The sequence below is a fragment of the Arenibaculum pallidiluteum genome, from assembly GCF_017355985.1.
In the GTDB taxonomy this organism is placed as follows: domain Bacteria; phylum Pseudomonadota; class Alphaproteobacteria; order Azospirillales; family Azospirillaceae; genus Arenibaculum; species Arenibaculum pallidiluteum.
Window position 1 is genome coordinate 55,444 of sequence record NZ_JAFIQU010000016.1, and the last position, 94,472, is coordinate 149,915.

The 94,472-nt window shown below is 71.4% G+C and carries 84 protein-coding genes (1 of these 84 running past the window's edge); 51 read left to right on the forward strand and 33 right to left on the reverse strand.

Annotated elements, in window-relative coordinates:
• The 4 genes from JUB13_RS24150 to JUB13_RS24165 form a co-directional block, all read left to right on the forward strand.
• A protein-coding gene (locus tag JUB13_RS24150) for an aminotransferase class V-fold PLP-dependent enzyme (RefSeq protein ID WP_207483525.1) crosses the window boundary here: on the forward strand, positions 1-772 show its 3' portion. Its footprint begins 437 nt before the window's first position; the window shows 772 of its 1,209 coding nt (coding positions 438-1,209); its start codon lies beyond the left edge, outside the window; it ends in the stop codon at positions 770-772.
• Positions 773-934: 162 nt separating this feature from the next.
• A complete protein-coding gene (locus JUB13_RS24155) occupies positions 935-1,198 on the forward strand; it encodes a ribbon-helix-helix domain-containing protein (protein ID WP_207483528.1) in 264 nt (87 codons plus the stop codon).
• 81 nt (positions 1,199-1,279) lie between these two features.
• Positions 1,280-2,236 carry an acetyl-CoA carboxylase carboxyltransferase subunit alpha gene (locus JUB13_RS24160; protein ID WP_207483531.1) on the forward strand — a complete coding sequence of 319 codons (957 nt, stop codon included), beginning with the start codon at positions 1,280-1,282 and terminating at the stop codon, positions 2,234-2,236.
• A 1-nt stretch (position 2,237) separates the two neighbouring features.
• Positions 2,238-2,744: an MAPEG family protein gene (locus JUB13_RS24165; RefSeq protein WP_207483534.1), complete on the forward strand. Its 507-nt coding sequence runs from the start codon at positions 2,238-2,240 to the stop codon at positions 2,742-2,744.
• Between the two features lie 30 nt (positions 2,745-2,774).
• Here JUB13_RS24165 and JUB13_RS24170 read toward each other — a convergent pair whose 3' ends face one another.
• Positions 2,775-3,287 (reverse strand): pyridoxamine 5'-phosphate oxidase family protein, encoded by a 513-nt coding sequence (locus JUB13_RS24170; RefSeq protein ID WP_207483537.1) that lies wholly within the window; start codon positions 3,285-3,287, stop codon positions 2,775-2,777.
• 165 nt (positions 3,288-3,452) lie between these two features.
• Positions 3,453-4,418 (reverse strand): AraC family transcriptional regulator, encoded by a 966-nt coding sequence (locus JUB13_RS24175; protein ID WP_207483539.1) that lies wholly within the window; start codon positions 4,416-4,418, stop codon positions 3,453-3,455.
• 212 nt (positions 4,419-4,630) lie between these two features.
• Here JUB13_RS24175 and JUB13_RS24180 point away from each other — a divergent pair, with 212 nt between their 5' ends.
• The 3 genes from JUB13_RS24180 (at position 4,631) to JUB13_RS24190 (ending at position 14,146) form a co-directional block, all read left to right on the forward strand.
• Positions 4,631-5,365 carry an SDR family oxidoreductase gene (locus JUB13_RS24180; protein ID WP_207483541.1) on the forward strand — a complete coding sequence of 245 codons (735 nt, stop codon included), beginning with the start codon at positions 4,631-4,633 and terminating at the stop codon, positions 5,363-5,365.
• A gap of 281 nt (positions 5,366-5,646) precedes the next feature.
• Positions 5,647-10,470 carry a hypothetical protein gene (locus tag JUB13_RS24185; protein WP_207483543.1) on the forward strand — a complete coding sequence of 1,608 codons (4,824 nt, stop codon included), beginning with the start codon at positions 5,647-5,649 and terminating at the stop codon, positions 10,468-10,470.
• A gap of 28 nt (positions 10,471-10,498) precedes the next feature.
• Positions 10,499-14,146, forward strand: a complete 3,648-nt coding sequence (locus tag JUB13_RS24190; protein WP_207483545.1) for a hypothetical protein — start codon at positions 10,499-10,501, stop codon at positions 14,144-14,146.
• Between the two features lie 5 nt (positions 14,147-14,151).
• On the opposite strand, the gene JUB13_RS24195 is transcribed toward JUB13_RS24190, so the two are convergent.
• From JUB13_RS24195 to JUB13_RS24210, 4 genes are read right to left on the reverse strand one after another with little or no spacing between them, the layout of a single operon-like run.
• Entirely contained in the window at positions 14,152-14,988 is an 837-nt protein-coding gene (locus tag JUB13_RS24195; RefSeq protein ID WP_207483547.1) for a metal ABC transporter permease, read from the reverse strand.
• A complete protein-coding gene (locus tag JUB13_RS24200) occupies positions 14,985-15,860 on the reverse strand; it encodes a metal ABC transporter permease (protein ID WP_328703000.1) in 876 nt (291 codons plus the stop codon). Before JUB13_RS24200 ends, JUB13_RS24195 begins: the two co-directional genes overlap by 4 nt.
• Positions 15,857-16,759, reverse strand: a complete 903-nt coding sequence (locus JUB13_RS24205; RefSeq protein WP_207483549.1) for a manganese/iron ABC transporter ATP-binding protein — start codon at positions 16,757-16,759, stop codon at positions 15,857-15,859. The genes JUB13_RS24200 and JUB13_RS24205 overlap by 4 nt, the downstream gene beginning before the upstream one ends.
• 38 nt (positions 16,760-16,797) lie before the next feature.
• Positions 16,798-17,709, reverse strand: a complete 912-nt coding sequence (locus JUB13_RS24210; protein WP_328703001.1) for a metal ABC transporter substrate-binding protein — start codon at positions 17,707-17,709, stop codon at positions 16,798-16,800.
• Between the two features lie 265 nt (positions 17,710-17,974).
• Here JUB13_RS24210 and JUB13_RS31570 point away from each other — a divergent pair, with 265 nt between their 5' ends.
• Complete coding sequence (locus JUB13_RS31570; protein ID WP_236025185.1) at positions 17,975-18,694, forward strand: DUF1428 domain-containing protein; 720 nt, start codon at positions 17,975-17,977, stop codon at positions 18,692-18,694.
• Between the two features lie 76 nt (positions 18,695-18,770).
• Here the strand turns inward: JUB13_RS31570 and secA are convergent, their stop codons facing one another.
• Positions 18,771-21,497, reverse strand: a complete 2,727-nt coding sequence (gene secA / locus JUB13_RS24225; protein WP_207483551.1) for a preprotein translocase subunit SecA — start codon at positions 21,495-21,497, stop codon at positions 18,771-18,773.
• 277 nt (positions 21,498-21,774) lie between these two features.
• On the opposite strand from secA, the gene JUB13_RS24230 reads away from it, so the two are divergent.
• From JUB13_RS24230 to mutT, 4 genes are all read left to right on the forward strand, one after another.
• A complete protein-coding gene (locus tag JUB13_RS24230) occupies positions 21,775-23,121 on the forward strand; it encodes an esterase-like activity of phytase family protein (RefSeq protein ID WP_207483553.1) in 1,347 nt (448 codons plus the stop codon).
• Positions 23,122-23,260: 139 nt separating this feature from the next.
• The gene (locus tag JUB13_RS24235; protein WP_207483555.1) at positions 23,261-24,187 is read left to right on the forward strand and encodes a peptidylprolyl isomerase; all 927 of its coding nucleotides are present in this window, start codon (positions 23,261-23,263) and stop codon (positions 24,185-24,187) included.
• A 23-nt stretch (positions 24,188-24,210) separates the two neighbouring features.
• A complete protein-coding gene (gene argJ / locus JUB13_RS24240) occupies positions 24,211-25,440 on the forward strand; it encodes a bifunctional glutamate N-acetyltransferase/amino-acid acetyltransferase ArgJ (RefSeq protein WP_207483557.1) in 1,230 nt (409 codons plus the stop codon).
• Between the two features lie 5 nt (positions 25,441-25,445).
• Positions 25,446-25,895: an 8-oxo-dGTP diphosphatase MutT gene (mutT, locus tag JUB13_RS24245; RefSeq protein WP_207483559.1), complete on the forward strand. Its 450-nt coding sequence runs from the start codon at positions 25,446-25,448 to the stop codon at positions 25,893-25,895.
• Positions 25,896-25,948: 53 nt separating this feature from the next.
• Here the strand turns inward: mutT and JUB13_RS24250 are convergent, their stop codons facing one another.
• The 5 genes from JUB13_RS24250 to JUB13_RS24270 form a co-directional block, all read right to left on the reverse strand.
• Positions 25,949-26,131, reverse strand: coding sequence for a hypothetical protein (locus JUB13_RS24250; protein ID WP_207483561.1), 183 nt, complete (start codon positions 26,129-26,131; stop codon positions 25,949-25,951).
• 205 nt (positions 26,132-26,336) lie between these two features.
• On the reverse strand, positions 26,337-28,586 hold the full coding sequence (locus JUB13_RS24255; RefSeq protein WP_236025186.1) for a NosR/NirI family protein: 2,250 nt from the start codon (positions 28,584-28,586) through the stop codon (positions 26,337-26,339).
• Positions 28,587-28,860: 274 nt separating this feature from the next.
• Entirely contained in the window at positions 28,861-29,823 is a 963-nt protein-coding gene (locus JUB13_RS24260) for a LysR family transcriptional regulator (RefSeq protein ID WP_207483563.1), read from the reverse strand.
• A 108-nt stretch (positions 29,824-29,931) separates the two neighbouring features.
• Positions 29,932-30,309: a DUF4406 domain-containing protein gene (locus JUB13_RS24265; protein WP_207483565.1), complete on the reverse strand. Its 378-nt coding sequence runs from the start codon at positions 30,307-30,309 to the stop codon at positions 29,932-29,934.
• 100 nt (positions 30,310-30,409) lie between these two features.
• Complete coding sequence (locus JUB13_RS24270; RefSeq protein ID WP_207483567.1) at positions 30,410-30,742, reverse strand: DUF805 domain-containing protein; 333 nt, start codon at positions 30,740-30,742, stop codon at positions 30,410-30,412.
• Positions 30,743-30,961: 219 nt separating this feature from the next.
• On the opposite strand from JUB13_RS24270, the gene JUB13_RS24275 reads away from it, so the two are divergent.
• From JUB13_RS24275 to JUB13_RS24295, 5 genes are all read left to right on the forward strand, one after another.
• Positions 30,962-32,404, forward strand: a complete 1,443-nt coding sequence (locus JUB13_RS24275; protein WP_328703002.1) for an MATE family efflux transporter — start codon at positions 30,962-30,964, stop codon at positions 32,402-32,404.
• Between the two features lie 178 nt (positions 32,405-32,582).
• On the forward strand, positions 32,583-33,197 hold the full coding sequence (locus JUB13_RS24280; RefSeq protein ID WP_207483569.1) for a TetR/AcrR family transcriptional regulator: 615 nt from the start codon (positions 32,583-32,585) through the stop codon (positions 33,195-33,197).
• Positions 33,194-34,489 (forward strand): efflux RND transporter periplasmic adaptor subunit, encoded by a 1,296-nt coding sequence (locus tag JUB13_RS24285; protein WP_207483571.1) that lies wholly within the window; start codon positions 33,194-33,196, stop codon positions 34,487-34,489. Before JUB13_RS24280 ends, JUB13_RS24285 begins: the two co-directional genes overlap by 4 nt.
• Before the next feature lie 10 nt (positions 34,490-34,499).
• Positions 34,500-37,628 carry an efflux RND transporter permease subunit gene (locus JUB13_RS24290; protein WP_207483573.1) on the forward strand — a complete coding sequence of 1,043 codons (3,129 nt, stop codon included), beginning with the start codon at positions 34,500-34,502 and terminating at the stop codon, positions 37,626-37,628.
• Between the two features lie 107 nt (positions 37,629-37,735).
• Positions 37,736-39,931, forward strand: a complete 2,196-nt coding sequence (locus tag JUB13_RS24295; RefSeq protein WP_207483575.1) for a CHASE3 domain-containing protein — start codon at positions 37,736-37,738, stop codon at positions 39,929-39,931.
• A 10-nt stretch (positions 39,932-39,941) separates the two neighbouring features.
• Here JUB13_RS24295 and JUB13_RS24300 read toward each other — a convergent pair whose 3' ends face one another.
• On the reverse strand, positions 39,942-40,370 hold the full coding sequence (locus tag JUB13_RS24300) for a hypothetical protein (RefSeq protein ID WP_207483577.1): 429 nt from the start codon (positions 40,368-40,370) through the stop codon (positions 39,942-39,944).
• Between the two features lie 217 nt (positions 40,371-40,587).
• Between JUB13_RS24300 and JUB13_RS24305 the strand changes: the two genes are divergently transcribed.
• From JUB13_RS24305 to JUB13_RS24320, 4 genes are all read left to right on the forward strand, one after another.
• Positions 40,588-41,349: an SDR family NAD(P)-dependent oxidoreductase gene (locus JUB13_RS24305; RefSeq protein WP_207483579.1), complete on the forward strand. Its 762-nt coding sequence runs from the start codon at positions 40,588-40,590 to the stop codon at positions 41,347-41,349.
• A gap of 225 nt (positions 41,350-41,574) precedes the next feature.
• On the forward strand, positions 41,575-42,468 hold the full coding sequence (locus tag JUB13_RS24310) for an RNA polymerase factor sigma-32 (protein ID WP_207483581.1): 894 nt from the start codon (positions 41,575-41,577) through the stop codon (positions 42,466-42,468).
• Between the two features lie 154 nt (positions 42,469-42,622).
• Complete coding sequence (locus JUB13_RS24315; RefSeq protein ID WP_207483583.1) at positions 42,623-42,916, forward strand: hypothetical protein; 294 nt, start codon at positions 42,623-42,625, stop codon at positions 42,914-42,916.
• Between the two features lie 109 nt (positions 42,917-43,025).
• On the forward strand, positions 43,026-44,132 hold the full coding sequence (locus tag JUB13_RS24320) for a branched-chain amino acid ABC transporter substrate-binding protein (protein ID WP_207483585.1): 1,107 nt from the start codon (positions 43,026-43,028) through the stop codon (positions 44,130-44,132).
• An 81-nt stretch (positions 44,133-44,213) separates the two neighbouring features.
• Here the strand turns inward: JUB13_RS24320 and JUB13_RS24325 are convergent, their stop codons facing one another.
• Entirely contained in the window at positions 44,214-44,366 is a 153-nt protein-coding gene (locus JUB13_RS24325) for a hypothetical protein (RefSeq protein WP_207483587.1), read from the reverse strand.
• A 130-nt stretch (positions 44,367-44,496) separates the two neighbouring features.
• Between JUB13_RS24325 and JUB13_RS24330 the strand changes: the two genes are divergently transcribed.
• Positions 44,497-44,784 (forward strand): YgaP-like transmembrane domain, encoded by a 288-nt coding sequence (locus JUB13_RS24330; RefSeq protein ID WP_207483589.1) that lies wholly within the window; start codon positions 44,497-44,499, stop codon positions 44,782-44,784.
• Between the two features lie 25 nt (positions 44,785-44,809).
• On the forward strand, positions 44,810-45,475 hold the full coding sequence (locus JUB13_RS24335; protein WP_207483591.1) for a hypothetical protein: 666 nt from the start codon (positions 44,810-44,812) through the stop codon (positions 45,473-45,475).
• A 21-nt stretch (positions 45,476-45,496) separates the two neighbouring features.
• Here the strand turns inward: JUB13_RS24335 and JUB13_RS24340 are convergent, their stop codons facing one another.
• Positions 45,497-46,408, reverse strand: a complete 912-nt coding sequence (locus tag JUB13_RS24340) for a methyltransferase domain-containing protein (RefSeq protein ID WP_207483593.1) — start codon at positions 46,406-46,408, stop codon at positions 45,497-45,499.
• 117 nt (positions 46,409-46,525) lie between these two features.
• Between JUB13_RS24340 and JUB13_RS24345 the strand changes: the two genes are divergently transcribed.
• A complete protein-coding gene (locus tag JUB13_RS24345) occupies positions 46,526-47,272 on the forward strand; it encodes a ComF family protein (RefSeq protein ID WP_207483595.1) in 747 nt (248 codons plus the stop codon).
• A 3-nt stretch (positions 47,273-47,275) separates the two neighbouring features.
• Here JUB13_RS24345 and JUB13_RS24350 read toward each other — a convergent pair whose 3' ends face one another.
• Positions 47,276-47,467, reverse strand: a complete 192-nt coding sequence (locus JUB13_RS24350) for a hypothetical protein (RefSeq protein WP_207483597.1) — start codon at positions 47,465-47,467, stop codon at positions 47,276-47,278.
• A gap of 156 nt (positions 47,468-47,623) precedes the next feature.
• On the opposite strand from JUB13_RS24350, the gene grxC reads away from it, so the two are divergent.
• From grxC to JUB13_RS24375, 5 genes are all read left to right on the forward strand, one after another.
• Positions 47,624-47,884 carry a glutaredoxin 3 gene (gene grxC / locus JUB13_RS24355; protein ID WP_207483599.1) on the forward strand — a complete coding sequence of 87 codons (261 nt, stop codon included), beginning with the start codon at positions 47,624-47,626 and terminating at the stop codon, positions 47,882-47,884.
• Entirely contained in the window at positions 47,881-48,750 is an 870-nt protein-coding gene (locus JUB13_RS24360; RefSeq protein WP_207483601.1) for a carbon-nitrogen hydrolase family protein, read from the forward strand. The genes grxC and JUB13_RS24360 overlap by 4 nt, the downstream gene beginning before the upstream one ends.
• 172 nt (positions 48,751-48,922) lie before the next feature.
• Complete coding sequence (gene xylF / locus JUB13_RS24365) at positions 48,923-49,975, forward strand: D-xylose ABC transporter substrate-binding protein (protein WP_207483603.1); 1,053 nt, start codon at positions 48,923-48,925, stop codon at positions 49,973-49,975.
• Positions 49,976-50,081: 106 nt separating this feature from the next.
• Entirely contained in the window at positions 50,082-51,308 is a 1,227-nt protein-coding gene (locus tag JUB13_RS24370; RefSeq protein ID WP_207483605.1) for a sugar ABC transporter permease, read from the forward strand.
• Positions 51,309-51,312: 4 nt separating this feature from the next.
• Entirely contained in the window at positions 51,313-52,113 is an 801-nt protein-coding gene (locus tag JUB13_RS24375; protein ID WP_207483607.1) for an ATP-binding cassette domain-containing protein, read from the forward strand.
• Positions 52,114-52,154: 41 nt separating this feature from the next.
• On the opposite strand, the gene JUB13_RS24380 is transcribed toward JUB13_RS24375, so the two are convergent.
• Together JUB13_RS24380 and JUB13_RS24385 are read right to left on the reverse strand one after the other, a co-directional pair.
• Positions 52,155-53,840, reverse strand: a complete 1,686-nt coding sequence (locus JUB13_RS24380) for a methyl-accepting chemotaxis protein (RefSeq protein ID WP_207483609.1) — start codon at positions 53,838-53,840, stop codon at positions 52,155-52,157.
• 129 nt (positions 53,841-53,969) lie between these two features.
• The gene (locus tag JUB13_RS24385; protein ID WP_207483611.1) at positions 53,970-54,155 is read right to left on the reverse strand and encodes a hypothetical protein; all 186 of its coding nucleotides are present in this window, start codon (positions 54,153-54,155) and stop codon (positions 53,970-53,972) included.
• A gap of 123 nt (positions 54,156-54,278) precedes the next feature.
• Here JUB13_RS24385 and JUB13_RS24390 point away from each other — a divergent pair, with 123 nt between their 5' ends.
• Both JUB13_RS24390 and JUB13_RS24395 read left to right on the forward strand, forming a co-directional pair.
• Positions 54,279-55,256 (forward strand): M48 family metalloprotease, encoded by a 978-nt coding sequence (locus JUB13_RS24390; RefSeq protein WP_207483613.1) that lies wholly within the window; start codon positions 54,279-54,281, stop codon positions 55,254-55,256.
• Between the two features lie 24 nt (positions 55,257-55,280).
• Complete coding sequence (locus JUB13_RS24395) at positions 55,281-56,213, forward strand: DnaJ C-terminal domain-containing protein (protein WP_207483615.1); 933 nt, start codon at positions 55,281-55,283, stop codon at positions 56,211-56,213.
• A 50-nt stretch (positions 56,214-56,263) separates the two neighbouring features.
• Here JUB13_RS24395 and JUB13_RS24400 read toward each other — a convergent pair whose 3' ends face one another.
• Entirely contained in the window at positions 56,264-56,878 is a 615-nt protein-coding gene (locus JUB13_RS24400; protein WP_207483617.1) for a class I SAM-dependent methyltransferase, read from the reverse strand.
• Between the two features lie 115 nt (positions 56,879-56,993).
• Here JUB13_RS24400 and JUB13_RS24405 point away from each other — a divergent pair, with 115 nt between their 5' ends.
• Entirely contained in the window at positions 56,994-57,470 is a 477-nt protein-coding gene (locus JUB13_RS24405; protein ID WP_207483619.1) for a DUF1178 family protein, read from the forward strand.
• 7 nt (positions 57,471-57,477) lie between these two features.
• Here JUB13_RS24405 and JUB13_RS24410 read toward each other — a convergent pair whose 3' ends face one another.
• A complete protein-coding gene (locus JUB13_RS24410; RefSeq protein WP_207483621.1) occupies positions 57,478-59,178 on the reverse strand; it encodes a sensor histidine kinase in 1,701 nt (566 codons plus the stop codon).
• Positions 59,175-59,945, reverse strand: a complete 771-nt coding sequence (gene ubiG / locus JUB13_RS24415) for a bifunctional 2-polyprenyl-6-hydroxyphenol methylase/3-demethylubiquinol 3-O-methyltransferase UbiG (protein WP_207483623.1) — start codon at positions 59,943-59,945, stop codon at positions 59,175-59,177. The genes JUB13_RS24410 and ubiG overlap by 4 nt, the downstream gene beginning before the upstream one ends.
• A gap of 135 nt (positions 59,946-60,080) precedes the next feature.
• On the opposite strand from ubiG, the gene JUB13_RS24420 reads away from it, so the two are divergent.
• From JUB13_RS24420 to prmC, 8 genes are all read left to right on the forward strand, one after another.
• Positions 60,081-61,316 (forward strand): aspartate kinase, encoded by a 1,236-nt coding sequence (locus JUB13_RS24420; protein ID WP_207483625.1) that lies wholly within the window; start codon positions 60,081-60,083, stop codon positions 61,314-61,316.
• 88 nt (positions 61,317-61,404) lie between these two features.
• Entirely contained in the window at positions 61,405-62,466 is a 1,062-nt protein-coding gene (locus JUB13_RS24425; protein WP_207483633.1) for an NAD(P)H-dependent flavin oxidoreductase, read from the forward strand.
• Entirely contained in the window at positions 62,466-64,775 is a 2,310-nt protein-coding gene (gene ptsP, locus JUB13_RS24430; protein WP_328703003.1) for a phosphoenolpyruvate--protein phosphotransferase, read from the forward strand. The genes JUB13_RS24425 and ptsP overlap by 1 nt, the downstream gene beginning before the upstream one ends.
• Before the next feature lie 141 nt (positions 64,776-64,916).
• Complete coding sequence (locus JUB13_RS24435; protein ID WP_207483635.1) at positions 64,917-66,233, forward strand: helix-turn-helix domain-containing protein; 1,317 nt, start codon at positions 64,917-64,919, stop codon at positions 66,231-66,233.
• 219 nt (positions 66,234-66,452) lie between these two features.
• On the forward strand, positions 66,453-67,580 hold the full coding sequence (gene ispG, locus JUB13_RS24440) for a flavodoxin-dependent (E)-4-hydroxy-3-methylbut-2-enyl-diphosphate synthase (protein WP_207483637.1): 1,128 nt from the start codon (positions 66,453-66,455) through the stop codon (positions 67,578-67,580).
• A 72-nt stretch (positions 67,581-67,652) separates the two neighbouring features.
• Positions 67,653-68,942 carry a glutamyl-tRNA reductase gene (gene hemA, locus JUB13_RS24445; RefSeq protein ID WP_207483640.1) on the forward strand — a complete coding sequence of 430 codons (1,290 nt, stop codon included), beginning with the start codon at positions 67,653-67,655 and terminating at the stop codon, positions 68,940-68,942.
• Complete coding sequence (gene prfA / locus JUB13_RS24450) at positions 68,939-70,000, forward strand: peptide chain release factor 1 (RefSeq protein WP_207483642.1); 1,062 nt, start codon at positions 68,939-68,941, stop codon at positions 69,998-70,000. The genes hemA and prfA overlap by 4 nt, the downstream gene beginning before the upstream one ends.
• A complete protein-coding gene (prmC, locus tag JUB13_RS24455; protein WP_207483645.1) occupies positions 69,997-70,866 on the forward strand; it encodes a peptide chain release factor N(5)-glutamine methyltransferase in 870 nt (289 codons plus the stop codon). Before prfA ends, prmC begins: the two co-directional genes overlap by 4 nt.
• Before the next feature lie 10 nt (positions 70,867-70,876).
• On the opposite strand, the gene JUB13_RS24460 is transcribed toward prmC, so the two are convergent.
• The 3 genes from JUB13_RS24460 to JUB13_RS24470 form a co-directional block, all read right to left on the reverse strand.
• On the reverse strand, positions 70,877-71,926 hold the full coding sequence (locus tag JUB13_RS24460) for an ABC transporter substrate binding protein (RefSeq protein WP_207483649.1): 1,050 nt from the start codon (positions 71,924-71,926) through the stop codon (positions 70,877-70,879).
• A gap of 186 nt (positions 71,927-72,112) precedes the next feature.
• Positions 72,113-72,613, reverse strand: coding sequence for a GNAT family N-acetyltransferase (locus JUB13_RS24465; RefSeq protein ID WP_207483651.1), 501 nt, complete (start codon positions 72,611-72,613; stop codon positions 72,113-72,115).
• A 4-nt stretch (positions 72,614-72,617) separates the two neighbouring features.
• The gene (locus JUB13_RS24470; RefSeq protein ID WP_207483653.1) at positions 72,618-72,893 is read right to left on the reverse strand and encodes an NUDIX hydrolase; all 276 of its coding nucleotides are present in this window, start codon (positions 72,891-72,893) and stop codon (positions 72,618-72,620) included.
• A gap of 493 nt (positions 72,894-73,386) precedes the next feature.
• On the opposite strand from JUB13_RS24470, the gene JUB13_RS24475 reads away from it, so the two are divergent.
• Positions 73,387-74,160 (forward strand): calcium-binding protein, encoded by a 774-nt coding sequence (locus tag JUB13_RS24475; RefSeq protein WP_207483655.1) that lies wholly within the window; start codon positions 73,387-73,389, stop codon positions 74,158-74,160.
• A gap of 232 nt (positions 74,161-74,392) precedes the next feature.
• Positions 74,393-75,478 (forward strand): NAD(P)H-dependent flavin oxidoreductase, encoded by a 1,086-nt coding sequence (locus JUB13_RS24480; protein WP_207483658.1) that lies wholly within the window; start codon positions 74,393-74,395, stop codon positions 75,476-75,478.
• Positions 75,479-75,499: 21 nt separating this feature from the next.
• Here the strand turns inward: JUB13_RS24480 and JUB13_RS24485 are convergent, their stop codons facing one another.
• Positions 75,500-76,531 carry a helix-turn-helix transcriptional regulator gene (locus JUB13_RS24485; protein ID WP_207483661.1) on the reverse strand — a complete coding sequence of 344 codons (1,032 nt, stop codon included), beginning with the start codon at positions 76,529-76,531 and terminating at the stop codon, positions 75,500-75,502.
• 246 nt (positions 76,532-76,777) lie between these two features.
• Between JUB13_RS24485 and JUB13_RS24490 the strand changes: the two genes are divergently transcribed.
• The 3 genes from JUB13_RS24490 to JUB13_RS24500 all read left to right on the forward strand — a co-directional run bounded on the left by JUB13_RS24490 (position 76,778) and on the right by JUB13_RS24500 (position 80,197).
• Complete coding sequence (locus JUB13_RS24490) at positions 76,778-78,976, forward strand: TonB-dependent siderophore receptor (RefSeq protein WP_207483663.1); 2,199 nt, start codon at positions 76,778-76,780, stop codon at positions 78,974-78,976.
• Positions 78,977-78,980: 4 nt separating this feature from the next.
• Positions 78,981-79,838, forward strand: a complete 858-nt coding sequence (locus JUB13_RS24495) for an alpha/beta hydrolase (protein ID WP_207483666.1) — start codon at positions 78,981-78,983, stop codon at positions 79,836-79,838.
• A 68-nt stretch (positions 79,839-79,906) separates the two neighbouring features.
• On the forward strand, positions 79,907-80,197 hold the full coding sequence (locus JUB13_RS24500; protein ID WP_207483668.1) for a DUF2218 domain-containing protein: 291 nt from the start codon (positions 79,907-79,909) through the stop codon (positions 80,195-80,197).
• Positions 80,198-80,205: 8 nt separating this feature from the next.
• Here the strand turns inward: JUB13_RS24500 and JUB13_RS24505 are convergent, their stop codons facing one another.
• The 3 genes from JUB13_RS24505 to exbB are packed head-to-tail and all read right to left on the reverse strand — an operon-like array spanning position 80,206 to position 82,521.
• Positions 80,206-81,081 carry an energy transducer TonB family protein gene (locus JUB13_RS24505; RefSeq protein ID WP_207483671.1) on the reverse strand — a complete coding sequence of 292 codons (876 nt, stop codon included), beginning with the start codon at positions 81,079-81,081 and terminating at the stop codon, positions 80,206-80,208.
• The gene (exbD, locus tag JUB13_RS24510) at positions 81,078-81,554 is read right to left on the reverse strand and encodes a TonB system transport protein ExbD (protein ID WP_207483674.1); all 477 of its coding nucleotides are present in this window, start codon (positions 81,552-81,554) and stop codon (positions 81,078-81,080) included. Before exbD ends, JUB13_RS24505 begins: the two co-directional genes overlap by 4 nt.
• 4 nt (positions 81,555-81,558) lie before the next feature.
• Positions 81,559-82,521: a tonB-system energizer ExbB gene (gene exbB, locus JUB13_RS24515; protein ID WP_207483676.1), complete on the reverse strand. Its 963-nt coding sequence runs from the start codon at positions 82,519-82,521 to the stop codon at positions 81,559-81,561.
• Positions 82,522-82,672: 151 nt separating this feature from the next.
• On the opposite strand from exbB, the gene JUB13_RS24520 reads away from it, so the two are divergent.
• The 6 genes from JUB13_RS24520 to JUB13_RS24545 all read left to right on the forward strand — a co-directional run bounded on the left by JUB13_RS24520 (position 82,673) and on the right by JUB13_RS24545 (position 90,056).
• Positions 82,673-83,941 (forward strand): imelysin family protein, encoded by a 1,269-nt coding sequence (locus JUB13_RS24520; RefSeq protein ID WP_207483679.1) that lies wholly within the window; start codon positions 82,673-82,675, stop codon positions 83,939-83,941.
• A 203-nt stretch (positions 83,942-84,144) separates the two neighbouring features.
• Complete coding sequence (locus JUB13_RS24525; RefSeq protein ID WP_328703004.1) at positions 84,145-85,482, forward strand: multicopper oxidase family protein; 1,338 nt, start codon at positions 84,145-84,147, stop codon at positions 85,480-85,482.
• A 10-nt stretch (positions 85,483-85,492) separates the two neighbouring features.
• On the forward strand, positions 85,493-86,797 hold the full coding sequence (locus JUB13_RS24530) for a di-heme oxidoredictase family protein (protein WP_207483684.1): 1,305 nt from the start codon (positions 85,493-85,495) through the stop codon (positions 86,795-86,797).
• Between the two features lie 14 nt (positions 86,798-86,811).
• On the forward strand, positions 86,812-87,912 hold the full coding sequence (locus tag JUB13_RS24535; RefSeq protein ID WP_207483687.1) for an imelysin family protein: 1,101 nt from the start codon (positions 86,812-86,814) through the stop codon (positions 87,910-87,912).
• A 1-nt stretch (position 87,913) separates the two neighbouring features.
• Positions 87,914-89,047 (forward strand): DUF1513 domain-containing protein, encoded by a 1,134-nt coding sequence (locus JUB13_RS24540; RefSeq protein ID WP_236025187.1) that lies wholly within the window; start codon positions 87,914-87,916, stop codon positions 89,045-89,047.
• Positions 89,048-89,594: 547 nt separating this feature from the next.
• Positions 89,595-90,056, forward strand: coding sequence for a DUF4167 domain-containing protein (locus tag JUB13_RS24545; protein WP_207483692.1), 462 nt, complete (start codon positions 89,595-89,597; stop codon positions 90,054-90,056).
• Positions 90,057-90,158: 102 nt separating this feature from the next.
• On the opposite strand, the gene ogt is transcribed toward JUB13_RS24545, so the two are convergent.
• The 5 genes from ogt to JUB13_RS24570 form a co-directional block, all read right to left on the reverse strand.
• Positions 90,159-90,686 carry a methylated-DNA--[protein]-cysteine S-methyltransferase gene (ogt, locus tag JUB13_RS24550; RefSeq protein WP_207483695.1) on the reverse strand — a complete coding sequence of 176 codons (528 nt, stop codon included), beginning with the start codon at positions 90,684-90,686 and terminating at the stop codon, positions 90,159-90,161.
• A complete protein-coding gene (locus JUB13_RS24555; protein WP_207483698.1) occupies positions 90,679-92,232 on the reverse strand; it encodes an AlkA N-terminal domain-containing protein in 1,554 nt (517 codons plus the stop codon). The genes ogt and JUB13_RS24555 overlap by 8 nt, the downstream gene beginning before the upstream one ends.
• A gap of 81 nt (positions 92,233-92,313) precedes the next feature.
• Complete coding sequence (locus JUB13_RS24560) at positions 92,314-93,078, reverse strand: MOSC domain-containing protein (RefSeq protein ID WP_207483700.1); 765 nt, start codon at positions 93,076-93,078, stop codon at positions 92,314-92,316.
• A 145-nt stretch (positions 93,079-93,223) separates the two neighbouring features.
• The gene (locus tag JUB13_RS24565) at positions 93,224-93,724 is read right to left on the reverse strand and encodes an NUDIX domain-containing protein (RefSeq protein WP_207483703.1); all 501 of its coding nucleotides are present in this window, start codon (positions 93,722-93,724) and stop codon (positions 93,224-93,226) included.
• 28 nt (positions 93,725-93,752) lie between these two features.
• The gene (locus tag JUB13_RS24570; protein ID WP_207483706.1) at positions 93,753-94,091 is read right to left on the reverse strand and encodes a hypothetical protein; all 339 of its coding nucleotides are present in this window, start codon (positions 94,089-94,091) and stop codon (positions 93,753-93,755) included.
• Positions 94,092-94,472: the final 381 nt, after the last annotated feature.

Consider the following 94,472-nt stretch of genomic DNA (forward strand, 5'->3'; position numbering starts at 1 on the left):
CTACCAGCTCGCGGGGGCCATCACGGACCGCACGGCGGCCGGGCTCTACGTCGTTTCCCACCATGTCGTGGGCTACGGTCAGATCCCGTTCGAGGAGTTCGTGGCGGAATGCCGGCGGCGCGGCGTGCCGGTGATCGTGGATGCCGCCTCGGAGTACGATCTCCGCGGCTTCGTCGCGCGGGGCGCCGACATCGCGGTCTACAGCGCGCACAAGTTCATGGGCGGGCCGACGGCCGGGATCGTCGCCGGGCGCAAGGACCTCGTGCGCGCGGCCTTCCTGCAGAACCGCGGCATCGGCCGCGGCATGAAGGTAGGAAAGGAAGGCGTGGTCGGCGCGATCGCGGCGCTGCGCGCCTGGGAGCGGCGTGACCACGCGGCCGTGCGTGCACGGGAGGAGGCCTGCCTCTCCTACTGGCAGGAGCGGCTCCGCGACCTGCCCGGCGTCGCGGCCGTCCCCGAGCCGGACCCGACCGGCAATCCGCTGCGGCGCCTGCGCGTGAGCCTTGACCCGGCCGCTGCGCGCCAGGAGGCCTGGGAGCTTGCGGCCGCGCTGGCCGCGGGCGATCCGCCCGTGATCGTGCGCGACCACGAGGTCGAGCACGGCTATTTCTACCTCGATCCCTGCAACCTCCACCCCGGCGAGGAGGTCGCCGTTGCCGAGCGGGTGCTGGAGGAATGCGCCCGCGCCCGCGCGCGGAACGAGCCCGGCCGCGGGTCCCTTGCCGAGCGCCGGCGCGAAGGCATCGCGCGCCTGCTGGCCTGGCCCGACTGAGCCGACGTGCCGGGCGGGGTCGCCGCCTCCGTCGCGAACGGAGGCAAAAGGAAAAAAACAAGGGACGAAGTCTCTCGATCCTTGCTCTCCGACGCGGTTCCTGTTGTCTTTGATGCCGCCGGCCCCCGACGTGCCGGCGGCGAGGGGCGTGGAGTTTCGCTGATGACGGTGGTGGTCGGCCGGGCGGTGCGCCTGGGACTGGACAACCGGTGGATCTATCTCGAGGCCGAGGCCTGGGAGGCGCTGGACGCCATCGCGCGCCGCGAGGGACGCACCGTCGACGATCTCTGTGCCGCCATCGAGCGGACGCGCCCGCGGTCCGTGGCGCTGGGCGGTTCCATCCGCCTGTTCCTGTCGGCCTATCACGCCGCCGACGCCCGATCGATGTCCGATGGGGCGCCGACGGCGCCGCGCTGGCTGCACTGAGCGTCGCGAGGCCCCTTTTTAGTGGCCGCGCCCTGGGGGCTGTGGTAGGTACGCCGGCCACCGAATCCTGCCATCCGGGCCATGCAGACCTTCCTGGAATTCGAGAAACCGATCGCCGAACTCGAAGGCAAGATCGAGGAATTGCGGCACCTGACCGACCAGGGCGACATCAACATCGCCGACGAGGTCGGAAAGCTGCAGTCCAAGGTCGACCGGCTGTTGCGTCAGACCTATGCCAAGCTTTCGCCCTGGCAGAAGGTTCAGGTCGCGCGCCACCCGAACCGGCCCCATTGCCTGGACTATGTCGAGGCGCTGATCGAGGACTTCATGCCCCTGGCCGGCGACCGCGCCTTCGCCGAGGACCGGGCCGTGGTCGGCGGCATCGGGCGCTTCCGCGGGCGGACCGTGATGGTGATCGGCCAGGAGAAGGGCCACGACACCGAATCGCGCGTGCGCCACAACTTCGGCATGGCCAAGCCCGAGGGCTACCGCAAGGCGATCCGCCTGATGGAGATGGCCGACCGCTTCGGCCTGCCCGTTCTGTCACTGGTCGACACGGCCGGCGCCTATCCCGGCGTCGCCTCCGAGGAGCGCGGCCAAGCCGAGGCCATCGCCCGCTCCATCGAGACCTGCCTGCGCCTGAAGGTGCCCATGGTCGCGGCGGTGATCGGCGAGGGCGGCTCCGGCGGCGCGATCGCCATCGCGGCGTCGGACCGCGTCCTGATGCTGGAGCACGCGGTCTATTCCGTGATCTCGCCCGAGGGTTGCGCCTCGATCCTCTGGCGCAGCTCGGCCAATGCCGCGGACGCGGCCGCGGCCCTGCGCCTGACCGCGCAGGATCTCAAGGAACTCGGCGTGATCGACCGCATCGTCGCCGAGCCGGTGGGCGGCGCCCACCGGAACCGGTCCGAGATCTTCGCCAGCCTGGGCGATGCGCTCGAGGACTCGCTCGACGGGCTGCGCGGCCTGGACGGCGCGGCGCTGCGGGCGCGCCGGCGCGACAAGTTCCTCGACATGGGCCAGAAGGGCCTGAGCTGACATGACGGCCGTGGCGGGCCCGCGGCGCGGCCTTCCCTGGCTCGCCGGTGTCCTCCTGGGGATCGCCCTCGCGCTCGGCGGCTTCGTGCTGCTGGCCGCGGTCCTGCCAGTCCCGCCGCGCGATCCGCTGCGCCAGGCGGCGGCGCTCCTCGTCCTGCCGGCGATGCTGGTGCTCGCCATGGCGGGAGCCACGTCGCTGGCGCGTGGGGTGGCCGGCGCCCTCGATCCCCTCACCGATCCCGAGACGCGGGCGCTGCGCCTGAACCAGCGGGTCCTCGCCAACACGGTCGAGCAGGCTGCCGTCTTCTGTCCCGCGCTCCTCGCGGCGGGGGCGGCGGGCATCGGGGGCCCGTCTCTGACGGCGGCCACCCTGGTGTTCGTGCTGGCCCGGCTCGCCTTCTGGGCGGGCTACGCCGTGGACCCGCTGTGGCGGGGCCCCGGCATGGCGGCGACGATTGCGATCGAGATCGCCCTGATCGCCGTCACGCTGCTCGCCCTGCTGGGCTGAGCCCCGTCGCGGGCCGGGTCCGGCCGGCCCTCAGCTCATCCGCACCTCGCCCTCGTCCCCGCCCTTCGGCGGCTTGCCCGTGAGCGCGGCCTTCAGGTAGCCGTAGCCATGTACGAGCATGCTGCTGGGGCTGTCCCAGTAATGGGCGACCTTGGTCTCGACCTTCAGCAGCGCGAGCTGCGGATCGTCCAGCCCCTCGGGGAACCAGGTGCGCAGCACCTCGGTCCAGAGCTCCTTCGCCTTGGCGGGATCGCGCACGACCTCACCCGTTCCGGCGATGGAGACGTAGTTCTGCTTGCCGGGATGGGCGTAGGCCAGGTTGACCTCATGGCGGCGGTTCACCTCATCGACCTTGGCCGAGTCCAGCTTCGTGAAGAACCAGATCGTCCCGTCGAAGTCCTGGTTCCGCAGCGTGCCCATGGGGCGCGAATGCAGCGTCCCGTCCTCCTGGACGGTGGTCAGCATCGCGATCTCGCAGGATTTCACGAGGTCCCAGACCTTCTCCATCTCCCCGGCCTGGTCGTGCCGCTGGGTGGCGTCCATTCCGCAGTCCTCCTACCCGTTGTGCCGAAACCGGGACAACAGGGCAGGGCACCGGGCGTTCCGGGCACCCAGGCCCGGGCCAGCCCGGCACGGGACCCGGCTGGGGCCGGGATCTGCGGCGGAGGCGGCCCGCGCGAGGCCGCCGGGATCAGGCGGGGATCGCGCTCACAGGCCGGCGGCCATGCCGCGCTCGTCCCGCATGGCCGTGCGCAGAGGCGGCACCCCCTCCTGCCGGGGGATGATGGCCTGCACCGACCCCCGCAGCTTCGCGGCGTCGCGCAGGGGCGGGGCTCCGAACAGGCGGCTGTACTCGCGGCTGAATTGCGAAGGGCTTTCGTAGCCGACCCGGAAGCCGGCCGTCGCGGCGTCCATCTCGCCGGTCAGGATCAGGCGCCGCGCCTCCTGCAGGCGGATCTGCTTCTGGTATTGCAGCGGGCTCGTTCCCGTCACGGCCTTGAAGTGCTGGTGCAGCGCCGACGAGCTCATGCGCGCCTCGCTCGCGACGGTATCGATGCTGAAGGGCTCGGCGAAGTTCCGCTTGATCCACGCGATGGCCCGGTTCACCTGCTGCAGCTTGCTTTCGGCCAGGACGATCTGCAGCAGCTTCGAGGCGTCGCCGCCCACGAGCAGCCGGTAGAGGATCTCGCGCTCGGCCATTGGAGCCAGGATCGCCTGGTCGCGCGGCGCGTCGAGCAGCCGGACCAGCCGGATCACCGCCTCGAGCAGCTCGTCGCTGACCGGTCCCAGCGAGATGCCCAGGCCGGGCGCCTGGCTCGGGGCGGTGCGGATGCCGGTATCGAGCACGAGTTGCCCCAGCGCCGCCGTGTCCAGGTGCAGGCAGAAGCAGAGATACGGCTCCTCGGGCGTGGCCTCGATCACTTGGCCGATGACCGGCACCTCCACCGACGCCACCAGGAACTGCGCGGTGTCGTACTGGAAGACCGTGTCGCCGAGCATCACCTGCTTGCGGCCCTGGGCGACCAGGCAAAGGGTCGGCTCGTAGACCACGGGCAGCGGCTCGGTGGTGCGGGACGATCTGATCAACGAGACGCGGGGCAGCTCGGTCCGCCGCACACCGTCTTCGGTCATGTGCCGGGCGACCAGCTCAGCCAGTTCGCGTCGCCTGTCCATGCTTTGGCCTCCTTCAGCAGCGCGCCGAGGCGATCGGCGCCGGTCGTCTGACATCTTGGCGCAGCGCGGCGCGGCGGCAAGCGCGCCGTGGCGGCGCGATAGGATCAGGCAAGAGGTCTGGAGCTTCGGTCTACCCCGTGGACGGTCGATCCCACCAGGATCCGCTGCGCCGCGCCGGACGGTCCGGTGCGCCATGAGCAGAGGAGACAAGCATGCCTGACATCGCAGGAAAAGTCGTCGCCATCACCGGGGCCAGCAGCGGCATCGGCCAGGAGACCGCCCGCGTCCTGGCCGCCCGCGGGGCCCGCTTGGTGCTGGGCGCCCGCCGTACCGACCGCCTCGAAGCCCTGGCAGCGGGCATCGTCCGCTCCGGCGGGCAGGCGCGGATCCGACGCCTCGACGTCACCCAGCCCGTCGAGATGGAGGAGTTCGTCGCCTTCGCCGAGGCCGAGTTCGGCCGGCTGGACGTGCTCGTGAACAATGCGGGGATCATGCCGCTGTCGCCGCTCGCCGCGCTCAGGGTCGACGAGTGGAACGCCATGATCGACGTGAACATCCGAGGCGTGCTGCACGGCATCGCCGCCGCCCTGCCGCGCATGGAGGCTCGGGGCGAGGGGCAGATCATCAACGTCGCATCCATCGGCGCGTATGCGGTCTCGCCGACTGCGGCCGTCTACTGCGCGACCAAGTACGCCGTCCGCGCCATCTCGGACGGCCTGCGGCAGGAGACCGACAGGATCCGCGTCACCGTGGTCTCCCCAGGCACGGTGGAATCGGAGCTCGCGGACAGGATCAGCGACGAGACCGCCCGCGCGGCCATGAAGGAGTTCCGGCGGGTCTGCATCACCCCCGACGCGATCGGCCGCGCCATCGCCTACGCCATCGAGCAGCCGCCCGAGGTGGACGTCAGCGAGATCATCGTCCGACCGACGGCGAGTCCGCACTGAGGCGCGAGGTGGGAGCGGTGGAGGGCAGGGGCGGCTTCCCGCCCCGCGCGAAGCCGCCCCTCTCCGGCGAGCCCCCTAAGGGGGTACGCTGCTTTTTCGCCTTTCCAGAGGCGGTGTGTATGCAGCCAAATGTTGGTTAACTCAGGCCATCCCCGGCCCAACGAACAAGCAACAGCGCAATCATCGGAAGCCGCGGCGTCGTAATAGCGCCAGCCGCGGGCGCTCTCGCTTGGCCAATCATCGGGGAAGCTGCATTCATCCGTGCTGCCGGGAGGTGGGCGATGGATCTGGCGGATCTCGTCCGTCTTCTCGCGGAACTGACGGGATTGCTTTCCCCGATCGAAGGCGCAGCGCCCGACGCGCTCGAACGGGTCCGGCGGCTGCTCGCGTCGGCTCTGGCGCGCGGCCAGGCGGAACCCATCCACGCGGCCTCCGACTCAGGATTCCCACCGCCGCCGATCGACACTCTGCCGCCGGAGCTGGTGGACGAGCTGCGCCGCATCGTCGACGAGGCAGCCGCGGGATCGCCGGACCCTTCTCTGCGCATGGCGAGGCGCCTGTGGCCCGATCCGGATGCCGAGCCGGGGACAACCACCCCGATATGGACGTCCGGTTGGGCGCCGGAGGAGTCCATCGGCCCCTTCGCGACCGAGGACGGTGGCGTCGTCTGGTTCGACGCGCATCGCACCGTAGGGAACCCGGACATCATTGTCGACGTGGCGACGGGCCGGCCGGTCATCCTTCTGTCCCGTCCGGCGCTGCCCCCGGATTCCGTGAGCGCCGGCACCACGGATTTCGAGCTTCCGGCCTGCACGCTGTGGCTTGCGGCATCCGCGTTCGACGCCGAGGCCCCGGCCGGCAGCTTCGCCGGCCTGCGCGTCCAGGGCGGCACAGTCGCGCTCAGCCAGGCCGCATCGGTCCACGGCTCGGTGGTGACCCTCGCTCCCGGGGCGGTGGTGACGCTGCGCCTGCAGATCGCCCCGCCCGAGCGCCGACCCTCGGGAGCCGCCGGCGGCGACGCGCCCGGCGCGAGCGTGACGCCCCCCGAGCGCGCGGACTTCTCGATGACCGTGGGGGGCGAAGGGAGACTGGTCGGAGCCGCCCCGGCGCGCCTCGACGCCTATGGCGCGTCCGTGGAGCTGAACGCGGAGGAGGGGGGCGGTGCCGAGTATGACGAGCGCATCGTGCGGCTGCGCTTCCCCTTCGCGGCGGACCGGGAGCGCTTCACGATCGAGGACGCCCGCTCCGAGACCTTCCGGCCCGGCGGCGAGGCGCCGATCCGTCAGGGCTTCTGGGCGCTGCCGGTCGCCTTCCCGCAGGACGGCGATCCCCTGAACCTCGGGGAAACCGCGGTGCCGGACGCCCTGCTCCTGTCCCTCGGGGAGGGGCTGCATGCGGTTTCGGCGCCGATCGGGACGCCGGGGCCGATCCGGCTCGACCCGGTGCTGCTGCTGGTCGCTCCCGCGGCGCTGACCCTCATCGCGGACGCGCATCCGGCCCGGCATCGCAGCGTCGTCGAGCTCTGGTCCAACGAGGTGGTCGGGCGATCCCGCATCGAGCTTCGCATCCCGGGGCGCATGGAGATCAGGTTCGATGCGACGCTCGAGGCTGGCGGGACCGAGGCGCTGATCCTGTCGCCCCTCGAATGCCGCCCCATGCTCGACAGGCCGGTGACCGCCGCGGGAGCGCCGGTGCCCTTCGTCTCGCGGCGCGCTGTCGCGGGCGTCCTGCGCCTTCCCGGCGCCACGCGGATCGCGCTCGCCGGGCCCGCGGAGCCGCCGCGCGCCCCCGATGGCCAGCCCCTGCCGTTGCCGACGGCATCCTTCGCCCTTTCGAACGGCTTCATCCGCGCGTCCGGCGCCGCCGCCATGGCGATGGCCGGCACGATCGAGGAGGGGCTCCGGCTCGCGAGCGGCTCCCTCCTGTACCGCTTCGCCTTCGGCTTCCTCGTTCCCATGCTGCCGGATCCCTATGCCGCCAACATGCCCCGGCTGCCGCCCCGCCGCCTGGGTAACCCCACCCTCATCGAGCGCGAGCCCCCGCTGTTCGCCCGCGTGCGGTGGCCGAGCCCGGCGCAGGCCGTGCTGTCCTTCGAGCTCGGCATCGAGGCGGAATTCGCCCTCCGGCTTGGTTTCGAACCGCTCGGCGAGACGCCGATCCTGGAGGAACCCGGCCGGGACCGGGGCCGTCTCGCTGCGGTCGAGGCCCGGTTCCCCCGTGCCAGCGGGCAGCGGTCCGAGCTGTTCCGCCTGCTCGACGTGTCCTCGCGCGCGGACCTCTTCGGCATCGGCTACGGGATGCACGTCCCCGATCTCCAGGGCGCTGCCGGGAGCCCCGCGGCGCCGATCCGCCTTCGCGGGCTGGATGTCCTGGCGCCGGTGCGCAACCTCTCGGTCTTCACGCTCCCGGCCTTCCAGTGGGAGCCTGTCCTCGACATCCCCGGCGAGGGCGCCTTGCCCTTCCCGCCGGTGCTGGTTTCGCGGACGGACGGGGGGCCGAGCCGCTTCGCCACCCCCACTCCCGACCTCGTGCCGGTCGCGCCGCTGCCGCTGGTCGATGCGCTGCTTGCCGAGTACGAGCGTCCCGGCGGGCCGGGGCTGGCGGCGCGCTTCACGCTGCCGTTCGGCATGGTGGCGGTCGCCGAACTGCGGCGGCCCGTCCTCGACCTGAACCAGCCGCTCCGCCTTCCCCCGCAGTTCGAAAGCGTGCGGCCCGGGTTCCCGGCCTCGGAGCTCGCCGGCGGGCTTCAGCTCAGCCTGCGGGCAGGTCGGGCCGGCCCGCTGGACGGTTCGGCCACCGGCCTCCCGGGCGCCGCGGTCCAGACGGACAACGGGACCGGCGGGGCCAACGTGCTGCGGGGCGGCTCGATCGACACGATGTTCAACGACACCTTCGCCGGGGAGAACCCGTCGGTGCCGATCCGGCGCATCGACGTCTCGGGCTACGGGGCATCGATCTTCAGCGACTGGCGCCGCGCGGGCGACCAGGCGACGGGCATCACACAGGTCAGGTTCGAGGCGGTCACGGGCCGCACGTCGCGCGAGGTCGTGCAGGTCCGCTCCATGCTCTATCCCTGGGGCGCCCGCGTCGTGCGCATCGTCACCATGGAGCGCACGGGGAGCGGCGGGGTGTTCCGGCGCGACAGCGGCTGGCAGCCCGCGAGCGATGCCGAGTACAGGCTGCCCGGATGCACGGTGCATCCCGGCGTCGTGCCGCGCCTCGCCAACATCCGGCGCATCCGCGACACGTCGAACACCTACCAGCGCGTGCATCCGCCGGGGGCCGGCGGCGGAACGGTCAGGCTGGTGCAGGTGCTGTTCGACGCCGACGTGGCGGTCGAGGGCGTCACCGCCGGCGCGAACGGCACACGGCTCGTACCCGCCCAGGACATCGTCGGCTATGTCCAGGTGGCCCCGGTCGGCGCCGACGGCAGCATCGTGCCGCTCACCGCCGGCCAGCTCGACGACCTGCTCGCGACCGTGGGGCCGGTCGGAGGGCCCGTGCATTGCGAGCTCGACGTCGCGCAATCCGGCCTGCACATGCGCCTCGCGCGCATCGAGGTGGACCGCGCGGGCGCACCCGCCGGAAGTCCGGAGTTCGCCGCCGTCGGCCGCGGCACCATCGAGCTGCCGAGCGCGGGGCAGTGGACCTTCGCCTTCCGCGGATCCGGCGAAACCGAGGCGCGGCGCCTGCCGCCCGACCGGCCGATCCCGCTGATCCGCGCCAACCCGGCCGGGGGCTCCGACCCGCCGTATCGCTTCGCCGAGCCGCGCGAGCTCCACCGTCCCGTCGATCCCGAGACCGAATACGCGCTGCTGCATTCCGCCGGCGCGCACCGTATGCTCATCCCGCGGCCGGAGATCCGCCGGGGCGACGCCGTGGTGCATGGCGGTGCGCCGCTGCTGTTTGCGGACATGTACACGCTGTCCGGCGGCGTCGCGCTGTTTCCGCGGGCCGAGCAATGCCACCCGCTGCCTGCTGGATCGGTCCTGCGGATCACGGGGCGACGCAAGGCCCGCCTCGAGATTCCGGACCAGGCCGGCCTGCCGCCCGGCGCGTTCAAGGTCGGCCCGCTCGACCGCACGCTCCACCAGGGCGCCGCGCTGCGCGTGCGATCGGCCTTCCGCCCGGACGCGACGGTCCGGCTCGCCATCGATTCCGATCGGCGTCCCGACTGGTCCTGCACCTTCGGGCCCGTCTCCATGATCGGGGACATCGACGACCTCGATGGCCTCGTCAGCGTCGTCGCCGACGTGTCGGCGAGCGCCGACGCAGCGCCGCACATGGTCGACCCGCAGATGGTCTTCGGCGGGCCGCTCGAACCCGTGCAGAGCATCCTGCAACTGCTGACGGCCTTCGGGATCCCGTTTCCCATCGACGTGGCGGTGACGAACACGGTCTACGGATTCCAGAGCGGTTGGAGATACGTGTTCCCGGAATTCGGCTTCAGTGCCGTCGAGGAGGCCATCGAGCACGGCCTCGGCGTCATGGCGGAGCTGGAGATTCTGGGCCGCTGGGGCAAGGAGAGCCACGATGCCAAGGAGATCGGCAAGGAGATCTCCGAGCATTCTCTGGTCAGCACCAAGGGCACGAGCAAGGCCGCGCTGCGCGGCTGGCATTTCGTGCTGGAGATCGAGGCCAAGATCCTGGTGAAGGTCCTGGAGATCACCCCGATCGCCAAGGGCTTCGCCGGCGGCGTCTTCAAGTTCGAGGTCGGCGGCGAGGAGGAGGGCGCGACCAAGCTCTCGACCTTCGTGGGCGTGGCTGGTGCCGTCAAGATCGAGCTGGGGGTGATCACGCTGACCGGGGCGCGGTCCTACAGCCTCGGCTTCCGGCACCTCCTCGGCACCAAGAAGGTCGAGCTCGGCGGGGCCAGCGAGTGGGAGGTCGAAGGCGAGTTCGTGAAGGGGCTCGCCGCCGTCGCCGTCTCGTTCGAGCTGGTCGCGCTCGTGGAGGCCCACGAGGACTATCACTTCAAGGGCGAAGGCACCCTGGCGGTCGACCTCACCCTGGGCTGGGTGCTGAGCAAGACCTTCGAGATGGAGTTCGAGGTGGACGAACGGATCGCCATCGCGGTTTTCGTGGCGACCACCGTGCTGCCCTGATGCGGTCTGGACGAGCCGGGAGCATGCCATGGCCATCGCCGATACGCGGCTTCGCATCTGCGTCTTCCCGCAGCGCTGGGACGGAAGCGAGATCCTCCTGCGCGTCCTGGTCGCCCCCTTCGGCAACCCGCTGGATCCGCTCGATCCCGGGCTCGAGCCGTTCTCGCAGGCCCGGCTCGCGCTTGCCGCCGAGCTGATCCCCGGCGCGGACCGTCTGCCCCGACCGGAGGATGTCACTGCCCGCGTCGCGCTCGGCGCGGCGACGCCGCCCGACATCGGCCCCGTCTACGCGGCCCTCGCGGCGGAGCTGGGCATCGACCCTGCGGCCCCGGCCGCCTATGTGCCGCCGGCGAAGACCCGGGTGCTCAAGCTGGTGATGCCAAGCTATCTCGAGGCCACGGGCTTCACCGGTCTGCGCACCGAGTTCGCCGTCACGGACAACCGGTTCGTCTGCGCACTGGTGGACGGACCGCGCCCCGTCGGGCGTCCACCCAGGCCGCCCGTGCCTCGCAAATGGGACGCCGTGCTGGCGGCGGCGCTCCGGCAGCCCGCCCTGGCCGAGCGGCTCGGCCTGATCTACACGGCCTCCGTGCAGCCCGACGACGGTCTCTTCGAGAATGGCGGCTGGCTGTATGTCGGGCTCGACGACGCCAGCGACTATGCCGCCGCCGCGGCCGCGAACCCGGACTTTGCGCGCCTCTACGCCGCCCGCATTCCGCCGCTGCGCCAGGGAGTCCCGGCGACCGTCTTCGCGCCCGTCCTGTTCCCTGTCGCTGCCGTGCCGCCCGCGGGTTCCTTCGACGAAATCCTGCACGAGGCCGACGTCTATTCCGACGGCTTCGCCCGTCTCGTGCACGCGTTCCAGCCGGACCGCGCCGACTACCTGGACCTGTCGCGGCAGCGCGAGCGCCGGCCGCGACCCTACGAGGAGGTCGGCCTGAAGCTCGGCTGGGATGACGAGCAGATCCTGATCTGGCTGAACCGCCAGATCACCGACGATCCCCGCAACGGCGCGCCCGGCGCGCGCGACACGCCGCTGGGTATCCGCGGGTTCCGCGTCGACGTCCGCGACGCCTCCGGCTCCGGTCCCTGGGCGTCTCTGGTGCGCATGCAGGGGGCGCTGAAGCTCGGCACGCTCGACCTCGGCGCCTTCGACGGGGAGATGGCGGTGGAACTCGCGCCCTCGCAGCTCCAGGGGATCCGCGACGGTGAATACTGGCTGCCGCCCTACTTTACACGATGGATGGGCGGGTCCCTGATCGCGGCCGACGCGACCGCGTTCCGGATGGCCGAGACCCCCTTGCCCGCGCGGGTCCTGAATCCCGTGGGCGAGCGGGCGGTCCCCCTGCGCTACGGCACGTCCTACGAGTTCAGGGTCAGGCTCGCGGACATAACCGGCGGCGGCCCCGGGCCCGAGGCGCAGGACGAGCCACCCTCGGCGGTCGGGGCCTGCCGCTTCCGCCGCTTCGTCCCGCCCGGCGCCCCCAGGGTGGCGGAACCCGTCGCGAGCCCGGACGGCACGCTGGCGCTGTCGGTGGGACGCCCGGCGCTCGGCTATCCGGCGCTGGTCTACACCCCGCTTGCCGATGCCGAGGCGCGGCTTCTCGCGGACGCGCCGTCAGCGGCCGCGGAAGGCCGCCTGCCGGGCTTCCCTGATCCCGACGTCGTCCGCGTCCGCATCGACGTCTCGGTCGCGAGCCTGGAATCGGACCCCGGCAACGATTCTGGACCCGCGCCGCGGCGCCATCTCTACACGACGTTCCGGGACTTTCCCGAGGATCCCGCCGAGCCGCTGCCGCTCGTGATCGCGTTCGAGGATGCGGCCGACATCGGCGTGCTCGCCGCTTCCTCGGCCGGGCCGCTCAGGCTTCCCACCGCGCGGACGGTCGATCTGACCTTCACGCCCATTGCGCGCCGCGATCCCGGCATGTCGGCCGGCATCGCCGACCCGCTGGAGGTGCAGGCCATCGACGGAGCGGCGCTGGACCTACCCGATCCGAAGCTCGTCTATTTCGGAAAGCAGGCCGCGCGACTCGGCGTCGGCCATACCGTCGCGCAGCGGCGCGGATCGGCCGACGAGAGCGGACTGTTCGAGACGGTGCCGGGCGTACCCTTCCAGGGGGTTCTCCTTCAGCCGGGCCAGGCGCGCGATGTCCATCTGGATGCGGCCAATGCCGCCGCCGGCGCCCGCGAGCAGGCGCCCGAGCGTCCGATCCAGCGCCTGGCCCGGCAGCTAAGGCTGGAAAGCCGGGACCTGACGCTGAGCGGACCGGCCGGGCGCCGTGCGGTCTTCGGCGCATCCGCGGGGCTGCGCCACGTGCTCGCGCCGGATCACTCGACCATCACCTTCGCGAGCGAGACCGAGATCACGGCGCAGTGGCTGCTGGTGGTTCCGCTGCGGCTCGCGCGCGACTGGACCTGGGATGCCCTTGCCGACGAAGGCCTGCAGGTCCTGCGCAGCATCGACGGCGAGGAGCCGGTGGCGGTCGGCACGATCGCGCCGCGCAGGATGCTGAACGCCGCGGCGGTGCGCCGGGGCGTGCCGCTCGACCGCTCCGCGACCGACCTGTTCTTCCTCGATGCGATCAATCCCAGGGCCGCGCCCGGCACCTTCCCGCGCGAGCGCCAGGTCTCGTACACCGTCGTGCCGCGCTTGCGTGAGGCGCCGTCGGCGCCCGCCCCAGAATGGACGGGATCCCTCCGCCTGCCGGTGGCGGCCTCGCCCGTGCAGGTGCCGCGGATCGTGTCGGCAGGCATCGCGCTGTCGGTCTATGGGCGCGACCGGACCTATGCGCGGACCGAGCCGCGCCGCCGCATGCTGTGGGTCGAGTTCGCCGAGCCCGTCGCCGATCCGCGCGATGCCTATTTCGGCCGGGTCACGATGTATGCGGCCGACCCCATGCTGCTTCGCGCCGAGCCCGAGCGGCCGCCCGGTCCGCTCGAGCCTCCCCTCAACATCGATCCCGAGGCGATCCGGGCGATCACCGCCGGCCAGGCGGAGGATGAATCGGGCTTGGGCGCGATGCAGCGCCTGATCCCGGCCGGGGGCGAAGGGCCGGCCCGGCATTTCCTGCTGCCGCTTCCACCGACCCTGTCCGAGGCCTCGCCGGACCTTTTCGGCTTCTTCGTCTACGAGTTCCGCGTCGGGCATGCCGAGGGCTGGTCCACGGCGCAGGCGCGCTTCGGCCTGCCCCAGCGCGTGACCGGCGTGCAGCATCCGGCGCCGGCCCTGACATGCGGCGTCGCGCGCACCCCGGAGCATATCCGGGTCAGCGCGCCCTTCGCGACGCCGGTCTCCGAAGGCCGCGCCGTGCACGCCGTGCCGCCGACGACGGATCTCTGGGCCCTGCTTTACGCCCAGGTGCGCCGCGCCGACGGAGCCGACTGGCGCAACGTCCTGATCGGCCGCACCCGGCTCGACTACCCGCGGGAGGCGCGGGGCGGCGACACCGGCCACGAGCCGCATGGGGTGGGCCGCTGGGATCGGGAGGCGGTCGAGGCCTGGCTCGATATCCTGGGCCTCCCGCGCAACGCGCCGCTCAGCGTGCTCGCGCTCGAGCTGCTGCCGGAGCCTGGATCGCCCTTCGCCGATCCGCTGGGTGCCGACCTGGGGCAGGTCCGGGTACTGAGGACGTCTCCGCTGACGCCGGTGCCGCCGATCTGCCTGGACGCCTGACTCCGCTAGCCGGCCGCCGGCCGGGCCGCGCGCCAGCGCGAGGCCAGGAACGCCAGGACGAAGGCGACGGTGGTCAGCAGGACGATGGTCGGCGCCGGCGCGCTGTCGATGAAGAAGCTGAGATAGACCCCTGCCAGGGATGCCGCGACCGCCACCAGGGTCGCGACGACGAGCATCGCGCCGAAGCTTCGGGTCAGCAGGAAGGCGACGGCCCCGGGTGCGATCAGCATGGCGATGGCCAGGATGATGCCGACGGCTTTCAGCGCTCCCACGATGGTGAGCGACAGGATCGCGAGAAGCCCGTAGTGCAGCAGCCTGACCGGAAGGCCCAGCGCCTTCGCCTGGGTCGGGTCGAAGGCGTGCAGCAGCAGGTCCCGCCACTTGGCGGCGATCACGGCGGTCACCGCCACCGCGATCACCCCGCTCTCCAGGATGTCGCGCGGGCCGACCCCCAGCATGTCGCCGAACAGGATATGGTCGAGATGCACCTCGGTCTCGATGCTGGTGTAGAGCACGAGGCCCAGCCCGAACATACCCGAGAACACCACGCCCATCACGGTGTCCTGCTTGATCCGGCTGTTCTCCTTCAGGAACCCGGTCGCGAGCGCGCAGGCCATGCCGGCGACGAAGGCGCCGACGGCATAGGGCGCGCCCAGGATGTGGGCCAGCACGACCCCGGGAAGCACGGCATGGGAGACTGCATCCCCCATCAGCGACCAGCCCTTAAGCACGAGGAAGCAGGACAGCAGAGCCGCCGGCACCGCGACGAGCACCGAGATCGCAAGCGCGTTGCGCATGAACTCGAACTGCAGCGGAAGGGCGAGGGAATCGAGGAAGCTCATGGCGGCGTCTCCACGGCTTCCGGCCGCAGGGCCTGCGCCGCGCGGCGCCGCGCCGCCAGCATGCCGTGCTTGGGGGCAAGGAAGAAGGCGGCGAGGAAGATCAGCGTCTGCAGGACGACGATGATACCGCCCGTCGCCCCGTCGAGATGGTAGCTGGCATAGGCGCCCACGAAGCTCGTCCCGGCGCCGATGGCGATGCTGATCGCGATGAGCCGCGGGAACCGGTCGGTCAGGAGATAGGCCGTCGCGCCCGGTGTGACGACCATGGCGATCACGAGGAAGGCGCCGACCGTCTGCAGCGCGGCGACCGTGCTGGCGCTGAGCAGCGTGAAGAAGACGATCTTGAGCAGCGTGGGGTTGAGCCCGACCGTGCGCGCATGGCTCTCGTCGAAGAAGGTGACCATCAGGTCCTTCCACTTGAGCAGCAGCACGGCGAGCGAGACGAGCCCGATGATGGCGAGCTGCAGCGTGTCCCCCGGCGTGATCGCGAGGATGTTCCCGAGCACGATCGTCTGGACGTTCACCGAGGTCGGCGACAGCGAGACCATGAAGAGGCCGAGCCCGAAGAACGAGGTGAAGATCAGCCCGATCACCGCGTCCTCCTTGAGGCGGGTGCGCTGGTTCAGGAAGAGCATCGCCGCCGCGGCGAGCCCGCCGGCGAAGAAGGCACCGATGGAGAAGGGCAGTCCCAGCATGTAGGCCCCGGCCACGCCCGGCACGATCGCGTGGGACAGCGCATCGCCGATCAGCGACCAGCCCCTGAGCATCAGGAAGGCCGAGAGGAAGGCGCAGACACCGCCGACCAGGGCCGAGACCCACATGGCATTGACCATGTAGGCGTAGCCGAAGGGCTCCAGCAGCGCGGCGATCACAGCGGACCCCCGCCGCTCTTGTCGTGGTCGCCGCTGGCGCCCGGCCCGGCTCCGCCGTAGAGCACGAAGGGCCGCTCGTCGTCGGTGATCACGCCGACGGCATGCGGCCGTCCCTCGCCCTGGCCGTTCAGGACGAGGTGGCGAAGGACCCCGCCGAAGGTGCGCTCGAGATTCTCCTGGGTGAAGATCTCCACCGTCGGGCCCGAGGCGAGCACGGTGCGGTCGAGAAGGACGGTGCGGTCGCAGAATTCCGGCACGCTGCCGAGATTGTGCGTGGAGACCAGCATGACCCGGCCTTCGGCGCGCAGGGTGCGCAGCAGCAGCACGATCGCGTCCTCGGTCGTCACGTCCACGCCGGTGAAGGGCTCGTCCAGCAGGATGACGCGCGCGTCCTGAGCCAGGGCCCGCGCCAGGAAGACGCGCTTGCGCTGCCCTCCGGATAGCTCGCCGATCTGCCGCTTGCGGAAGCCCGTCATGCCGACGCGTCCGAGCGCGGCCTCGACCGCGGCGATGTCGCGGGCCCGGGGGATCCGCAGCATGTTCATGTGGCCGTAGCGGCCCATCATCACGACGTCCTCGACGAGGACGGGGAAGCTCCAGTCGACCTCCTCGCTCTGGGGAACGTAGGCGACGAGGTTCCGCTTCAGGGCGGAAGCGACCGGCAGGCCCAGGATCGAGATCTCGCCCTTGGCGGCGCGGACAAGGCCCATGATCGCCTTGAACAGCGTCGACTTGCCGCTGCCGTTGACGCCGACCAGCGCCGTGATCGTCCCCGTCGGGATCCGGAAGCTGGCGTCGCGCAGGCCGGTATGGCCGTTGCGATAGGTGACGGTGACGTCCCTGACCGAGAGCCCGGCGCCCTCGGCTTCCTGGCCCCCTTCCAGGCCACTCTCTGCCATGGTCGCCGGGGCGCACCCGCCCGCCTGTGCCCTGGGTCTCATGGCGCGAGCCCCTTCGCGACGGTCTCGGCGGTGACCCGCAGCAGGTCGATGTAGGTCGGCACGGGCCCGTCGGCCTCGCTCAGCGAATCGACGTAGAGGACGCCGCCGTACCGGGCGCCGGTCTCGCGGGCGACCTGCTTGGCGGGTTCGGGCGAGATGGTGCTCTCGCTGAAGACGGCGGGGATCCGGTTGGCCCTGACCGCGTCGATCACCTTGCGGACCTGCTGGGGCGTTCCCTGCTGGTCGGCGTTGATCGGCCAGAGATAGAGCTCCTTCAGACCGAAGTCGCGGGCAAGATAGCTGAAGGCGCCCTCGCTGGACACCAGCCAGCGCCGCTCCTCGGGCACCGCGCGGAGCTGCGCGCGGATCGGCTCGACGGTCTGCCGGATCCGGTTCTTGTAGGCTTCGGCATTGGCCCTGTAGGTCTCTGCATTGCCGGGATCGTGCTTCGCCAGGGCGTCGCGGATGTTGTCGACGTAGACGATCGCCGCATCCGGCGACATCCAGGCATGCGGGTTGGGCTTGCCGGTATAGGGTCCCTCGGCGATTCCCATGGGCTCGACGCCTTCGGAGACCACGACGCCGGGAACGTTCCTGAGGTTCCTGAAGAAGCGCTCGAACCAGAGCTCCAGGTTCAGGCCGTTCCACAGGATCAGCCGCGCGCCCTGCGCCTTCAGGATGTCGCCAGGCGTCGGCTGGTAGTTGTGGATCTCGGCGCCCGGCCGGGTGATCGATTCGACGGTCGCCGCCTCGCCCGCGACGTTCCGCGCCATGTCCGCGATCACGGTGAAGGTCGTCACGACCTTCAGCTTCTCCGCGGCGAGAGCGCCGCTGGAGACCAGCGGGGAGGCCGATCCGAGCGCGAGGGCCGCACCGGCGATGAACATGCGTCTGGCGAAGGCGAACACCGTTCCTCCTTCTCGAGCGAATTGGGTGGGCCTGCGGCAGGCCAGGATCAGATATAGCTATGGCTAAATTCATGGCAAGTGGCTAAACAAAAATGCCCCCTGCTATCGGATACCGCTTCGGCACTGGCATCCCTTTGGGGGATGCGCGGCTCCTCAGCCTTGACCGTGCGGAGATACGTTGATATCAATGTTCATGTTTTGTTCACGGCTGGAGGCTCGGGCGTCTCGGCCTCCGGCGAGACCGCAACAGCGAAGGAAACACGCCATGACCTATATCGAGGGTTTCGTTGCCGCCGTACCCGCGTCCAACAGGGATGCCTTTCGCCACCATGCGCTGGATGCCGCGCCCCTGTTCCGGGAGTCCGGTGCGACCCGCATCGTCGAATGCTGGGGCGATGACGTTCCCGACGGCCAGGTCACCGATTTCAGGCGCTCGGTGAAGGCGGAGGAAGGCGAGGTCGTCGTGTTCAGCTGGATCGAGTACCCGTCGCGATCGGCGCGTGACGCGGCGAATGCGAAGCTCGCCGCGGATCCCCGGATGAAGGAGATCGGCGCCTCGATGCCCTTCGACGGCAGGCGCGCGCTCATCGGCGGCTTCGCCGCCATGCTGGAAGAGGGGAAGGCGGGATCGACCGGCTATGCCGACGGCTTCCTCGTCCCCGTGCCGGTCGCGAACAAGGAGGCCTATCGCGCGATGGCGTCCAAGGCGGCTGCGGTCTTCAGGGAGAACGGCGCCACGCGGGTGGTCGAGGCCTGGGGGGACGACGTCCCCGACGGGAAGGTCACGGACTTCAAGGGGGCCGTGCAGGCGCGGGACGACGAGGCGGTCGTCTTTTCCTGGATCGAGTGGCCCTCGAAGCAGGCCCGCGACGAAGGCTGGAAGAAGTCCATGGAGGATCCGCGGCTGAAGCCCGACCAATCCTCCATGCCCTTCGACGGCAAGCGGATGATCTACGGCGGCTTCGAGGCGCTGGTCGAGGCGTAGCGGGGCGTCTGGGCGGGGCGTCGGGGCGGGGCGTCGGGGCCGGTCCTGCGTCAGGACCGGCCCGCTTCGCCCGTGCTCAGGACGCCTGCCCGTGGCAGTGCTTGAACTTCTTTCCGCTGCCGCAGGGGCAGGGGGCGTTCCGGGGCGTGCGCGGGTCGATCTCGTCGGCCAGCATCGCCCCGGCGGGCGCGGCGCCCAGCGGCGCGGAGGCCGTGCGCGTCATGCCTGCCGGCAGGGGCGCGCCCGGGTCGGGCCGGCCGGCCAGGGCCGGGTCCTCGCGGGTCTCGTAGGCCTCCTGCGGCTGGCGCATCTCCTCCTCGGAGGGGGCCATGCGCATCTCGACATGGCTGAGCACGGTGGTGACGCTCTCGCGCAGGTGCACCAGCATGCCCTCGAACATCTCGAAGGCCTCGCGCTTGTACTCGTTCAGCGGATCGCGCTGGGCATAGGCCCGGAGGTTGATGCCCTGCCGCAGGTGGTCGAGATGCAGCAGGTGCTCCTTCCAGGCCTGGTCGAGGAGCTGCAGCAGCAGGCTCTTCTCCGCCGCATGCATCAGCTCGGCGCCGTAGACCTCGTACTTGTGCGCCATCAGCGCGTCCGAGGCGTTGCGCACGCGCTCCTCGATCTCCGCCTCGGCGATGCCCTCCTCCTTGGCCCAGTCCTTCACGGGCAGGTCCAGGTTCAGGACACGGCGGACCTCCTCGTGAAGCCCGTCGATGTTCCACTGCTCGGCGTAGCTGTTCTCGGGGATCGCCGCCCGCACCAGCGCCGAGATGGTCTCGTGGCGCATGCTCTCGACGGTCTCCTGGACCTCCGGAGCCTCCATGATCTCGCGTCGCTGCTCGTAGACGACCTTGCGCTGGTCGTTCATCACGTTGTCGTATTTGAGCAGGTTCTTGCGGATCTCGAAGTTGTGGGCCTCGACCTTCTGCTGGGCCTTCTCCAGCGCCTTGTTGATCCAGGGATGCGTGATCGCCTCGCCCTCCTGGAGGCCGAGCCGCTGCAGCATGCCGTCCATGCGGTCCGACCCGAAGATGCGCATCAGGTCGTCCTCGAGGGACAGGAAGAACTTCGATGCGCCGGGGTCGCCCTGGCGGCCGGAGCGGCCGCGGAGCTGGTTGTCGATGCGCCGGCTCTCGTGCCGCTCGGTGCCGATCACGTAGAGACCGCCGGCCTCGCGCGTCAGCTTGCGCGCCTCCTCGATCTCGGCGCGGATGCGCTCGGTGGCCTCGCGACGTGCGACTTCGTCCTCGACCTCCTTGAGCTCCTCCTCGAGGCGCATCTCCAGGTTGCCGCCGAGCTGGATGTCGGTGCCGCGGCCCGCCATGTTGGTGGCGATGGTGACGGCGCCCGGCCGGCCGGCCTGGGCGACGATGTGGGCCTCCTGCTCGTGGTAGCGGGCGTTCAGCACGTTGTGCGGGATGCCCTTCTTGCGCAGGTGCTCCGAGAGCAGCTCGGACTTCTCGATGGAGGTGGTGCCGACCAGGATCGGCTGCTGCCGGGCGCGGCACTCCTCGACCAGCGTTACGATGGCGTCGAACTTCTCGCGCGCGGTGCGGTAGACCTCGTCGTCGGCGTCCTTGCGCTGGACGGCCACGTTGGTGGGGATGTCCACGACTTCGAGCCCGTAGATCTCGGCGAATTCGGCCGCCTCGGTCATGGCCGTGCCGGTCATGCCGGCCAGCTTCGGGTAGAGGCGGAAGTAGTTCTGGAAGGTGATCGAGGCCAGCGTCTGGTTCTCGCGCTGGATCGTCACGCCCTCCTTCGCCTCCAGGGCCTGGTGCAGGCCCTCGGAATAGCGGCGGCCCTCCATCATGCGACCGGTGAACTCGTCGATGATGATGACCTTGTCGTCCTTGACGATGTAGTCCTTGTCGCGCTGGAACAGCGTATGGGCGCGCAGCGCCTGGTTGGCGTGGTGGACGAGGCTGACGTTCGGCAGGTCGTAGAGCCCGCCCTCGCGCAGCAGGCCCATCTCGCGCAGTATCTGCTCGACCCTGGTCTGCCCCGCCTCGGTCAGGCTGACGGCGCGGACCTTCTCGTCCTTCTCGTAGTCCTCGGCGCCCAGGCGCGGGATGATCTTGTTCACCGCCACATAGAGCTCGGAGCTGTCGGTCGACGGGCCCGAGATGATCAGCGGCGTGCGCGCCTCATCGATCAGGATCGAGTCGACCTCGTCCACGATGGCGAAGTTGAAGGGCCGCTGGACCATGTCCTCCAGGCGGAACTTCATGTTGTCGCGGAGATAGTCGAAACCGAACTCGTTGTTCGTGCCGTAGGTGATGTCGGCGGCGTACTGGGCGCGCCGCTCGTAGTCGTCGAGCCCGTGGACGATGCAGCCAACCGACAGGCCCAGGAAGTTGTAGACCCGGCCCATCCAGCCGCTGTCGCGCTTGGCCAGGTAGTCGTTCACGGTCACGACGTGCACGCCCTTGCCGGACAGCGCGTTCAGGTAGACCGGCAGCGTCGCGACCAGCGTCTTGCCCTCGCCCGTGCGCATCTCGGCGATGCGGCCCTGGTGCAGCACCATGCCGCCCAGGAGCTGGACGTCGTAGTGGCGCTGGCCCAGCACGCGCTTGGCGGCCTCGCGAACCGTCGCGAAGGCGTCCGGCAGGATGTCGTCCAGCGTCGCACCCTTCTCCAGGCGCTCGCGCAGCATCCCCGTGCGCGCCCTCAACTCCTCGTCGGACAGCCCGGCGAGCTGGGGTTCGAGCGCGTTGACGGCCTCGACCTGCTTTCGCAGCCCCTTGACGACACGGTCGTTGGCGCTGCCGAACAGCTTGCGGGCGAGAGCACCGAACATAGAAACCTCGGGTACGGAAGTCGTGGGAAAGGACCGGCCCGGCGCCGTCTCGGCGCCGCCGATGCCAGGGAACGTCACATAAGAATACGCCCGAAGGGTGTCAACGCGCGTGCCGCCGGCTGGGCGCAATCAATAGCCCAGGGCCGACCCTTTTCCAATGGTGCACCTGGGGATCCCCGTCGGAGCGTCACGCGCCTGTCACGCGAGCGTCACGCGTCTGTCACGCAGCCCGCCTAGCTTCGCCGCAGCCCGCACGCGACCATCAGGGGGATTCATCATGCGCCGCGCCCTTCTTCCGACCCTTCTCGCCTGCGCCCTGTTGGCGGCTGCCCCCGGCCGGGATGCCGCTGCGCAAGGCACCGCGGCGCATGGCACTACCGCCCCCGGCGCCACTGCCCCGGCCATCGAGGTCTTCGCGAGCGAGGAACCGGCGCTGAGCCTCGGGCAGGTCTCCTTCGAGCGCGGCAAGACGCTCGACCTTTCGGTCGGGATCGGCAGCGGTGCCTTCCGCCGCGCCGACGAGCCCGACGGCACCTTCTGGACCATCGGAGACCGCGGGCCCAACTTCACCTGCGGCGACGCCGAGGGGATCATCGGGATCCCGGGCGAGGCCTTCTGCGGCGATCTCGCCAAGCAGGGTCGGATCTATCCGGTGCCCGACTACACGCCCAGCATCTACCGCATCCAGCTCGCCGGGGGCGGGTTCCGGGTGGTCGACCGGATCCCGCTGAAGGACCGGTCCGGAAAGCCCGTGACCGGCCTCCTGAACCCGCTGACCGTCGCATCGACCGAGGTGCCGGTCGATGCGCGCGGGCGCCGTATCGACCAGGACCCCTCGGCGGTCGACGCCGAGGGGCTGGTGCGCCTCGCCGACGGCACCTTCTGGGTCGGGGACGAGAACGGGCCTTCCATGATCCACGTGGCGGCCGATGGCCGCATCCTTCGGCGGCTGGTGCCCGCCGGCACCGAGGGGGACTACCGCGCCGCCGGCTACGAGGTCGCGGGCGCCCTGCCTGCGATCCTGGCCAGGCGAGCCCTGAACCGCGGCATCGAGTCCATGGCGGTCTCTGCCGACGAGCGTTTCCTGTTCGTCGTGATGCAGAACCCGCTCGCCAATCCCGACAACGCGGCCTATGCGGACGCCCGCAACACGCGCCTGCTGAAGTTCGATCGCGAGGCCGGCCGGGTCGTGGCCGAGTACGTCTACGAGCTGACGCCCGTGGCCGAGTTCAGGGGCGAGGGCGGCAAGCGGCAGAACACCCCGCGGATCAGCGAGCTGCTCTGGCTGGCCGAGGACCGGCTGCTGCTCCTGGACCGGACGGAGCGCACCACCAAGCTCTTCGTGGTCGACCTGGCCGGCGCGACGGACATCCTGGGCTCGCGCTGGGACGATGCGGGGACGGCGCCCTCGCTGGAGCGCACCCCGCTGGCGGAGGCCGGCATCCGGCCCGTCGGCAAGCGGCTGGTGCTCGACACCGCGGGGCTGCCGGCGATCCCGACGAAGATCGAGGGCATGGCCCGCTTCGCCGACGGCAGCCTGATGCTGGTCAACGACGACGACTTCGGCATCGAGGGCGCTCGCACGAAAGTGATCCGCATCCGGGGGCTGGATCTGCCGAAATGACGCGCCGGGGGTCGGATTCGGGCGCTGCGGGCCCATATCCCGCCTGTTCTCCCGTCGGCGGGGCCTTGTCGCGACGGCGGGGGCGTGCTTAAACCGGACCGGCCCGCGCGCGGGTCCTTTCGCCCATGAAGGAACGCCTATGAAGCTCGCCACCGTCCTCCGCACCGCCACCTCCGCCGTGGCGCTGGGCGGCCTCCTGATCGCAGCCGCTTCCGTCAACGCCCAGCAGCCCGGTCAGCCCGCCGCCCAGAGCGCCGCAGCCAAGGCCGAGGACGCCGTGGTCGCCAAGGTCAACGGGCAGGAAATCCGCCGCTCGGAGGTCGACCGCGTGATCCAGGGCCTGCCGCCCCAGGTCCAGATGATGCCGCCGCAGATGATCCTGCCGGCCGTGATCGACCAGGTCATCAACGGCCGCCTGATCTCGCAGCAGGGCTACAAGGCCGGGCTGCAGAACGACGCCGAGGTGAAGGACCGGCTGAAGCGCGCCGAGGAGCGCTTCGTGCAGGAGGCCTACCTGACCCGCGAGGTCGAGAAGCGCATCACTGACCAGCGCCTCCAGGAGGCCTACAAGAAGTATCTCGATGAGCACCCCGCCGAGGACGAGGTGAAGGCGCGCCACATCCTCGTCGAGAACGAGGCCGACGCGAAGCAGATCATCGAGGACCTGAAGAAGGGTGCCGACTTCGCGAAGCTCTCCACCGAGAAGTCGAAGGATCCCGGCGCCGCGCAGCAGGGCGGCGACCTCGGTTGGTTCAGCAAGGCCCAGATGGTGGAGCCCTTCGCCAACGCGGCCTTCGCCATGAAGCCCGGCGAGACCAGCCAGGCCCCGGTGCAGACCCAGTTCGGCTGGCACGTGATCAAGGTCGAGGACCGGCGCAAGACCACCCCGCCGACCTTCGATCAGGTGCGCGAGGAGCTGAAGAGCGATCTCAGCGAGAAGACCATCGCCGAGATGGTCGACCAGCTCCGCACCCAGGCCACCATCGAGCGCTTCCCCATCGCCGATGCCGAGCCGGCGGCGCCGGCCGCCCCGGCGGGCGAGGCGCAGCCGCAGAAGAAGCCCTGACGGCGACGGAGCGACGTAGCATCATGGCCGCCAAGGTCTCCCCGCTGGCACCCGCAGGGTTCCCCACGCTTCCCGACGTGGCGGGCGTGCGCTTCGCCACCACAAACTGCGAAATCCGCTATCGCGGGCGGGACGACCTGATGGTCGCGCTGCTGGAACCCGGGACCACGGTCGCGGGCGTGCTGACGCGCTCGCTGACCGCCTCGGCTCCCGTCCTGTGGTGCCGCAAGGCGCTGGCGGGCGGCAGCGCCCGCGCCATGGTGGTCAATGCCGGCAACTCCAACGCCTTCACCGGCAAGGCCGGCGAGGCGTTCGTCTCGGCGACGCTGGACGCCGCCGCGGCGCTGGCCGGATGCGCCCGGGAGGAGGTCTTCCTGGCCTCCACCGGCGTGATCGGCCAGCCGATGCCGGCCGACCTGATCGCCCGGGCCATCCCGGGGCTGGACGGGCGCTTCGAGGCCGGATGGGAGGCCGCGGCGCGCGCGATCATGACCACCGACACCTTCCCGAAGGCGGCGTCGCGCCGGGCGCGCATCGGCGGGACCGAGGTGGTGATCGCCGGCTTCTGCAAGGGTTCCGGCATGATCGCTCCCGACATGGCGACCATGCTGGGCTTCCTGTTCACCGACGCGGCCATCCCTGCGCCCGTCCTGCAGGCCCTGCTCTCGGCCGCCAACGAGCGCAGCTTCAACTGCGTCACCGTGGACGGCGACACCTCGACCTCGGACACGGTGCTGCTGGCGGCCACGGGCAAGGCCGGGAACCCGCAGGTCGCGGATGCGGCCGACCCCGCCCTGGGGGACTTCGCCCGCGCGCTGGACGAGGTGATGGTCGAACTTGCCCAGCTGATCGTGCGCGATGGCGAGGGTGCGACGAAGTTCGTCACCGTGCGCGTGCAGGGCGCCGAGAGCGACGCGGCCGCCAAGCGGGTCGGGCTGACGATCGCCAACTCGCCCCTGGTCAAGACCGCGATTGCCGGCGAGGACGCCAACTGGGGTCGCATCGTAATGGCGGTGGGCAAGGCCGGCGAGCGCGCCGAGCGCGACCTGATCCGCATCTGGGTCGGAGGCGTCCTGATCTGCGCCGACGGCATGCAGGTTCCGGACTACGACGAGGCGCCGGTCGCCGCCCACATGAAGGGGCAGGAGATCGACATCCTCGTCGATCTCGGCATCGGCCCGGGTGCGGCCACGGTCTGGACCTGCGACCTGACCCACGGCTACATCGACATCAACGGCAGCTACCGGAGCTGACGGCCGTGCCGTCGGGCTGCTGGGATCCCGATTCGACGCCGGCGCCGGACCCCGACCGGCGCCTGCTGCTGGTGGTCGCGGTCGCCATGGTGGACGTGGACGGGCGCGTGCTGCTGGCGCGCCGGCCGCCCGGCAAGGCGCTGGCCGGCCTCTGGGAGTTCCCGGGTGGAAAGGTCCACGCGGGCGAGACGCCCGAGGCGGCGCTGGTCCGGGAGCTGCGCGAGGAGCTTGCGGTGGACACCGCGGCGAGCTGCCTGGCGCCCTTCACCTTCGCCTCGCACACCTATCCCGACTTCCACCTGCTGATGCCGCTCTATGTCTGCCGCAACTGGGAGGGCACGCCGACGCCCCAGGAGGGGCAGGAGCTGGCCTGGGTGCGCCCGCTCGACATGGGGCGCTATCCCATGCCGCCGGCCGACCTGCCGCTCGTGGCGATGCTGCGCGACCTGCTGTAGCCCGGGGCGGGCACGGCCCGCCCCCGAGTCGGCATGATCAGTCCGTGTGGCTCTCAGCCGTTGGCGGTCGCCGTCGTATCGGCCACGGTCCAGCGTTCGAGATCGACGGCGCGGAGGTACTTCGTCACCGTCCCGTCGGGAAAGCGCACGTCGTACAGGGTCTCGCTGGAGAGGGTCCGTGCCACCAGCATGCCTTCCCTGCCCCTGACGCGAACACGGGTACCGAGCTTGATCATGGTTGCCACTCACCCTTTGCCTGGAGCTGCCCGAGGTTCAATTTGACCTCGACGCTCCTAACTCGTTGAAGTTAGATCGGATTCTCGTGATCCGGTGTCGTGCCGGGTCACGATCCGCTCTTGCCGGACCGGGCGGCCGTCGCCGAGAGCATGGCGAAATGAGGGCAGCGGTGCTGCGACAACTGTGCATCAAAAGCCGGGCGTGCTAAGCACCCGCATCCTTCGCCCACCAGCTGCCCGGATGAGCATGCCCACGACCCACCTGACGCGCGTTGCGACCGAACTCGTGCTGGATCACGGCCCCGCGGCCCTGAGCTACGCCCAGCACCTGGGCGACCAGGCGCGCGCCGCCGGGAACGACGGCGCGGCGCTGTTCTGGCGCCGCGTCGCGGCCATGGTCCTGACCGCCCAGCTCGGCGGGACGTGGCGGGATCAGGCGGCCGCCTGATCCCTTCTGCCCCGAGCCGGCCGTCAGGCCGGCCGCCGCGCCTCCGGCAGGTCCAGGATCCGCCAGCGGAGGTCGGCCCTCGGGGTGGATGGCCTGGACCGGGCACTCGTTCGAGCAGCGCTGGCAGGGGTTCCCGCACTCCTTGTAGCGGCGGAGCCAGTCGAACATCCGCAGCCGGCCGGGAATGGCCAGTGCCGCGCCCAGCGGGCACAGGTAGCGGCAGAAGAAACGCTCGATGAACAGGCCCGCGGCGACCAGCGCCAGCGCGAAGAGCACGAAGCCCCAGTCCCGCACGAAGCGTAGGACGATGGCGGTCTTGAAGGGCTCGATCTCGGCCCAGTGCTCGGCGTCGTCCAGCGAGTGCAGCGACAGGCCGAACAGGGCCAGGAAGATGATGTACTTGATGGGCCAGAGCCGCTCGTGCAGGCCCCAGGGCACCGTGATCTGCGGCACCTTGAGAAGGCGCGCCGTGCGGTTGGCGAACTCCTGCAGCGCCCCGAAGGGGCAGAGCCAGCCGCAGAACGGGCCGCGGCCCCAGAACAGCAGCGAGGCCGCCACCGAGAACCAGAGGATGAAGACCAGCGGGTCCACCAGGAAGTAGTCCCAGCGGAAATCCGTCAGCAGCGCGTTGAAGAAGGTCAGCACGTTGACGACGGAGAGCTGGGCCGAGGCCCACCAGCCGAGCCACACCAGCGTGAAGGCCAGGAAGCCCAGCCTGATGCGGTCGAACAGCTTCGGGCGGCGGACCAGGACGTTCTGGAAGAAGAAGATCCCGGTCAGCACGGCCAGCGCGATGCCCACGACCACGATATCGCCCATGCGGGCGGCCCAGATGCGCCGCCACAGTGGCATCTCGGCTGCCTCGTCGGCCTCCGCCGATGCCGCCGCGCCGGCAGGGGCGGCTGTTGCGCCCTCCGGAGCCTCGGCCGGCACGCTGGCGACCGCCGTGCGGCGCTCCTGGCGCAGGAAGCGGTCCGGGATCGCGTAGCCGAGATCGAAGGTCAGGAACGCCTTCTCGATGGCGCCGATCTGGCGCCCGACCAGGAGCTGGAGGCGCCAGGGCTGCGTGGGATCGAACTCCGATCCCTTGGGCAGCAGGAACAGGCCGGCCTCGTCGAAGCGCGGTGCGCCCGCGGCCTCGACGGTTCCGAGCCGCAGGTGCATGCGGTCGCGGAAGCGGTAGCTTCCGGTCTCCTGGACGATCTCGAAGCGGTCGAAGATGCCGTCGCGCACATAGCCCGATCCCTTGAAGGAATAGCGGCCCGATCCCATGACGAGGATCGCGCTCTGCCCGGGCTCGAGCTGCTGCGAGAGCTTCTCCCAGCCGCCCTCGCCGAGCAGCGAGCGTCCGATGGTGGGCTGGCTGACGAGCGCCGCGTAGAGGTCGACGAAGCTCTCCTCGCGGGCTCCGGGCTCCGGCCGGGCGGCCGCGGCGGCATTGCCCGACCGCGCGAAGGCATCGTTGATCTCGCCGACGCTGATGTGCAGGCGGCGGATGGATCCGTCCCCGAGCAGCGTCTGCCAGTCCTCCGCCGGACGCTCCGTCAGGTCGAGCGTTCGCGATACCGGCGGCAGCGCGGAGGTCAGGTCGAGCTGCGCGCCGCCGAGCCCCTTGGCACGAGCGATCCTGGTGGCCGAGCGGACGATGGTGTCGCCGATCACCATGACGGTGACGGTGGCGCCGCTGACGATGTCCACTGGCGGGCCATCCCGCTGGATCGAGCCGAGATCCTGGACCTTCAGGCCGACATAGCCGGCGATGAATCGGTTGATCTTCTCGACCGGGATGCCGACCAGGACGATCGGCTCCTTGTCCACCAGCCTCGCGCCGGAGATCGTCCCGTCCAGCGCGACCGCCAGCACGATGTGGATGGGCTTTCCCGAGTATCCCGTGGCGTTCACGTAATCGGAGTTCAGGAACGCGTATCCGAGCAGCGTGTCGCCCCTGTAGACCGGGGCGGCGGGCGGCATCCCCGCGATGGGACCGAAGTGGTCCGCGCCGGGCATCACGCCGCCGGGCTCGACCTGCGTCAGGAACCGGCCGAGCAGTCCCTCGGCCTGCGCCGGCGTGACCGCCGCAAGCAGCAGTCCCAGTCAGAGCAGCACGGTGCCGGTAAAGCTGCCGTGGCGGCGGTTGGCCATTTCGCATCCCGAATCCGCTCGGCTCCAGTGAGCCGCGTCCGGGCAATATTCGAGGTCCGCGCCGCGCTTCCCTTGACCATGGTCAAGTCAGTTGCCGAAAAACGACTTTCCGCCGTGGCGGCCCGGCGGGGGGCCGCGCCTAGGTCCCGGCGCGTTCCTGCTGCTCCTCGGCCTCAGCGGGGTCTGCGCCCCCGCTCGCGCCGGCGCTGCCGTCGAGCCGAGCCGCCTTGCGCCGGAACAGCGCCTGCAACGCCGCCGCGGCGGCGCGCACCGCCGGCAGGGTGCGCAGATCCCGATGGACCATCAGCCAGACATCCTCGACCAGCTCGGGCGGCGGGGGTGCCAGGCGGACGAGGCCGGGATCGGCATCGGCGAGCACGCAGGGCAGCAGCGTCGCCCCCAGCCCGGAGCGGGCCGCGGCATGGCGCAGATGGGCTTCGCTGACCCGGGCGCGGATCCGCCCGCCGGCGACGGCGTCGAGCCATGCGGCCTGGGATTCCGGTTTCGGGCTGGGCGGCAGACCGACGAACTCCATGCGCACGAGGCCGCCCGCATCGCCCGTCCAGCCGGTAAGCGCGCAGTACGCCCGCGCGGCATAGAGCGCGAAGGCGAAGCGGCCGATCCGGCGGGCCGCCAGGTCTCCCTCGCTCGGCAGGCGTTCCATGCGCAGGGCGAGCTCCGCCTCGCGGTTGGCGAGGCTGAGGCGGGCGCGGGTCGCGATCACGCCGAGCTCGGTGCCGGGCGGGCAGGCGTCGAGGATCTCCGCCAGATGGTCCGTGACGAATGCGGCGACCGAGGTCGTCGCGGTGATCCGGACGACCTGCCGCTGGTCGAGGGCCCGGGCCCGGGCCTGGCGGTCCAGGGATGCCGCGCCCACCTGCATGGACCGGGCGGGCTCGAGCAGCGCAAGGCCGAGCGCCGTCAGGACCAGCCGGTTCGGAAGCCGCTCGAAGAGCTGCCCGCCGATCCCGGCCTCGAGCGCCTTGAGGCGGCGCCCCGCCGTCGCCTGGCTCAGCCGCAGGGCACGGGCGGCCTCGGCGAGGCTACCGGTCTCGGCGACCGCCAGGAAGACACGGACGTCGCTCCAGTCCCAACCGTCCATCGCGTCCCGGCCCCTCTCTCCGAAGCGGACATACCGCCCCGGCGCATTGGAGCAGCAGGGCGGGCGGCCGTCCAGGCGCGCGCGGTTCACGCGAGGGGCCCGCGAGGATCAAGCGGGCCGGGGGATCTCCTCGACGGATCCGAAGACCGGGCGCCCGGCGGCCCGGAAGATCGCGGCCATGGCGTCGGCGCCGGCCGAGGCGCCGCCGATCCGCAGGCAGGCGTCGCAGCGCCGGGCGAGGCGCTCGGCGATGGGATGGAAGATCTCGTCCCACACGGCGTCGCCGATCCCGCGCGAGCCCGCCGTCGTGATCAGCGGCAGGGCCAGCGCCTCGCCGGTGACCGGCAGGTGGCCAGCCCGGAACAGGCGCAGCGCGGCCTCGTCCATGGCGCGCATGTTGGCCGCGATCAGCGCGGGGTCGTCTCCGGTCCCGGACCGGTAGGGGCCTGCGACCAGGATCATCATCGGGTGTATCGGCGGCTGCATGGAGCTCCTCCTGCTTGGTTTCGCGCCCGATGCTGCCGCGCAGCCGGCTGCCCCGCAGCCCTGCGGAACTGAAAGGCCGGGTTTCAGAATCGAGGGGGTCTCAGACCGCAGGCGCCTCGCCGAACCGGTTCGGACCCGGCGTCCCTGGGAAGAACCCGGTCTCGACCAGCGCCCAGATCTGCCCGATGACGGGAACGAGCCCCAGCAGCAGCCACCAGGCGCTCTTGTCCCGGTCGTGCCAGCGCTTCGCATATACCGCCAGGCTCGGATAAAGGCTGAGAAGCGTCAGCAGCGCCGACGGGCCTTCGACCTCCATGACGATTTCGGCCACGACGACGGCGAGGCTCGCGAGGAAAAGCGCGAGGTTGAACTGCCAGAAGGTCCTGCGGCCGATCCGTCCCTCGAAGGACAGGAGCAGCGTTTTGAGCGGCATCGCTTACCTCCGCGTCTCGGTGCACCTGCCGGTGGTGGCGAGGCAGGGAACTTCGCGCAAATGGTATTCCGGGACACCGATGCGGTGCAAGGAACAGATGCCGGGTCCGACGCCGCAACAGCCTGGCGGCTGCGCTGTTGAGGCCGGTCGCCCCGCCCCCGAATCCGTTCACGAGTCCGCCCACCAGTCCGCCCACCAATCCGCCCAGGAGGCCCCGCCGTGCCAAGCCCCGCGCAGCCGCGCGCCCGCCTGACCGAGGGCAGCATCCTCCGGCACGTGGTGGTGATGACCCTGACCGGATCGGTCGGGCTGATCGCGATCTTCGCGGTCGATCTCGCCAACGTCTTCTACATCTCGCTGCTCGGCGTCGCCGAGCTGGCGGCCGCCATCGGCTATTCGGGGGCGGTCGTCTTCTTCCAGAACGCGCTCTGCATCGGGCTTTCCATCGGCACGGGCGCCCTGGTGGGGCGCGCCGTCGGCGCCGGGCGGACCGAGGACGCCCGCCGCATCGCCGGTGCGAGCATGGCCCTGATCGTCGCCGTGTCGGCGGTGGTGGGCGTCGCGCTGCTGCCGTTCCTGGACGGGATCCTGGCTCTGCTCGGGGCCGAGGGACGCGCGCGGGAGCTGGCCTCGGGCTACCTGCACCTGGTCTCGCCCATGATGCCGTTGGTCGGGCTCGGCATGGGTCTCTCGACCCTGCTGCGCGCGGTGGGCGACGCACGCCGCTCCATGAGCGTGGCGCTCTACGGCGCGCTCGCCACGGCCGCGCTGGACCCCGTGCTGATCCTCTGGCTCGACCTGGGGCTGACCGGGGCGGCCATCGCCACGCTGGTCTCGCGCCTGATGCTCGTGGCCGTCGGGTGGCACGGGGCTGTGCGCGTGCACGGCATCCTCGGGCCGCCCGTCCGGGCCCGCTTCATCGGCGACGCGCGCGCCCTGCTCGCCATAGCGGCACCCGCCATGCTGACCAACGTGGCGACGCCCGTGGCCTCGTCCTACGTGACGGCGTCGCTGGCGCGCTTCGGCGACGCGGCGGTGGCCGGGCAGGCGACGGTGGACCGGCTGCTGCCCGTGGCCTTCGGCGTGATCTTTGCGCTGACCGGCGCCGTCGGTCCCGTCTTCGCGCAGAATCTCGGTGCCGGCCGCGACGACCGCGTGCGCGACACGCTGCGCGCCAGCATGATCGTGGTCGTCGCCTACGTGCTGGCGGCCTGGCTGGTGCTGTTCCTCGGCCAGGACCTGCTGGTGCGCATGTTCTCGGCCGAGGGCGTGGGTGCGGACCTGCTGCGCCTGTTCTGCAACGTCCTGGCGGGAAGCTGCCTCTTCCTGGGCTTCCTCTTCGTCGCCAACGCGGCTTTCAACAATCTCGGCTTCCCGCTGCTCTCGACCGCCTTCAACTGGGGGCGGGCGACGCTGGGGACGGTACCCCTGGCATCGCTCGGTGCCGGCATCGCGGGCGCGCAGGGCGTGGTGCTCGGCCAGGCCCTCGGCACGGTGGTCTTCGGTGTCGCGGCGCTGGTCGTCGCATTCCGGGTCGTCCGCCCGGGCGCCGCGAGGCCGGCCGCGCCCGGGGCTGCGCTGTGGCGTGCCGTCCCCACCGGGGCCACGTCCGGCAAAGCCAGCGTCGCGGTGCTCGCGGGGCCGGGGCCAGCGGCCGACTGAGCATCGGGCCGTCCTGCCTGATCCCTTGGGCGAGCCGATGCCCCTTCCACACCTGTGATCGACCTGGACCTGTGATCGACCTGGGCCGCGGCTTGACGCCGATCGGGGCGCGGAGTAGTGAATGAACGTTCACTCGGTGAATGAACGTTCATTCCGGATCCGGAACCTAGGACAGTTTATGGACGCCCACGACCTGGATCTGCGCACGCAGCAGCAGCAGCGGATTCTCGCCGCGGCCATCGTGTGCTTCGGCCGCTCCGGCTTCCACAGTGCGAGCATGCAGGACATCTGCGCCGAGGCCGGGATGAGCGCGGGCAACCTCTACCGGTATTTCCCCAGCAAGCTGGCGATCATCGCCGCCATCGCCGAGCAGGAGCGGGAACGGAACAAGGCCTTCTTCGACGAGCTCGACCGCGCCGAGGATCCGCTGGCGGGTCTGGTGGCGGTGGCCCGTACCTTCTTCAGCAAGATGGCCCAGGGCGAGCAGGCGGCCCTGTGCACCGAGATCATGGCCGAGACCTACCGGAATCCCGAGATCCGCGAGCTCTTCAAGCGCAACACCGACGAGGTCCACGAGGCCTTCGCACGGAACCTGCGCCGCGGCATCGAGGCGGGACTGGTCGATCCCGGCATCGATCTGGACGTGGTCGTCCGGATGCTGCTCGCCCTGGGCGACGGCATCGTCGCCCACCGGCCCATGGCCGAGTTCATGACGGCCGACCGACTTCAGGATGCGCTGTCGCTGCTGGTCGAGCGCTTCCTGCGGCCGCCTGCGCGGGACATCGCGCGATGACCGCGAAGCCGCAGCGCCGGCGCCGGATGGCCCTCGTCCTCGGGGCATCGCTTCTCAGCGCATCCCTCTGTGCGGCGCTGCTCGCCGCGGGCATGCTGCCTGCGGCCGACGCGGCCGCGGCTGCGGCCGAAGGGCCGCGTCCGCCCTCGATCACCGTCGCCACCGCCGCCACGGGGGTGATCGCGGACACCGTCACGGTCACCGGGACCCTGGTCCCGCGCCACGAGGTGCTGGTCAGCCCCGAGATCGAGGGCCTCGCGATCACCAATCTGCTTGCCGAGGAGGGCGACCGCGTCGAGCGCGGCCAGGTGCTGGCCCGCCTCTCGCGCGAGACGGTGGAGGTGCTGCTGGCCCAGAACGCGGCCGAGATCGACCGGGCTGTCGCCGCGGTCGGGCAGGCGCGCAGTCAGATTTCCGAGGCCGAGGCGACCCGGGCCCAGGCCGAGGCGGCGCTGGTGCGAACGCGCACGCTCGAGGGGCGCGGCAACGCCTCGACCGAGACGCTGGAGCAGCGCCAGGCCAACGCACGCGTCGCGGCGGCGCGGGTCGCCGCGGCCCAGCAGGCCTTGCGCGTGGCCGAGGCCGAGCGCGAAGTGGCTCAGGCCCAGCGCCGCGAGCTGGCGGTCCGGCTCGCCCGGACCGAGGTCCGGGCGCCTGCGGACGGCTTCGTCAGCCGGCGCACGGCCAAGCTGGGCGCGCTGGCCTCCATGGCCGGCGAGCCGCTGTTCAGGATCGTCGGCGACAGCGCCGTGGAGCTGGAGGCCGAGGTGTCGGAGACGACCCTGGCGCGGCTTCGCGACGGCCAGCGCGCGGGCGTCCTGCCTGCGGGCATGGACCGCGAGGTCCCGGGAAGCGTGCGCCTTGTCATGCCGGAGGTGAACCCCACGACCCGCCTGGGCCGCGTGCGGATCGCCCTGGCACCCCCGGAGGGAACGCGCCTCGCCGTCGGGTCCTTCGCGCGCGGCACGGTCGAGATCGCCCGGCGCGAGGGGGTCCTGGTGCCGCTGTCTGCGGTGCTGTTCCGCCCCGAGGGCGCGATCGTGCAGGTCGTGCGCGACGGCGTGATCGAGACAAGGAACGTCGCCGCCGGGATCCGGGCGCGCGGCATCGTCGAGATCACCGCCGGGCTCGCCACAGGCGAGAGCGTGGTGGCGACAGCCGGTACCTTCGTGCGCGACGGCGACCGCGTGACGCCGGTCGCCGCGTCCGCCTCGCCCCTGGCCGCATCGGCATCGGCGCCGGCCGCCGCGCCCGTCGCGGCACCGTTGCCCGCGGCCTCTCCGGCGCGCTGAGGAGCCGCCCATGGCGATGAACGTCTCGGCCTGGTCGATCCGCAAGCCGATCCCCTCGCTGGTCCTGTTCACGGTGCTGATGCTGCTGGGCGTCGTGACGTTCCAGACGCTGCCGATCACGCGTTTCCCGAACATCGACGTGCCGGTGGTGTCCGTCACCGTGACGCAGTCGGGCGCGGCGCCGTCCGAGCTGGAGACGCAGGTCGCTAAGAAGATCGAGGACGCGGTCGCCAACCTGACCGGCGTCAAGCACGTCCTCACCACGCTGACCGACGGCAGCGCGGTCACCGCCATCGAGTTCCGCCTGGGCATCGATACCGACCGGGCCGTCAACGACGTGAAGGACGCCGTCGCCGAGGTGCGCGCCGACCTGCCCCGCACCGTCGACGAGCCGATCATCCAGCGCATCGACGTGGCCGGGCAGTCGCTCCAGACCTATGCCGCCTCGGCGCCGTCCAAGACCCTGGAGCAGCTCTCCTGGTACGTCGACGACGTGGTGGCGCGCCAGCTCCAGGGCCTCGCGGGCGTGGGCCGGATCGATCGGATCGGCGGCGTGAAGCGGGAGATCCAGGTCCGGCTCGACCCCGACCGGCTGATTGCGCTGGGCATTACCGCGGCCGACGTGAACCGCCAGCTCCGCGCGACCAACGTGAACCTGGCCGGCGGGCGGGGCGAGTTCGGCGGCCAGGAGCTGGCGATCCGCACCCTGGCCGGCGCGCCCACGCTGCAGGATCTCGCCGATACGCGCATCGTGCTGCCCGGCGGACGCGAGGCCCGGCTCTCGGACCTCGGCGAGGTCTCCGATTCCTACGAGGAGCCGCGCTCCTTCGCGCGGCTCGACGGGCGTGAGCAGGTCGTCTCCTTCAGCGTCTTCCGCAGCAAGGGCGCCAGCGACGTCGACGTGGCGCGCGTGGTCGCGGCCAGGCTGGCCGAGATCCAGGCGGCCGACCCCGATGTCAGCTTCACGCTGATCGACGACACCGTCAGCTACATCATGGGCAACTACGTCTCGGCCATGCATACGCTGCTCGAAGGGGCGGCGCTGGCGGTGCTCGTGGTGCTGATCTTCCTGAAGGACTGGCGCGCGACGCTGATCGCGGCGGTGGCGATGCCGCTTTCGATCGTCCCGGCCTTCTGGGTGATGGACCTGATGGGGTTCTCGCTGAACCTCGTCTCGCTCCTGGCGATCACTCTGGTGACGGGCATCCTGGTGGACGATGCCATCGTCGAGATCGAGAACATCGTCCGCCACATGCGGATGGGCAAGTCGCCCTACCGTGCCGCCATGGAGGCTGCGGACGAGATCGGTCTGGCGGTGATCGCGATCACCTTCACCATCGTCGCGGTCTTCGCCCCCGTCAGCTTCATGGGCGGGATCGCCGGCCAGTACTTCAAGCAATTCGGCCTGACCGTGGCGGTGGCCGTCCTGTTCTCGCTGCTCGTGGCGCGCCTGATCACGCCCATGATGGCGGCCTATCTGATGCGCGCCCACGCCCATGTGGTCGAGCGCGACGGGCCGGTGATGCGGTTCTATCTCGGCATCCTGCGCCGCACCCTGCGCCACCCCGCCCTGACTCTGACGGGCGGCCTCGTGCTCTTCGCGCTCTCGATCTGGAGCACCTCGCTGCTGCCCACCGGCTTCGTCCCGGCCGAGGACGCCTCGCGCACGGTGGTCTCGCTGGAGCTGCCGCCCGGGGCGACGCTGGACGATACCCGGACGGCGACCGACCGGCTGGCGACGAGCCTGAAAGAGCTGCCCGAGATCCGCTCGGTCTTCACCATGGGCGGCACCACGCCGACCGGGCAGGGGCGCGAGGTCCGCAAGGCGTCCCTGGTCGTGATGCTGACGCCCAAAGGCGAGCGCGAACTGACGCAGAAGGAGGTCGAGGCCCTGATCTCCGAACGCTTGGCCGAGATGCCGGACGTCCGGGGCTGGTACGTGAACGAGCGCGGCGAGCGCGAGCTGTCCGTCTCCGTGCTCGGCAACGATCCCGCGGCGCTGGACCGGAGCGTGGCGGCCCTTGAGGCGGCCATGCGCCGCCAGCCAGGCTTCGCGAACGTCGCGGCCAGCGCCGGGTTGGACCGTCCGGAGCTGCGCATCGCGCCGCGCGCGGATCTGGCGGCGCGCCAGGGCGTCAGCACCGAGGCGATCTCCGAGACCGTGCGCGTCGCGACCATCGGCGACGTCGATGCCAATCTCGCCAAGTTCGACGCGGGCGAGCGCCAGGTGCCGATCCGCGTGCAGCTCACCGAGCAGGCCCGCAACGACCTCGCGACCATCGGCGCCCTGTCGGTGCCCGCGCCGAACGGGGCGGTGCCGCTCGACGCCGTGGCCGAGCTCAGCTTCGGCCAGGGCCCGTCCTCCATCGACCGCTACGACCGGACGCGGCGGGTGGTGATCGGCGCCGACCTCGCCGGGCGGACCACGCTGGGCGAGGCGCTGGAGGCAGTGAAGTCGCTGCCCGAGACCAAAGCCCTGCCGGAAGGCGTGCGCATCCAGGAAAGCGGCGATGCCGAGATCATGGCGGAGGTCTTCGGCGGCTTCGCCAGCGCCATGGGCGCCGGCCTGCTGATGGTGATGGGCGTGCTGGTGCTCCTGTTCGGCAGCGTCTTCCAGCCGATCACGATCCTGCTCTCGCTGCCGCTCTCCATCGGGGGCGTCATCGCGGCGCTGCTGGTCACCGGCAATCCCGTCAGCATGCCGGTGGTGATCGGCATCCTGATGCTGATGGGCATTGTTACCAAGAACGCCATCATGCTGGTGGACTTCGCGGTCGAGGAGGAGCACCGCGGCGTGCCGCGGGCGGAGGCGATCCTGGACGCCGGGCGCAAGCGCGCCCGCCCCATCGTGATGACCACCATCGCCATGGCCGCCGGCATGGTGCCCAGCGCCTTCGGCGCCGGCGACGGCGGCGAGTTCCGTGCGCCCATGGCGATCGCGGTGATCGGCGGCCTGCTCGTGTCGACCGTGCTGTCGCTCGTCTTCGTGCCGTCCTTCTACACGCTGATGGCCGGGCTTTCCGCGCGGACGGGCCGCTTCTTCGGCCGGTTCATCGGCCCTCGGGAGGAGGCCCTGCGCAGCCTGCCGCAGGATGCGGCCGTCGCCGGCCATTCCCCCATGCGGGACGCGGCCGAATAAGAGGGGCGCAGGCGCAACCGGGGTAGAGGAGCCGCCGCGCCGGCTTGGTTAATGTCAGTTTAACCATGACGGGCGCATTGCTGCCGCGACGATGGTGGGAGCGGCGCATGACGATCGGCAAGTGGTCCATCGGGCGGCTGGAATGGGTCGTGGTCCTTCCGCTGGTCCTGCTGCTCGCCGCGGCGACCTTCAACGCCGGCCATTTCCTGGCCGAGTACCGGCGCGCGCGGGGCGCGGTCGAGCAGGGCCAGGAGATTCTCGAAGCCGTGGCTGATGTCCGGGCGGATCTCGGCGATCTCGAGACCGGTCAGCGGGGATACCTCCTGACGCTCGACCCCACCTATCTCGAGCCCTACGAAGCGCGGCGCCGCCGCCTTCCGGACGAACTGCTGCGCCTGCAGGCATTGGTCGGTGGCGACCCGGATCAGGTCCGGCGGGCTGCTGCCCTGCGTGCCGCCGCCGAGAGCAAGGCAGACGAGCTGGCCGAGACCATCGCCGCGGTACGGCTGTCGGGCCTCGAGAAGGCGCTGGATATCGTCCGGACGGGCAAGGGGGGCGCCGCGATGCGCGAGTTCCGCGCCATTGCGGACGAGATCGCGGATACCGCCAACATGCGGCTTAGCCGGGATCGGGACCGCGGCGCGGTGGCCGAGAGCCGCATGCTGGCGGCTGGCGCAGCGGCCGGCTTCTTGTCCTTCCTGTGTATCGGGCTGCTGGGATCGCATGCCCTGCGGCATTTCCGCGCCGCCTGCGCCAGCCACGGCCGCGAGCGCCGCTCCTGGGAGGAATTGCGCCGCAGCACGGAACTGAGCCGGCGGATGCTGAATGCCAGCGCCGACTGCGTGAAGCTGCTGGACCTGGACGGACGGCTGATCTCGATGAATCCCGGCGGCTGCCGGCTGATGGAGATCGACGACCTGCAGCCCTATGTCGGGGCGGACTGGTTCGGCTTCTGGACCGACGGCGAGACACGGCGCCTTGCCCGCCAGGCCTTCGACGAGGCCCGGGCCGGACGGACCGGCCGCTTCTCCGGCTTCTGCCCGACCGCGAAGGGGACCCCGCGCTGGTGGGACGTCGCGATCTCCCCGGTGACGGAGGAGGACGGCACGGTCTGCCAGCTCCTGTCGGTGTCGCGCGACGTAACCGAGCGGATGCAGGCCGAGCAGTCCCAGCGCGAGAGCCAGGGCCGCCTGCGCGCCATCCTGGAGACCACGCCCGAGTGCGTGAAGCTCGTGGGGGCTGACGGGCTGCTGCTGCAGATGAACCGCGTCGGGCTGCGCATCGTCGAGGCCGAGTCCGAGGATGCCGTCCGGAACAGGCCGGTCCTCGACCTGATCGCCCCGGAGCACCGGGCGCAGTGGCTGGCCAACCACGAGCGCGTGTGCCGCGGCGAGGAGCTGAGCTGGGAGTTCGACCTGCTCGGCCTTAAGGGCACCCGGCGCCACATGGAGACCCATGCCGCCCCGCTGGTCCTGGGCGACGGCACGCGGGCGCAGCTCGCGGTGACGCGCGACGTCACCGAGCGCCGGCTGCTCGAGCGCCAGCTCAAGCTGGCCAGGGACAAGGCCGAGGCGGCAGCGCAGATGAAGAGCCGTTTGCTCGCGGCCACGGGGCACGACCTCCGCCAGCCGCTGAACGTGATCTCGATGGCCCGGGACATGCTGGCCCCGCGCACGGTCGATCCCACCTCCTCCAAGTACCTGGCCTGGATCGGCGAGGCCGTGAAGCAGCTTGCGCGGAACCTCGACGACATCTCGGACATCTCGCGCATCGAATCGGGAGCCCTGAAGCCGAAGGTCGCCCCTATGCGGCTCGACGACGTGCTCGACGACGTCCGCGGCCTGTTCGCGCCGCTGGCCGAGCGAAAGGGGATTTCCCTGCGCGTTCTCGGCTGCTCGGCCGAGGTGGCGACCGACCGGGACATGCTGCGGCGGATCCTGGAGAACCTGATCAGCAACGCCGTCAAGTACACGGGCTCGGGCGGATCCGTGCTGGTCGGCGTCCGTCGGCGCGGCGGCGCGCTTGCCCTCCAGGTCCTGGACACCGGGGCCGGGATCCCCGCCGACCGGCTGGCGACGGCCTTCGACGCCTACCGCCGGCTCGACGCAACCACGCCGGGATTGGGCCTCGGCCTGTCCATCGTGAAGCAGACGGCGGACCTCCTGGGGCACCGGGTCGATGCGCGCTCGGTTCTCGGCCGGGGCTCGTGCTTCACGGTCGAGCTGGCGGCCGACCCCGCCGGGTCCGCGGCCCGGAACGCCGCCCCCGACACCGTCATGGATGCGGGCCGGCGCCTGGCCTGACGGCGCGGGGCTATAGCCGGGCGCCCATCCAGGCCAGCAGCGTCCCCAGAAACGAAGCGGCGACCGGACCTTCGAAGCTCGGGACGCCCGGCGCCGCGGGCTTGAACGCGTGGCTGAGACCAGCGAGGGTGACGACCGCACTGCCGTCGCTCCGGTCCGCCAGCGCCGCGGCGAAGACCCCGCCATCCGCCGTCGCCGAGACCTGCATGTCCGCGCCACCCATCACGACCAGCACCGGCACGGGCGCCCGCGCCGCGAGCGCCGCAGGGTCCAGGGCGAGCAGCGATCGAAGGAACGGGCCGGCATAGTCGGGATAGAGCGCCTTCAGGCCCGGTGGCACGTCGTCGCGGACCTGTCCCGTCTCCGCGATCGCGGCGCGGATCATCCGGTCGGCTTCGAGGATCGCCTCGCGCGCGTGCAGTCGCGTGCATCCATCCATGGCTCATCCACCCGGGATAGCACGGTCCCGGGCGGCAGGGGCCATCGCCGCCATCGCACCGCGGTGCCGTGGGGTGCCGCGGAGGTCATCGCGCGGCAGCGGCATTCCTGACCCGTGCGCGGGGCGGGGCGCGGCGGCTTGCCGCGCCTCTGGACCCTGTTTAGCGTCGGCATATCGCCGGTCCGGCCGGGCCGCGCTCACGAACAGGGAGACAGGGATGGCCCGTCTGGACGGCAAGGTGGTTCTGGTGACCGGTGCATCGCGCGGGATCGGGCTCGCCGCCTCCCTGGCGCTGGCCGGGTCGGGCGCCACGGTGGTCGGCCTCGGCCGCAGCGTCGGCGGCGCCCAGGATCTGCAGGCGGGCTTGGCCGCGGCGGGCCGGCCGCATCTGCTGCTCCCCTGCGATGTCGCCGACTGGGAATCCGTCAGCGCCGCGGTCGACCAGGCGCGGGACCGGTTCGGCGGCATCGACGCGCTGGTCAACAATGCGGGCGTGGTCGATCCCATCGGCCGCCTTGGCGACACCGACCCGGCCCGGTGGCAGGCGAACATCGCGATCAATCTGTGCGGCGCGTATTTCGTGGTGCGGGCGGCGCTGCCCGCCCTGCTCGCGCGCAGGGGCGTCGTGGTGAACGTCAGCTCGGGCGCCGCGCACCGGGCGGTCGAGGGGTGGTCGGCCTATTGTGCGGGCAAGGCCGGGCTCGCCATGCTGACGCGCAGCCTCGCCCTCGAATACGGCGCCGAAGGGCTGCGGGCCTACGGCTTCCAGCCGGGCGTCGTCGACACCGAGATGCAGGTGCAGATCCGCGCCTCGGGCATCAACGAGGTCAGCCGGTTGCGGCGGGAGGATCTGGCGCGGCCCGAGGATCCTGCCCGCGCGATCGTCTGGCTCTGCGGGGAGGAGGCCGGCGATCTTGCCGGGCAGGAGCTGACCATCCGGGACCCTGATTTCCGACGCCGGGCCGGCCTCGCCGCGTGAACGACCGGCGCCGCTCCGGCACATCGTTTTGGGTTCGGAATCATGCGGGCAGCCCCTTGAAACGCCGGGGGGCGGCCCCATCTATAGCCTGTTCCCGCACATATCCCCGACAACCGGCTGGCGCCGCGCCAGACCGGATTTCGTCGTCTCCGCCCGAGGGGCGCGTCGTGCGCTCCCGGGGCGGACGAGAGGGATTTGCGTCGCGGGACCCAGATGGGGGGACGCATGCAACGTTTCAATGACGACATGGTGAGCCGCCAGTTCCAGGTGGCCAACAAGTACGACTACCTCTCGGCCGAGGAGGAGCGCGAGCTCGTGCGGCGCTGGCGGACCGAGAACGACCAGAAGGCGCTCGACCGTCTGCTGGGCGCGCATCTGCGGCTCGTCTTCAAGGTCGCCCGCAAGTACGCCGGCTATGGCCTGCCGGTGGAGGAGCTGGTGAGCGAGGGCAATGTCGGCCTGATGCAGGCCGCGCAGAAGTTCGACCCGGAGAAGGGCTTCCGCTTCAACACCTACGCCCTGTGGTGGGTGAAGGCGGCGATCCAGGAGCACGTGCTGCATAACTGGTCCATGGTGAAGATCGGCACCACGGCTGCGCAGAAGAAGCTGTTCTTCAACCTGCGCCGCTTGAAGGGCCAGATGGCCGAGCTCGAGGGCGGTGACCTGTCGCCCGAGGCGGTCGCGTCCATCGCGGTCGATCTCGACGTGCCCGAGGCCGAGGTGATCGAGATGAACCGGCGCCTGGCGGCCAACGACGCCTCGTTGAACGTCCGCATGGGCGAGGACCAGGACAACGAGTGGCAGGATACGCTCGCCGACGAGCGCGCCAGCCAGGAGGTCCGGTTCGGCGACGCCGAGGAACTGAAGCAGCGTCAGGGACACCTGCGTGAGGCGCTCGACCGGCTTCCGGAGCGGGATCGCGAGATCCTGATCGCCCGGCGGCTGCGCGACGAGCCGATCACTCTGGAGGAGCTGAGCCAGCGCTACAGCATCTCGCGCGAGCGGGTGCGCCAGCTCGAGAACCGCGCCTTCGACAAGGTGCAGAAGGCGGTGCTGACCGGTGCCAAGGCCCAGCAGGCCGCGGCGGTGCGGGCCATCGAGATGCATCGTGCCGCATGACGCCGACTTTCACAGCGACCTCCATCCGGACCCCCGGCGGAACCCCGCCGGGGGTTTTTCTTTGCCCGGTGGCGGCCGAAAGCGCGATGCGCGCGCGATCAGCCCGGTGAAGCTCTGTTGACCTCCGCGGGAGATCCATCCAGGAGGTCGTTCCATGGCAAAGCAGCAGCAGAACGAAGGCGGCCAGGGCCAATGGACCGAGGCCGAGCAGGACGCCGCGGCCAGGAAGGGGCAGGGCGCCGAGATCGGCGGGACCCACGGTGCCGAGCAGCCCCCCGAGGGCGCTGACCCGGGCGCCGACCCGGGCGCTGACCGGGTGGGCGGTGACCAGACGGGCGGAGCCGGGGCCAACAACACGAACCGCATGGCCGAGAAGGGGAGCCAGGGCTCCAGCGGCGGGCTGAGCGGCGGCGGGGGCTCTCCCGGCGGAGGCATGGACAAGCCCTGAAATGCCGCTGTAAGGCAGGGCCTGCGGGCGGCCGGCGGCACCGGCGGCCGGGCGTCCGCGCAGCAATAAGACCGCTATAAGACCGCGCGGATGCGGCAAAGGAGGAATCATGATCAAGGGCATTCCGGTCCTGGCAGCCCTTGCGCTGCTGGGCGGGACGGGAGGCGCGCGCGCCGACATCGTGATCGGCCTCGGCACGGCCACCACCGGGGCCGTGGCGGCCCTGGGCGAGCAGACGGTCCATGGCGCCACCCAGGCGCTCAAGGACATCAATTCGAAGGGTGGCGTGCTGGGCCAGCAGCTCGTGTTGCGGGTTGGCGATGACGCCTGCGACCCGCGCCAGGCGGTCGCCGTCGCCAACCGCTTCGTCTCGGAGCCGGCTGCCGCGGTGGTCGGGCATCTGTGCTCGGGCTCGACGATCCCGGCGGCGGGCGTCTATGCCGAGGAAGGTGTGGTCATGGTCACGCCGACCGCCACCAACCCGGCCCTGACCGAGAGCGGCTTCGACACGATTTTCCGGGTCTGCGGGCGCGACGACCAGCAGGGCGTGGTCTCGGGCCGCTATCTCGCCCAGGCCTACAAGGGCAGGAACGTCGCCGTCGTGGACGACAAGGGCTCCTACGGCAAGGGCCTCGCCGACGTGGTCGCGCGCACGGTCGAATCCGCCGGCGGGAAGGTGGCCTACCGCGGATCCGTCAACGCGGGCGAGCGCGACTTCGCGGCGCTGATCAGCAACCTGAAGGAACGCGGAATCGATGCCGTCTTCTACGGCGGCTACCACCCGGAGCTCGGCCTCATCGTGCGGCAGGCCCGGGCGATGGGCTTCGAGGGGCGCTTCATCGCCGGCGACGGCCTCAACAACCCCGAATTCTGGTCGATCACCGGGCCCGCGGGCGAGGGCACACTGTACACGGACAGTCCCTCGGCGGCGGAGAACCCCGCGGCGCGCGCGCTGAACGACGCGTTCCGGGCGGGCGGCCTCGGCACCCCGGGGAACTTCGCCTACTACGCCTATGCCGCGGTCCAGGTGATCGCCCAGGGCATGCAGAAGGCGGGCTCCACCGACAGCCGCAAGCTCGCCGCGGCCCTGCGCGACGGCACCTACGAGACCGTCGTCGGGCCGATCCGCTTCGATTCCAAGGGCGACGTGGTCGAGCCCGCCTACGTCCTCTACGAATGGAAGAACGGGGCCAACGTGCCGGCCGCCATCAAGTGACCCGCGGCTGCTGACCCGCAGGCGCGCCCCCCGCGGAAGGCGAGCCCGGGCGGCCAGTCGCCGCCCGGGCGCTTCGTGCGATCAGGCAGTCTCGTCCGGACGCTTGGCGGATTCGGTGTCGGGGGTCGTGGGCTTCCCCGTGTCCGACACCTCCTGGGCGGCGTCCAGCGGGTCGGCAATCTTCTCGGGCGTGCCGGTCAGCGCCTTGCCCTTCGGCGGCGTCTCGTGGGTCATCGTGGTCCTCGCGCGTCGTGGGTCGACTTGCAACAGCGCCTCGACCGTGAAGTCGCGCCGCGACGGTCCGAGGAACCCGGGAGCCTTCCGCCATGTTGCTCCCCTGGGAATTCAGATGGAGAAGCACAGCATGGCGGGCGATCCCTTCCGCGCCTTTTACGAGAGCACCTTCGGCGGCACCCGCAATGTCGGCCGCATGGAGGGCCTGGCGTCCATCGGCCTCGGCCTCGGCTTCGCCGCCGGCGGCCTTCAGAAGGCCGATGCGCGGGGCGCGCTGATGGGCCTGATCGGTGCCTATCTGGTGGCGCGCGGCATGAGCCGGCATTGCCCGATCAAAGCGGTCTTCCAGGACGGCGCGACGCACCGGCTCGCGGACGGATCCTCGTCCGACAACCGCTCGGCCGTGACGCGGTCCTGACCCGGTCGGCCGAGGCGGGGCTCCCATGGCTGCCGGGCGGTTTCGTCGTCTACCCGTCGTCGCGCTGGCCTCGGCCCTTGCGGCAGGCTGCGCCGAGCGCGACGCCGATCTCGGCATGTACGGCTGGAACGCCAGCATGGTCCAGCCCGGCGGAGGCGCATCGGCCGACCCCACCGCGGCCGCCATGGTCGTGCCCTCGGACCGGTCCTTCGGCGGGCCGCCCGGTGCCGAGATCCTGTTCGGCCATCCCGGCCTCCGGGTGGAGATCGCATGCGAGGCGCTGCAGTCGGGGCTGCCGCGCCTCGACGACGGGGCGCCCTGGCGGCCCCTGGCGACGCGCTGGCCCGACGAGCGCGCGGCCGACGAGATGACGGCGGCCGACGCGCGCGACTGCCCGCGGCTCGCCGATTTCTACGACTTCGCGCGGGCGGCGCCGCGGCTGGCCTCGCTCGGGCTGCCCGGCGCCGCCGGGCCGGTGCTCGCCGGCCGCGCGGCCGATGAGGGGCCGGAGATCGTGGTCGATCTCTCCAGCGTGCCGGTCGAGGAGATGCGGCGGGCGGTCGGCCTCTGGCGCGACCGCATCACGCGCGAGCCGAGGTTCTGGGATGCCCACCAGGGCGAGGCCTTCGTCCGGGCGGAGCTGCAGGACCTGACCGCGCGCTACGGGCTCGGTGTCGTGGCGTCGCGCTGAAGCCTTTTCCTGGGGTCGCGCTCAGGCGCTCCCGGCGGGCGGCTTGCCCTCGAGGGTGCCCAGCGTCTGCGCCAGGCTGTGCTGGGCGCTGCCGCGGGCCAGCGGCTTCTGCTGGCTCTCATGCGGGGTCCAGCCCAGCATCCAGACCACCTGGAACGTCGCCTCGATGCGGCCGTCGGGCGCCGCGTGGAGCTCGGCGTAGCGCTGGGCGGCTGCCGTCAGCAGGCCCCGCGTCGCCGGCGTCCGGGGCCGGTTCAGCCCGGCATTGGTCTCGCCCATGCCGCGTAGCTCGGCCATCAGGCGGAAGGCGTTCTCGTAGGTGACGGTGATCTCGTCCCCGTCCACCACGGGCAGGGCGAAGCCCGCACGCTGGAGCAGCGAGCCCGCGTCGCGCAGCTCGGCGAAGGGCGAGACGCGCGGGCTGACGCCGCCGCGGATCTCCAGCTCGGCCTCCATCAGGCAGCGGCGCAGCTCGAACAGCGTCTCGCCGCCCAGCATGGCGCCGACGAACAGCCCGTCCGGCCGCAGGGCACGGCGGAGCTGGATCAGCGCGCCGGGCAGGTCGTTCACCCAGTGCAGGCTCAGCGCGCTGACCACCAGGTCGAAGCTGCCGGGCGCGAAGGGCAGCGCTTCCTCGTCCGCGGCGAGGCGCAGGCCCGGCGCGTGGCGGGCCATGCGTTCGGACAGATCGCAGGAGGCCAGCGTCTCGACGCCCTTCCCTGCCGCGAGGAGGCGCCGCCCCAACTCACCCCGATGGCAGCCGAGATCGAGCGCCGTCGTGAAGCCCTGCCGCACGTCGTGCAGGCGGTCGACCAGCCGCTCCGCCACCTCCTCCACCAGAAAGGAATGGCCGTGGAAGCCGGGCGCGGCCCGGTCGCGGCGGCGCCGGACCAGGGCACGGTCGAAGACGGTCATGGCGTCTGAGTCGGACATGGCAGCCTATATCGCCTCTCCGCCCCGCTTTGTCAGCCCGTCGTGCCGCGCGTCAGGAAACCTGCGCCGTTCAGCGGACCGATTGACGCGCGGCTCCCCAGGCACGAAGCTCGCGCCATGGTTGCGGTATCGCGAATCGCCGCGCCGGCGCGGCGGGTCCTGGACCTGCTGCTGCCGCCGCGCTGTCTCGGCTGCGGGGTCCGGGTCCACGCCCAGGGCACGCTCTGTGCCGCCTGCTGGGCCGGCCTGTCCTTCCTGGCGCCGCCCTGGTGCGCCTGCTGCGGGCTGCCCTTCACGGTGGATCCGGGGTCCGGGGACGCGCTGTGCGGCGCCTGCCTCGCCGAGCCGCCGGCCTTCGCGCGGGCGCGCGCGGCGCTCGCCTACGATGACGCGAGCCGCGGACTGGTCCTGGGCTTCAAGCATGCCGACCGGACCCATGCCGCGCCGGCCTTCGGCGCCTGGATGGCGCGAGCCGGAGCGGGAGTTCTGGATGGCGCCGACCTGCTGGTGCCGGTACCGCTGCACCGCTGGCGCCTGTTCCGGCGGCGCTACAACCAGGCGGCGCTGCTGGCCAGGGCGCTGGCCCGGCTGACCGGCGTTCCTGCCGCTCCGGACCTGCTGGCGCGGCGCCGGGCGACGCCGAGCCAGGGCACCCTCGGGCGCGAGGCGCGCCGCCGCAACGTCGCGGGCGCCGTGGCCGTGCGGCGCGGGCGCGCGGATGCCGTGAAGGGACGCCGCATCGTTCTGGTCGACGATGTGCTGACGACCGGCGCCACGCTTTCGGAATGCGCACGCGTCCTTCTGCGCGCCGGAGCCGCGCAGGTGGACGCGCTGGCGCTGGCGCGCGTGGTTCGGGACGGGTAGCGGTCAGCCACCCGCGTTCATGGTGCCGAACTCGTCGCCCAGGCTGACGCGGAGCTCAGAGATGATGCGGTCGGCATCGGACTGCTTCTCGGGCGGCAGCGTGTCGCGCAGGGCGGCCAAGTCGACGATCGCCCGCTGGATCCGCTCCCTCTGCCGGTCCATGGCATCCATGTCGAACCGATCCTCGTTCCGCATCGCCGCACCCTCTTAACGTGTTCGTTCCCTGCACCTGAAGGAACGCGCAAGGCGTGCCATGGGTCCAAGGCCCGGCCCGGCCTCCGGCAGAAGCGTCTGGCAAGGGCGCCGCGCCGCCCCATATGATGACGGTTGCAAACCGCGGAGCCCATTGCGATGGCCGAGGTCGTTATCTACACGAGCCCGTTCTGCCCCTACTGCCACCGGGCCAAGAAGCTGCTGGACCAGAAGGGCGTCGCCTATGAGGAGATCGACGTGATCTCCGACCCGAGCCGGCGCGAGGAGATGGTGCAGCGCGCGTCGGGCCGCTACACGGTCCCGCAGATCTTCATCGACGGCCAGGGCATCGGCGGCTCGGACGACCTCCACGCGCTGGAACGCCAGGGCAAGCTGGACGGCCTTCTGGGGCGCGCATGACGGCCGCGGCGCCGCAGCCGGAGGGGCGCGGGCCCGGGGGCCATCTCCGCGTCGCCTGCGTGCAGGTCAGCGCCGGCCCGGAGATCGCCCCGAACCTAGAGATCGCCGGCCGCCTCGTCCGGCAGGCGCGGGAAGCCGGCGCCGCGCTGATCGCGCTGCCCGAGAACGCCACGATGATCATCCGCGGGCGCGAGAAGGTCCTGGCCCGCGCTCGCGCCGAGGCCGAGCATCCGGCCGTGCCCTTCTTCGCGGACCTCGCCCGCGAGACCGGCGCCTGGATCCTGGTGGGAAGCCTGGCCGTCCGCCTGGACGGCGACAGGGTCGCCAACCGCAGCCTGCTGTTCGACGGCGAGGGAAGGCTACGCGCCCGCTACGACAAGATCCACATGTTCGACGTGGACCTCGCCAGTGGCGAGAGCTACCGCGAATCCGCGACCTTCCGGCCGGGAGCCGAGGCGGTCCTGGCGGCCAGCCCATGGGGCGGCATCGGCATGACCGTCTGCTACGACCTGCGCTTCCCCCATCTCTACAGGGCGCTGGCCCAGGCGGGCGGGCGCATCCTGACGATTCCTGCGGCCTTCACCGTGCCCACCGGCCAGGCGCACTGGCACGTCCTGCTGCGCGCCCGCGCCATCGAGACCGGATGCTTCGTGATCGCTCCGGCCCAGTGCGGGACCCATGACGAGGGGCGTCGGACCTTTGGTCATTCCTTGATCGTCGCGCCCTGGGGCGAGGTCCTGGCCGATGGCGGCGAGGAGGTCGGCGTCGTGCTCGCGGATCTCGACCTGGCCCGGGTCGACGAGGCGCGCAGCATGGTCCCGTCCTTGCGCCACGACCGCGAGTTCACCCTCGTCCGCGCCGGGTGAAAGCGGCGCCTTTCGCTCCCGAACCCTTTGATTCCGAAGCATTTCGACCTCCTCCGGCGCATTCGGAGTGGCCCCGTTGACCTCCGGGTGGCAGGGGTGCAACTTCTGTCCGGCTCGTGAACACTGGGCCAAGGCCCCCAGGGGCCGCCGAAATGATGGGGAGGGACGCAGGATGAAGGCTTTGACGGGTGTGGTGGCCGGCGCGGCCGTTCTGGCCGGCATCGCGATGGGCGGTGCGTCGACGGCGCTCGCGCAGCAATGCGTGGTCGGCGTCAGCTGGTCCAACTTCCAGGAGGAGCGCTGGAAGACCGACGAGGCGGCCATCAAGGGCAAGCTCACCGAGCTCGGCTGCCAGTACGTCAGCGCCGATGCCCAGAGCAGCCCGGCCAAGCAGCTCTCCGACGTGGAAGCCCTGATCGCGCGCGGCGCCACCGCGCTGATCGTGCTGGCCCAGGACGCCCAGGCGATTCGCCCCGCGGTCGAGCAGGCCCGTGCCGCCGGCGTCCCCGTGGTCGGCTACGATCGGCTGATCGAGGTGCCCGGCGTCTTCTACCTGACCTTCGACAACAAGGAGGTCGGCCGCATGCAGGCGCGCGAGGTCCAGAAGACCCAGCCGCGCGGCAACTACGTCTTCATCAAGGGCTCGGCGCAGGATCCCAACGCCGACTTCCTGTTCTCGGGCCAGATGGAAGTGCTGGAAGCCTCCATCAAGACCGGCGACATCAAGGTCGTGGGCGAGCAGTACACCGACGGCTGGCTGCCGGCCAACGCCCAGCGGAACATGGAGCAGATCCTGACCGCCACCAACAACAAGGTGGACGCCGTGGTCGCGTCCAACGACGGCACCGCGGGCGGCGCCATCGCGGCCCTGACGGCCCAGGGCATCGCCGGCATCCCGGTCTCGGGGCAGGACGCCGACCATGCCGCCCTGAACCGGGTCGCGCGCGGCCTGCAGACCGTCAGCGTCTGGAAGGACGCCCGCGAGCTCGGGCGGAACGCGGCGGAGATCGCCGTCCGCCTGGCCAAGGGCGCCAAGACCAGCGAGGTTCCCGGCGTCGGCAGCTTCGCCAACGGTCCCAACAAGGTGAAGCTCGACGCGATCCTGCTGAAGCCGGTTCCGATCACCCGCGACAACCTGAACCTCGTGATCGAGGCGGGCTGGGTGCCCAAGGCCACCGTCTGCCAGGGCGTCTCCGGCGACAAGGCGCCGGCGGCCTGCAAGTAGATCTTCGCGACCGGGCGGGCGCAGGCGCCCGCCCGGGAACGCTGCGTCCGGGGCAGGGCCCGGACGACGGAACCTCGATTCAAAAAAAGGGGAGGGCGCCCCGCCCATGACCGTAAGCAGCCCGCTTCCGGCCGCCCGCATGTCGGGTCGCGGCCTGATCGAGACGCTCGAGATCGACACGCGGATGCTCGCCATGATCGGCGCGCTCGCGGCGATCTGGGTGGTCTTCGACGTTATCACCGGCGGCCTGTTCCTGACGCCGCGCAACCTCTGGAACCTGGCCGTCCAGACCTCGTCGGTGGCCGCCATGGCGACCGGCATGGTGCTGGTGATCGTGGCGCGCCACATCGACCTGTCGGTCGGCTCGTTGCTGGGCCTGACCGGCATGGTCATGGCCGTGCTGCAGAGCCGGTTCTTCGGCATCGACGGCGATCTCGGCTGGGTGCTGTCCGTGCTGGCGGGCTTCGTCCTGGCCGGCGCCATCGGCGGAATTCAGGGCTGGTGGATCGCCTATCGCGGCGTGCCGGCCTTCATCGTCACGCTCGCTGGGCTGCTGATCTACCGCGGCCTCGCCTGGTGGATGACCAGCGGCCAGACCGTGGCGCCGCTGAACCCCAACTTCGAGCTGATCGGCGGCGGGCTCGACGGCTCGCTGGGCGCCTTCTGGTCCTGGGCCCTCGGCGTCGCCGCGATCCTCGCCCTGTGCGCCCGCGCGGTCTTCGCGCGGCGCCGGCGCCACGCCTACGGCTTCCCGGTGCGGCCGCTCTGGGCCGAGGCGGCCGTGCTGGCGGCGCAGATCGTTCCCGTCGTCGCCTTCGTCATGGTGATGAACGCTTATCCGCAGCCGCGCACCAACGTGCCCATGGGCATCCCGGTGCCGGTGCTGATCGTGATCGCCGTGATGCTCGTGATGACCTTCGTGGCGACCCGCACGCGATTCGGCCGCTATGTCTTCGCCATCGGCGGCAACCCTGAGGCGGCCGAACTGTCGGGCATCAATGTCCGGCGTATCACCGTCTGGATCTTCGTGGTGATGGGGCTGCTGGTCGCCGTGGGCGCGGCCATCGCCACCGCCCGCCTGAAGGCCGGCCTGAATGCCACCGGCGAGCTGGACGAGCTGCGCGTGATCGCCGCCGCCGTGATCGGCGGAACCTCGCTGGCCGGCGGCGTCGGCACCATCTTCGGCGCCGTGCTGGGCGCCCTGACCATGCAGAGCCTGCAGTCCGGCATGGTGCTGCTGGGCCTGCCAAGCCCCATGCAGAACGTCGTCATCGGGCTCGTCCTGGTGCTGGCCGTATGGCTGGACCAGTCCTACCGCCGCAGGAGGCTGTGAGGCCATGACCGCACTTGCCGCCGGAACGGCCGAAGGCCGCCGCGCCGACCAGACCCCCCTGGTCGAGATGCGCAACATCGCAATCCATTTCGGCGGCGTGCGCGCCGTCGACGACGTCTCCATCGACCTGATGCCGGGCGAGGTCGTGGCGCTGCTCGGCCACAACGGCGCGGGCAAGTCCACGCTGATCAAGATCCTGTCGGGCGCCTACCGGGCCGACATGGGCGAGATCTACGTCAACGGCGAGAAGGCCGAGATCCGCAGCACCCGCGACGCCAAGCGCTACGGGATCGAGACGATCTACCAGACCCTGGCGCTGGCGGAGAACATCGACGCCGCGGGCAACCTCTTCCTGGGCCGCGAGCTGATGACCGGCTGGGGCACGCTGGACGACCAGCGCATGGCCGCCGAGACCCGGAAGGTCATGCAGCGGCTGAACCCCAATTTCAGGAACCTGAAGACGCCGGTGCGCTCGCTCTCGGGCGGGCAGCGTCAGTCCGTCGCCATCGCGCGCGCGATCTACTTCAACGCACGCATCCTGATCATGGACGAGCCGACGGCGGCGCTGGGCCCGGCCGAGACCCGCATGGTCGCCGAGCTGATCCAGCAGCTCAAGGCCGAGGGGATCGGCATCTTCCTGATCAGCCACGACATCCACGACGTCTACGACCTCGCGGATCGCTGCGCCGTCATGAAGAACGGCAAGCTCGTCGGCGTCGTGCGGACGCGCGAGGTCTCCAAGGACGACATCCTCGGGATGATCATCCTCGGCAAGAACCCGATCACCGGGACCGTGGTCTACTGAGCTCCGGGGCCGGCGGCCGTGCGCCGCCGGCCCGACCCCCGTCAGGACGCGCGCACCGTCGTCAGGAACCCCGAGACCTCGCGGTCGAGGGAGTCGACCTGCAGCGCGAGCCGGCGCGAGGTCTCCAGCACGTTCTGGGACGTGCCGCCCCCCTGGTCGGCCGCCGCGGAGACGCCGCCGATACTCTTCAGCACCGCGCGGGTGCCCTGCGCCGCCTGCTGGATGTTGCGGCTGATCTCCCTGGTCGCGGCGCCCTGCTCCTCGACCGCGGCGGAGATCGCCGCGGCGATGGCGTTGACGCGCTCGATCACCTCGGCCACGCCCTGGATCTCGTGCACGGCCTCGCCGGTGACGGACTGGATGGCGGCCACCTGGGATGCGATGTCCTCGGTCGCCCTGCCGGTCTGGCTGGCCAACGCCTTGACCTCGGAGGCCACGACTGCGAAGCCCTTGCCGGCCTCGCCCGCGCGAGCCGCCTCGATCGTCGCGTTCAGTGCCAGCAGGTTGGTCTGCCCCGCGATCGAGTTGATCAGCTCGACCACCGTGCCGATGCGCTCGACGGTCGCGGCCAGGCCCGCGACCTTGCCGTCGGCCTGCTTGGCCCGGTCCACCGCCTGACCTGCCTTCCGGGAGGACTGGGCGACCTGGCGGGCGATCTCGTCGATGGAGCCGGCGAGCTGCTCGGCCGCAGCGGCCACCGTCTGGACGTTCGCCGAGGTTTCCTCGGTGGCCGAGGCGACAGCCGCCGACAGGCGTCCGGTCTCCTGGGCGACGCGGCTCATCTCCTGCGCCTTGGATTCCATCGCGTGCATCTCGTCGGAGACGGCCGAGAGGACTCCTCCGACGCTGTGCTCGAAGGTCTCGGCCACGGCCATCATGGCGGAATGGCGCTCGTTCTCGGATTCCGACTTGATCCGCTCGCGCTCGGCCTCCAGGCGGATCTTGGCCTGCGCCTGCTCCTTGAAGACCTGGACGGCCTGGGCCATGGCGCCGATCTCGTCGCTGCGGCCGGCCTCGGGAAGCCCGGCTGACAGGTCCCCGGCGGCGATCGCACGCATCTTGGCGCTCAGGCCGCGCACTGCGGTGCTGACGTTCTGGCCCACCAGCGCGATCAGGGCGATGGCCGGTAGGGCGAGCGCCCCCACGATCACGGCCATGCGCCAGAGCTGGGCGCGAAAGGCGGCGTCGATGTCGTCGATGAAGACCCCGGTGCCGATGAAGATGGTCCAGGGATCGAAGCCCTTTGCATAGGCGAGCTTCACCGCGTGCTCGGTGCCGCCCGGCGTCTTCGGCCAATCGTAGACGTAGGTGCCCTCGCGGTCGCCCCTGGTGATGTCGATCAGGGCAGGGATGATCGGAACGCCGTTCCTGTCCTTGATGCCCGAGACGTCGGCGCCCATCAGCTTCGTGTTCATATGGGCGAAGCCGACGGATGCGTAGGTGTGGGAGAACAGGTACTCGCCGCCGCTGTAGCGGATCGTCAGCACGGCCTGCTTGAAGCGCGCCTGCGCCTCGTCACGGCTGATGCGCCCGGCGGCGGCCTCGGCCTCGAGGCCGGAAGCGAGCGAGTGACCGGCCTCCACCACCGAGCGCAGGGTCGCGATCCTGTCCTCGACCATGCGGTCGCGGTTCACACGGAGCCCGGCGGCCGCAATCGCCAAGCACGCGACGCTGGCTGCCCCCACCAGCACCCACAACTTGGCCCGGATGGTCAGCTTCACGCGCATGTTCTCGCCCTCCCTGTCAGATCGGAAGAACACAGAAAATATAAAGTTCATGCACGTAAGGCGTTGATTTGAATCAAGGAAATGGGTTCTGCCGGATACCAGCAGGGCGACTGGCGCTATGGGCCGGTGTCAGTGCGAAACCTCGGGATGATCCAACGTCCGGCGCCCGGATCCCAGGGCGAGCAGGGCGACCGTCACGGGCGGCGCCCAGAGCGCGACGGCCGGAAACGTGATCAGCGCGGCGAGTCCCATCGCCGACCAGGCAGCCGGAACCGATGCCAGCCAGTCGCCTCTGCCGGACCTTCGCGGTTCCATGCCTCGCGCTCCTCCGACGCTCTGTCCGGCATCTTGATGGGATGTGCGGACCTGACCAAATAAGGAACGCCGGGCGCCGCGTGTTGGGCCCGACGGCGATATCGCTCGATGGAGGATATCCGGATGATGGTTTTCGCGGCGTTGCCGCATGTTTCCCTTTTCGTCGGCTGCATGACGCCGGCGGGCGGCCCCGGTCCGGTGGGGCCGGGCCATGTTGGCCGGACGATCCCGAGCGCGGGGCTCGGCCGGCGGCTGTGGCGCCGACGCAGCCGGAATGCCGAGGTGACCTGCGGCCTGCTTTTCGCACTTTTCCTGCTTCTGGCTGCCTGCGCCTGGATGATCGGCGGCGCCGAGGCCGTCGTGCTGGCGCTGCTCGGCACTGCGGCCGGCCTGCTTCTCGGCGAGGCGGCGGCACCTGTCGGCATCCTGCGCGCGCTGGGCGCACGTCCGCTCCACCCCTACGAGGCCCCCGGTCTCGCGGCCATGCTGGACGAGCTGGGCCAACGTGCCGGACTCGGCACCCGCCCGGTGCTGCATGTGGTGCCGCGCAGTGGCCTGCAGGCCTTCGCCGCCTCCGACGGCGGTGGCGCCGCGGTCGCGGTCTCGACCGGCTTGCTGCGGACCTTCGGTCCGCGCGAGATAGCGGCGATCCTGGCCCACGAGGTCAGCCATCTGCGCGCGGGCGACCCCCGGCTGATGCGTCTGGCGGCCGGCGCGGCCCAGGCCGTGCGGGTGATCTCTGGCGCGGGGCTGCTGATGGCCCTCGTCGGTGCCGGGATTCCGGGTCTGCCCCTGCTGGCGGCCGCGCCGCTCCTGGGCGACCTGTTGTGGCTGCGCCTGTCGCGGGAGCGCGAGTTCGACGCCGATGCCGGCGCCGTGGCGCTGACCGGGGATCCCGAAGGTCTCGCCCGCGCACTCGGCGTTCTCTCGCATCTCCAGGGCGAGTCCTGGGAGGCCGGGGTCCGTGCGCCGCGCTGGACGCGCTGGCTGCGCACCCATCCCTTCACCCGCGAGCGCATCCGCCGCTTGGCCGAGATGTCGGGGGGCGAGGCCGCGGCAGGCGGGGTTGCCTGGCGCCCGGGCCTGGCATTTCCGTTCTGAGAGTCCTTCGAGACGAGGCGAGGCATGAAGAACCCGTATGAAGTCCTCGGGGTCGCGCCGTCCGCGACGGAGGACGAGATCCGCAAGGCCTACCGCAAGCTTGCGAAACGCTTCCACCCGGACCTGAACCAGGGCCAGCCCGAGGCGGAGCGGCGCTTCAAGGAGATCGGCGCCGCCTATGATCTGCTGTCCGATGCGGAGAAGCGGCAGCGCTTCGACCGCGGCGAGATCGACGCCGAGGGCAACGAGCTGCATCCCGGCTTCGCCGGGTTCTCTGCCAGAGGAGGCGGCTTCGGCGGCAGGGCGGGCGATCCCTTCGGTCAGGGTGCCTATGGCGGGGCCTTCTCCGGCGGACAGGCTGGAGAGATCGACCTGGAGGAGCTCCTGGGGGGCGTCTTCGGCAGCTTCGGCCGCCGGGCCGGCTCCCAGGCTTCCGGGCCGCCGCGGCAGCCCGAGAGCCGCGTGCGCGTGGAGGTCGACTTCGTGACCGCCGCGCGGGGCGGAACGCGCCGGCTGGTGCTGGAGGATGGGCGCGCGCTGGACGTTGCGATCCCGCCGGGCACCGAGGACGGCACTGTTCTGCGGCTGAGGGGGCAAGGCGCCAGAGGCGGCGACGTGCTGGCCGATGTCAGGGTCGCCCCGCACAGGCTGTTCCGCAGGATCGGTGACGACATCCACATGAACCTTCCGGTAACCCTGCGCGAAGCCGTGCTGGGCGGCAGGGTGCGCGTGCCGACGCTCGGCAAGCCCGTGATGCTGGCCGTCCCGCCGGGATCCGATGGCGGCACGGTGCTGCGCCTGCGCGGCAAGGGTGTCCACCGGCGCGGGCACGAACCCGGAGACCAGATCGTGACCCTGCGCATCGTGCTGGGCCCCGAGGCCGATGCCGCGCTGAAGGAGTTCCTGGAAGGGCGCGGCGAATCCGGCTTCGACCCGAGGCAGGGGCTCGAGAGCTGAGTCCGAAGGGGAGGCTGCAGGATTCGGCGGCGCGGCCTCCGGCCTTGCCGTCAGTCCGGCCCGTCCATCCCCGGCTCGGGCACGGTCGGCAGCGGCCGCGGCTCCGGATCGCCGCCGAGGTCCGGGACCGCCATGGCGTCGGCGACGGCGGCGATCCGCTGCACCACCGCGGCCCGTGGCGAGGACACCTCGCCCTGCTCGAAGGCGACGACGTGCAGGCGGTCCCGCGCGATGTCGAGCAGCTCGCCGGAACGCAGCAGGAAGGCGGGCGCCGAGGGGCGGCCGAAGCGCTCGTTGCCACGGGCGAAGGTCTCGTAGACCAGGAGGCCGCCGGGCTCCAGGGAATCCAGGATCGCGCCGAAGAGGGGACGGTGCAGGTAGTTCGTGACCACGATGCCCGCGAAGCGCGGCGCCGCCGCGAGGGGCCAGGGGTTGCCGTTCTCCAGGTCCGCCTGGACCAGCGTCACGCCCGGCGCGCCATCGAGGTCAGCCACCCCGCGCAGGTCCAGGTCCACCCCGGTGACGGGATGGCCACGCCCATGAAAGAGGCGCAGGTGACGGCCGCCGCCGCAGGCGAGGTCGAGAACCGGCCCGCCGCGCCGCACGAGCGGTGCGAAGCGGCGGACCCAGGCCGAGGGCGGCGGTCGGAGGTCCGGGGGCTGCATCGCATACCTTTCGCCTTGGCGCGTGAACACCATCTACATTATAGGCCTTCAGTATAGGGCGACTTGGGGTGGCCGCCGCAAGGCCGCGGCCCGGTTGCTGGACGAGACGGACGGGATGATCAAGTACGAGCTGCGCTGCGCCGAGGGGCACGGCTTCGAAGCATGGTTCCGGAACGGCGACGCCTTCGAAAGTCAGGCCGCCGCGGCCGAGATCTCATGCCCGCATTGTGGCGATCGGCAGGTGGCCAAGGCCCCGATGGCGCCCAGCATCGCAAAGTCGCGCGGCAGGGAGGCGGTGCCCGTGGTTTCGGCCGGCGCGCCGCAGGCGACGGGGGCGGGCGTGCCCGCTGACCCGGCCGACGCCGCGCGCCGCAAGGAGGCCATGGAGATCCTGGCCGAGCTGCGCCGCAAGGTCGAGGAGAACTGCGACTACGTCGGGGACCGCTTCGCCGAGGAGGCGCGGCGGATCCACTACGGAGAGACGGATGCCCGCGGCATCTACGGCGAGACCTCCGAGACGGAGGCCCGCGAGCTCGCCGAGGAAGGAGTCTCGTTCAGCCGCATTCCCTGGGTGCCGCGCTCCGACGCCTGAGCCGCGCTCAGGTCCCGGGCGGCAGGACCACCCGGAAGACGGCTCCGGGCCCGAGCTCCGGCTGATTCCGCGGCATCTCGAGCCGGGCGCCGAGCTGGGAAACCAGGCCGCGCACCAGCCGCATGCCCAGGCCCGACGCCCCATGCCCCGCCCCGTCGGGATCGAAGCCGGGCGGCAGGCCGGGCCCGTCGTCGGAGACCGTGAGGGCGAGCCCGCCGTCCTCCATCCCTTCCAGCCGCACGAGGACCCGCGTCCCTTCGCCCTCCCGCGCCGTCGCCCCGCTGCCGGCGTGCTTGATCGCGTTCGTCAGGAGCTCGTTGGCGATCAGCGACAGCGGCACGGCCCGGTCGATGGGGACGAGGACCCCGTGCTCGGGGATCTCGACGGTGCAGACGGTGTCGGCCGCGCCGGCGATCAGCGCCTGGTCGCTCGCGAGCTCCTTCAGGAACTGGCCGAAATCGACGGTCTCGAAGTGGTCGGTCTGATAGAGGCGCTGGTGCAGATGCCCGATCGCCTGGACCCTGTTCCTCGCCTCCAGCAGCCTGTCGCGGACATCGTCCCGGTCACTGCTCCTGATCTGCATGTTCAGCAGGCTGGACACCATCTGCAGCGAGTTCTTGACGCGGTGGTTGACCTCCTTCAGCAGCCAGGCCTTGTGGTCCAGCGCCAGTTGGAGCGTCGCGGTCCGCTCTTCGACCCGCGCTTCGAGCTCGGCGTTCAGGGCGTCCAGCGCCCGGCGGCGGGCATCCTCGGCACCGGCCCAGCGCAGCGCATGGCGCGCGCCGAAGGCGAAGCCCGCGATGGTCAGCGCGCCGACCAGGAGATACGGGGCCGAGCGCTGGACCCAGCGCTCCAGGATCGCGCGCTCCGTGATGCCGACGCTGACGTAGAGCGGCCGGCCCTCCAGTCTCCGGAAGAAGACCGTGCGGGTGACGCCGTCGGCGGAGGATTCGTAGCGGACCCGGCCGTCGGCCGTTCCCGGCGCGATCAGGTCCTGCAGCGGGCCGGAGATCCGCGTGATCTCGGTGCGCGGCTGGCGCACGAGGATCCTGCCGTCGTCGCGGAACCAGGCGAAGCTCGTCTGCTCGGAGAAGCCGAGCGACATGTAGAAACGCCTGATGTCCTCGGTCATCACCGCCATGGATGCGACCCCGCCGAAGCCTGCGGATCCCTCCGTCCGGCGGCTGAGGACCAGCATGGCGGTGCCTTCCACCGGGCCGGGAAGAGGGTCGCTGAGGTAAAGCCCGCTCGCGGGATCGCGATGGGTTTCGAAGAAATCCTGGTCGACGATGGCGGGCGCCTTCTCGATCTCGGGCGCGGTCGAGGCGCGCAGCCGTCCTTCGGCATCCCACAGGAAAATGCGGAAGGCGGTCGGCAGGGTGCCCCGCAGCTCGTCGAGCGCACGATGGGAGCGGGCTGCTGCCGCGGGGTCGTCCCAGTCGGTGTCGGCGTTCAGCCGGGCCACCGAGCGCAGCAGCAGCTCGGCGGCGCCGAGCAGCCATTCCGCATGCCCGGAGGCCATCCGCACCGCGGCACGGGCCTCGACCTCGTACTCCTCGCGGGCGAGCGACAGGCTCCAATGGGCGGAGCTCGCCAGCACCAGCGCCAGCAGCGCGGCGCAGCCCAGGATTCCGAGCCGGATCCGCGCGACCACGCCCGGGCGGGCAACCGGTCCGATGCCGGGCGCCCGGTTCCCCGCCGGGTTCATGGGCCGCGGGACGCCCACAGCATGTAGTTCACGCCGAGATCGCGCGGGTTCTCGGAGAAGGTGTCGGTCAGCGGGTTGTAGACGACACCCGTGAGGCCGCGCACGGAAAAGCCGTGCGGCCGCAGGCCCGCGGCCAGCTCGGAGGGGCGCAGGAACCTGCGCCAGTCATGGGTCCCGCGCGGCAGCCAGCGCAGCACGTATTCGGCGCCGACGATCGCCAGGGCGAAGGCCTTGGGCGTGCGGTTGATGGTCGCCATGGCGATCATGCCGCCGGGAGCGGTCAGCGCCGCCAGGGAGCCCAGGAACAGCGGCACGTCGGCCACGTGCTCGACCACCTCGAGCGCCAGCACCAGGTCGAAGCGGCGCCCTTCCGCGACCAGGTCCTCGGCCGTGCAGGCCCGGTAGGTCGCGGGTGCGCCCGTCTCTGCCGCGTGGGCCTCGGCGACGCGGACGTTGCGCTCGGCCGCGTCGATGCCGAGGATCCCGGCGCCCAGGCGGGACAGCGGTTCGGTCAGGAGGCCGCCGCCGCAGCCGATGTCCACCGCCGAAAGGCCGCGCAGCGGCTCGGGCGCCGCGGGATCGCGCCCGAAGTGCCGGCATGCGGCATCGCGGATGTAGCGCAGACGCACCGGGTTGTAGCCGTGCAGCGGGCGGAACTTGCCCCGGGGATCCCACCATTCGGCGGCGATCGCCGAGAAGCGCGCGACCTCGTCGGCATCGACGGTTCCGCCCGCGCGCGGCGCGTGGTCCGGTTGGGGCGCAGCCATTGATTGTCCTCGTCCGCCATGGGCAGGCGCGCTTGCTTCGCCTGTCGGCACGGAGTATGGATACCGCGCTTCGCGCCCGCAAGATGCCCGTTTCGGTTTGCGAAGCGGCTGTTTTCCTGGGATTTCGGATCCGTCATGGCGCGCATCGTCCTGAAATTCGGCGGCACCTCGGTCGGCGACGTGGAGCGCATCCGCAACGTCGCCCGCAAGGTCGCGGCCGAGGTCCGCGCCGGCCACGAGGTCTCGGTCGTCGTGTCGGCCATGTCGGGCGTTACCAACCAGCTCGTGGGCTACTGCCGCGAGATCGACCCGCTGCACGACGCGCGCGAATACGACGCCGTGGTCTCCTCGGGCGAGCAGGTCACCAGCGGGCTGCTGGCGATCGCCCTGCAGAAGCTCGGCATTCCCGCGCGGTCCTTCCAGGGCTGGCAGGTCGCCGTGCGCACCGACGGCACCCACGGCAAGGCGCGCATCCTGTCCGTCGACACCGCGCCGCTGGAGCGCTGCCTCGGCGCGGGCGAGGTCGCTGTGGTCGCCGGCTTCCAGGGCGTCGCCGAGACCGGCCGCGTCACCACGCTGGGGCGCGGCGGGTCGGACACTTCGGCGGTGGCGCTCGCGGCCGCGCTGGGGGCGGACCGCTGCGACATCTATACCGACGTGGACGGTGTCTACACGACCGACCCGCGCATCGTGACGAAGGCGCGCAAGCTCGCGCGCATCACCTACGAAGAGATGCTGGAGATGGCGTCGCTCGGAGCGAAGGTCCTCCAGACCCGCTCGGTCGAGATGGCCATGAAGCACCGCGTGCGCGTGCAGGTGCTCAGCAGCTTCGAGGAGGCGCCCGGCAGCGACCTGCCGGGAACGCTGGTTGTGGACGAGGACGAGATCGTGGAACAGGAACTGGTCAGCGGCATCGCCTACAGCCGTGACGAGGCGAAGGTCACCCTTCTGGCCGTGGCGGACCGGCCCGGCGTTGCCGCGCGCATCTTCGGTCCGCTCGCCGATGCCGCCATCAACGTGGACATGATCGTCCAGAACGTGTCCGAGGACGGCAAGACGACCGACCTGACCTTCACGGTCGGCAAGGCGGACCTGGACCGCGCAAAGCAGGTCCTCGAGACCTCGCGGGCGGAGCTCGGGTACCGCCAGGTCGTCACCGATCCCGACGTGGTCAAGGTCTCGGTGATCGGCGTGGGCATGCGCAGCCATGCCGGCGTCGCCCAGCGGATGTTCAGCGCGCTCGCCGAGAAGGGCATCAACATCCAGGTGATCACGACCTCCGAGATCAAGGTCTCGGTGCTGATCGCCGAGGAGTACACGGAGCTCGCGCTCCGTGCGCTTCATACCGCCTACGGGCTCGACGCCGCCTGATTCCGGCCTGCGCGCGGCCCGCGCTTGCGCGCGCCGTGCCGAGGGGCGAAATTGGGACGGGACTCTGCTATCTCGGATAGGCGCCGCCATGCTCAGACCCGCCCGTGCGACGCTTGACCGCCTGTGGAGCCGCGGATCGGCCTTCCTCGGAGCGGACCTCGCCATCCTGGGCGGGGCCATGACCTGGGTGTCCGAGCGCAATCTCGTCGCCGCGATCTCGCGGGGCGGCGGGTTCGGCGTCCTCGCCTCGGGGTCCATGCGGCCCGACATGCTCGACGCCGAGATCGCCGCCACCGCCGCGCTCTGCGACCGCCCCTTCGGCGTCAACCTCATCACGCTGCATCCCGAGCTGGACCGGTTGATCGACGTCTGCATCGACCGCCGGGTCGGCCATGTCGTCCTGGCCGGCGGCCTGCCGCCTGCGACCGCGATCCGCAGGCTGAAGGACGGCGGCGTCAGGGTCCTTTGCTTCGCGCCGGCGCTGGTGATCGCAAAGCGCCTGCTGCGCCTGGGCGTCGACGCCCTGGTGATCGAGGGGATGGAGGCCGGCGGGCATATCGGGCCGGTCTCGACCTCGGTGCTCGCCCAGGAGATCCTGCCCGAGATCCGCGAGGTCCCGGTCTTCGTCGCCGGCGGCATCGGCCGGGGCGAGGCGGTGGTCAGCTACCTGGAGATGGGGGCTGCGGGGGTGCAGCTCGGAACCCGCTTCGTCTGCGCGACGGAAAGCCTCGCGCATCCGCGCTTCAAGAAGGCGTTCATCGACGCCGCCGCGCGCGATGCGGTGCCGACCGCGCAGCTCGACCCGCGCTTTCCCGTGATCCCGGTGCGCGCCCTGGTGAACGAGGGCACGCGCCGCTTCACCGATTTCCAGCGCGAGGTGATCACCCGTTTCGACCGCGGCGAGCTCTCGCAGAAGGACGCGCAGCTCGAGATCGAGCATTTCTGGGCGGGAGCCCTGCGCCGCGCCGTGGTCGAGGGCGACGTCGAGAACGGCTCCCTGATGGCGGGGCAGTCCGTCGGGCTGGTGACGCGCGAGCAGCCCGTGTCGGAGATCCTGGCCGAGATCATCGAGCAGGCGGTCCGCTGCCTGGAGCGGCGGGATCCCTTCGCCGGAGCGGAGCCGCCGGCGGCCGTCTCCGGGGCGCGGTGATGCCGGTGGACACGCCCGACATCGCCGCTCCCGCGCCGGGCCCGGTCTCGACGCTGGCCGGCAATTCGGCGCGGCGTCTGCTGGCGGCGCTGCGGGACGTGATGGCCGGGTCGGGCTCGGCCCAGAGCCGCCTGGACAAGATCGTGCGCCTGATCGGCCAGGAGGTGCAGGCGGACGTCTGCTCCTGCTACGTGATGCGCGCTGGCGACATCCTGGAGCTGTTCTCGACCATCGGCCTGAACCCCGACGCCGTCCACAAGACGCGCATGCGCGTGGGCGAGGGCGTGGTCGGCGACATCGCGGCGCATGCCAGGCCCATGGCGCTGGCCGATGCGCGCTCGCACCCGAACTTCTCCTACCGCCCCGAGACCGGCGAGGATCCCTTCCAGTCCATGGCGGGCGTGCCGATCCTGCGCGGCGGCCGGGTGCGCGGCGTGCTGGTGATCCAGCACAAGGCCAAGCGCGACTACAACGAGGAAGAGGTCGAGACCCTCCAGACCATCGCCATGGTGGTCGCCGAGCTGGTGGCGGCGGGCGAGCTCGTCGGTGCCCAGGAGATCTCGACGGCGGGCGATGCGGCGCTGCTGCCGACCAGGCTTGAGGGCATCACGCTGAACCGCGGCCTCGCCATGGGGCACGCCGTGCTGCACCGCCCGCAGCTCACGATCCGGCAGCTCGTCGCCGAGGATCCCGAGCGCGAGCACGAGCGCCTGCGCCAGGCGCTGGCGGGCGTGCTGGGCGCCATCGACGCCCTGATGCGCGCCCATGGCGACGGGTCGGGCGAGCACCGCGACATCCTCGAGACCTACCGGATGTTCGCCGAGGACCGCGGCTGGCTGTCGAAGATCCGCGAGGCCATCAACAGCGGCCTGACGGCGGAGGCGGCGGTGCAGCGTGTCCAGAACGACACCCGCGCCCGCATGAGCCAGATCGCGGACCCCTATATCCGCGAGCGGCTGCTCGACCTCGACGATCTCAACAACCGGCTGCTCCAGCACCTGACCGGCCGCCCCTCGGCGGCCGACGCCGGCACGCTGCCGGACGAGTTCGTGCTGGTGGCCCGCAGCATGGGCCCGGCCGAGCTGCTGGACTACGACAAGCACCGGCTGCGCGGCTTGGTCCTGGAGGAGGGCTCGGCGGCCAGCCATGTCGCGATCGTCGCCCGCGCGCTCGAGATCCCGGTGGTCGGCCAGTGCACCAACGTACTGACCCGCATCGAGCCGCTGGATCCCCTGATCGTGGACGGCGACAACGGGCTCGTGTTCGTGCGGCCGGCCGAGGACATCCAGGAGAGCTTCGCGCGCTCCATGGCGCTGCTCGCCGACCGCGAGCGCAGCTATGCGGCGGTGCGCGACCTGCCGGCCGTCACGCGGGACGGCACGCCGATCTCCATCAACCTGAACTGCGGGATGGTGATCGACCTGTCCCATCTCGGCCCCTCGGGGGCGGACGGGGTCGGGCTGTACCGCACCGAGATTCCGTTCATGGTCCGGTCGGCCTATCCCGACGTCGCGACCCAGACCGATCTCTATGCCCGGGTGCTGGAGCAGGTCGGCGACAAGCCGGTGGTCTTCCGCACGCTCGATGCCGGCGGCGACAAGGTGCTGCCCTATTTCACCGCCGAGCAGGAGGAGAACCCGGCGCTCGGCTGGCGCGCGATCCGCATGGGGCTCGACCGGCCGGCCATGCTGCGCAAGCAGCTCCGCGCACTGCTTCGAGCCTCGGCCGGCCGCGAGCTGCGGGTGATGTTCCCCATGGTGGCCGAGGTCGCCGAGTTCGATGCCGCCAAGGCCATCCTGGACATGGAGCAGGCCCGGCTGGCCACCGAGGGGCGCGAGCCGCCCACGGCCGTGAGGGTCGGCGCGATGATCGAGGTGCCGTCCATCGTCTGGCAATTCGACGTGCTGCTGCGCCGCGTCGACTTCCTGTCGGTTGGGTCCAACGACCTGCTGCAGTATCTGTTCGCGGCGGACCGCGGCAACCCGAAGCTCGCGACCCGCTACGACCCGCTCTCGCCCGCGCTCCTGCGGCTGCTGCGCTCGCTGGTGCGCCAGGCCGACGCGGCGAAGGTCCCGCTCTCGGTCTGCGGCGAGATCGCCGGCCGCCCGCTCGAGGCGATGGCCCTGGCCGGCCTCGGCTACCGGATCCTGTCCATGTCGCCGCCAGCGGTCGGCGCGGTGAAGACCATGATCAGGAGCCTGGATCTGGGCCCGCTGCGTGAGTATCTGGAAGGATTGTTGGATCTTCCCGACCACAGCTTGCGCGACAAGCTGCTTGCATACGCGAGAGATCACGGAGTCATGATCTAGCATTGCTCTGCCGGAACAAAAAACGCACCATTGGGCAGGACGTTTAAAGGGTTCGGTAACCCTCCTTCCGGAAGATCGGTCCCATCATCGCAGGGGTCCACATCGGGTCGGCACCTGCGCAGCATTGAAGAGCGGGCGAGCATGGGCGAGCGGAAGCGCAGGTTCTTCGACGACGCAGGCCGGGCCTCGTCCCTCGACGGGGACGAGGAGCGCAGCCTCCCTGCAGTGCACACCGAGACGCTGAGCGCCTCGCTGCGCCGCGCGCGCGAGGCCCGCGGCGTCGCGGTCGACGAGGTCGCCCGCGCCCTGCGGATCCGGACGGTCTTCCTCCAGGCGCTCGAGGACGGCCGGTACAAGGACCTGCCCGGGGCGACCTACGCGATCGGCTTCCTGCGCACCTACGCCGAGCATCTGGGCCTCGATCCCGAAACCGCCGTCCGCCGTTTCAAGGAGGAATCCTCGGGGACCATCGCGCGCTCGGAATATTACATGCCGAAGCCGGTCTCCGAGAGCCGTATCCCAGGCGGCGGCGTGCTGTTCGGCGCCCTTCTGCTGGGCGCAGCCGTCTATGGCGGCTGGTACTACATGTCCTCGACCGGGCGCGAGCTGGTGGACTTGGTCCCGCCGCTGCCCGACCAGATCGCTCAGGTGCTGAACCCCGGGGCCGGACAGCCGGCCGAGGCCCCCGCCGGCACCGCTCCGGCGCCATCGCCCGCCGACGCCCAAGCGGCGCCCGCCATCCCGCCGGCCACGCCTCCCGCGGTTCACGCCCCCGCCGCTCCGCCTCCTGCGGCGAGCCCGTCCCCCGTGGCGAGCGCGCCCGCCGCAGCTCCGGCCCCCGCACCCGCACCTGCACCCGCGGCGTCGGTCACGTCGCCGGCTAGCCCGCCGCCGGCGGCAGCTGCCGCACCCGCTCCGGCGCCTGCCGTTCCTGCCAACCCGACGGCTGCGGCTCCCGCGGCGGCTCCTGCCGCTGCGGCGCCGGCCCCTGCAGCCGCGCTGCCCGCCCCCGTCCCGCCTGCGACCGGGGATGTGGCCCAGGCTCCGGAGGCCGACGAGGACGAGGTCCCGGCCGCGCCGACCGCGCTGGCGGCTGGCCAGCCGGCCCAGCCTCTGCCCCAGACGGCCGAGGTTCCGCCCGCCGCCGCGGCGCCGGCGCCCGAGCTGCCCACCGGCAAGGTCTATGGCAGCACCAACGGCGTATCGCGCATCCAGCTCAAGGCCATCCAGGATGCCTGGGTCCAGGTGCGCAGCGCCGGGGGCGAGCTCGTCTTCGCCCGCGTGCTGCGTCCCGGCGACGTGTACCGCGTGCCGGACCAGCCCGGCCTGCGCCTGGTGACCGGAAATGCAGGCGGCCTGGTGGTCGCCGTGGACGGCAGCCAGGGCCAGGCCATGGGCACCACGGGCCAGGTGATGCGCGACGTCCCGCTGGAACCCCAGCGCTTCCTCGCACGCTGAGCGCCGGCCGCGCGGGTGCCCCCGGGCATCTGCGGCCGCCGGCGGCGGGGCGATTGGGAGATCCGCCGGGATCTCCGCCTCTGCGGCACCATCCGGGTGTCCGATACCCCTTGGCCACCTTGACTCCGGGCGCGCGCTGCGCACCTTTGCAAGGGTACGCCGCGTACGCATGCCTCCACGGGCATCGCGTCCGCATGGTCCCTCGCCAGGAAAGCTCCCATGTCCGTCCGCCCGTACCGCGACATCCACCGCCGCAAGAGCCGCCAGATCCGGGTGGGCAAGGTGCTGGTCGGCGGCGATGCGCCGATCTCGGTGCAGAGCATGACCAACACGCCCACCGAGGACGTGGCGGCCACCGTCGCCCAGATCCGCCGCATGGAGGAGGTCGGGGCCGACATCGTGCGCGTCTCCTGTCCGGACGAAGCCTCGACCCGGGGGCTGCGCGACATCGTGCGCCAGGTCAACGTGCCCATCGTCGCGGACATCCATTTCCACTACCGCCGCGCCATCGAGGCGGCGGAGGCGGGGGCGGCATGCCTGCGCATCAATCCCGGGAACATCGGCTCGGCCGAGCGCGTGCGCGAGGTCGTGAAGGCCGCCAAGGACCATGGCTGCTCGATCCGTATCGGCGTGAACGCCGGCAGCCTCGAGCGCGACCTCCTGGAGAAATACGGCGAGCCCTGCCCCGAGGCGATGGTGGAGAGCGCGCTCGACCATGCGCGTATCCTCGAGGACCATGACTTCCGCGAGTTCAAGATCTCGGTCAAGGCCTCGGACGTGTTCCTGGCCGTCGCCGCGTACCAGCAGCTCGCCGAGGCCTGCGACTATCCGCTGCACATCGGCATCACCGAGGCCGGCGGCCTGCGCGCGGGGACGGTGAAGTCGTCGGTCGGGCTCGGCATGCTGCTGTGGTCGGGCGTCGGCGACACGATCCGCGTGTCGCTCTCGGCCGACCCGGTCGAGGAGGTGCTGGTCGCCTACGAGATGCTCAAGACGCTGGGCCTGCGGCGGCGCGGCGTCACCGTGATCTCCTGCCCGTCCTGCGCGCGCCAGCAGTACGACGTGATCTCCACCGTGGCCAAGCTCGAGGCGCGCCTGGCCCACATCACGACGCCCATGACCGTCTCGGTGATCGGCTGCGTCGTGAACGGCCCTGGCGAGGCGCGGGAGACCGACATCGGCTTCACTGGCGGCGGCAACGGCACCCACCAGGTCTACATCGCGGGCGTCCCGCACCACCGGCTCAAGGACGAGGACATCGTCGAGCACCTCGCCGGGCTGGTCGAGCGGAAGGCGGCGGAGATCGAGGCGGCGAAGGCGGCGGAAGCGGTCGCGGCCGCCGAATGACGGGCGTGGCGCACGACGCCGCACCCCCGCGCGGCGCTTCACCCGGTGGCGCCGCGCCCCTATCCTAGCGCCATGCCTTCCGACGGGCCGCGAGAGCCGGTCCATCTCGTCATGGTGGGGGCGACGCACCGCTCCTGCGCCCCTTCGATCCGCGAACTGCTCGCCACCGAGCCGCGCGAGCTGCCCGCCGTGCAGGCGCGGCTGCGCGCGGCGGGGCTGAAGGAAAGCGTTTGGATCTCGACCTGCGACCGGGTCGAGCTCGTTGCGGCGCATCCGGATCCCGCCGCCGTCAAGGTCGCCGCCACGGCGCTCCTGGCCGAGCGGGCGGGTCTCGCGCCTTCGGCCCTGGCGGAAAGCCTTCACTGCCTCGTGGACGAGGATGCCGTCCGCCATGTCTTCGCGGTGGCGAGTGCGCTGGACAGCCAGGTGCTGGGCGAGCCGCAGGTGCTGGGCCAGATCAAGGCGGCATACCGCGATACGGTCGAGGGCGGGCTCTCGGGCCCCTCGGTCGAGGCACTGATGCAGGCGGCCTTTGCCGCGGCCAAGCGCGTGCGGACGGAAACCGCCATCGCCGCGGGACCGGTCTCCATCGCGGCGGCAGCGGTGCAGACCGCGCGCGACCTGCATGGCGACCTCGCCCGCTGCGGGCTGCTGCTGGTCGGGCTCGGAGACATGGGCATGCTGATCGCCGAGGCTCTGCGCGATGCGGGGCTGGCGCGCGTCACGGTAGCCGCGCGCAACGCCGGGCGGGCCGAGGCGGCCGCGCACCGGCTGGGCGGCCACTGGCTGTCGCCGGAGGCCGTCCCGGACGCGCTGCCCCAGGCGGACGTGGTGGTGACGGCGACCGGCCTCGGCCGATGGACCGTCACGGCCGAGTGCGTCGCCACGGCGTTGCGTCGGCGGCGCTCGCAGCCCATGCTGGTGGTGGACGCGGCCGTGCCGGGCGATGTGGAGCCGACGGTGGCCGCCCTGGCCGACGCCTTCGTCTACGAGGTCGCCGATCTCGAGCGGATCGCGACAGAAGGCCAGGCCGGCCGTGCCGAGGCGGCCCGGGCCGCCTGGATGATCGTCGGGGAGGCCGCGCGGGCCTTCGTCAGGTCGCGGGCCGAGCGCGCGGCGGTGCCGGCGGTTGCGGCGCTGCGGCGCCGCTTCGAGGACGAGCGCCTGCGCCTCCTGGCCGAGGCGCCGGGGCTGGATGCCGCGGAGGCGACGCGGCTGCTGGTGAACCGGCTGCTGCACGGGCCGTCGGAAGCATTGCGTCGGCTGGCGGCCGAGGGCCCGGCCGGCGGGGGTGAGGAGCTGCAGGCGGAACGGCTGCTGGCGCGGCTGTTTCCGTCCGAGGAAAAGAGCGAGGAAACGTGAGTTTCGAGGACATGTTCGCCCGCGTCGCGGCGCGCCACGACGAGCTGCGGGACACGCTTGCGTCGGGGACCGCCGACGCGCAGACCTTCACCCGGCTGTCGCGGGAGCTGGCCGAGATCACGCCGGTGGCCGAGGCCATTGAGGAGCTGCGCCAGGTCCGCGCCGAGCGCGCGGACCTGGAAGGCATGCTGGAGGACCCGGAGATGCGGGACCTCGCCCGGGCCGAGATCGACGAGATCGACGCGAGGCTGCCGGGCTTGGTCCGGCGGATCCAGGTGCTGCTGCTGCCCAAGGACGAGGCGGACGAGCGCAGCGCGATCCTCGAGGTCCGAGCCGGCACCGGCGGCGACGAGGCCGCGCTCTTCGCGGCCGAGCTGTTCGAGATGTACCAGCGTTACGCGGGGCTGCGCGGCTGGCGCTTCGAGGTGCTGGAGAACGCCTCGACGGAGCTCGGCGGCACCAAGGAGGCCGTGGCCTCCATCGCCGGGCGCGGAGTGTTCGCGCGGCTGAAATTCGAATCCGGCGTCCACCGCGTCCAGCGCGTGCCGCAGACCGAGGCGGGCGGGCGCATCCACACCTCGGCGGCCACCGTCGCCGTGCTGCCCGAGGCGGAGGAGGTCGACGTCCATATCGACGAGAAGGACCTGAGGATCGATGTCTTCCGTTCCTCCGGCCCCGGCGGGCAGTCGGTCAACACGACCGACAGCGCCGTGCGCATCACCCATCTGCCGACCGGGCTCGTGGTCAGCCAGCAGGACGAGAAGTCCCAGCACAAGAACAAGGCGAAGGCGCTGCGCGTCCTGCGCGCGCGGCTCTACGAGATGCAGCGCGCCCAGCAGGATGCCGCGCGCGCCGCGAACCGGCGCAGCCAAGTCGGCTCGGGCGACCGGTCCGAGCGCATCCGCACCTACAACTTCCCCCAGGGCCGCGTCACGGACCATCGCATCAACCTGACGCTCTACAAGATCGACAAGGTGATGGCGGGCGAGGCGCTGGACGAGATCGTCGAGGCGCTGCTCGCCGCGGATGAGGCCGAGCGGCTGGCCGAGCTGCAATGACCGCGACGCCCACCCTGCGCGAGGCGCAACGCATGGCCGAGGCGCGCCTGCGCGAGGCTGGCATCGAGTCCCCCGAGCTCGACGCCCGGCTGCTGGTCCAGCACGCGCTGGGCCTCACGCGCGAGCGGCTGATGATCCAGGCCCGGGCCATGCTGACGCTGGCTATGGTGGACCGGATCATGGCACTGGTGGAGCGCCGGGCCGCGCGCGAGCCGGTGTCGCGCATCCTCGGCAGGCGCGAGTTCTGGAGCCTGGAGCTGCGCCTGGATCCCAGCACGCTGGATCCCCGGCCGGACACCGAGACCGTGGTCGAGGCGGCGCTGTCCCGCGTCGCCGACCGCAGGGCGCCGCTACGGGTTCTGGATCTCGGAACCGGGACCGGATGCATCCTGCTCGCCCTGCTTTCCGAGCTGCCGGCCGCGACCGGCCTCGGCGTCGACGTGCAGCCAGCCGCCGTCGCCACCGCCGCGGCCAACGCCGCGCGCCTGCATCTCGACGGGCGGGCCGCCTTCCGCCACGGCGACTGGGCTGCGGGGATCGACGAGCGATTCGATCTCGTGGTCTCGAACCCGCCTTACATCCCTGACGGGGACATCGCGGGCCTGGCGCCCGAGGTGCGCGCGCACGATCCGCTGCCTGCGCTGGCCGGCGGGCCGGACGGGCTGGACGCCTACAGGGCCCTGGCCCCAGAGATGCAGCGCCTGCTCGCGCCCGGCGGTGCCGTGGCGCTGGAGGTCGGGCAGGGACAGGACGCCGCCGTTGCCGCCCTGCTCGCGGCGCAGGGGCTGCGCGACGTCCGCGTGAAGGCCGACCTGAACGGCATCGGGCGCTGCGTGCACGCGCTGGCGCCGGAGCCGCCGCGCTGAAGGGCAGCGCCTACTTCCGGATCCACTTGCCGTCCTTCACGAAGTCGGCGACCCGGACCATGCCGGTGGGCGGGTACAGCTCCAGCGCCAATGCCACGTCCATGTTCACGACCAGCGAGTAGGTCGAGAACCTGGCGATCGGCAGCGTGTCGAGCGGCCGGCCGGGCTCGTTCAGGATTTTCTCGACCTGGACGGCGGCAAGGGCGCCGATCATCTCCAGCCGCGTGAAGAAGGCGAAGAGCGCGTCGGCCTGCGTTACCGGAAGGGGGCCGCCGCTGAAAACCGGGAGGTGCCGCTCCACGGCCATGCGTGTGAAGGGCTTCACCTGCTCGACCAGGAAGGTCGAGAGGCCGAAATAGATGCAGTCGACCCCGCCGGCCGCGAGAGTGTCCATGGCCTCGTCCAGCCGGCCGGGATCGGGCCGGCCGTCCCGGCCCTGGGGCAGGGGGACGGCTACGAGCTCAAAGTTCAGCTCCTTCGCCAGGGCGGCCATGGCGTCCTTGCGCTGGACGGAGCCGAGTTGGCCCGCGTCGTAGAGCATCCCCATGCGCCGGTACGGCCTGTAGGACGTCATGGCGTGGGCCTGTGCCGAAAGCGGCACGGCATAGTCGGTGCCGGCGACGTTCGGGCGGCCCGTCCGATCCTCATGGCGCGAGATCTTCAGATCCACCGCGCCGCTGACATACATGTAGACCACGGGGATGTCGGTCACGTGCCGGGCAGGGTCGACGGCGTCATGGGGCCCCACGACCTCAAGCGTGACCTCGCTGTTCCAGGTGACGATCGCCTTCGCCTTCAGGCGCCGGGCCTCGTCCACGAAGGCGGGAATGGCCTGCCGATCCTGGGCCGCGTCGCGCATCACCACCTCGGCCGGCAGCCCCTTGTCCGCGAGATGGTCCAGGAAGCCTTGGCAGGCCTGCTCGCAGCCGCGCCAGGTGATCAGGTAGACGATGCCGCGATCTGGCGACGCGGCCTCGTGCGCCGGATCCGCCGCGCCGATGGACGCGGCCAGAGGGCCCAGGAGAAGCCCAGCGAGGAGGTGGAGGACGAGGCGGCGCATGATCGGTCCGGGGCTTGAGTTTGCCGGCGGCCGGGCGGCGTGGCACCGCCGGTCGTCTGCCCCGACGCGCAACGGAATTATCGGGACGCGCAACGATACCATCATTTGGACCGCCGTTGGCGCAAATTCGCGTCTCGGCAGCCGGTGTGACAGCAAAGGGACCAGAGCTCATGGCGCAGGGTCATGTCAGTGGCGCGGGCCGAGCGCGCGCGTCATGACCGTGGCCGTTGCGGGGATCGCTGCGGCGTCCGTCTCCTGGTGCGATATGGAGAAACCGTGCTTGCGGTAGAAGGCGACGGCCCCGGAACTGCTCTCGAGCACCCGCACCTCCATCCGGTCCGAGGTCTCCAGCCGGGCTGCCGCGGCCTCCAGGAGAAGGGTCCCGATGCCGCGGCGCTGGCGTGAGGGCTGGACGTACAGGCCCCAGAGACAGGCCGTGCGGTTCCTCTCGGCAAAGATCACGGAGCCCACGATGCCGCCTCCGAGGAGAGCGCACAGGCCACGCTCGTCCGCGGCCGGCAGCATGGTGGCCGGGTCGGCGGCGTCGAGCTGCCCCAGCATGGCGGCCAGCGCCTCGGTCCCGAGGCTCGGCCCGTAGGTGGCCGTCCACGTCTCGCGCCAGAGCGCGCGGAGCGCCGGGCCGTCGGAGGTTGCGATCTCGCGGATCGCGATGTCGGATCGCGTCACACCTTCATCCTAGAGGATCGCACGGAGCGCCGGAACAGCTGGCCGCTTCCCCCGGCGTCGTGAGCACGCTGAACACGCCCCGCAGGCCCGCCGCCGCGGCGCGAAAGCGCAGCCCTGCATTGGGACACAGCGGACGCGGAAGCGCGTCATGCGCGAAGTAGCCGATCTCGGCGATCACGCTGTTCGGCTGCCAGTTGCGGACCTCGCGGACATGCGCCTTGAAGCAGAGGACGCGGCCGCAGCCATCAGAAATACAGGCGAATACGCCAAGGCTGGGCATTCCACTTCCCCCGATTCGTCTCGGCCCGTCGTTCCTTGCCGGCTGAAGGGGTTTCCGCGTCTGCGGGCGCCGCGACTGGGACAGTCGAAGCGGCGAACGCCTCGTGATCATGGATGTGTCTGCCCAGATGAAGTATGAAATGAAAGAGTCATGGGACCTTAAATATATGCCCTTCCAGATCTCAAGTATTCCAAATAAACCACTTCAAATTTCAGTTGCAACATAATTACATCTTCGAAATGGGGATGAATGTACTCATTGAGTAGCGAAAAGCCGCTTCGTTAATCCATATAAACTGTTGGTGAGGTGAGCTATCGCGGGTTCAATGGTGGCGACGGATCGCTTCATTGGCCTGATATCCTGCTTTGTGCCTGCTGGGTGAAGCAATTCATATGCCGATCCGTCAGTGCCATATTGGCGCAATAGAACGATTGCTCGCCTGGTAGCCGGCTCGAGCATTTTCTTCAGGCCAAATATAAGGGGAGAATACATCATGGCTATTAACATTGGTACGCCAGAGGATGATGAAATTCTTGGAACTCCGGACGCCGATATTGCCATTGGCTTGGCAGGCAACGACACGATCACCGGAGAGGCCGGCAACGACATCCTGGTCGGCAACGAAGGCAATGACGACATCGCCGGCGGCGAGGGGAACGACGCCATCGACAGCGGCGTCGGGGACGATACCATCAACACGGGCCAGGGCGACGACCATGTGATCGCCGGGCCCGGCGACGATACCGTCGGCGGCATGGCCGGCAGGGACTTCGTCAACGCCGGCGAGGGCGACGATGCCGTGCGGTGGAACGACCCGGTCGGTGACGTGGTCTTTGGCGGCGGCGGCAATGACGACCTGATCGGTGGTGACGTGGCGGCCGACTTCATCTTCGGCGGCGACGGCGACGACCTCGTCCAGGCCTTCAACAACCTGGAACAATCCACCGCGGGAGACGTGCTATTCGGCGATGCCGGCGATGACGAGGTCATCGGCGGCAACGGCGACGACACGGTTTCCGGCGGCTCCGAGAACGATGTGATCACGACCAACGGTGGCAAGGACACCATCGTGGTCACGCCGGGCTTTGAGTACGACACGGTGACCGATTTCGATCCCGAGAACGATACCCTCAACCTTCAGGGCTTCGAAGACCCCAACATCACGGTCGAGCTCACCGACGGCGGCATCGCCCTCAACTTCGGCAATGGCGACGTGCTGGTGCTGCAAGGCGTGAGCACCATGAGCGAAGTCAGCCTGCTGGTGTGATCCAGTCGCCCCGGGCCCGGCACGTCCGGGCCCGGGGTCGGGCCGCATCGCATGTCGCGGCCGGATTGCCTCCTCGCCAGCTTGGAAGCGCGCAGTTCCTTCTCCGGCATCGCGACCGATCCCGGCCATCGGCGGGGATCATGCGCCCGCGCCGGCGTGCTATCCAAGGCGGGGGCCGACAGGCATGATCCAATGCCCGTCCGGCCCCGCTGCGATCCCTTCGCGAGGAACCATGACCACCTGGACCGACCGCCGCATCCTCGACCTGTTCGGCATCGAGCTGCCGATCATTCAGGCGCCCATGGCCGGCAACACGACGCCGGAGCTGGTGATCGCCGTCAGCGAGGCTGGCGGCCTGGGATCGCTGGCCTGCGCGCAGTACACGCCGGCGCAGGCAGCCGAGGCCCTGGCAGCCGTGCGCACGCGCACAAGACGTCCGGTCAATCTGAACTTCTTCTGCCATGTGCCGCCGAAACCGGATCCCGTGCGCGCCCTGGCCTGGAGGGCCGCGCTGTCTCCCTACTACGTGGAGCTCGGGCTCGACCCGGAGGCGCCGCCGCCGGCCACGGGCCGGGCACCCTTCGACGAGGAGTTCTGCCGCATCGTCGAGGAGCACCGGCCGGAGGTCGTCAGCTTCCATTTCGGTCTCCCGGACCGCACGCTGCTGGACCGGGTCCGGGCGACGGGCGCGCGGGTGATCTCCTCGGCGACCACGGTGGCCGAGGCGCGCTGGCTCGAGGCGCAGGGCTGCGACGCCATCATCGCCCAGGGGCTGGAGGCCGGCGGTCACCGCGGCAACTTCCTATCGGACGAGATCGCGTGCCAGGTCGGCACCTTCGCGCTCGTGCCGCAGGTCGCCGACGCGGTACGGGTGCCGGTGATCGCCGCCGGCGGGATTGCGGACGCCCGGGGCGTCGTCGCCGCGCTGGCGCTCGGCGCCGCGGCAGTCCAGCTCGGCACGGCCTATCTGCTCTCGCCGGAGGCCAAGGTGCCGCCCGTCCACCGGGCGGCGCTGCAGGCCAGCACCGATGATGGCACGGCGCTGACGAACCTGTTCACCGGCCGCCCCGCGCGCGGCATCATGAACCGGCTGATGCGCGAGCTCGGCCCGGTCTCGTCCTCGGTTCCGCCCTTTCCCATGGCGGGCGGGGCGGTCGCGCCGCTGCGGGCCGCGACCGAGCCTGCGGGGTCCGGGGATTTCGTCAGCCTCTGGTCGGGACAGGCTGCGGCCCTGGCCGAGGCGTTGCCGGCCGGCGAGCTGACCCGTCGGCTGGCGGCCGGGGCGCTGGAGAGGATCTCGGGCCGGCAGGGCGCGTGACCCGCTCGTCGGCGCGACGGCTCAGGAATTCCCGGTCCGCCGCGAGGGCGCTGCAATGCCGGGATGGTGGCGCCTGCAAGCCTCGCCGGGCGTGGTGCCGAATTCCCGCTTGAAGGCTGTCGCGAAGTTGGCGGGGCTGGAATAGCCCGCGCGCCAGGCCGCCTCGCCGATGCCCGCCCAGCCGCGCTCAAGCGCCTCGCGCGCCCGCTCGAGCCTGCGCCGGCGAACGTAGTCCAGGACGGTCGTGCCGTAGGCCGCACGGAACAGCCGCTGGAGCGCGCTGACGCTCATGCCGAGCGCGGACGCCGCCGCGTCCAGGGTGAGGGTCTCGTCGAGCCGTGCCTCGAGGAAGTCGCGGACCCGGCGGGCGCTGCGGGCAGCCGCGGGGGCAAGCGGCTCGGCCAGCCTGGCCCGCCCTGACGGGTCCAGCGCCGCCAGCGCCTCGAACGCGATCTCGGCGGCCCTGCTCTGAAGGTACAGCCCCGCCAGCACCGGAGGGCAGGGCGGCCCCTCCAGCACCTCGCGGGCCAATGACACGAGACGCGCCGAGGGGCGCCAGCCGACGAAGGCCATGTGCTCGCGCGAGAGGCGCAGGACCGGCCCGGGATCCCGCAGCCCGGCGAGCCCGCCGCAATCCAGCCATTCCTGCTCCAGCGTCACGTTCACCTTGCGGACATAGGAGCCGCGCGGTGAATGCCGGCGCAGCACCTCGGGACGCGCGAGGGAGACGATCGAGACGCTCGGCTCGTCAGCGCCGCCGAGGGCGAAGATCCGGCCGCCCAGCGAGAAGTCGGCGCGCCCGGCCAGGACGATGGAGCAGGTCAGGCGCGGCGGAAGCTCGATCTCTGTCGTCAGGTCGGTCAGGCCGCTGGCATCCGTCGCATGGAGCGTCAGGCCGCCAGCCAGGCGCACCAGCCGGTACTCGCCGCGCAACGCCAGGTCCTGCGCGGGGTCGCCGTCGAAGCGCAGGCAACCCCCGGCGTGCCCCGCCGCGATGTCGGATTTCCGCACCAGGCCCGCGGACCCGCTGGCCCCCGTCCCTTGCTCCAACATGGATCCGTGACCTCCGAGACATTTTCGCGCGACGAGCATCGATCCTGTGCGGGTGATAATCAATCGCAAACCTGTGCGGCATAGTCGGCAGGGAGGCCGGCGCATGGTGGTCCCGCAAAGCAATCTGACGATCCGCCAGAAGCCATGCCGCTGGACGCGCTGCGGAGGTCCCGCATAGATCCGAATGAAAATCATTCGCAATTCGTGCCGGCCCCTCCGGCCCGTCACGATAGGAACGACAGTGCCATGATCGATATCCGGAACCGCCGCCTGAACCCCGCCGACCGACGTCGCAAGCGTCCGGCCCACGCCCTCGACGCGGCCATGGGCATCCCCGTTTCTATCGCCATGATGGCCTGCGCCGGAACGGCCCTGGCACAGGCGGGCGGCGGCAACCAGCCGGTGACGCTCGACCCCGTGGTCGTCGAGGGGCGCAGGGCGGATCCTGCGGCGACCGAGGGAACAGGCAGCTACGCGACCGGCGCGGCCACGGTGGGGTCGCGCGACGCGGTTCCGGTGCGCGAGATCCCGCGCTCCGTCTCGGTGGTGACCCGGCAGCGCATGGACGACCAGAACATGACGCAGCTCGAGGACGCGTTCCGGCGCACGCCGGGGACCCTGGTGCTCAGCAACGATCCCGGCCGCTCCAGCATTTACTCCCGCGGGTTCGAGCTCGACAACTTCCTGGTCGACGGGCTTCCGGCCCCGCTCTCCAGCATCTATGGCACGCAGCCCGACCTCGCGATCTTCGACCGGGTCGAGATCCTGCGCGGGCCGTCGGGGCTCCTGGGCGGCACGGGCGAGCCTGGGGGAACCGTGAACCTCGCGCGCAAGCGTCCGCAGGACAGCTTCGGCGGCTCGCTCAGCGGCTCGTTGGGAAGCTGGAACAATCGTCGGATCGAGGGCGACGTGACCGGGCCGCTGGTCGAGAGCGGGAAGCTGCGCGGCCGCGCCGTCGGCGTGCGCCAGGACCGCGACACCTTCGTCGACAAGACCGACAACGAAGTGACCGTCGGCTACGGCGCGCTGGAGGCCGACCTGACGGAATCCACCACCCTGTCCGCCGCGGCATGGCGGCAGGAGCGCGACATCAAGCCCTTCAACGGGCTTCCGGCCTATGCGAACGGCGAACTGCTGGACGTGTCGCGGTCGACCTTCATCGGCGCGGACTGGAATCGTTTTGAAAACAGATCGAACGAGGCGATCGTCGAGCTCAGGCACCGGTTCGACAATGGCGGGCACGCCCAGGCCTCGGCCCGCTACGTGGACCGGGACGTCGACTTCAAATACGCCTATGCCGGCGGCGCGGTGAACGCGGCCGGCAACACGAGCCTGGTCGCCATCGCCCGCGACTATTCCGAGACCGCGCTCTCGGCCGACGCCCATGTCAGCACGCCGTTCGAGCTGCTGGGGCGCCGCCATGATGCGATGGTCGGCGCCGAGTACCGGCGCTACGAGCAGCGCACGCTGCAGAACGGCGGCTCCGGCGTCACCGTGGCGCCGGTCGTCAACATCTTCGACCCGCGTACGGCCTTCCCCGAGCCCAACATCCCGCTATCCTCCCGAACGCGGGTAGTGCCCGAGCAGTACGGGATCTACGGACAGCTCCGCCTGAGGCCGGTGGAGCCGCTCACCGCGATCCTGGGCGGCCGGGCGAGCTGGTACGAGGGCACCACCACGAACCTCGTCACGAATGCGCGCCAGACGATCGAGCGAAACGGCGAGATCACGCCCTTCGCGGGCCTGGTCTACGACCTCACGGACAATCTGTCGGCCTATGTCAGCTACAGCGAGATCTTCCAGCCGCAGACCAACCTTGGCGCTAACGGCTCCGCCATCGCCCCGCGCACTGGGCACCAGTACGAGGCCGGACTGAAGAGCGAGTTCTTCGAAGGCCGGATGAACGGGCAGGTCGCGCTGTTCCGGCTTCGTGACGACAACCGCGCCGTGCCGAATCCAAGCGGCCCCGGTAGCTTCATTGCCGGCGGGGAGGTCGAAGTGCAGGGCCTGGAGGCGGAGATCAGCGGCAGCCCTTACCGCGGCCTGCAGGTCTTCGCGGGCTACGCGCTGACCGACACCAGCTACATCAAGGCGCCGGCCAACCAGCAGGGCACGACCTTCAGCACCTTCACGCCCCGCCACAGCTTCAATCTCTGGACCCGCTACGACTTTCCGGATGGCGAGCTGCGCGGGCTGAACCTGGGGCTGGGCGGGCGCTACTTCAGCAGCTTCTACAACCTGTCGGGCAGCACGCGCTTCGAGGAGGACGGCTATGTGGTGGTCGACGCCCGGATCGGCTACGACGTGAACGAGAACCTGGAGCTGTCGCTGAATGCCAACAACATCTTCGACGAGAAGTACTACACCCGGGTCGGCAGCGCACAGGTCTTCAACTTCTACGGGGAGCCGCGGAGCTTCATCGTGAAGGCGACGGCACGGTTCTGAGCGGATGGGCGAGCGGCCGATCCCCGCGCCCGTCACCGTCCCGGGCGCGGAACAGTGGGACATCGTCTCCCTCGCAACGGGCGGGGTTCACCGGATCATGCTCTGGCTGCCCCAGGGGCCGCCGCCGGCCGGCGGCTTCCCGGTCCTCTACCTGCTGGACGGCAACGCCACCTTCGCAACGGCGGTGGACGCCCTGCGGATCCGCATCCGGCGCAACGACGCGACTGGCGTTCCGCCCGCGGTGGTGGTCGGCATCGGCTATCCCACGGACGAGCCTTTCGCCATCGAGCGGCGCAGCGTGGACCTGACGCCGCCCGGTACCGGGGTCCCCGGAACCGGCGGCGCCACTGCCTTCCTGCGCTTCATCGAAGAAGAGCTGAAGCCGGCCGTAGCCCGCGCCCTGCCGGTCGATCCCGGTCGGCAGTCCATTCTGGGGCATTCCTACGGCGGCCTCTTCGTCCTGCATGTCCTCTTCACCAGCCCCGGGTCGTTCCAGACCTATGTGGCGGGCAGCCCTTCCATCTGGTTCGGCGACCGGCGGGTCCTGGCCGGGGAGGCGCCCTTCGCCGCGTCGCTGGCCGAGCGGCCGGCAGGGACGCTGCGGCTGCTGGTGGGTGTCGGCGGGCACGAGCAGGATCTGAGCCCCGCCGAGCGCCGTAGCCCCCATGCGGCCGCAAGGGCGGTCCGCAAGGCCGGAAACCGCATGGTGGACGAGGCGGCCGCGCTGGCGGCGCGCCTCGCACCTCTGTCCATTCATGGATTGCGGACCGAGTTCGTCCAGTTCGCCGGCGAGGACCACGCCTCGGTCCTGCCGGTGCTGATCGGGCGCGGCATCGGCTTCGCCCTTCTGCCGTCGGATTAGGCCCGGGAAGACCCCGGCGCCGCCCGGCAGGCCGGCCGGCGGCATAACCCAAACCCAGGCGAGGAACGATGTTCGAATCCAAGGCGCGGGTCGAGACGGCGGCCGGGAGCAAGTACCTGGTCCAGCTCTGCAAGCACTTCGCCCACAAGATCACCGTAGAGTACGGCGAGGGACGCGGCCGCGCGCAGTTTCCCTTCGGCCTGTGCCTGATGACGGCCGAGCCGGACGCGCTGCACCTGTGCTGCCAGGCCGAGGATGCCGAGGCGCTGGCGCGCATCGAGTGGATCCTGACGGACCATCTGCAGCGCTTCGCCTGGCGCGAGAAGCCGGCGATCACCTTCAGCCGGGACGTGGGCTGACGCCAGCCCTATCGCGGCTGGAACTGCACCGGGACGACGACCTCGACCGAGTCGCGGTCGATCTCAGCCGGCGGGGCCGGGAAGGGCGAGGCACGCTGGACGAGCTCCAGCGTCTCGCGGTCCAGGGCTTCGTTGCCGGAGCTCTGCTCCAGGCGGAAGGACAGGAGCCGGCCCTGACGGTCCAGCGTGAAGCGCACCTGGGTGACCTGTGTGCGCCTGATCAGCGTTCCCCGCAGCGGGCGCTTGTGCCGCTCCAGATGCCCCAGCAGGAGCCCCTGCCAGGTCGGCATCACCCGGCTCAGATTGGGCGAGGGCGGGGCCGGCGTGGGGGGCGCCACGGTCGGGGCGGCGGGGGCCGGCGCCGCCGGGGCCGCGGCCTGCTGCTGCACAGGCGCGGGCTCGGGCGCCGGGCGGATCTCGGTGCGCTCGACGCGCGGCGGCTCTGGGCGGCGCTGGACCGGCCTCGGCTTCACCGGCGGGGGCGGCGGGGCCACGGCCACCTCGGGCTCCGGCGCGGGCGTGGGAATCGGCTCCGGCTCTATCAGCGGCTCGGGAGGCGGAGGTTCGGGCTCGGGCACGGCGACCGGTTCCGGCGGCGGGGGCTCGGGTGCCGGCTCCGGCTCGGGCTCCGGCTGCACCTGCGGCGGGGCAGGCGCCGGGGCCGGGTCCATCGCCTCGGCCGGTGGGACCGGAAGTGGTGCCAGATCGATCATCACGGCCGCCGGGGGCGCAGCCGCGACTTCGGCGACATGCTGGCGCAGCAGGTAGGCTCCGCCCGCCAGATGAAGGGCGAGCACGGCCATGAAGCTCGCGGCCCAGCGCAGCCCGTCTCCTTCGCGGCCGGAATCGGCGAAGCCGCCCCGGGCAGACCCTGCCGCGGTCATGGCGCCGTGCCGGCCGCTGCGGCGGGAGCGGCCGCTGCGGCGCCCGGTGCGGCCGAGGCCGCATCATCCAGCCCGACCAGCGCCACCTTCAGGTAGCCGGCGGCGCGCAGGGCGTTCATCACCTCCATCAGCGCGCCGTAGTCGACGCTGCGGTCCGCGCGCAGGAAGATCCGGGTCTCCCGGTCGCCATGCGCGGCCGCGTCCAGCGCCCCGCCGAGCGCGTCGCGCGCGACCGGCGCATCGCCCAGCGCCAGCGACAGGTCGGACTTGACGGTCAGGAACATCGGCTTGTCCGGCCGCGGCTGCGGCGCGGCAGTGGAGGCCGGCAGGTCGACCGGCACATCCACCGTGGCGAGCGGGGCCGCCACCATGAAGATGATCAGCAGGACCAGGATCACGTCGATGAAGGGCGTGACGTTGATCTCGTGGTTCTCGGCGAGATCGTCGTCGCCGTGGTCGAGCCGGACTCCCATGGCGCTACTCCGCCGCGGCGGCGCGGCGGGCCGCCGTCCGGTCGAGGTCGCGGGACACCAGCCGCATCACGGCGGCCGAGGAGTCCGCCAGCACGGCCCGGTATCCCGAGGTGCCGCGGGCGAACATGTTGTAGATCACCACCGCCGGGATCGCCGCGACGAGGCCGATGGCGGTCGCCAGCAGCGCCTCGGCGATGCCGGGGGCGACGACCGCGAGATTGGTGGTGTGCGCCTTCGAGATGCCGATGAAGCTGTTCATGATGCCCCAGACGGTGCCGAACAGGCCCACGAAGGGGGCCGTCGACCCGATGGTGGCGAGGATGCCGGTGCCCCGGGTCATGCGCCGGGCCGCGCCGGCCTCGATCCGCTCCAGCCGCGACGCCACGCGCTCCTTGATGCCGTCCTTCTCGGGCGCCTCAGCCGACTGATGGATCTCGGCCGCCGCGGCGCGGACGAGCTGGGCGGCGGGCGTGCGCTCGAATCCCGTCCGGTCGGCCGCATCGGCCAGCGAGCGCGCCTCGACCAGCGCCGCCAGCGTCCGGCGGGCCCGGCGCTGCGCGGCCGACAGCTCGATCGACTTGGCGAGCCCGATGGTCCAGGTCAGCACCGAGGCGAAGGCCAGCCCCACCATCACCGACTTCACGACCGCGTCCGCGGCCATGAACATCCCCCAGGGTGACAGGTCATGCGGCAGCTGCGCCGGGGCCTCGGGCGCCGGCTCCGCGGAGTCCAGGGGATGCGCCGCGGGGGCGGGAGGCGCCTCGGACTGCGCGGGGGGCGGAACCGGCGCGGGCTCGATGGTCCCGGCCGGCGCGGGCTGCTGCTGCGCCGCGGGCGCTGCGGCCTGCTGGGCCGCGACGGGCGCGGTGGCCCCCAGCGCCAGAAGCACGGCGCAAACGGCAGCCAGACGGCCCCGCTGCGGCGGGGCGGCGCTCCGGCTGTGCCGGTGGGCGGTGGCGGTCGTCATGGCTCTGGCAACTCCGTTCTCGATGGACCGGGCGGCGTTCCCTGTCCCGGACAACTGGCCGCAGGGCGCCTTCGCACCGAGGCCCTGGCGCCTATCCGGTGACAGTGATAATGAGTCGCAATATCCTTGTCTACCGGTCGGAGAGCTTCCCATGTCGCGACGCATCGTCGCCCTGCTGTCGGCGGCCCTTTTTCCACTTCTTCTGGCGCAGCCCGCCGCCGCCCGTCCGGCGGCCAAGGATGTCGTGAAGACCTATGCGGACATTGCCCAGGCCGGGTACGAGGACTCCCTCGCGGGCGCCCGGACCCTGCAGAAGGCCGTGGACGCGCTGATCGCCACGCCGAGCGCGGCGACGCTTGCCGAGGCGCGCCGCGCCTGGGTCGCGGCCCGGGTCCCCTATATGCAGACCGAGGCCTTCCGCTTCGGAAACCCCGCCGTGGACGACTGGGAAGGCAAGGTCAACGCCTGGCCCCTTGACGAGGGGCTGATCGACTATGTCGATGCCGCCTATGCCGCGGGCGAGGACAATCCCTTCGGCGGGGCCAACGTGATCGGCTCGACCCGCATCCGTGCCGGAGGCAAGACGATCGACGTCGCCAGGATCACACCCAAGCTGCTCTCGGAGACGCTGCACGAGGCCGGCGGCGTCGAGGCGAACGTCGCCACCGGCTATCACGCGGTCGAGTTCCTGCTCTGGGGCCAGGACCTGAACGGCACCGGGCCGGGCGCCGGCAACCGGCCCTATACCGATTTCGCCAAGGACGGCTGCACGGGCGGGAACTGCGAGCGCAGGGCCCAGTACCTGAAGGTCGCGACCGACCTGCTGGTCAAGGATCTCGATATCATGGTCAAGGCGTGGGGCCCGAAGGGCAAGGCCCGCGCCTCCATCACCGGGGCCAAGGGCGAGGGCGGCATCGCGCGCATGCTGACCGGGCTCGGCAGCCTCAGCTACGGCGAGCTGGCGGGCGAGCGCATGAAGCTCGGGCTGATGCTCCACGACCCCGAGGAGGAGCACGACTGCTTCTCGGACAACACCCACAACGCCCACTACTACGACCAGGTCGGCATGATGAACGTCTATGCAGGCCAGTACCGCCGCACCGACGGCACGGTCGTGCGCGGCCCCTCGCTCGCGGAATACGTCGCCGGCAAGTCGCCCGAGGCGGATGCCGAGGTGCGGCGCAGCATGGACGCGACGCTGGCGGCCATGCAGGCGATGAAGGACACCGCCGATTCCGGGCGGATGGCCTACGACCAGATGATCGGGAACGGCAACGACGAGGGCAACCGCCTGGTCGCCGCGGCCGTCGACCGGCTGGTTGCGCAGAAGACCGCGCTTGAAGGCGCCGTCAAGGCGTTGGGCGTGAAGATCCGCATCGAGGGCTCCGACAGCCTCGACAATCCCTCGGCGGTGCAGTAGGGCGGGGGCGCGCCGGGCGGCCGCGCCCGGCGCGGATTCCGCCGTACGGTGCTTTGGCTTTCGGTGCTTTTGCGGTGGTGGCGGCGATGGGGCGGCTCGACAGGCGCGGCTTTCTGGCGGCGGGCGCGGCGACTTTCTCGCTGGCGGCCTTGGGGACAGCATCCGGCGGGGCGGCCCCCGCGGTGCGGCCGGCAGCGCCGCCGGTGGCTGACGCCGCCCCGCCCGAGGTGGTGGAGGTCGAGCTGGTCGCCAGGCCCCGGCTGGCGCGGATCCTGCCCGAGCCCGCCGGGCCCACGCCGGTCGCGACCTATTCGGACGCCTTCCCGGGGCCCGTGATCCGGATGCGCCAGGGTCAGCGCCTGCGGGCGCGGCTGGTGAACGGGCTGGACGAGCACACCTCGATCCATTGGCACGGCCTGCGCCTGCCCAACGCCGAGGACGGCGTTCCCTTCCTGACCCAGGCGCCGGTGCCCGCCGGCGCCACCCACACCTATGACTTCGTGCCCCCGGACGCGGGAAGCTTCTTCTTCCATCCCCATTGCGACACGACGCGTCTGCTGGGCCGCGGGCTCGCGGGCCTGCTGATCGTCGAGGAGTCCGACGGCCCCCGCTTCGACGCCGATCTCCCCTGCATGGTGAAGGACTGGCATCTGGAGCCCGATGGCAGGATCGGCACCGTCTCGACCGACCGGGGCGCGGCGCGGGCCGGGACCTTCGGCAATGTCGCGACCGTCAACGGCAGCATCGATCCCGTCATCCCGGTGCCCGCGGGCGGGGACATCCGGATCCGCCTGTTCAACGTCGACAGCTCGCGGATCCTCGACCCCATGCTCGAAGGGGCCGAGGCCTGGATCCTGGCCGTCGACGGCATTCCGATGACCCCGCGCCGTCTGGACGGCTGGCTGGCGGGGCCGGCGACCCGGCTCGACATCGTCTTCCGGGCGCCGAAGACCGGCACGGTTCGGCTGGTCAATGCCTATGCCAGCACGCCCCGGCCGCTGGCGGCGTTCCGCGCCGAGGGGACGCCGCTGTCCAGGGGGCGGTTCCGGCCCCTCCCGCTGCCGGCGGCCGCGATCCCGGCGCCCGACCTCGCCCGGGCCGAGACGCTGCGCTTCGACTTCTCCGCGACCGCGGTCGCCCGCGCCTTCGCTGAGGCCGATCTGGCGGGGCTGCCCTTCGCCGATTCCCTCTGCCTATCGGAGAAGACCTTCTGGGCGATCAACGAGACGCCCTGGCCGGACGCCGGCCACGAACGGCTGCCCCCGCCCCTTGCCGTGCTGGAGCGCGGGCGGACCTACGTGCTGGAGCTGGCGAACCTGACGCCGCACCTCCATCCCATCCACCTGCACGGGCATTCCTTCCTGGTGCTGGGCTCGGACAAGCGCAGCCTGCCGCGCCACTACGCCGACACCGTCCTGCTGGAGCCGCGCGAGCGCATGCGCGTCGCCTTCGTCGCCGACAACCCCGGCGACTGGATGCTCCACTGCCACATCATCGAGCACCAGGAGACCGGGATGATGGGTTTCCTGCGGGTCGCGTGAGGGACGGGGGATGCGGATCCTCCTGGCCGCGGCCGTCGGCCTGCTGGCGGGCGTGGTGGTCGGCGGCGGGTCCGGCGGCGCGATTGCCGACCCCGCGGCGGACGCGCTGGATGCCGCCGCGGGCAAGGCCCTGTTCGAGCGGAGCTGGGTGCCTGCCCCGTCCTCGACGCGCGCCGCCGACGGGCTCGGCCCGCTGTTCAACGCCCGCGCCTGCTCGGCCTGCCATCCCGCCGCGGGGCGCGGAAGGCCCCCGGATCCACCCGACGCCGGGGGCGAGCCCGGCGCCGGCTTCGTCCTGCGCCTGGATGGGGATCCCGTCTATGGGCGGCAGGTCCAGACGCGCGGCGTCTCCGGCGTCCCGCCCGAAGCGCGGGTCGGCGCGACCTACGACGAGGAGCTTGTGCGGCTTCCCGGCGGCGGGACGGTCCGGCTGCGCCGCCCCGGCGTCGTGCTCTCCGGCCTTGCCTACGGGCCGCTGGAGCCCGGCCTCGGCCGGTCCCTGCGCATCGCGCCGCCGCTGCGAGGGCTCGGCCTCCTGGCCGCCGTGCCCGAGACCGAGATCCTGGCGGCGGCCGATCCCGGGGACGGCGACGGCGACGGCATCTCCGGACGGGCCCGGCTGGTGGCCGGCCCGGAAGGAATGCGGGTCGGCCGCTTCGGCTGGAAGGCCGAGAATGCCAGTCTCGAAGGGCAGGTCGGCGAAGCCTTCCTCCTGGATCTCGGCATGTCGGTGCCGGGGCTGCCCGCAGGCTGGGGCGACTGCACGGTCGCGCAGGTGGCCTGCCGCAGCGCGCCCCACGGCGCAGCCGTCGACAGCGAGGGAGTCGAGGCGCCCTCGGTGGTGCTGACGCTGATCTCGCGCTATCTCGGTGACCTGCCGCCCCGTCGCGGCGGCGAACCCGATGCCGCAGGCCTGGCGCTGTTCGCCGCGACCGGTTGCGCCGCCTGCCATCGCCCGGCGCTAGGCACGGCGCCCGCGGCTCCGGGTGCGGAGGCACGGAGGATCTTCGCCTTCACCGACCTGCTGCTGCACGACATGGGGCCGGGCCTCGCCGACGGGCTGGCCGAGGGTGGTGGAGGGCAGGGGGGCGAAGAGGGCGCCTCGGGAAGCGAATGGCGCACGGCCCCGCTCTGGGATCTCGCCGGCCGCGGGGCGCAGGACGGGCGCCTGGCCCTGCTCCACGACGGGCGGGCACGCAGCGTGGCCGAGGCCGTGCTATGGCACGGCGGCGAGGCCGCGTCGGCGCGCGATCGCTTCGCCGGGCTGTCGCGCGCCGAGCGCGACCGGCTCGTCCGCTTCATCCTTTCACCCTGACGGGAAGCCCATCCATGGCGAAGTCCATCCTCCTGCGCGCAGCGGCGGTCCTGATGATGATGCCCCTCGGCATGGGCGCCGCGCTCGGCGCCGATGGCGACGGCGCCTTGCTGCGCCGCTTGGCGGAGACCCACGCGCAGCCCCGGGCCGGGGCGCTGGCCGGTGCCGCGGCCGGGCTCGCCGAGCGGCTCGACCGATTCTGCGCGGCGCCTTCCGCGGCCGGGCTGGCCGAGGCGCGCGCCGGCTTCGATGCCGCCATGGACGGGTGGATGGGCATCCAGCACCTGCGGCCGGGGCCGGCCGCCATGTTCATGCGCGCCGAGCGCATGGCCTTCTGGCCCGAGCGCAACAACGCGGTCGCGCGGCAGCTCGGGCAGATCCTGGCGGCCCGCGATCCCAAGGCGCTGGAACCCCAGGCGATCGCGCGCAGCAGCGTCGCCACCCAGGGGCTGAGCGCGCTCGAGCACCTTCTCTACGCGGAACGGGCAGAGCCGGGCGCGTTCGGCGGCGACGAGACCGGGCGCTACCGCTGCGCCTACGCGGCCGCGGTGGCGCGCAACGTGGCGGGCATGGCCGATGGCATCCGCGCGGACTGGGTGGCGCTGCCAGCCGAGTTCGAGGCCGGCGGACCGACCTCCGTCGCCCCGACGGCGGCCGGGGCGGTGGAGGCGCTCTACGGGGCGCTGGTCACCGCGATGCAGGTCGTCGTCGACCAGAAGCTGCTGGCTCCGCTTGGCGCGGACTCGGCCTCGGCGAAGCCGCGGCTCGCGGAATCGGTCCGGAGCGGCCGCTCGCTGCGCAACGTGGCGCTGAACCTCGCGGCCGTGCGCGCGGCGCTGCTCGGCGAGGGCGGCGGGCCCGGCTTCGTGGCCAGGCTGCCCGCCGGGCCCGAGGGGAATGCCGTCCGGGCCAGGATCGCGGAGGCGTTCGACCGGGCCATCGCGGCGGCCGGGAAGGTGGGGGCGCCGCTCGATCAGGCGGTGGCGGACCCGAAACGCCGGCCGGCGGTGCTGGCGGCCTTCCGCGCGGCCAAGGAGGCCCAGGCACTGGTGGCCGAGACCCTGCCGCCCCTGCTCGGGATCTCGCTGGGCTTCAACGAACTGGATGGGGACTGAGATGGAAATCCATCGGCGCACCTTCCTCGCCGCGTTCGGCGGCGTGCTGGCCCAGCTCGCGGCGGGGCCGGTCGCGGCCTCCGCCGGCGGGCGGCACCTGTTCCTGACGGCCTTCGCCACCGCGCCGGGAAGGCCCGTGGGCTATGGGGTGGCGGCGCTCGACGCCGCGGGGCGCGTGGCCTTCGCGCTGCCGCTCCCGGGCCGCGCCCACGGGGTCGTGCCCCATCCGCGCAGGGCCCAGGCCGTCGTCTTCGAGCGCCGTCCCGGACGGTGGTTCGTTCCCGTCGACCTGGCCACCGCCGCGCTCGGCAAGCCGGTGGAGGTCCCGGCCGGCCGCAGCTTCACGGGGCACGGCGCCTTCGGGCCGGACGGGCGACTTCTCTACGTGGCCGAGGACGACGTCGAGCGCGAGACCGGGTCCATCGGCGTCTACGACGCGGCCGACGGCTACAGGCGCTGCGGCGCCCTGCCGACCCATGGCATCGGTCCGCACGAGCTGATCATGCTCGACGGAGGGCGCGTGCTCGCGGTCGCCAACGGGGGCATCATCACCCATCCGGAGACGGGGCGGGCCAAGCTGAACACCGACGGCCCGGATTCGTCGCTGACCTATGTGGACGCGTCCACGGGCAGGCTGATCGAGGCCGTTCGCCTGCCGGAGGGCCATTCCAACCTGGGCATCCGGCATCTGGCGGAGGTGGCCGGCGGCGGTGTCGTCCTCGGCATGCAGGACGAGCGGCCGACGGGCGAGGTCCAGGCCCTCGTGGCGGTGCACCGGCTCGGATCGCCGGCCCGCATGCTTGCGGCACCCGAGGACGAGCTGGCGCGCTTCCGGGGCTATGTCGGCTCCGTCGCGGCGGGAGCCGGCGGCGCTCTCGTCGCGGCGAGCTCGCCGCGCGGAGGGCTGATCGGCGTCTGGGACGCGGGCACGGGCGCGTGGGTCGGCAGCTTGCCGCTGGCCGACGGCTGCGGGCTCGCGGCCGAGGGCGCGGGCTTCCTGGCCAGCAGCGGTCACGGGCGTCTGCTCGCCGTGGCCGGAAAGGGGGGCGGCGAAGAGGCCGGTACCGACCTTTGCGTCGAGGGAAACCTGCGCCTGGACAATCACCTGACGCCCTGGGCGGGCGGCGCCGTTTGAGAATGTGATCCGTGGCCGCGGCCGGGGGGTGATCCTTTTGGCCAGGGCAGCCTTGCTGCTTCCTTCGGGGCGCGTCATTTTTTCGGGGGTGATAATGATGCGCGCAACCGTTCCGAAAGTTGCTGAATGACCGTTGTCTTCTTTCTCTGCGAATCGACATTCGTGCTCGGACGGGCGCTGATCGCGCGCAATACCCGCCGCAAGCCGCAAAGTCCGCAAGCCCATGGGCCGCTTGCAATATGCAGACACCGCCAAGCGAGCTCTTGACGAATGGGGCCGGAACCCCGATTTGGATGCCATCGAGCGCTGCCTTCAGGGGCGCGTGGACTGTGACCAGCCTAGGTAATTGAAAAAAAGAGGTTGGATTGCAGCCGCGTCCCATTTAGGGTCGTCCCCGACGGCGTGAACCGCCCTCCCATGCGGACCCGTCGCTCGAACCCCGAGAAATCCGCCGCGGATGCGTTCGGCGGAGCCCGGACCCCCGGACGAGGGCTGGTCTTGGCCCGGCGGGACTTTGGAATCTCAAACTGGGGCTCGTTTACTGAGGATGAGACAAGGATCGAACAACAGGCGCTCGCGCGGCCGGGGCAACGGCGGCGGCGGCGGTGGGGGCGGCGGTGGCGGGGGCGGCGGACGCCGGCCCAACAACGTTCCGCTACGGCACCAGACCTTCGACAGCAACGGGCCCGACGTGCGGATCCGGGGCAACGCCTTCCAGGTCTACGAGAAGTACCTGGCGCTGGCCCGCGATGCCCAGTCGGCCGGCGACCGCGTCGCCGCCGAGAACTACCTGCAGCACGCCGAGCACTACTACCGGATCATCGAGCTCATCAACGAGCAGGCCGAGCAGCAGAACCAGCGCAACCCGCAGCAGCGCCAGGGCCGCGACGGCCAGGGCGGCCAGCCGAACGGCGCGGGGATGAACGGCAACGGCGGCTCCTATGATGAGGCCGACGAGGGTGAGGAAGACGATCAGGGCGCTGACGACGAGCGTGCGCTGAACGCCTGAACCCATGCAGGACCCGCGCGGGCCGCGATGCGGCTTTGCGTGTCGACCGCCGACCGGCGCCGCCCCGACGAGGGGCCGGCGCCGGTTCCGTTTCCGCTCCCCTTATTGGCGGACGGAACCGCGCTCGTGCTCCAGCAGCCAGCGCTTGCGCTCGATCCCGCCGCCATAGCCCGTAAGAGAGCCGTCCGCACCCAGGACGCGATGGCAGGGCACCACGACGCCCACCGGATTGGCCCCGTTGGCGAGGCCCACGGCGCGGGCGGCGCCGGGCCGCCCGATGCGGCGCGCGAGCTCGCCATAGGTGATGGTCCCGCCGCAGGGGATTCCGCGCAGGGCCGCCCAGACGCCGCGCTGGAAGGCGGAACCGCCGGTCTCCACCGGCAGGCCACGGATGGCGTCCAGCGCGCCCGCGAAATAGGCCGCCAGCGCCGTCGAAAGGCCGCCCGGATCGGATTCCGGCTCCAGGACGTGGCCGCCGGGTCCGTAATGGATGTCCAGCAGGCGTAGCATCCGGGACTCGTGATCCGTCCAGTCGACTGCCCTGAGCCGGCCCTGGAGGTCGGCCACCACGACAAGCTCGCCGATGGGCGCCGCGATCCGGTCCACGAGCAGGCGCAGGGCATCACCCATGGGCCTGCCCGGCGGCGGCGCGGGCCGCGATGGAGGCGGCATCGGCGGCCCACAGGTGCTGCGCCGCATAGGCGCGCCACGGGCGCCAGGGTTCGGCCTGCCCGCGCAGCTCGGCCGGACTGGGCCGCCGGCCGGCCGTACCCGCGGCGCCGCGCAGCAGCCCGACATCGCTGGCCGGGAAGGCATCGGTCTCGCGAACGGCACGCAGCGCGATGTACTGCGCCGTCCATTCGCCGATTCCAGGGATGGCGCGCAGCCGAGCCACGGTCTCCTCCGCGCTGCCCGCCGGCGCGAACAGGCGCGGATCCGCCTCGGCTGCCGCCGCCAGCGCGGCGAGGGCCGCCTTGCGCGCGCCCGGCATGCGAAGCGCCGCCAGATCGGCGCCAGCGACCTGCGCGGCCGTGGGGAAGGCCGCCCGGAGCGCCGTGTGATGGCGCCGCTCAGGCGGCACGGGGGTGCCGCACAGCGCCGTCAGCCGCCCCGCGAGCCGCCGCGCGGCCTCGACCGAGACCTGCTGGCCCAGCACAGCCCGCACGCCCAGCTCGAACCCGTCCCATCCGCCGGGTACGCGAAGGCCCGGCCGTTCCGCGACCAGTGGTGCCAGCAGCGGGTCCCGCGCGAGATGGGCGGCGATGGCGCCGACATCGGCGCCCAGGTCGAAGGCGCGGCGCAGGCGCGCCACGATGCCCGGCAGGGCGCGCAGGCACGGGAAGCGGATGGTGGCGACCAAGCTCCGTGCCTCGGGCAGGTGGCCGACCTCGACCGAGCCGAGAAGGCCGTCCACGAGCACGGTCCTACGGTAGGTGCCGCCCTCCACCACCTCGACTCCCTCGACCGCGCGGCCGGCCAGATGGGATAGCATCGCGGCCCAGTCGTAGGGCGGCTGGTAGCGCAGGCGCAGCATCACGCCGGTTTCGGCACAGGCGCCTTCGGGCAGGGCTGCGGCGCTGCGGCGCAGCGACCCCGGCGGCCGGCCGTAGAGCTGGCGGAACGTCTCGTTGAAGCGCCGCAGGCTGCCGAAGCCCGCGGCGAGCGCGATCTCGGCCATGGGCATGCGCGTCTCGTGGATCAGCTGCTTGGCGAAGAGGACCCGGCGGGTCTGCGCGACGGCGATCGGCGAGGCGCCGAGATGCTGCCGGAACAGCCGGCGAAGCTGACGACCGCCCACACCCAGCCTTTCGGCGAGCGCCTCCACCGACGCGTCCTCGGCATCGAGCGCGCCGTCTGCGATCAGGGCAAGCCCGCGCGAGACGGTGTTCGAGGTCCCCAGCCAGGCGCCGAGGTCGGGGGCCGTCTCGGGCCGGCAGCGCAGACAGGGACGGAACCCCGCCTCCTGCGCCGCCGCGGCCGAGGCGAAGAAGCGGCAGTTCTCGGGCCTGGGGGTGCGTGCCGGGCAGACCGGCCGGCAGTAGATCCCCGTCGTGGTCACGCCGACGAAGAGGCGGCCATCGAAACGGGCGTCGCGCGCCGCGACGGCCCGGTGGCAGGCCAGGGAATCGAGCTGCGGATCGAGCCGGAAATCAAGCTGGGGATCGAGCGGTTCCATGGCTTGACGATGTCATGGCCGCGCTGCCGGCGCTCGCGGTTTTCGGACGTGGTCACCAGGCCCAGGGGCCTGCCGGCGGGCTCAGGATGCTGGCGCGACGGCATCGCCGGGGGCGATGGCGCCGCCCACAACCACCCTTGCATAGACCCCGCAGTCGGTGTGCCCGTACCCGCGGCGCAGGGCCTGCGGGATGTTCAGGTCCCGCTGACCGGATCCCGGCTCCACATTGGTGGCGGCGCAGCGCCCGATGGTCCGCACGACCTCGAGCTCGGCGGCGCCGATCCGGATGCGCGATCCTACCCAGTGGGCCTCCTCCCAAGGCTGAAGGCCGCCCAGGAGAAGGTTGCCGCGGAAGCGCAGCGGGTCTACCGGCGCGCCCACGATGCGCTGCTCGAGATCATGCACGCTCGCAAGGTTGATGAGCGAGACGAGCTTCTCCTCGGTGTCCGTGAACATCACGCCCGGGGCCTCGATGATGCGCGGGGTCCCCGGGAGCTCCGACTTCAGGTAGGCCGCCAGGAACTGGTCGAGGATCAGGCGCCCCTGGGGCACCGTGATCTGGCCGCGCACGATGCGGCGGCCCCTGCGCAGGATCTCGAGATAGCCGGTCGCGTCATCGAAGCGGCTTTCCAGTGCGGCGAGCCGCTCGTGCTTGACCAGGGTTACGAAGGCGCTCTTGGGCCGCCAGCCGCCTTCCGCGGGGTCGATGCCGGCCGCGCCATGGACGATGGCGAAGCGCCGGTCCTGCGGCAGCCCCTCACAGGCCTGCAGCTCGACGCCATCCAGGCTCTCGGCGCTCAGGCCCTTGACGGGGTATCGCAGGATTCGCTCGACGGTTCCGACCATGTGGCCGTTATGGGGAGCGGCCGCGCCGGCTGTCAATCGTGGCCGCTCGCCTGGGCTTGCGAAGGCGGCTTTCGCCCTGCGCCCGCGAGGGCGCGCCTGCTTTCGCCCTGCGCCCGTGAGGGCGCGTCTGTTCTGGGCCCACCCCTCACCAGTGCTCCTGCGGCGGCGCGCCGCGCCATTCGGCGATACGGCGGCGCGTTGCGGGCGTCGTGTCCGGCGGCAGCGCGTCGGCGTGGAAGAACGCGGCCTCCAGGATCTCGCGCCCGTCGCTCCGCGGCTCGCCTCGCCAGTCCTCGGCCACGTAGACCGCCACATGGTCGCTGTGCCGGCGCCCGAGGCGCAGGCGCAGATAGATGCCCAGAAGGCGCGCCGCGGAGGCCTGGACGCCGCACTCCTCGGCCAGCTCGCGGAGGGCAGCGGCCCGTAGGCTCTCGCCACGGCTCACGCCGCCGCCGGGCAGGTGCCAGCCGGCGACGTAGCTGTGGCGCACCAGCAGCACCCTGCCGGTCCCGTCGGGCACGACCACCCGGACGCCGAGCGTCACCGGCCCGGCCAGCCAGCGCCAGCCCAGCCGGGTCAGGTGCAGCGCGCGAAGCGCCCGGCCCAGCGCGGGGTGTCCCGCCCCGGCCTTGCGTGCTGCGGCCATGCGCCCCGCTCCCGCGGCCCGCCGCGTCTCAGTGGTCCGCGCGGTGCAGGATCGTGTCGCGCAGCCCGGTGTCGTAGTCGAGCCCGGCCGGGGTCACGACGCAGGAGCGCGGGAAGTCGCCGCGGATCATGCCCTTGCGCTCCAGCGCGAGCCAGACTGCGGGGTTGCCGAGCCCGGTCGCGTCGGCGGTCGCGACGACGGCGTCGCCGAGATGGAAATGGTTGCCGTGGGCATGGGGGAACTGGTCCACGACCTTTCCGTCCTCCTCGCCCTCGGCGGGGCGGTCGATCAGGCGCGCAAGCTCCTGGAGGAGGGTCAGCGTCTTCAACTGCAGGGGATTCAGGTTCAGCGGGTTCTTCTTCGCCATTCTCAGCGCTCCGTTGGGGCTGCGGCGCAGTTGAGGACGCCGCACCGGCTCCGTCAAGCGCCCCTGCCGTCGGGAGCCCCTGCGCGCGTGACGCGAGTTCGCGGGCACTCCTTTCGCGCCGCGCCCTGTCCGGCGTCGCCTCCGTCCTGGCCCGTCCGGGACGGGCCTGTGATGAAACGTGGTGAAACAAAAGGTTACTTGGGGCCCACTACCCCAATATGGCAGTAATTGACGGCGACCTTCCCCGTTTCAGAGGGGTGGGCACACCCGAACGACATCAGGGTATACGGCCCATGTGCGGCATCATCGGCATCATCGGCAACGGCGAGGCGGCTCCTCTCCTGGTGGAGGGTTTGCGGCGGCTGGAGTACCGGGGCTACG

What these genes read in the sequence shown, in the direction of transcription:
- JUB13_RS24155 (WP_207483528.1), top strand. Translation starts at nt 935, where the DNA reads ATGACGGTGGTGGTCGGCCGGGCGGTGCGCCTGGGACTGGACAACCGG.
- JUB13_RS24160 (WP_207483531.1), top strand. Translation starts at nt 1,280, where the DNA reads ATGCAGACCTTCCTGGAATTCGAGAAACCGATCGCCGAACTCGAAGGC.
- JUB13_RS24165 (WP_207483534.1), top strand. Translation starts at nt 2,238, where the DNA reads ATGACGGCCGTGGCGGGCCCGCGGCGCGGCCTTCCCTGGCTCGCCGGT.
- JUB13_RS24170 (WP_207483537.1), bottom strand. Translation starts at nt 3,287, where the DNA reads ATGGACGCCACCCAGCGGCACGACCAGGCCGGGGAGATGGAGAAGGTC.
- JUB13_RS24175 (WP_207483539.1), bottom strand. Translation starts at nt 4,418, where the DNA reads ATGGACAGGCGACGCGAACTGGCTGAGCTGGTCGCCCGGCACATGACC.
- JUB13_RS24180 (WP_207483541.1), top strand. Translation starts at nt 4,631, where the DNA reads ATGCCTGACATCGCAGGAAAAGTCGTCGCCATCACCGGGGCCAGCAGC.
- JUB13_RS24185 (WP_207483543.1), top strand. Translation starts at nt 5,647, where the DNA reads ATGGATCTGGCGGATCTCGTCCGTCTTCTCGCGGAACTGACGGGATTG.
- JUB13_RS24190 (WP_207483545.1), top strand. Translation starts at nt 10,499, where the DNA reads ATGGCCATCGCCGATACGCGGCTTCGCATCTGCGTCTTCCCGCAGCGC.
- JUB13_RS24195 (WP_207483547.1), bottom strand. Translation starts at nt 14,988, where the DNA reads ATGAGCTTCCTCGATTCCCTCGCCCTTCCGCTGCAGTTCGAGTTCATG.
- JUB13_RS24205 (WP_207483549.1), bottom strand. Translation starts at nt 16,759, where the DNA reads ATGGCAGAGAGTGGCCTGGAAGGGGGCCAGGAAGCCGAGGGCGCCGGG.
- JUB13_RS31570 (WP_236025185.1), top strand. Translation starts at nt 17,975, where the DNA reads ATGACCTATATCGAGGGTTTCGTTGCCGCCGTACCCGCGTCCAACAGG.
- secA (WP_207483551.1), bottom strand. Translation starts at nt 21,497, where the DNA reads ATGTTCGGTGCTCTCGCCCGCAAGCTGTTCGGCAGCGCCAACGACCGT.
- JUB13_RS24230 (WP_207483553.1), top strand. Translation starts at nt 21,775, where the DNA reads ATGCGCCGCGCCCTTCTTCCGACCCTTCTCGCCTGCGCCCTGTTGGCG.
- JUB13_RS24235 (WP_207483555.1), top strand. Translation starts at nt 23,261, where the DNA reads ATGAAGCTCGCCACCGTCCTCCGCACCGCCACCTCCGCCGTGGCGCTG.
- argJ (WP_207483557.1), top strand. Translation starts at nt 24,211, where the DNA reads ATGGCCGCCAAGGTCTCCCCGCTGGCACCCGCAGGGTTCCCCACGCTT.
- JUB13_RS24250 (WP_207483561.1), bottom strand. Translation starts at nt 26,131, where the DNA reads ATGATCAAGCTCGGTACCCGTGTTCGCGTCAGGGGCAGGGAAGGCATG.
- JUB13_RS24255 (WP_236025186.1), bottom strand. Translation starts at nt 28,586, where the DNA reads ATGCCCGGCGCGGACCACTTCGGTCCCATCGCGGGGATGCCGCCCGCC.
- JUB13_RS24260 (WP_207483563.1), bottom strand. Translation starts at nt 29,823, where the DNA reads ATGGACGGTTGGGACTGGAGCGACGTCCGTGTCTTCCTGGCGGTCGCC.
- JUB13_RS24265 (WP_207483565.1), bottom strand. Translation starts at nt 30,309, where the DNA reads ATGCAGCCGCCGATACACCCGATGATGATCCTGGTCGCAGGCCCCTAC.
- JUB13_RS24270 (WP_207483567.1), bottom strand. Translation starts at nt 30,742, where the DNA reads ATGCCGCTCAAAACGCTGCTCCTGTCCTTCGAGGGACGGATCGGCCGC.
- JUB13_RS24280 (WP_207483569.1), top strand. Translation starts at nt 32,583, where the DNA reads ATGGACGCCCACGACCTGGATCTGCGCACGCAGCAGCAGCAGCGGATT.
- JUB13_RS24285 (WP_207483571.1), top strand. Translation starts at nt 33,194, where the DNA reads ATGACCGCGAAGCCGCAGCGCCGGCGCCGGATGGCCCTCGTCCTCGGG.
- JUB13_RS24290 (WP_207483573.1), top strand. Translation starts at nt 34,500, where the DNA reads ATGGCGATGAACGTCTCGGCCTGGTCGATCCGCAAGCCGATCCCCTCG.
- JUB13_RS24295 (WP_207483575.1), top strand. Translation starts at nt 37,736, where the DNA reads ATGACGATCGGCAAGTGGTCCATCGGGCGGCTGGAATGGGTCGTGGTC.
- JUB13_RS24300 (WP_207483577.1), bottom strand. Translation starts at nt 40,370, where the DNA reads ATGGATGGATGCACGCGACTGCACGCGCGCGAGGCGATCCTCGAAGCC.
- JUB13_RS24305 (WP_207483579.1), top strand. Translation starts at nt 40,588, where the DNA reads ATGGCCCGTCTGGACGGCAAGGTGGTTCTGGTGACCGGTGCATCGCGC.
- JUB13_RS24310 (WP_207483581.1), top strand. Translation starts at nt 41,575, where the DNA reads ATGCAACGTTTCAATGACGACATGGTGAGCCGCCAGTTCCAGGTGGCC.
- JUB13_RS24315 (WP_207483583.1), top strand. Translation starts at nt 42,623, where the DNA reads ATGGCAAAGCAGCAGCAGAACGAAGGCGGCCAGGGCCAATGGACCGAG.
- JUB13_RS24320 (WP_207483585.1), top strand. Translation starts at nt 43,026, where the DNA reads ATGATCAAGGGCATTCCGGTCCTGGCAGCCCTTGCGCTGCTGGGCGGG.
- JUB13_RS24325 (WP_207483587.1), bottom strand. Translation starts at nt 44,366, where the DNA reads ATGACCCACGAGACGCCGCCGAAGGGCAAGGCGCTGACCGGCACGCCC.
- JUB13_RS24330 (WP_207483589.1), top strand. Translation starts at nt 44,497, where the DNA reads ATGGCGGGCGATCCCTTCCGCGCCTTTTACGAGAGCACCTTCGGCGGC.
- JUB13_RS24335 (WP_207483591.1), top strand. Translation starts at nt 44,810, where the DNA reads ATGGCTGCCGGGCGGTTTCGTCGTCTACCCGTCGTCGCGCTGGCCTCG.
- JUB13_RS24340 (WP_207483593.1), bottom strand. Translation starts at nt 46,408, where the DNA reads ATGTCCGACTCAGACGCCATGACCGTCTTCGACCGTGCCCTGGTCCGG.
- JUB13_RS24345 (WP_207483595.1), top strand. Translation starts at nt 46,526, where the DNA reads ATGGTTGCGGTATCGCGAATCGCCGCGCCGGCGCGGCGGGTCCTGGAC.
- JUB13_RS24350 (WP_207483597.1), bottom strand. Translation starts at nt 47,467, where the DNA reads ATGCGGAACGAGGATCGGTTCGACATGGATGCCATGGACCGGCAGAGG.
- grxC (WP_207483599.1), top strand. Translation starts at nt 47,624, where the DNA reads ATGGCCGAGGTCGTTATCTACACGAGCCCGTTCTGCCCCTACTGCCAC.
- JUB13_RS24360 (WP_207483601.1), top strand. Translation starts at nt 47,881, where the DNA reads ATGACGGCCGCGGCGCCGCAGCCGGAGGGGCGCGGGCCCGGGGGCCAT.
- xylF (WP_207483603.1), top strand. Translation starts at nt 48,923, where the DNA reads ATGAAGGCTTTGACGGGTGTGGTGGCCGGCGCGGCCGTTCTGGCCGGC.
- JUB13_RS24370 (WP_207483605.1), top strand. Translation starts at nt 50,082, where the DNA reads ATGACCGTAAGCAGCCCGCTTCCGGCCGCCCGCATGTCGGGTCGCGGC.
- JUB13_RS24375 (WP_207483607.1), top strand. Translation starts at nt 51,313, where the DNA reads ATGACCGCACTTGCCGCCGGAACGGCCGAAGGCCGCCGCGCCGACCAG.
- JUB13_RS24380 (WP_207483609.1), bottom strand. Translation starts at nt 53,840, where the DNA reads ATGCGCGTGAAGCTGACCATCCGGGCCAAGTTGTGGGTGCTGGTGGGG.
- JUB13_RS24385 (WP_207483611.1), bottom strand. Translation starts at nt 54,155, where the DNA reads ATGGAACCGCGAAGGTCCGGCAGAGGCGACTGGCTGGCATCGGTTCCG.
- JUB13_RS24390 (WP_207483613.1), top strand. Translation starts at nt 54,279, where the DNA reads ATGATGGTTTTCGCGGCGTTGCCGCATGTTTCCCTTTTCGTCGGCTGC.
- JUB13_RS24395 (WP_207483615.1), top strand. Translation starts at nt 55,281, where the DNA reads ATGAAGAACCCGTATGAAGTCCTCGGGGTCGCGCCGTCCGCGACGGAG.
- JUB13_RS24400 (WP_207483617.1), bottom strand. Translation starts at nt 56,878, where the DNA reads ATGCAGCCCCCGGACCTCCGACCGCCGCCCTCGGCCTGGGTCCGCCGC.
- JUB13_RS24405 (WP_207483619.1), top strand. Translation starts at nt 56,994, where the DNA reads ATGATCAAGTACGAGCTGCGCTGCGCCGAGGGGCACGGCTTCGAAGCA.
- JUB13_RS24410 (WP_207483621.1), bottom strand. Translation starts at nt 59,178, where the DNA reads ATGAACCCGGCGGGGAACCGGGCGCCCGGCATCGGACCGGTTGCCCGC.
- ubiG (WP_207483623.1), bottom strand. Translation starts at nt 59,945, where the DNA reads ATGGCTGCGCCCCAACCGGACCACGCGCCGCGCGCGGGCGGAACCGTC.
- JUB13_RS24420 (WP_207483625.1), top strand. Translation starts at nt 60,081, where the DNA reads ATGGCGCGCATCGTCCTGAAATTCGGCGGCACCTCGGTCGGCGACGTG.
- JUB13_RS24425 (WP_207483633.1), top strand. Translation starts at nt 61,405, where the DNA reads ATGCTCAGACCCGCCCGTGCGACGCTTGACCGCCTGTGGAGCCGCGGA.
- ptsP (WP_328703003.1), top strand. Translation starts at nt 62,466, where the DNA reads ATGCCGGTGGACACGCCCGACATCGCCGCTCCCGCGCCGGGCCCGGTC.
- JUB13_RS24435 (WP_207483635.1), top strand. Translation starts at nt 64,917, where the DNA reads ATGGGCGAGCGGAAGCGCAGGTTCTTCGACGACGCAGGCCGGGCCTCG.
- ispG (WP_207483637.1), top strand. Translation starts at nt 66,453, where the DNA reads ATGTCCGTCCGCCCGTACCGCGACATCCACCGCCGCAAGAGCCGCCAG.
- hemA (WP_207483640.1), top strand. Translation starts at nt 67,653, where the DNA reads ATGCCTTCCGACGGGCCGCGAGAGCCGGTCCATCTCGTCATGGTGGGG.
- prmC (WP_207483645.1), top strand. Translation starts at nt 69,997, where the DNA reads ATGACCGCGACGCCCACCCTGCGCGAGGCGCAACGCATGGCCGAGGCG.
- JUB13_RS24460 (WP_207483649.1), bottom strand. Translation starts at nt 71,926, where the DNA reads ATGCGCCGCCTCGTCCTCCACCTCCTCGCTGGGCTTCTCCTGGGCCCT.
- JUB13_RS24470 (WP_207483653.1), bottom strand. Translation starts at nt 72,893, where the DNA reads ATGCCCAGCCTTGGCGTATTCGCCTGTATTTCTGATGGCTGCGGCCGC.
- JUB13_RS24475 (WP_207483655.1), top strand. Translation starts at nt 73,387, where the DNA reads ATGGCTATTAACATTGGTACGCCAGAGGATGATGAAATTCTTGGAACT.
- JUB13_RS24480 (WP_207483658.1), top strand. Translation starts at nt 74,393, where the DNA reads ATGACCACCTGGACCGACCGCCGCATCCTCGACCTGTTCGGCATCGAG.
- JUB13_RS24485 (WP_207483661.1), bottom strand. Translation starts at nt 76,531, where the DNA reads ATGTTGGAGCAAGGGACGGGGGCCAGCGGGTCCGCGGGCCTGGTGCGG.
- JUB13_RS24490 (WP_207483663.1), top strand. Translation starts at nt 76,778, where the DNA reads ATGATCGATATCCGGAACCGCCGCCTGAACCCCGCCGACCGACGTCGC.
- JUB13_RS24495 (WP_207483666.1), top strand. Translation starts at nt 78,981, where the DNA reads ATGGGCGAGCGGCCGATCCCCGCGCCCGTCACCGTCCCGGGCGCGGAA.
- JUB13_RS24500 (WP_207483668.1), top strand. Translation starts at nt 79,907, where the DNA reads ATGTTCGAATCCAAGGCGCGGGTCGAGACGGCGGCCGGGAGCAAGTAC.
- JUB13_RS24505 (WP_207483671.1), bottom strand. Translation starts at nt 81,081, where the DNA reads ATGACCGCGGCAGGGTCTGCCCGGGGCGGCTTCGCCGATTCCGGCCGC.
- exbD (WP_207483674.1), bottom strand. Translation starts at nt 81,554, where the DNA reads ATGGGAGTCCGGCTCGACCACGGCGACGACGATCTCGCCGAGAACCAC.
- exbB (WP_207483676.1), bottom strand. Translation starts at nt 82,521, where the DNA reads ATGACGACCGCCACCGCCCACCGGCACAGCCGGAGCGCCGCCCCGCCG.
- JUB13_RS24520 (WP_207483679.1), top strand. Translation starts at nt 82,673, where the DNA reads ATGTCGCGACGCATCGTCGCCCTGCTGTCGGCGGCCCTTTTTCCACTT.
- JUB13_RS24530 (WP_207483684.1), top strand. Translation starts at nt 85,493, where the DNA reads ATGCGGATCCTCCTGGCCGCGGCCGTCGGCCTGCTGGCGGGCGTGGTG.
- JUB13_RS24535 (WP_207483687.1), top strand. Translation starts at nt 86,812, where the DNA reads ATGGCGAAGTCCATCCTCCTGCGCGCAGCGGCGGTCCTGATGATGATG.
- JUB13_RS24540 (WP_236025187.1), top strand. Translation starts at nt 87,914, where the DNA reads ATGGAAATCCATCGGCGCACCTTCCTCGCCGCGTTCGGCGGCGTGCTG.
- JUB13_RS24545 (WP_207483692.1), top strand. Translation starts at nt 89,595, where the DNA reads ATGAGACAAGGATCGAACAACAGGCGCTCGCGCGGCCGGGGCAACGGC.
- ogt (WP_207483695.1), bottom strand. Translation starts at nt 90,686, where the DNA reads ATGGGTGATGCCCTGCGCCTGCTCGTGGACCGGATCGCGGCGCCCATC.
- JUB13_RS24555 (WP_207483698.1), bottom strand. Translation starts at nt 92,232, where the DNA reads ATGGAACCGCTCGATCCCCAGCTTGATTTCCGGCTCGATCCGCAGCTC.
- JUB13_RS24560 (WP_207483700.1), bottom strand. Translation starts at nt 93,078, where the DNA reads ATGGTCGGAACCGTCGAGCGAATCCTGCGATACCCCGTCAAGGGCCTG.
- JUB13_RS24565 (WP_207483703.1), bottom strand. Translation starts at nt 93,724, where the DNA reads ATGGCCGCAGCACGCAAGGCCGGGGCGGGACACCCCGCGCTGGGCCGG.
- JUB13_RS24570 (WP_207483706.1), bottom strand. Translation starts at nt 94,091, where the DNA reads ATGGCGAAGAAGAACCCGCTGAACCTGAATCCCCTGCAGTTGAAGACG.